This window comes from Myroides phaeus, assembly GCF_900099675.1.
Classification (GTDB): Bacteria; Bacteroidota; Bacteroidia; order Flavobacteriales; family Flavobacteriaceae; genus Flavobacterium; species Flavobacterium phaeum.
This window is the reverse complement of the sequence record NZ_FNDQ01000009.1, coordinates 1-115,343: the sequence shown is the minus strand read 5'-3', so window position 1 is coordinate 115,343 and position 115,343 is coordinate 1. Positions and strand designations below refer to the sequence as shown.

Genomic DNA, 115,343 nt, shown 5'->3' with positions numbered 1-115,343 from the left:
ACATTCTTAGTAAATATCATTTTTTGATTTTTAAGTTAATCCTGTTTTTATACACTGAATTAATTCAAATGTATTACAATAATTTTTGTTCTTAAAATGAGGGTGTATTTTTTTTAAAAAAAGAAGTATTCCCTAAAACAGTTCCATTTGTATAGGACGATCATCAGGTTGAGAAAGAAACATAAACGTATCTATTATATCATACTGTCTTCTTTCCAGGTTGAATTTTCTAAGTGCAATATGATCACACAAAAATTCTAAGTGTTGTTTTCCAAATAATTGATATGCTTTTTCTATTTTCTGCGCATCTAATTTACGCGCTATAGATAAGTGAGCGTCATAACTTTTAGTTATCACTTTAATTTGTAATGTTTCAAGTAACTGTTTTACATAGTCTTGTAAAATCATCTTTGCATTTGTGTCAACAGTTAAGAAAAAAGCTCCGTTAGGGTAGGTGTCAAAATCGTTTAAAACTACACCAGTAGGAGTAAATCTATTACAACATCGTTCAACTTGCAGTTTTACTCTTTTTATTTCAGTTTCAGAAGCGTGAAATTCAACAATAGTCAAGTGTGCCAATGAATTTTTGCTATTATACCAACCGATTTCTTCAGCAAGCTTTAGCTTCATTTGTTTAACAGTCTCAATGATTTGATCACTGGGCTGAAAGCACAGAGAATATTTATGAATAGAATGCATACGATTTTATTTAAGGATAAAAGTAAAAAAATAAATCGTGTTGAGAAAAAAAGCCTAAAAAATAGTTAACAAAGTTTTTTTTGAACCAAGCTGATAAGTGTCATATTTTGAGCTAACTGAGTGAGGTATCTTTGTAATAGGTTTTAAAGCTGCTTCATAATCAAATGAAAATAGAGTTAGCGGTTTTTTGGTTAGTTATAAAGGAAAAAAAGGTATCTTAATTTAAGATACCTTTTTTTGTTATCTTATCTCAAGATAACGCGTCCTTTGAAAGGAACGTCGCAGTAAATATCAATATTGTGAGCCTTTGAAATAAAAATTTTACATGGCTTAATTTGATAAACAAAATTATCAATAATCTCTTCAACTTGAACCATTGGATGTTCAATTTGGTGTTGATTAAAAGTTACATGTAGTACATCGTTGTCAAAATCTAATGACGAAAATTCTTTTACGTATTTCATAATTGTAGTTGTTTTATGTAGTTATTATCTAAGTTACAAAATATAAGTGATATAGCGTTTTAAATTAGTAATTAAACCAGTATATCGCTTTAATAAGATAGTTCATAAATAGGTAATTCTATCTGATGACTTTTAATCAGAGTCCTATTGTGAGGTCAAAAGATTATAATCTTTATAAGCCTATGAAAAGACCAATAATTATCTATTTTTCTAAATCGTAAGTTAATCTTCTTTTTTTGGGATTATATGATATTCATCGATGTTGTAATTTTCTTCAAAGCGCAATTTTCCATTCTTATAATACTCTTTAAAGTTTCCATAAAGTTCCCCATTTCTGTAATTTCTATCAAGATGTAACTGTCCATTATCATAATATTCTTTAGCACTTCCATGGCGATTTCCATCTTTGTAGTGCTCTTCAGCTTTTAATTGTCCATTGTCATAATATCTCTTAAATATCTCATTTCGTTTTCCGTTTATGTAATTCTCTTCGGATTCTAATTGCCCGTTCTTATAGTACATATTAAAAACTCCATGCAGTTGCCCATCTTTGTAATCTACTTCAGATTTTAATTGTCCATTATCATAATACCACTTACAATTACCAATTTCTTTTCCGTCTTTATAATTCTCTTCCGATTCTAATTGGCCATTCGTATAATACTTTTTAGCAACTCCGTGGCGTTCTCCATCTTTGTAATTCTCTTCCGATTCTAATTGTTTATTCTCATAATACTCTTTAGAAACCCCGTGGCGTGCGCCATCTTTGTAATTGGCTTCAGCTTTTAATTTACCATTTCTATAATACTCTTTAGAAATACCATCACGTTCACCATCTTTATAATTTCTTTCAGCTTTTAATTTTCCATTATCATAATATTCTATAGAGCTTCCCTGAGGTTTCCCTTCTTGGAAATTTATTTTAATCTTTAGTTTTCCATTCTCGTGATATTCCTTTCCAATTTTATGAAGTTCTCCTTCTTTGGAATTTACTTCAGCTTTTAATTTACCATTCTCGTAAAACCATTTCCCGACCCCGTGATGTTTTCCATCCTTGTAGTTTATTTCGTATTTTAATCTTCCATTATCATAGTACTCAGATGAAATTCCATTAAATTTTTCTTCCGTATTGATAAGATAAAAAACACCGTTTCTCTTCTGCAGTTTATCCATCGCAATATTTTGAGGTTTGCAGTTAATAGAAACAAATAACAGCAAAATAATAGCGTATATCTTTTTCATTATTGTCTATTTTAAAACTATCAAAATTAGGTAATTACTTAGGATAATCAGTTGTTATACAAACTTTTCAGTAGTTGATAAATCTACTTGCCTTGTCGTAAAGCAAAGAAGTCCTTCAAACATTATTTTAGAATTTCTTTTATTAAATGAAAATATTTACTTACTCAAATACCTGTAATTAATTGATAGCTAAGTAGTAGGGGGTGCAATAATATATCAAAATTAAGTACCTATTGAAAACTAAATCAAACAAAATAAGAAAGCATTGCTTATATTTAGCAATATGTACATACTTTCTATTTTATCATTATCAGCATACCAATATGCGGTAATATTAGGGTTTTTATATTGTTTGTGGCTGACTTTCCGAATAGGTAAACGATTAAAACAAAGTAAGGGAACATCCCTTGGTTGTATTGGATTTGGCTATGTTTTTTTAGTCGTTGGGTGTATTACAACATTTGCCTTAACTGGGTTATTAGTATTGGGAGATACTATTTATGATAAAACAAGAACATTCACAAAAGGAGATAAATACGAAGCTGTTTATTACGATTATACCTCTTATGAAAGTTATGATTCTGAAAGTGGGAGAACATCTACGATGTACACACCAATCATTCGATTTACAACAGCAAAAGGTCAGTTAATGGAGAAAACTTTAAATTATTCCAGTAGTTCAAAACCGATAATAGGAAACAAGGTAACAGTGTATTTTGATGCAGATCGTTCTGATATTGCTATCCTTTCTTTTGGAATAATTGCAATGACTTTAGGGGTAATCTTTTTCTTTTCAATTATCATTTTTCTCTTCATTGGAGTTACGATGTATGCCATGGGACATTCTATGAAGCGCTATAAACAAATAGCGGCTTATGTAGGTATAAATATGCTTGTTCCTTTGTTGATGGTGTTATTTGACGGGTTATTGATTTACGTTTTATTTGATGGAGAAGAAAAGCCTATTTGGGTAAACTTAGTTGTCGGTTTCTTCGCTTTAGTGATGACATTAAGTATCTGGGCTTATATAAAGTCTGTCGTTGGTAAAGAAATAAAATGGGTGAAAACAGGTGTAGGTACTTGGAGAGGAGAAGTGGTTGAAAAAATTGAAACTAAAACAGATAATGATTTGTTACAAAGGAAAGAGATAAAATATAAACAACGAACATCTCAGAAAAAGAAATAAAAAGGGACACTATAACGTATCCCTTTCAGTTATTCTTTCGTAACAATTTGCATTGTTTCTCTATTTACTTGTTTTAATAACAATGTTTTATCGCCTAATACTTTTTGAGCAGATAAGTCGTCAAAATGTCTAATGGTGTATAAAGAGACATTTTCATTATAGCTCACTTTAAACTTGTCGCTTAATACCAATCTCAAGTCTTCAAAGTGGTTGAATTTATCCTCTACACAAACAGAAAAGCTGATAGCTGAGTTTTGAATAACATTCACTTTGATATTGTATTCGCAAAACAATTTGAAGATATCACTAATGTTCTGTTCCATTATAAAAGAGAAATCTTTAGAAGATAATGAAATCAACAGTTGATTTTTCTTTACAATAAAGCAAGGAACATTAGGAGTTAGTGCCGCACCTTTAGAAACATTAGTTCCTTCTAATAAAGGATTTAGGAAAGATTTCACGTAAAGCGGAATCTCTTTTTGTCTAAGAGGTTGCAGTGTTTTTGGATGGATAACAGAAGCACCATAAAAAGCAAGCTCAATAGCCTCTTGATAAGAGATGTGCTCTAACAAAGTTGTTTCAGTAAAATATCTCGGATCAGCATTTAAAACGCCAGGCACATCTTTCCATATCGTAACACTTGTAGCATCTAAAGCATATGCAAAAATAGCCGCAGAATAATCTGAGCCTTCACGGCCTAAAGTAGTAGAGAATCCGTTATAATCAGACCCAATAAAACCTTGCGTAATATATAAGTTGCTGGTATTAATACTTCTTTTAATATTTTCAATAGTAATATCCCAATGTACATTAGCATCGCGGTAAACAGTATCTGTTTTTACTAAGTTTCTCGCATCAATCCAATGGTTTACTATTTGTTCTTCTTGTAAGTAGTAATGAAGGATTGTTGTAGAAATCACCTCCCCAAAGCTTACAATTTGGTCATAAACAAAATTGTAATTTGGCGATTTATTATTTAGTAAAAAGTAAGTGATATTTTCAAAAAGCTCTTCCAATTTAGTATAAATCACGTGCTCTTTGTTAGGAAATAAATCATTAACAATAGGGTAGTGGTAATTTTTTACAACATCCAGAGATTCTGCTAAATCAAATCTATTTTGAAAATAATTATGTACAACAACCTCTAAGGCATTTGTTGTTTTACCCATAGCAGATGCTACGATAAGGCTATTTTCATAACCGACAGTTCGCAATACTTTGCAAACGTTTCTTACATTTTCTGCGTCTCTAACAGAGGCACCACCAAATTTAAATATTCTCATAATTTAGAATTACTAAATTTTTCTATTCCGTTATAATCCATTTGAACAGTGTACCAATCTTCTAATACAGATGCCCCTGATTTTTTGTAGAAATTAATAGCAGCCTCATTCCAGTTTAACACTACCCATTCTACTCTTCTTACACCTTCTCTTTTTGCTATGTTCATAATTTCGGCATACAAAGCATATCCTGCTCCTGTACCTCTCATCGTTTCAGTAACAATTAGATCTTCTAAGTGAATTGTTTTTCCTTTCCACGTAGAATAGCGGTTGTAATACAAGGCCATTCCAATTATTTTTTGGTTGTGTTCTGCAACTATTACATTAAAAAGAGGGGTATCGGAAAACCCATCTCTGATTAAATCCTCAACCGTAATTTCTACGGCATCTGGCTCCTTCTCAAAAGTAGCTAACTCCTTAATTAATTGAAGCACATCGTACATATCGTCAGTTTTTGCCGGTCTAATATTCATATGTGTTGTTGATTTAATGGTTAATATCATAGATACAATGACAAAATTAACGATATTTGCAGTGTAAAATACACAACTAAAGAATCATTTTTAAAAATGACAACAGAAAGAAACCAGACTTTAGGAGAGTTTATTATTGAAAAACAGGAAGATTTTAAATATTCTTCTGGTGAGTTATCAAGATTAATCAATTCTCTTAGACTTGCTGCTAAAGTCGTAAGTCACCAAGTGAACCAAGCAGGATTAGTTGATATCGTAGGGGCTTTTGGAAAACAAAACGTTCAAGGCGAGCAACAACAAAAATTAGATGTTTTTGCCAATGAAGTATTTATTCAAACATTAATCAATAGAGAGATTGTTTGTGGTATTGCTTCTGAAGAAGAGGATGATTTTATATCAATCCAGGGTAGAAATGGAAGCAACGACAATAAATATGTTGTTCTTATGGATCCTTTAGATGGATCTTCTAATATTGACGTGAATGTATCAGTGGGAACTATTTTCTCTATTTACAGACGTGTTACGCCAATTGGAACACCAGTAACAAAAGAAGATTTCTTACAAAAAGGAGACAATCAAGTTGCTGCAGGTTATATCGTTTATGGGTCTTCTACAATGTTAGTTTATACTACAGGAAATGGAGTTCACGGGTTTACATTAAATCCAGCTATCGGAACTTTCTTCTTATCTCATCCAAATATGAAAATTAAAGAAGATGGACATATTTACTCTATTAATGAAGGTAACTACGTACATTTTCCACAAGGAGTAAAAGATTACTTAAAATACTGTCAAGCTGAAGAACAAGATCGTCCATATACTTCAAGATATATCGGAAGTTTAGTGTCTGATATTCACAGAAATATTTTAAAAGGAGGTATTTATATTTATCCAACAAGCACGAAAGCACCAAAAGGTAAATTGAGATTGTTGTACGAATGTAATCCTATTGCTTTCATTGTTGAGCAAGCGGGTGGTAGAGCATCAGATGGTTACCAACGTATTATGGAGGTTGAACCAACGGAATTACATCAAAGAGTACCTTTCTTCTGTGGAAGTAAAAATATGGTAGAAAAGGCTGAAGAATTCATGAAGAAATAAGAATTTTTAGATTATAAATAGAAGGAGCTGTTGTAAAATAGCTCCTTTTTTTATGGATTTTTTTGTGTGTTTCAAAACTTACTTCTGTTTATCCTATCTGATAATTATTAGTATGCTAATTTGTATGCTTGTATATAATTTGTGTAGTTTATGTATATTGAATGTATTCTTTTACATAGAAAGTATACAACGGGTATAGATACACTATACAAACACTATACAAACACTCATTATAAAACAGTAAAAAAACATAGTATAGTTTGCTTTGCGATCGGGTAATAAGATTTTTTTTGAAGTAATTAAAAAGTTGAAAATTTTAATAATAAAAAAAGAGGAAACCTTTTTTAAGGTTTCCTCTTTCGAGTTTGTTAGTATTACACTAATAGTTTATTTCAACTATCCGTTGTAATAAGAATATTATTTCTTTTTCAGATTGTGTATTTCTGTAATAAATGTGTCTATATCTACATTTAAAACTAAAAGAGATAATGCTTTATCTACTAATAAGTCGATGTTTTGTGTAAAACCAAGAGCAACAGCAAACTTCTTTAATATCTCTTTTTGTTTAGGTCCTAATACGTGGTTTACATAAACCATTCTCGCCAAATCGTATAATCTTTCGATACGATGTGTTTCTAAGTAAGGTGGATTTACAGGATATTTCTCTGGGTCTGCTAATATGTTATTGTATTCTTCCACAGATATCTCTAAACGATGCGCAAGTTCGTCTAAAAAGGCTTTTTCTTCCGGACTGAAGTGCCCATTTGCTAATGCAACACGTACAATCGAAGCAAAATGGCCTTTGTTTCTGTCTTTAAATCCACTGTCAAATAAATCTGAGTATGCCATTTTTAAATAGTTTATAGGTTAATAGATTTTGATTAGTTTTTTACAAAGTATTTTTTTTAGGTAAAACCTATATTAAATGTACTAAATTAGTTGATATTGTGCTAAAAAACTTTTGATTAAACGATAGTATTATGAAAAGTTTAAGAGAGAAGAAAAGGGCATTTTAAGGGATATAAAGCTTTACGTTCAGTTTTTTTAAAGTTTGACTAAACCCTTGAATAACAAAAGGAATGTTTATTTTTGTTATTTATTGACTGTTTACGTCTTAAAAACAAGCACAACTTTCTATGGATACAAATAAAAATACAAAATACGACAAGGCTTATTTGCGTATTGCACGTGAGTGGGGACAATTATCTTACTGTAAAAGAAAACAAGTAGGAGCAATTATTGTAAAAGACAGAATGATTATTTCTGATGGGTATAATGGTACGCCAACTGGATTTGAAAATTGTTGTGAAGATGATAATGAAAATACACATTGGTATGTACTTCACGCAGAAGCAAACGCTATTTTAAAAGTAGCAAGTTCAACACAAAGTTGTCAGGATGCTACGCTTTATATTACAATGTCTCCTTGTAGAGATTGCAGTAAACTTATCCATCAAGCAGGAATAAAACGAGTAGTTTATATGGAAGGGTATAAAGATGTAGAGGGAATTAACTTTTTGGAAAAAGCAGGGGTGGAAGTAGTTCATATCCCCGATTTAGATTAATTAAAACAAAAGGATGAAAAAGTATTACTGGCCACTGATTATTTCAATATCACTTGCTCTGGGAGTTCTCTTAGGAGGGTTTGTTGTTTCTGCCTCTCAAAAGGGTAGAAGTGGTTTTTATACTAATCACAATAAGCTGAAATTAAATAGGCTTCTTGATTTTATTGAGCAAGAGTATGTTGATAATGTCAATACTGATTCTATTGTTGATAAAACAGTGTCAACTATATTAGAACAACTTGACCCACACTCTATCTATATTGCAAAGAACGATATGCAATCAGTTACAGAGTCTATGAAAGGAAGCTTTGTAGGTATTGGAGTTCAGTATTATTTTTATAAAGATAGTATTGCGGTTATTAAGGAAATTGCAAATGGACCTGCGATGAAAGCTGGAGTAAAAGCTGGGGATAGAATTCTTAAGGCTGATGATATAACACTTTTTGGTAAAAATATAAGTACAGATACGATTGCGGCTGTTTTGAGAGGAGCTGAGAATACGGATGTTGTATTATCTATTTATAGAAAAACAACCGGAAAGACTTTTGATATTGTTGTGAACAGACAACCGATTCCGATTAAAAGTGTTGATGTTGCTATAAAATTGGAAGACGGCAAGGGATATATCAAGATAAACCGCTTTGCAAGTACAACTTATAATGAATTTAGAGTAGCATTAGAAAAATTAGTTGCTGCAGATATTTCTGGGTTAGTTTTAGACTTGAGAGATAATGGAGGGGGGTATATGGATCAGGCAATTAAAATGCTTGATGATCTATTAGATAAAGGTCTTGTAGTTGTAAAAACAATTAATAAAGGAGGTCAAGAAACGGTTAATAAAAGTAGAGGTAACGGTATTTTTACGGAGAAACCTTTGTATGTTTTAATTGATGAGAATTCTGCTTCAGCCAGTGAGATTATTGCTGGGGCTATACAAGATAATGATAGAGGGGTAATAGTAGGGAGACGTAGCTTTGGAAAAGGTCTTGTTCAACGAGAGTTAATGTTGGGAGATGGTTCGGCTATCCGATTGACTACAGCTCGTTATTATACACCTTCTGGGCGTTCTATTCAAAAGTCGTATAGCAACGGAATAAAAAGTTATAATGACGACTTTAAATCCCGTTATGAGCACGGTGAACTCTATGCTGCGGATAGTATAAAGGTAGCGGATAGTTTACAGTTTAAAACGCTAAAGGGTAAGATTGTATATGGTGGAGGAGGAATAGTTCCGGATTTATTTGTTCCTATTGCAGAAAAGCACGGAGAAGAAAATACAATTATGTTGATGAGGTCAAATATTGTTAATTACTTTGTTTTTGGTGAAATAGATAAAGACAGGAATAAGTTTACTTCTATGAAACAGGCTGAGGTTTTTGCCTACGTTCAGAATAGTGATAAAGTGTATAAGGGCTTTATAAAGCATTTAGAGGCGAGTAATTTATTCTTTAAACTTGATAGTAAAAAAGAGTTGATTAAGAGGTATTTGGCAGCGGAGTTTATTAATCAGTTGTATGGACCAAATGAATATTATACTTGGCTGATGAAAACAGATCCAATGATAATTGCGATAGATAAAAAGAAATAAAAATACAGGAAGTAAACATTGAAAAGTCACCATATTCTGGTGGCTTTTTTTGTGCAGTATAGCGACATAATAGCGTAAAAAAAAACGGCTTCAATATTTGAAGCCGTTTTTAGATTTATAGATAGGTTAAATTACCAAATTTTAACTCTCTCTTCTGGTTTGATATAAAGTTTATCACCTTCTTTAATTTGGAATGCTTCGTAGAAAGCATCAACATTTTGTAAAGGCACATAAGCTCTGTAATGACCAGGAGCGTGTGGGTCAGTTTTTACTTGGTTCTTAATAGCTTCTTCACGAGCTTTAGTTCTCCAAATAGTACCCCAAGAAATAAAGAAACGTTGCTCTGGTGTAAATCCATCGATTAATCCAGGGTTTCCATTTTCTTTTAAATAAAGTTGTAATCCGTCATAAGCCGCATTAACACCACCTAAGTCACCGATGTTTTCACCTAAAGTAAATTTACCGTCAACAAATACACCTGGTAGAGGTTCTAATGCACTGTACTGATCTGCTAAAGCATTACCTAATTTAGTGAAACGCTCTAAGTCAGCGTCAGTCCACCAGTTGTTTAAGTTACCATCTTTGTCATAACGAGCACCTGAGTCGTCAAAACTATGAGAGATTTCGTGTCCAATTACAGCACCAATACCACCGTAGTTAATTGCCTCATCAGCTTTATAGTCATAGAAAGGAGGTTGTAAGATTGCAGCAGGGAAAACAATTTCGTTATATAATGGGTTGAAATAAGCATTCACTGTTTGTGGTGCCATTCCCCAACGAGATTTGTCAACTGGTTTTCCGAAGTCTGCCATATTTTTAGCAACTTCCCATTTCTCAACATTTTTCATGTTTTCGAAGTAATTACCTCCGTCAGCTACAGATTTGATTGTCATTTTAGAATAGTCTTCCCATTTGTCTGGGTAACCAATCTTAACTGTAGTTGTGCTTAATTTTTCTAAAGCACCTTTTTTAGTTTCTTCAGCCATCCAAGGTAAAGCTTTAATGCGCTCACCAAATGCTGTTAAAACATTTTTAATCATTGCTTGAGCTTTTGCTTTCGCCTCAGCTGGGAATTTCTTCTCAACATATAATTGTCCTAAAGCTTCACCAACAGTTCTATTAACAACAGCTAAAGCTCTTTCTTCAACTGGTCTTTGCTCTTTAGCACCTTCAAGTGTTTTTGAGTAGAATTCCCAGTTTGCAGTTTCCATATCAGTAGATAATAAACTTGCAGAGCTATTAACTAATGTCCATTTTAAGTAAGCTTTTACATCAGCAATATTCTTAGTAGTCAAGATTTCATTTAATGACTTGATGTATTTAGGTTGAGAAACGATTACTTTATCAACGTTTTTCAATCCGTTTGCAGTGATGTATGCGTTCCAATCTACAACAGGAGCTAATTTTTGTAAATCAGCAATTGTCATAGGATTGTAAGTTAAACGGCTATCTCTACGCTCAACACGAGTTAAACGAGGCTCAGCCATTTTAGTTTCAATAGCAAGTACTCTTTTAGAATCTGCCGTAGCTTCTTCTTTAGACTCTCCAGCCATTTCTAACATACGAGCAACGTGAGCTGTATATTGCTCGCGTTTTTCTTGCATATCTTTATCTTTTAAGATATAGTAATCACGGTCAGGTAAACCAAGAGATCCCAAGCTTAAATAAACTGCATTTTCGTTAGAGTTTTTAGCATCCGCATAAACGTAGATAGAGTATAATCCTAATCCTCCTTCGTCAGCTAAATCATTAATTAACTTTGTTACATCAGCAGGTGTAGCAATAGCATTAATTTTATCTAAGTAAGGTTTAAGAGGAGCAACCCCTAATTTATTTCTTGTTTCAGCATCTAAGTAAGTCTCAAAAACTGCAACAGCTTTTGCTTGGTCAGATTTAGGATCAAGTTTTTTATTTTGTGCAGCTTCTTTTAAAATAGCTAAAGCATCCTTATCTGTGTTTTGTCTTAATTCGTCAAAACTTCCCCAACGAGTTCTGTCAGCTGGAATTTCTGTCTTGTCGAACCAAGTTCCGTTTACATAACGGAAGAAGTCATCACCTGGCTTTACTAAAGTATCCATATACTCTAATGTAATACCGTGGTTTACCGTGTCTTCTGCTTCTGCTGTTTTTTTAGCGTCTTTACAAGCAACTAAAGAAACAACCGCAAAGGCAGAAGTTAATAATACCTTTTTGTTCATAATATTAAGATTATTTTCGTTTTTAATGATATGCTAACAAAAATAGAAAATATCTTTGGTTAATATAATTTTTAATAAAGTAAAATGAGTGTGAAGCATTTATAAAGTCTTTAACCTTTTTTTAGAAGTGAATTTGTAAGTTTGCACAAACTCAAATAATTATGTTACAGTTCTTTAAAAAGTACAGATATTTCTTTTTATTTTTCTTCTTGTTGTGTGCAGGGATAATGATTATGTTTTATAATGCATTGAAGTACAGGAAGTCATTGCCTGTTTATACTCCAGCAATGGTAAACCCAGAAATGGTGGATAGTTTGATTCAGCATCAAGCAAATAAACAGAAACACCGTATAGCGCCATTTAAGTTTGTAAATCAAAATGGAGATACCATTTCTAATAAAGACTATGAGGGACATATTTACGTAGCAGATTTCTTTTTTACTACTTGTCCTACTATTTGTCCTATTATGGGAGATAATATGGTGTGGTTACAAGATAAGATTAAAGATTTACCAGGTGTTAAGTTACTTTCTCATACTGTAACTCCAGATATTGATAGTGTTCCAGTGTTGAAAGAGTACGCTCTTCACAAAGGGGTAGATGATAATATTTGGAATTTAGTAACAGGAGATAAGAGAGATATCTATTATATTGCAAGAAATTCTTACTTAGCAGTGAAGACAGGTTCTCCTGAAGAGATGTACGATATGGTGCATACAGAGAACTTTATTTTAGTTGATGGAAGTGGTCGTATTAGAGGGTTCTATGATGGAACAAACTTAGACACGAAGGATGAAGAGGCTAAAAATATGCAAGATTTGTGGGAAGATATCCAATGGTTATACAAGCACGAAAAGAGTAAAAAATAACCTTGTTAAGAGGTAATAATAAAGGTAATAGTAGTTTAAATAATAAGAAATCTTGTGTTTATGCTACTATTATCTTTTTTTATACTTAGCTTTGTAATGTGAATTAAATCTAAATAAAGTGAGTACAACTTTAGACTTGTTAAAAAGAAACGAAAGAGGAGTAATTGCAGAGTTTGATATGCATAAGGTTCCTTTGAAATTATTAGAGATGGGATGTTTACCTGGCAATGAAGTAGTGTTGTTAGAAGTAGCCCCATTAGGAGATCCGATTTATTTGTGTATAAATGACACACATTTATCTATTCGTAAAGAATTAGCTCGTGAAATACTTGTAGAAGTAGAGGGTTAATTAGTACAATATATTATTACATTAGTTGATGAAAAAAAATATTAAAGTTGCCCTAATAGGTAATCCTAACGTAGGGAAAACCTCAGTATTTAATGCTTTAACTGGACTTAATCATAAAATAGGGAATTATCCAGGAATTACTGTTGATAAGAAAACAGGTGTGTCAAAACTTGATGAACACACAAATGCTACAATTGTAGATTTACCAGGTACGTATAGTATCAATGCCAGCTCATTGGACGAACGCATCGTTTTAGATTTGTTGTTCGATCCTACTAATGAAGATTATCCAGATGTTGCTGTAGTTGTTGTAGATATCGAGAACTTAAAACGTAATCTACTTTTATTTACGCAAGTGAAAGAGTTAGGTATTCCAACGGTATTGGTTGTGAATATGGCTGACCGAATGGAAGAGAAGGGGATTACTCTTGCTGTAGCTGAGTTAGAAGAAAAGTTGAAAACTAAGATTGTTTTAGCGAGTGCTAAGAAGAAATTAGGTATTCAAGAAATAAAACAAGCTATTTTAGGTTATAAAGAGCTTTCGATAAAACCGTGTATGAACGCTACGGGTGTAGATTCGGAGTTTTTTGGTCGCTTAGCACTTACGTTCTCTAATTTATCTGTGTATAAATTATGGATGATTTACTCGCAAGAGGTTACAATTGGAGGAATAGGTAAAAAGGAAATTGAATCTAAGGGAGTTAAGCTGTCTGAAGATGAGGTTAAGCGTTTACAACATAAGAAAACGATTAAGCGTTATCAATTTATAAATGATGTTTTAAAAGAGACTTATGTAAAGGACTCTTCTAAGGCAACAGATATTAGAAGTAAGGTTGACCGTATTTTAACGCATCGCGTTTGGGGTTACGTAATCTTCTTTGCAATTATGTTATTAGTTTTCCAAGCGATATTTGAGTGGTCAAGTATTCCGATGGATTGGATTGAAGATCAATTTGCGTCATTGACAACTTGGGTACACGAGGTAATGACACCAGGAAAACTAACTGACTTAATAGCGGATGGTATTGTTCCAGGTATTGGTGGTATTATGCCATTCATTCCTCAAATTGCTATTTTATTTATGTTCATCTCAATTCTTGAAGAGACGGGTTATATGAGTAGAGTAGTGTTTTTAATGGACCGTTTAATGCGTCCTTTTGGATTAAGTGGTAAATCAGTTGTTCCATTAATCTCAGGTAATGCTTGTGCGATTCCAGCAATTATGTCTGCTCGTAATATTGAAAATCCAAAAGAGCGCTTGTTGACAATTTTAGTAACTCCGTTTACTACTTGTTCTGCTCGTATTCCAGTTTATATCATCTTGATTTCATTGGTTATTCCTGATACTCGTATTGGTATATTTGGAATGCAGGCGTTAACGCTGACGTTTTTCTATTTAATTGGATTCTTCTCTGCATTGATTGGTGCGTGGGTATTGAAACACTTTATTGACGTAAAACACAAGTCATATTTTGTGATTGAGATGCCAAGCTACCGTGCACCTATATTGAAAAACGTAGTTGCTACAATGTATGAAAAGACTAAAGCTTTCGTTGTTGGAGCAGGTAAGATTATCTTTTTCTTGTCAATTATTATTTGGTTTTTAGGTGCTCATGGACCTGGAAATAACTTTGAAAATGCAGAAGAAATTATTGCTGAAAGATACAAAGGAGAGGTTGTAACAGCTGAAGAAATGGATGATTTTGTAGCGGGATATAGATTAGAAAATTCATACATCGGAATTGTTGGTAAAGCAATTGAACCTGTTATTAAACCATTAGGGTATGATTGGAAAATTGGTATTGCAGTGATTACATCATTTGTAGCTCGTGAAGTATTTGTGGCAACATTGGCTACTATCTACAACGTGGGATCAAGTGGTGAAGAAGAAGAAACAATCAAGGCTCGTATGGAGGCTGAGGTTTGGCCAGATACAGGAGAGAAGGTATTTACTTTAGCAAGTGGACTTTCATTGATGTTCTTTTATGCATTTGCAATGCAATGTGCTTCGACAGTTGCAATTACCAGAAGAGAAACAAAGTCTTGGAAATGGACTATATTCCAAGTCGTGTTTATGACTGTGTTTGCTTATGTTGTTGCATTAGTAGTGTATCAACTTTTAAAATAAACTAATATGGACTACCAAGAAGTAATAGCCTATGCGATTGTTATTATTGCTTTAGGGTATTTTATCAAAAAGAGTTTTTGGAAGAATAAGGGAGGCAAGAATGGATCTTGTGGTAACGGAAGTTGCGGTTGCTCTTAACAGAGATATAGTTTACTATTTATATATAAAAAGCGAAAGCCATCTAAAATAGATGGCTTTCGCTTTTAGTGTTTTAGGCTGTTTACAAATTCTTGTATAGCGGGTAGTGAAATACCATTGTGTTCTATATGCTTGACAAAAGCAGAACCGACAATAGCACCCTGACTATATTCGCAAACGGTTTGAAAGGTTGCAGCATTGTGGATTCCGAAACCAACTAATCGTGGATTGGTTAATTGTAGGTTTTGAATGCGTTGGAAATAATCTGTTTGTTTTTCCAGGTTTTTATTTGCCCCAGTTATACTGTTTGAAGAGACCATATAGATAAAACCATTTGTTTCTTGGTCAATCATTTTGATTCGCTCTTCTGCTGTTTCATTATTTATCAACATAATGTTTAAGATGCCGTATTGTTGGCAGTAAGCTTTGAGATGTTGCTTGTAGTAATCCAGAGGTAAATCTGGGATAATGAAACCATCAATACCGACTTCAGCACATTTTTTGACAAAGTTTTCTTCGCCGTATTGTAGGATAGGGTTTAGGTATCCCATCAATACAATTGGAATGGTTGTATTTTTTCTAAGTGTTGTTAGCTGGTCAAACAAAAGAGTTAGGCTCATACCGTTTTTAAGGGCTTTCTCACTACTTTCTTGTATAACAGGACCGTCGGCAAGGGGATCCGAAAAAGGGATGCCTATTTCAATCATATCTACTCCTGCTTTTTCTAAGTTTTCTACAATAGAAAGTGTGTCGTTTAGGTTAGGATAACCGGCAGTAAAAAAGATTGAAAGTATATTTTTATTTTTTTGTTGGAATGTTGTTGTAATTCTATTTTTCATTGGTAAAATATTTTTGATAGGTTAGCATATCTTTATCTCCTCTTCCAGATAAGTTGACAATGACAATGTCGTTTTCTTTTAAGTTTAGTTTTTCTAAGTAAGCTAAAGCGTGAGCCGATTCTAAAGCAGGTATAATTCCATCTGTTCTGGTTAAATGAAAAGCCGCTTTTATAGCCTCATCATCAGTGATGCTGCCTACCATTATTTTATTTGTGTCATTAAGATAAGCGTGAGCAGGACCAATACCAGGGTAGTCTAATCCAGCTGATATAGAATAGGGTTCTATTATCTGACCATCTTCTGTTTGTATAAGATAGGTTTTACTACCGTGGATAATACCTTTTTTGCCTAATGCGATTGTAGCGGCTGTTTTATCCGTTTGTATTCCTTTTCCGGCTGCTTCAACAGCAATTAACTTTGTATGATTATTATCTATAAAGTGATAGAAAGCTCCCATAGCATTACTACCACCTCCAACGCAAGCAATTACATAATCCGGTTTTGCTGTGTTTTCTTTTTCTAATAGTTGCTCTTGAATTTCTTTACTAATAATAGATTGGAATTTAGCTACCATATCAGGATAAGGGTGTGGACCAACGACAGAACCAATTACATAATGCGTATCGGTAGGATTGTTTATCCATTCTCTGATAGCCTCGTTTGTAGCATCTTTTAGTGTTTTACTACCACTATTTGCTGGAACTACAGTAGCTCCAAGCATTTTCATTCTTTCAACATTTGGCTTTTGTCTTTCGATGTCTATTGCTCCCATAAATACAGTGCACTCTAAACCTAATAAAGCACAAGTAGTGGCAGTGGCAACACCGTGTTGTCCTGCACCTGTTTCTGCGATGATTCTTTTTTTGTTTAGGCGTTTAGCTAATAATACTTGTCCTATAGTGTTATTGATTTTATGAGCCCCTGTATGGTTTAAATCTTCTCTTTTTAGATAGATCTTAGCTTTGTATTGTTTTGATAAGTTTTCAGAATAGAACAGCGGGGTTGGCCTTCCAACATAATCTTTTAGGAGGGACTGCATTTCTTGTTGGAAGCTGCTATCTTCAAGTATATCTAAGTATTTTGCTTGTAGTTCTGCTACATTGGCGTGCAACATTTCAGGAATGAAGGCACCTCCAAATTCTCCGTAGTAGCCATCTGATGTAGGGTTAAATGTGTTCATTTCTAATAGTATTTATAAGTTGTTTTGTGTGATTGTAATTTTTTAGTCCTGCTTCATCTTCTAATTGGCTATTGCAATCAAAGCCTATTAAAGCAGGGTGTTTAAGTTTTAATGCTTGTGTAATATTAGATAACCCTATTCCTCCGCTGAGGTAGAAAGGTTTATCTAATGTATAGTTTTGCAGAATGTTCCAATTAAACGCTTGTCCACTTCCTCCATACTGTGATGTTTTCGTGTCAAATAAAAAAGCCGAGCAATAGGGGATGTATGTTTCAAGTATTTTTATGTCTATTTTGTCTTGAATGGGGAATGCTTTTATGATATTAAATCCCTTTTCGTGTAGTGCTTGGCATTGGGCAATTGATTCTTCTCCGTGTAATTGGATAATATCTAAAGCGTATTGCTGTGCTATAGCTTGTATTACATCATTGGTTTCATTGACAAACACACCTACTTTCTTTATCGGGGCAGGTATCTTTTGAATGCTACTTTGCAAAGTAGATTTATCTATATACCGACGTGATTTTTTATAAAAGATAAATCCTATTAAATCAGGGTTTAATGAAACTATTTCTTGGATATTTTTAGGAGTTTTCATTCCGCAAATCTTTATTTTCATAGTAGTTCCGTTTGTAATTGTTTTAATATTTCAGGCGGATTGTGTTCTTTCATAAAATATTCTCCTATAAGATATCCTGCAAAACCGGCTTGTTGTAGCTCCTTTATGGTGTTAGCAGAGTATATTCCACTTTCTGCAATTTTTACAGCATTAGTAGGCAAGTACGAAGCTAATAGAATGCTATTTTCAATGTCAACGTCAAAGGTGTTTAGGTTTCTGTTGTTTATACCTATTAAGTCAAAGTTTGTATGACTATATAAACGAACTTCCTCTTCTGTGTGTGTTTCTAATAGTACTTCTAAACCAAGTTTGTGTGCATAATCTGTGAGTTGAACTATTCTGTCTAAAGGGTGGAGTTTTGCAATTAGTAAAATGGCATCAGCTCCAATTGCTTTCGCTTCCTCCAGTTGATATTCGTCAACAATAAATTCCTTTTGTAAAAGAGGAAGGTTTGTTGCCTTTCTTGCTTTCAGAAAATCATCTGTTTTAGCACCAAAAAATTGTTGGTCAAAAAGAACAGACAAAGCAGCAGCTCCTTCTTGTGTATATCCTTGGACAATGGCCGTAACATCTGCATTAGGATGTATATTTCCTTTACTTGGCGATTGTCTTTTGAATTCGGCAATAATCCCTTTGCCTTTTGATGCTATTATCGCTTGTTTTAAAGAAGTACACTGTCTGTTATACAGTTCCTTTGTCTGTAAGGTTTCTACAGGTTGTTTTAATTTTTTGTAAGCAACTTCCTGTTCTTTATGTCGTCTTATTTTCTCTAATATCAGTTTCATAAGTTTCTCAATATTTCAAATTTCTTTTTTGCATTACCTCCTAAAAGAGACTCTTCAGCTTGGTTATATGCCTCTTCGATAGTTAGTGATGGATGATAGGTTTTAATTGCTAAAGCACTATTAGCAAGGACAACGCTATTTTGTGCATTTGTTCCTTTTCCTTTTAGGATTTGCCAAAAGATATAAGCAGATTCTTCAACAGTATTCCCTCCAATGATATCCGTTTGACTGACTTTAGGTTGATTGAAATATGAAGCGTCTATTATTTGCTCTTTGGTATTTGTTACGATTTTACATTTGTCTGTCAGTGTACATTCGTCATATCCATCTAAGGCGTGGATAATGCAATATTGGGTGTCGGATTTTTGAAAGAAATATTGATACATACGCAATAGTTCAAGATTGAATAAACCAACCATTTGGACTTTGGGCTCTGCCGGATTTGTAAGAGGACCAAGCATATTGAAAAAGGTTTTTACACCAAGTGATTTTCTCACAGGAGCAATTCTCTTCATTGCAGGGTGAAACAAGGGGGCGTGAATAAAGCAAATGTTAGCTTCTGCTAATTGGTTTTGCAATTCTGCTTCTGTTTTTCTAAAGTGAATACCTAAGTTTTCAAGAACACTTGAAGAACCAGAAACAGAAGATACTCCGTAATTTCCGTGTTTAGCAACAGGAATATTGTTTCCTGCAAGTACAAAAGAAGTTAGGGTAGATATATTGAATGTGTTTTTTCCATCACCTCCCGTACCACAAACATCCATAGGGTTGAATTGAGATAAATCTACCTTAGTTGCTAATTGTAACATTGCTTCTCTAAACCCTGTAAGTTCTTCTAAAGTAATAGAGCGCATTAAGTAGGTTGTTAAAATAGCAGATAGCTGAGGTTCGCTATATTCTCCTGTTGCCATATCAAGTAGTACTTGTTTAGCCTCATCTGTGGTCAGGGTTTTATGTTGTATCAGTTTGTTAAGTAACTCTTTCATAGTTTAATTTTTTATCCAATTAGCTAATAGTTGTATTCCGTTTTCGGTTAGTATTGATTCTGGGTGAAACTGTACACCTCTTATATCGTAATGTTTATGTTTGATTGCCATAATGTTTCCATTTGTATCATAAGCAATAACATCGAGTTCAGAGTTGTCTTTTTCATCAATAACCCACGAGTGATAATGACCAATTTTAGTATAGTTGGGAATATCTTTTAACAAGTAATCTTCTTGTGTGATTTGTAGTTGTCCTTGAATGCCGTGTAAAGGGTTATTTAGTTGTTTTAGCTTGTGTTTAAAGAACTCGCCTATAGCTTGATGGCCTAAACAGACTCCAAAGATGCTTTTAGTAGTGCTGTATTCTTTTAGAATATTCATTACTTGACCAGCATTAACTGGTATTCCTGGTCCCGGAGAGATAACTATTTTATCATATTTAGCAAGGTCTTTTAGCTCAACTTTGTCATTTTTAATAACATCTACTTGTTGTGCTCCTAATTCTTTTAGGGCATATACGATGTTATAAACAAAGGAGTCGTAATTGTCAATAACTATTATTTTCATAATTATATGTTTTCTGCTTGTTGAATAGCAGACCTAACTGCTCTAAGTTTATTGTCTATTTCTTGTAGTTCTAAGTTCTCATTTGATTGTATGACTATACCACAGCCTGCTTGGTAGGTAAGGTGATTATTGTGGCTTAATACAGAGCGGATGAAAATGGCTTGGTTTAGTGTTCCGTCTAATCCAATAATTCCGACAGCCCCTCCATAGAAGCCTCTACTTTCAGGTTCATATTGATTGATTAGTTGCATTGCCTTGTGTTTAGGTGCTCCTGATAGTGTACCTGCAGGGAATGTATCTGCAAATATTTGTATGGGATTAGCACTATTAGCAAGAGTTCCACTAACTTTTGAGACAAGGTGTATTACGTGAGAGTAATATTCTACTTGTTTAAATTTTTCTACTTGGACAATCTCACTGTTTTTGCTGAGGTCATTTCTCGCAAGGTCTACTAACATAACGTGTTCTGCAGATTCTTTAGGGTCATTTAATAATTGTTCAGCAATATGTTTATCGTCTATAGGGTCGCCACTTCGTTGAAATGTACCTGCAATTGGATGTATGTAAGCTTTGTTCTCTTTGATGACCAGTTGTGCTTCAGGCGAAGAACCAAATATCTTGAAATCACCATAGTCAAAGAAAAATAGGTAAGGAGAGGGGTTGATTGATCGAAGTGTTCTATACACATTGAATTCATCACCTTGAAATTCTTGGTTAAACTTACGTGATAAGACTAATTGAAAGACATCACCATTTTGGCAATGTTCTTTTCCTTTTTTGATGGTAGATAGAAATTCATCATCTGAAAGCATTGTTTTTTCTTCTCCTTTTGTTTGGAAAGGAAAAGAAGAAATAGCGTTGTTGTTTATAAGACTCTTAAGTTGTTCTATGTTGTTTTCTTCCTCTTCAATAGTGTGATCGATGAGGTATAATTCATTTTTGAAGTGATTGAATACAATTAGATTTTTATAGAAAGCATATTGCATTAAAGGCAATTCAAAATCGTTAGAATCAATTGTTATTTCTTGTAATAAAGGAATACTGTTATATGAAGTATAACCGAATAGACCGTTATTGATAAAGCTTAGTTCAGTAGGTTTTTTAAGGTTAATTGATTGTGTAAAAGAGTTTAATTCCTGAATTATATCAATTGAATTAGTAGGAAACTGCTTACTAATGTCAATTAAGTTAATATGTGTAAATTGTTTTTCTACACAAATAGACGCAAGGGGGGTTAAACAGATATAAGAATAGCTGTTTTCTTTGCTGTTATAGTCAGAGCTTTCTAATAGAAGACTATTAGGAAATTTGTCTCTTAACTTTAGATAAAGTTCTACTGGGGTATAGGTATCTCCCAGAAGTTTCTGATAATGTGTTGTGATATTCATATGATAAATGTTGAGTTATAAAAAAGCAAAAAAAAAGGCCCACTGGGTTAACAGTGAGCCTTTATATATATAAGAATAATATACTTTTTTTGGAGTAGATTACTTAAATACACAGCATAGCCAACTAAACCCTTTGTCGGATTGAGTAAGCCACCACCAATTAGTATTTAAGAATTGTGTATTCATTTTCTTTTAAATGTTAATGCTAAAGTATAAAAAAAGAATTAGATAACAAATAATATTTTTCTTTTTTATGATACTAATTGATTAATTTTTAAAGTTTTACTTGTATTATATCTTGATCGTGAAATGTATTTTCTTCATAGAAGAGGTGAAAGTCTTCTAATCTATATGGCGGACAAGCCCCTGCGTGTGAGGTTATGTAAGCTCCTAAAGAAGATGCTTTTTTAATAACTTCAAGGTCATTACTTTTCTTGATTTTTTCAGCTAAAAAGCCTGCTAAGAAAGAATCACCACTACCTACAGTATCTTTGATTACAATCTCAACTGCTGGGAAGCGATAGAAAATATCATTGCTTTGGTAGATGCCTCCTTTACTTCCTTTAGACACTATAATTTCATTGCATTTAAAGTAATCTTGGATGTATTTAACAGCTTCTTCTTCTGTTGTGTATGCTTTACCAATATATTCAAGTATCTCTTTTAATTCAGCCTTATTCATCTTTAATAAGTCGGATTTTTTCATTAATTCTGTTACAAAATCCAAATTATAATGTGGAGGTCTGAAATTTACATCATAGACTTTATATTTTGCAGCCTCTAACAATTGATGAAGTGTGTTTCTTGTATGTTCTTTTCTACTTGCTAATGTTCCAAAAACAAAAGCATCTGATTTTGCTACTAAATCATAATCACTTTGTTTGAAATCAATATAATCCCAGGCTCCTTGATCTAAAAACTCGTAAGACGCATCATTGTTGTCGTCAAATGTTGCAAAGACAGTTCCTGTTTGGTGATTAGGATCAACTTGTACAGTAGCAGTCGGTATTCCATCATTTGTAATTCTGTCAAGAATTTTACTACCTAATTCGTCTTGGCCAATCTTTGTAATGATGTGTGAATCAATATTGAATTTATGTAAATGAAAAGCTACATTTAGAGGAGCTCCTCCAATTCTTTTATAGGTAGGGAAGATGTCCCAAAGTACTTCTCCAAAACAAACAACGGAAGGTTTTGCACTGATATCTGTCATAGTCTAATTTTTTTAGGGGAGAAATATTCTGCCCCATCTACACTAAGATACAAAATCTTTACATTTCTTTTGTAAGGCGTAGTAATGTTTAAGGTTTTGTAAAGATTAGTTTCTTATTTTGTTTGTAATATAGAAGAAGTGATACTACATATAAAAAGCTCTACTTAGTTTTAAGTAGAGCTTTTTATATAAGATTTGGTGTACTTCTTAATTAAATAAATTAAGTAATAAAGAAGGACATAATCCAATAATAATATTAATTGCAACAGCAGTTACTCCAATTACTTTGTAAGAAAGCGGAACGTCTAATTCGTCTGTGTTTTCTTCATAGTTAGAGAACATAGCTATAATCACTTTTAAGTAATAATAAATACTGATAAAAGAGTTGATTACCCCAAAGATTACTAATGCAATGTAACCATTAGAAATCGCTTGAGAGAACAAGAAGAATTTACCAAAGAAACCTGCAAAGATTGGAATACCTCCCATTGATAATAAACCAATTGAAAGTACTACAGCTAAAAGAGGGTTTCTTCTTCCTAATCCATAAAAGTTAGAAATTAATTCGTTGTCTTTATTTTTAGTAACAATGATTAAAACAGAGAACGCTGCGATACCTGCAATAGCATAAGCTGATGCATAGTAGAATAAGTTAGATGTAGCAGATCCAAGAGCTGTTAGAGCCATCATCATAAAACCGGCATGAGAAATACCAGAATATGCTAAAAGACGCTTCATATTGTCTTGTCTGATTGCCATAATATTTCCAACTGTCATAGTTAAGATTGCAATTACTACAATTACTCCAGTAAAGTACTCAGGCATATGACTAAATAATGCTAAGCTTAATTTGTATAAAGTTGCTACAGCAGCTACTTTAACTAAAGTACTCATCATTGCAGTTGTTAAACTTGGTGCTCCTTGATATACGTCTGGTGCCCAGAAGTGGAAAGGAACAGCAGCTATTTTGAATAACATACCAATGATAATCATTATTACTCCTAATGGATACCAAATAGGCAAAGAGCTTGTTGATGCTGTTTTTGTTATTTGTACAAGGTCAAAAGAACCTGTTGCTCCATAAACTAAAGCGATACCAAATAACACAACACCTGAAGCAAACGAACCTAAAAGGAAGTACTTCATTGCAGCTTCATTACTCTTAATGTTTTTAATCTCTGTTCCACACAGGATGTAAAGAGTGATAGAAAGAATTTCTAATCCTAAGAAAAACATTGCCATATTTCCAAAACTTACCATACAAATGGCTCCCATTAATAAGAAAAGTTTCAGAGAAATATAGTCTGCTATTTTTGAATATTCTTTTTTATAAAAGTCTTTACTCATCCCAACTAAAAATACAGTTAGGGCAATGAATAAAGATGAAAATGCGGTAGAGAATTTAGTAGAAACAAACATATTATTATAATATGCTTCAACCACATCTATGTTACATAGTGTGTAAACTAAGATTCCCAATAAACCAACAATCGTCATAGGAATGACAATTTTACGCAAATTGATTATCTCTGCTACAAGTACTAAGACCGCTAATACTCCAATTGCTATTAATGTGTTCATTTGTTATATTTTGGAATTATATACATCAGATAAACTGACTTCTTATTACTTAATATATGATATTATTTCAACCAAACTTGGTGTGATTAAATCTGATAATGGTTTTGGATAAATACCAAAGAAAATTATAGCTACTACTAAAAGACCAAGAACAATAGACTCTTTTGTGGTTACGTCTAAGAAAGTTTTAGTATTAGTTTCTCCTAACATTGATTTTTGGAACATTCTCAACATGTAAAAAGCTCCTAAAATGATTGTTGTTCCTCCTATAATTGCATACCATAAGTTTACTTGAGATAAACCATAAAGTAAGCTGAATTCTCCAATGAAACTGAATGTACCAGGTAAACCAATAGAAGCAAACATTAATATCATAAAGAATGAAGCAAATTTAGGTGCCTGTTGACGGATACCACCCATTTCACCAATCATTCTTGTTTCATAACGTTTGTAAATGATATCAGCGACATAGAATAATCCAACAATTACAAAACCGTGAGCAATCATTTGTAGAACAGATCCTCTTAAACCATCAAGTGTTAATGAGTATGAACCTGCTGCAATTAGTCCAACGTGAGCTAATGAAGAGTAAGCAAAGAATCTTTTGATGTTTGATTGTTTCAAAGCTACTATTGATCCATAAACTACTCCGATAAGACATAATACTAAGATTGTAGGCATTAAGTCTTTTGCTGCAGTTGAAGTAATAGGTAATTGCCAACGAATTATTGAGTATAATCCCATTTTAAGCATTATACCAGCAAGTAACATAGTACCAACTGTTGGTGCTTTTTCGTAAGTTGAAGCCTGCCAAGTATGGAAAGGAAAAACTGGAATCTTAATAGCGTAAGCTAAGAAGAAAGCCAAGAATATCCAGTATTGTTCTTTAGCTGTTAAGTTTACATTATACAAGTCTAAAAGCATAAAACTTCCAGCTTTTTGGTATAAGTAAATAAAACCTACAAGCATAAACAATGAACCTGCAAATGTGTAAATAAAGAATTTTAAAATTGCTTTTTTACGAGCTTCAAATGTGTCATTACCCCAAAGTAAAGCAATGAAGTAAATTGGTAATAATGCTAATTCCCAGAAGATATAATATAAGAAACCATCTGATGCTAAGAATGTTCCTGTCATAGCAAATGACATAAACATCACTAAGGCATAAAAAGCATTTGATTTTTCAATATGATCACCAAAAGATGTTAAGATGATCAATGGTGTTAGTGCCGTAGTAAGTAATACTAAGGCTAATCCTAATCCATCTGCACGGAATGCTAAATGAATGTTTGGGTTTACCATCCATTGCGTTACAAATCCTGTGTCTGTACCAGAATTATGTAAACAGATTAAGACTAAAGTTTCTACAAAAGCAACAAGTCCAAATAACAAAGCTACTTTAGCAGCGGCCTGTTTTCCTGATAAATAGGTTGCAAAGGCACCAACTAATAACGTTAATAATAATATAGTTACGTTCATCTCTCTAAGTTATCTTGCAATGAATAAATAATATAAAATCAAACAGATTCCGAATACGAAAGCAAATAAGTACAATCCGATGTTACCATTTTGTGCTTTTTTACCTTGTAACGATAAACCATCTGCTATTTTTCCTAATCCAAAAATAGTTCCAGATAAAGCTACTTCTACTACATCTCTAAAGAAAGTTGCAAGTACATAAATAGGCTTTACAAATAGTTTTTGATAGATTTCATCAATGTAATATTTGTTGTAAAGAACTTTGTGGAATCCAACAATTTCTTCGTCTTCTTGAGGAACTTCATTGTTTTTAATGTATTTGCTATAAGCAATTCCTAAACCGATTAAGAAACCAATTGTAGCAACAGCCATTAAAATATATTCAGTTGTTCCTAAAGCATGAGGATGTTTAGTAGCCGTGTTTACAATGACTGGTTTTAAGTATTCGTTTAACCAGCTATTTCCAGGTAAACTAATTACACCACCAATTACAGATAAACCTCCTAAAATCCACAATGGAATAGTCATAGAGGCAGGACTTTCGTGTAAGTGATTCTTTTGTTCTTGTGTACCTCTGAAGTTTTTAAAGAAAGTTAAGAACAATAGGCGGAACATATAGAAAGCAGTCATAATTGATGCAATCGAACCTATTACATATAAAGTTGGGTTATTGAAGAATGCAGTCATCAAGATTTCGTCTTTTGAGAAGAATCCTGAGAATAATGGGAAACCTGATATAGCAAGTGTAGCTAATAAGAAAGTAACATAAGTCGCTTTCATAAATTTGTTTAGACCACCCATTTTACGCATATCTTGTTCTCCGCCCATTGCGTGTATAACAGAACCAGATCCTAAGAATAAACAAGCTTTAAAGAAAGCGTGAGTTATTACGTGGAAAACTGCGATTTCATAAGCTCCAAAACCGATAGCCATAAACATTAATCCTAACTGAGAAACAGTAGAATATGCTAATACTTTTTTAATGTCATTTTGTACTAAACCAATTGTTGCAGCAAAAAGAGCAGTAAAGGCTCCAATAATTGCAATTATATTTTGTACTTGAGGAGCAAGGTCAAAAACAAAGTTTAATCTCGTAATTAAGAAGATACCTGCTGTTACCATTGTTGCTGCGTGTATTAAAGCAGAAACAGGAGTAGGACCAGCCATTGCATCAGGTAACCATGTGTATAATGGTAACTGAGCACTTTTCCCAACTGCTCCAATAAATAAAGCTAAAGCTGCAAAACCAATCCAAGTGTTAATTTGGTGATTTGTTCCTGTAGAAAGAGCTTCTTTGATAGTCATATAGTCTAAAGACTGGAATAAAAATGCTAAGATAAATACCCCAACCAAGAAACCTAAGTCTCCAATACGGTTCATGATAAAAGCCTTTTTAGCTGCATCATTATACGATTGGTTTTTGTGCCAGAATCCAATTAGTAAGTAAGAGCATAAACCTACACCTTCCCAGCCAATGAAAGTAATCAATAGGTTACTACCACCTACTAAAACAATCATAAAGAAGATAAATAAGTTTAGGTATCCAAAGAACTTACCATAGTTTTCGTCACCTTTCATATAGCTTGTCGAATACCAGTGTATTAATGTACCAATACCAGTAACGAATAATAACCAAAGTAGAGAAAGTTGATCCAATAAGAATCCAAAAGATATTTTGAATTTAGCTACTGCGATCCACTCAAATAAATCTACTTGAATAGGTGTTTTCGTACTATTAACTTGTACAAAAGCTATTACTGTAACAATGAATGAAATTAAAACTGCAAAGGTTGCTATAACTCCAGCACTATTACCTAACTTTTTTCCGTAGAAAATATTAATTAAAGACCCTAATAAAGGGACTAATAATAAAAGTAAAATTACGTTTGTGTCCATGCGGAATTACCCTTTTAAGTTTTTTAATTTATCAATATCAATTGATCCAATATTTCTGTAAATCGTTACCAGAATGGCAAGTCCGACTGCAACTTCTGCTGCTGCTACTGCCATAGTAAAGAATACGAATACTTGTCCTTGTGCATCTTGGTGATATGTTGAGAAAGCAACTAATAGCATATTAGCAGAGTTCAACATTATTTCAATACACATAAACATCACAATTGCGTTACGTCTATATAGAATTCCAAATACTCCGATACAAAATAAGATGATCGATAAGTATATGTATCTGTCAATACCGATGATTTCAATTACATTTTCCATAATTAAGCTGCTTTTTCGGTTTTATCCTTTTTAGAAATTAGAACTGCACCAATCATAGCTAATAATAATAGTACGGCAACCATTTCAAAAGGCATTACATATTCGTTTAAAAGAACTTTTCCTAAAACTTGAACTGACTGGAAATCTTCTCCATGAGCTGCATATTGCAATTCATAAGTTTGAGCACCTCTCATTGTTATAGAAAGTAATAGAATTCCAATGAAACAGAAAGCTATTGTAGCAATTAATTTTGTTACAAAAGGTTTTGCTACTTCATGGCTAATATTTAAGTTCATTAACATTATAGTAAAAAGCATCAAGATCATGATTGCTCCAGAGTAAACCATAATGTGTACCATACCTAAGAATTGTGAATTCAAAAGGATATAGTGACCTGCTATTGAGAAGAAACTTACCACTAACCATAGTGCACTATGAATAGGGTTCTTGCTCAATAAGGTTAAAGCTGCACTTCCGAGTGTTATAGTCGAAAGAATATAAAATAAAATTTCTACCATAATTAAGCTTGTTTCATGTTTTTAGTGTTCTCTTTAGCTACATCCAAAGGCATAACTAATTTATCTTTTCCAAATATGAAATTTTCTCTATTAATATCTGCTTTTGTAATTTGTTGTGATTTAGTTAAATAGATAGCTTGTTTAGGACAAGCTTCTTCACATAAACCACAGAAAATACAACGCAACATATTGATTTCGTAAATCTCAGCATATTTCTCTTCGCGATATAAATGCGCTTCTTCTGGTTTTCTCTCTGCTGCTTTCATTGAGATAGCTTCAGCTGGACATGATAGAGCACAAAGACCACAAGCTGTACAACGCTCTCTTCCTTCTTCGTCACGCATTAAAGTGTGTCTTCCTCTATATACAGGACTAAAAGGTCTTGTTTGTTCAGGATAGGCAATTGTTACCTTTTTCTTAAACATGTGTTTCAAGGTAACCATCATTCCTTTAAAAATCGCTACAAGATAGATACGCTCTGTCCAAGTCAGTTTCTTATTAGAAACAGTCTTTTTTCTTCCTGATAATGAATAATTGTTTGATGACATGTTTAGTTTTTTATAAGTAGTATAACAATAGCTGTAATAACTAAGTTTAATAGTGCAAGAGGAATTAAAGATTTCCATCCTAAGTTCATTAATTGGTCATAACGGAAACGTGGTAAAGTCCAACGTACCCACATGAAAACAAAAATGAAGAAACACAATTTGATAAATAGCGCTATTATACCTAATGTATTTCCGATATTCACACCCCAGTTTTCTACAACCCATGACATTCCAGGGTAGTTATAAGCTCCGAAGTATAGAACAGAAATAATTGTTGCAGATATAAATAAGTTGGCATATTCAGCAAATAAATAGAATCCCATTTTCATTGAAGAGTATTCTGTGTGGAAACCACCAATTAACTCTTGCTCACATTCTGCTAAATCGAAAGGAGCACGGTTTGTTTCTGCAAAAGAACAAATCAAGAAAATTAAGAAACCTACTGGCTGATAGAATACATTCCAATTCATACCAGATTGCTGTAAAGCTATTTCTCTTAAACTTAATGTTTGAGTCATTAAAAGTAGTCCGATTAGAGACAACCCCATTGCAATTTCATACGAAATCATTTGAGATGCAGCACGAATACCACTCATTAATGAATATTTATTATTAGAAGCCCAAGCACCAATCATAATTCCATATACCCCTACTGATAGTACAGCTAAGATGTATAATAAACCAACATTGATATCTGCTGCTTGTAATATAATATCTCTTCCAAATAAATGGAATTTGTCTCCCCATGGAATAACCGCACTTGTCATAAGTGCTAAAGTCATTGCTAAGAAAGGTCCAAATTTGAATAGGAATTTATTAGGTGTATTTGGTTCATATTCTTCTTTAGCAAAAAGTTTTAAACCATCTGCTAAGGGTTGTAATAAACCTCCTTTACCTGCACGGTTCGGTCCTAAACGATCTTGTATCCATGCTGCAATCTTACGTTCTGCAAGTGTAGCATACATAGCCATAAGCATTGTAACAGCAAATACTACAACAATGATAACCGCTTTGTCTATAATAATAGTTTTATCCATCCTTATGCCAATTTATTCTTTAGATTCTTTTTCTGTGTAAGGAATAGCTTTCATACTAATCTTTTGGCGGTCTTGATCACGACCTTCTAAGATCTGTTTTTCAGTTTTCATTACAACTTTGTCTAACTTCTGAGTGTAGTTATTTTGATTAATAACTGAAGACTTTTCGAATTTACGAGGACCTTCAATTACCCAATCTTTAGGATCTTTATGATCAAAACGACATTCATTACAGATAAACTCTTCAACTTCGTGGTATTGGTCCTTACGAGCAGTTACCCTTTGTATTTCATCACCGAACATCCAAAGTGTTGTTTTTCCTGAACAAGTAGGACAATTTCTATGTGCATTGTATGGTTTGTTAAACCAAACACGTGATTTAAAGCGGAATGTTTTATCTGTAAGTGCTCCTACAGGACAAACGTCAATCATATTTCCAGAGAATTCATTGTCAATTGCTGCTGAAATATAAGTTGATATTTGTGCGTGATCACCACGTCCACATACACCGTGTACACGTTTATCTGTCAGTTGTTCAGCTGTTTTTACACAACGATAACATAAGATACAACGGTTCATGTGAAGTTGGATATTATCTCCAATGTTCTCTGGGGCAAAAGTTCTTTTTTCTTCTTTAAACCTTTTTTGCTCTTTACCGTGGTTAAAGGCTAAGTTTTGAAGATCACATTCTCCTGCTTGGTCACAAACTGGACAATCTAAAGGGTGATTTATTAATAAGAACTCAGTAACTGCTTTACGTGCTTCTAAAACGCGAGGTGAAGTAATACTTTTCACTTCCATACCATCCATAACTCCTGTTTTACAAGAAGCCATTAGTTTAGGCATAGGACGTGGGTCAGCTTCACTACCTTTAGAAACTTCAACTAAACACGCACGGCATTTACCACCTGTTCCTTCTAATTTTGAATAATAGCACATTGCAGGAGGTACTGATTCTCCTCCAATCATTCTTGCTGCTTGTAGAATAGATGTTCCTGGTTCTACTTCTATTTCATGTCCGTCTATAGTAACTTTCATAAACTGTGCTTTTTAAGTTGAATATTTTTATTCAACGTATATTATTTATTAATCAAATGTTTTACTGATGAAAAAGGTTCATTCACAAAGTGCTCTCTGTTTTTAACTTTTTCAGGATATAAAACGTGATATTCAAATTCCTCTCTAAAATGTCTAAGAGCAGCAGCAACTGGCCAAGCAGCAGCATCTCCTAATGGACAAATAGTATTTCCTTCAATGTTACTTTGAATACTCCATAGTAAATCAATGTCTTCCATTGTACCGTGACCAGTTTCAATACGGTGAAGTACTTTCTCTAACCATCCCGTTCCTTCACGACAAGGTGAACATTGTCCACAGCTTTCATGTGCATAAAAACGAGCAAAGTTCCACGTATTTCTTACGATACAAGCAGTATCATTATAAACGATGAAACCACCAGAACCTAACATTGAACCAGTTTCAAAACCTCCGTCAGATAAAGATTCGTAAGTCATTAAACGATCTTCTCCATTAGCTGTTTTATAAATTAAATGAGCTGGTAAGATAGGAACTGACGAACCTCCAGGAATTAAAGCCTTAATAGGTCTATCATCCATCATACCACCACAATATTCATCAGAATTAATAAACTCCTCAACTGTGATTCCCATTTCAATTTCATAAACACCAGGTTTTCTAATATGACCAGAAGCAGAAATTAATTTAGTTCCTGCAGATCTACCTAAACCTATTTTAGAATATGCTTCACCTGAATTGTTTACAATCCAAGGCACATTAGCAATAGACTCTACATTATTTACTACAGTTGGATTTCCCCAAAGACCACTAACCGCAGGGAATGGTGGTTTGATACGAGGATTTCCTCTTTTCCCTTCTAATGATTCAATTAAAGCCGTCTCTTCTCCACAGATATAAGCACCTGCACCACAGTGTACATGTAAATCTAAAGAGTAATCAGACCCTAATATGTTTTTACCTAACCATCCGGCAGCATAAGCTTCTTTAATTGCTCTTTCTAATGTTTTGAAAACCCACATATATTCTCCACGAATATAGATATAAGAAAGGTTTGCTCCTAAAGCATAACTTGCTGTAATCATACCCTCAATTAATAAGTGAGGAATATGTTCCATTAAGAATCTATCTTTAAAAGTTCCTGGTTCAGACTCATCAGCATTACAAACTAAGTGTCTTGGTTTGCCTGATTTTTTGTCTATGAAACTCCATTTTAATCCAACAGGGAATCCAGCACCTCCACGACCTCTTAATCCAGAAGCTTTTACTTCTTCTGTAATAGCATCAGGAGTCATTGTTTTAATTGCCTTTTCTACTGAAGCATATCCACCATTTTCACGGTAAACTTCATAAGACTTAATCCCTGGGATATTGATTTTATCTAATAATATTTTTGTTGCCATATTACTATTTGTCGTGAAGAATTACTTTTCCTGCTTTGCAATCTTCGATGATTTGATCTATTTTTTCTCTTGTTAGATGTTCTTTGTAGAAGTCTCCTAATTGCATCATTGGAGCATATCCACAAGCCCCTAAACATTGTACTCCAACCACAGAAAACATTCCATCAGCAGTTGTTTCTCCTGGTTTGATGTTTAGCTTTTCACATGCATATTCCATCATGTCATCAGCGCCTCTAATTCCACAGCAAGAAGTTAAACAGAATTCGAACATATATTTACCAACTGGTTTTTGGTTGTACATAGTATAAAATGTAACTACCTCATATACCTCAATTGGAGTTATATCTAAAATTTCTGCTACTTTATCCATTAGTTCAGCACTTAACCAATTATCATGAGCATCTTGTACTTCATGTAAAACAGGTAATAGAGCTGATTTCTTTTTATCAGCAGGGTAGTGGCTTAACAATTCGTCAATACGTTGTTGAAGCTCTGCTGTGATATTGATATTTTGTTTATATTTCTTAGTTTCCATGATATTAAGCGTCTAATTCTCCTGCAATAATATTTAAACTTGACAAAGTGATAATCGCATCAGAAAGCATTCCGCCTCTTACGATATCATTATATGCTTGATAGATAATGAAACAAGGTCTTCTAAAGTGTAAACGATAAGGTGTTCTACTACCATCAGTTATAAGATAGAAACCTAATTCTCCATTACCTGCTTCAACAGGGTGATACAATTCTGTAACAGGTACAGGAATTTCTCCCATAATAATTTTGAAGTGATAAATTAGAGCTTCCATATTTGTGTATACGTCTTCTTTAGGAGGAAGGTAGTAATCTGGTACATCTGCGTGGTAAGGTCCTTCTGGCATTTTGTCTAAAGCTTGTTTGATAATTTTTAAACTCTCCCAAACCTCTGCATTTCTAACACAGAATCTATCATAACAATCACCACTTGTTCCTACAGGGATTTCAAAGTCAAAATCTTCATAAGAACAGTAAGGAGTTGCAACACGAACGTCATAATCTACACCTGCAGCTCTTAAGTTTGGTCCTGTAAAACCAAAGTTTATTGCTTCTTCAGCAGATATTCCACCTACACCAATTGTTCTGTCCATGAAAATTCTATTACGAGTTAATAGACCTTCAAATTCACTCCAAATAGCAGGGAATTCAGCTAAGAATTCATCAATAAGTTGATATACTTTAGGACTCCAGTCTCTTTCGAAACCACCAATTCGTCCCATATTAGTAGTTAAGCGAGCACCACTAATTTCTTCAAATATTTCGTATATTTTCTCTCTATATTGGAATACATATAAGAAACCAGTTAAGGCTCCTGTATCTACTCCCATAACAGAACTACATACAATATGGTCAGCAATACGAGCTAATTCCATTACGATTACTCGCATGTATTGAACTCTTTTTGGAATTTCGATTCCTAATGCTTTTTCAACAGTCATCCACCAAGCAGTATTGTTGATAGGAGACGAACAGTAATTTAAACGATCTGTTAGTACGTTGATTTGAAAGAATGGTCTGTTTTCAGCTATTTTTTCAAATGCTCTATGTATATAACCTACAGTTCCCTCACCATCAATCACTTTCTCACCATCAAGTAAAATGATGTTTTGAAAAATACCGTGAGTAGCAGGGTGAGTAGGACCTAAGTTTAGTATTTGTAATTCAGTTCCATCTTCTTGAAACTTCTCTTCAATTAGCTTTGCGTAACGCTCTTCAGGAGGTAATAATAAATCTGACATAATCTTTTTCCTTTCAGTTTGTATTATGAATTATGAACTGTTCTACCAAAGAATCTATCATCTTTGTCAGTACGTCCTGAATCTTCCATAGGGAACTCTTTTCTCAATGGGAAAGATTCCATTTGGTCCATATTCAAGATTCTTTTTAATTGCGGATGATTTTTGAAAGTAATTCCATAAAAATCATACGTTTCTCTTTCTTGCCAGTTTGCACTTTTAAACAAATCTGTTACAGAATCAACAACAGGATTTTTAATATCTATATACGTTTTAATGCGTATTCTAACATTATCAATCCAATTATGCATATGATATACAGTCGCTAATTGTCTGTTATCAGGGTTTTCTGCATAGTGAACTCCACAAACATCAGTTAGGAAATTGAAGTTCATTTCTGAATCTTCTTTTAGAAACTTTATAATGTTATGTAAGTCATTAGAAGCAACTTCAAATGCTAACATTCCATGTTGTTCATGAAATTCTGATACTGACATACCGAAGTTGTCAATTAGTTTCTTTTGAATTGTATTATTATCTAATGCCATACTATTTGTTTATGTTGTAAGAATCTAATAAATCATCATATTCTTTACTTCCTCGTCTGTTGACAGATTCAGATTTTATGATCTCTTGTAGTCTAAGTACCCCATCTAAAATTTGTTCAGGTCTTGGAGGACATCCAGGGACATAAACATCAACAGGGATAACTTTATCAATTCCTTGTAATACAGAGTAAGTATCAAAAATTCCTCCTGAACAAGCACAAGCACCAACTGCGATTACCCATTTTGGTTCCGCCATTTGTTCGTATACTTGACGTAAGATAGGAGCCATTTTTTTAGAGATAGTACCCATTACCATTAACATATCAGCTTGTCTTGGAGAAAAACTCATACGTTCAGATCCAAAACGTGCCACATCATAAGTAGCAGCCATAGTTGCCATAAATTCGATTCCACAACAAGAAGTTGCAAAAGGAAGCGGCCACATTGAGTTTGCTCTTGCTAATCCGACTACAGAACTTAATTTTGTTGCAAAAAATCCTTCTCCTACATATCCTTCAGGAGCTTCTACTGTATTGTATTTTTTATCGCTCATCTCTTTCTGATTTTTTAGTCCCACTCGAGACCTTTTTTCTTAAATTCATATAGTAATCCTACCAGAAGTAGGAATAAAAAGATTCCCATTTTCATTAATCCATCCCAACCCAATTCTTGGAAATTGATAGCCCAAGGGTATAAGAAGATTACTTCAACGTCAAATAATACGAATAATATAGCTACCAGGAAATATTTTACGTTGAAAGGGATTCGAGCACTACCAAGTGACTCTAATCCACATTCCCAAGTACTATCTTTAATTTTAGAAGATTTTTTTGGTCCTAATTTACCAGATACCCAAATTGTCATTGAAACAAAACCTGCCGCAAGGGCTATTTGCATCAGAATAGGTATAAAATCGAGTTGACTTGACTGCATAAGTTAAAGTATTTATATTAATACAACATACAAATATACTGCCGAAGTATCGTTTTACAAAGTTTTGTAACTCTATGAGTTGTAGCATTTAACTCGATAGTGTCAATATGTATTTAGATTAACTCTAAATAGAAGATAAAGGCATAAAAAAAAGCTATTCTTTCTACAAGAATAGCTTTTTAGTAATTGAAAATTATATGTCGTAAAATTAATTTCCTATCACTTCTACGTCAACAGCGATCAATCCTTTTTTACCTTTTTCTTCGTTGTAAGAAACGTGATCACCTTGGCTAACATTTTTAGTTTTTAATCCTGTGATGTGAACAAAAATGTCTTGTTTTGTAGCTTCGTTAGTAATAAAGCCAAATCCTTTGTCTTCGTTGAAGAACTTAATTACACCTGTATGCATTGTATTGAAATAAATAAATTATGTTCAAATATAGCGTTTGTTTCTAACTAAATTTAATTTTTTTTAATTTTTTTTAAAAAAGTGATTAAATCCTTTTTTTTGTTAAAAGAAAAAGGATTGATAGGTCTTAGTTAATGAAAGTAATTTTAAGTGATGTATTCTGAAGTTTTACTTATCTTTTTGAGTAGAGTTAAAAAAAAAGCCAGCTATTTAGCTGGCTTTTTCGGTTATATTTTATTCTTCTTCCAATGGTTTCATTTTGAATGTATCCATAAATGCAGTAGTGTAATTTCCTGCTACATAATTCGGATCATCCATAAGTTGTCTATGGAAAGGAATAGTCGTTTTAATACCTTCAATTACGAATTCATCTAACGCACGTTTCATTTTATTGATTGCCTCTTCTCTTGTTTGAGCAGTAGTAATAATCTTAGCAATCATTGAATCGTAGTTTGGTGGAATAGAGTATCCAGAATAAACGTGAGTGTCTAATCTTACTCCATGTCCTCCAGGAGCATGCATCGTGGTAATTTTACCTGGTGCAGGTCTGAAGTCATTAAATGGATCCTCTGCATTGATACGACACTCGATAGCGTGTAATTTAGGGATATAGTTTTTACCAGAAATAGGGGTACCAGTAGCCACTAAAATTTGCTCTCTAATTAAATCGTAATCAATTACTTGTTCTGTAATTGTGTGTTCAACTTGAATACGAGTGTTCATTTCCATGAAATAGAAGTTTCTATCACGGTCAACTAAGAACTCAATTGTTCCTGCACCTTCGTATTTAATGTATTCTGTTGCTTTTACAGCAGCTTCACCCATTCTTTGACGTAAATCATCTGTCATAAATGGTGAAGGTGTTTCTTCAGTTAATTTTTGGTGTCTTCTTTGGATAGAACAGTCACGTTCAGATAAGTGACAAGCTTTTCCATATTGGTCACCAATAACTTGGATTTCAATGTGACGTGGATCTACAATAAGTTTTTCCATGTACATACCGTCGTTTCCAAAAGCAGCAGCTGCTTCTTGTCTTGCACTTTCCCAAGCTTTTTCAACATCCTCTTCTTTCCAAAGCTCTCTCATACCTCTACCACCACCACCGGCAGTAGCTTTCATCATAACAGGGAAACCAATTTCTTTGGCTACTTTTTTAGCGTGTTCTAATGATTCGATAAGTCCGTCAGAACCAGGAACCGTTGGAACACCTGCTTTTTTCATTGTTTCTTTAGCAGTTGCTTTGTCTCCCATTTGTTCAATCATTTCAGGTCCAGCTCCAATGAACTTAACACCGTGTTCTTGACAAATTTTAGAGAATTTAGCGTTCTCAGCTAAGAAACCATAACCTGGATGAATTGCGTCTGCATTTGTAATCTCAGCAGCTGCAATAATATTTGAAATCTTTAAATAAGATAGGTTACTTGGAGCTGGTCCAATACAAACAGCTTCGTCAGCAAAGCGAACGTGTAAGCTATCTGCATCTGCAGTAGAATAAACTGCTACAGTTTTAATGCCCATTTCTTTACATGTTCTAATAACACGTAGGGCAATTTCACCTCTATTAGCGATTAATATTTTTTTAAACATCTCTTGAAACTTTAATTTGTACTCTTGTTAATTCGTACTATAAAATAGTGCGATAGTTTGTTTTTAAAAATTTCTTAAGATGGATCTACCAAGAATAATGGTTGGTCAAATTCTACTGGTGAAGCGTCGTCAACTAATACTTTAACGATTTTTCCTGAAATTTCAGATTCGATTTCGTTGAATAATTTCATTGCTTCAATTACACAAACTACATCTCCTGTTTTGATTGTTTTTCCAACTTCTGCGAAAGGCTCTTTATCTGGAGCTGGTTTTCTGTAGAAAGTACCGATAATAGGGGATTTAACAGTAATGAATTTTGAGTCATCATCTGCTTTAACTTCAGTAGCAACTGGAGCTGCTACAGGAGCAACACCTTGTTGAGCAACAGGCGCTTGAGCCATAGTTGAAGCAACAGGTACTTGTTGAATGTAAGTTGTCTCAGTGTTACCTGCTTCAGTTGTTTTAATGGTGATTTTAAAATCATCCATTTCTAATTTCACTTCTGTAGCACCTGATTTTGCTACAAATTTGATTAAATTTTGAATTTCTTTAATATCCATACCTAATGTATTGGTTAGTTGTTTTTTACTTTTTTGTATATGCCCATTTTAAATAAATAGAACCCCACGTAAATCCTCCTCCAAAAGTAGCGAAAATAATATTATCTCCTTTCTTAAGTAGGTGTTCGTAATCGCAAAGTAATAGTGGTAAAGTGGCAGATGTTGTATTTCCGTATCTTTCGATATTCATTAATACTTTAGAATCATCAAGTCCCATTCTGTGAGCAGTGGCGTCAATGATTCGTTTGTTTGCCTGATGCGCAGCAAGCCAAGTTACATCATCGTGTGTAAGGTTGTTGCGTTGCATAATTTTTTCACTAACATCAGCCATATTTGAAACAGCATATTTAAATACTGTTTTTCCATCTTGGAATACGTAATGTTGTTTGTTAGCTACTGTTTCGGCATTGGCAGGTAAAATAGAACCACCTGCGTCAATTTTAAGATATTCACGACCGATACCGTCACTGCGTAAGTACTCATCTTGTATCCCTAAACCTTCTGAGTTAGGTTCGAATAATACTGCACCAGCAGCATCTCCAAAAATAATACAAGTTGCACGATCAGTATAGTCGATAATTGATGACATTTTATCAGAACCAATTAATAATACTTTTTTGTATTTACCTGATTCAATATAAGCAGAAGCTACAGACATTCCGTATAGGAAGCTGGAGCAAGCCGCTTGTAAGTCAAAAGCAAAAGCATTTACTGCTCCAATTTTTGTTGCTACATATACACCTGTTGAAGCAACTGGCATATCTGGAGTAGCAGTAGATAAAATGATTAAATCGATGTCTTTAGGATCGGTTCCTGATTTTTGTAGTAAATCTTCGGCAGCTTTTATAGCCATAAAAGAAGCTCCAGCACCAGGTGCTTTAAGAATTCTTCTTTCCTTGATTCCTGTTCGACTAGTTATCCATTCGTCGTTAGTGTCAACCATCTTTTCCAGAAGAGCATTTGTAAGCTTATCTTCCGGTAGGTAACATCCAACTGCGGTAATGGCTGCATGTATTTTTGTCATATGGTGTTGCTTTACTTTATAAAAACATTCCAAAAAGAGACGAAAATTACAAAAAAAAAACGAATTTTCGACCTTTCTGGGTTATAAAGTACTTTTTTTGGCTTTTTATATCCAAAAAAAAACTCTCACACATTGTGAGAGTTAATCTGTACTTTTCAAAAGTTATGCCTCTACTGCAGCAGTCTTGTCAATTACAACTTGCCCTCTGTAGTAAAGTTTTCCTTCATGCCAGTAAGCTCTGTGGAATAAGTGAGCTTCTCCTGTTACTGGACAAGTAGCGATAGTTGGAGCTACTGCTTTGTAATGAGTTCTTCTCTTATCTCTTCTTGTTTTCGAGGTTTTTCTCTTAGGATGTGCCATTTTACTATATTATTTATCCGTTAATAGTTTCTTTAATTCTGACCAACGAGGGTCAATATTGTCATTATCTTTAATATCTTCTTCTGTTTCTTCCTCTTCATCAATATCGTCAAGATCTAAATCATCAAATAAATCATCGTCTTCAAACAAGTCGTCTATTTCTTGATCATAAGCACCTCGATATCCTAATATATCTAAAGCTTCAGAATCTAATGTTCCATCTAAAACACCAGGGTGAACCCTTTTTTGTGGTATAGCCAGAGCAATTATTTCATATATGTATTGAGCGACGTTTACCTGATGTTCAGAAAATGGGATAATTAATATCTCATCGTGGTCATCGTTGTATTCTTCGCCAAACTTAACAATTATGTCGATCTTTCCTTCAATCGGAAGGTCAAAATCTACATTTGTTACATCGCAAGGTACATTTGCAATACCATTTACTGCGATATTTAATTCTAACAGTGTACTTTTTTTGTCAAGAAGTACTGTTATATCAGCATTTATGTTGTTGAAATCGTCATAATTATAGTTTTCAAAAAAACTATTGTCAACTTTAAATTCAAACGTATGCTTACCGTTTTTCAATCCAGTAAAGTGAATTGAAAAGTTTTTTTCAATATTCATGGAATACATGATTTGAGCGTGCAAAGATAAAAAATAATTACAATTACAAGCTAATTATCAATTTTTTTTGTACTAAAATCTTTTTCTTGAGGCTGTAATGGGTTATTAGCAGATTCTAAATTTCTGTTTCTATTATTGTAGATATCTATAGCTAAGTACACAGCTTCTCTAAAAGAAGTTACGTCTGCTAATCCTTTTCCTGCTATTTCATAAGCTGTTCCGTGATCAGGAGAGGTTCTAATTTTGTCAAGTCCCGCTGTATAATTTACACCTTTTCCAAACGAAATTGCTTTAAAAGGAGCTAAACCTTGGTCGTGGTAACAAGCAATTACTGCATCAAAATGTTTATAGGTTTCAGAGCCAAAGAATCCATCAGCGGCAAAGGGACCAGATACTAAAATACCTTCTTCGTGTAATTTTTTAACGGTAGGGATAATTGTTTCTATTTCTTCTTTACCGATAACACCTCCATCTCCAGCGTGTGGGTTTAATCCTAATACAGCAATTTTTGGAGTAAATACGTTAAAGTCCTTTTTTAAGGTACTATTGATTGTTTTAACCTTTTGTTCTATCAATTCAGGTGTGATTGCTTTTGCTACATCTTGGATAGGTAGATGGTCTGTAAGTAATCCAATTTTTAATTCATCACTAACTAAGAACATTAAAGCATCTCCTTCTAATTGTTCGTTTAAGTAATCTGTATGACCAGGGTATTTGAACTCCTCATCAACACTGTTGTATTTATTAATAGGTGCTGTAACTAAAACGTCAATTTCACCATTTTTTAATGCTTCAGTAGCGCTTATAAATGATTTAATAGCATACTTTCCAATTAATGGATCATTTTTCCCAAAAGAAATATTGATGTTTTCTTTCCAAAGATTGTAAACGTTTAATTTATTGGGTATAACTTGTGATAGGCTATCTATCCCTTGAATAGCTGTATTATTGCCTATTGTTTTTTTAACGTATGATAGAGGTTTTGAATTTCCAAATATTATAGGAGTGCAAATTTCAAGCATTCTGCTGTCCTCGAAACATTTGAGTATAACTTCACTGCCAATTCCATTTAGGTCTCCTATTGAGATCCCTACTTTTATAATTTCTTCTTTCTGGCTCATAGTTTCGTTTAAATTATTGCTACTTTTGAAAGCAAATTTAATAAAAATAAATGGAGTTATGTTTACAGGTATTGTTGAAAACATCGGAAAAATAAAAAGTATTGTAAAAGAACAAGAGAATTTACATATTACTGTACAATGTGGTTTTGCACAAGAACTTAAGGTAGATCAGAGTGTTTTACACAATGGTATTTGTTTAACGGTTGTTGCTATTGATGGTGATTGTTACCGTGTAACTGCTATTAAAGAGACAATAGCTGTAACAACTGTAGGTTATTGGCAAGAAGGACAAGAATTGAATTTGGAAAGAGCAATGCTGTTTAATGGACGATTAGATGGGCATATAGTTCAGGGACACGTAGATCATATTGGTGAGTGTGTTTCTATTGAAGAAGCAGGAGGGAGTACCTATTTTGGCTTTGAATATAAAAATGATTCACAACACGTTACTATTGAAAAAGGATCAATTACGATTGATGGAACGAGTTTAACAGTTGTTGACTCTGGGGTTAATACATTTAAAGTAGCCATTATTCCGTTTACATTAGAGCATACGATATTTAAGAACTATACAATAGGAACAAAAGTAAATCTTGAGTTTGATGTGGTTGGTAAATATGTTGCTAAGTTGATGAGTGCTGGTAAATTATAGTTTTACATTTTTAGCTTTTATCTATAAAAAGGTTTAATTTGTATGCGTAAATAATAAGTATGAAGTTTAATTCACAGAATAGTAATTTTGCGGCAATGAATGATGAAGAACTGGTTCAGTTTATTGTTCATAGCGGTAATACTAATTTATTTGGAATACTTTACGATAGGTATGCGCAGAAAGTTTTTGGAAAATGTCTGGGTTTTGCAGAGTCAAGAGATGTAGCAGAAGATTTAACACAAGATATCTTTGTTAAGCTATATTTGAATTTGAAAAACTTTAGAGGGGATTCAAAGTTTTCTACTTGGATTTACTCATTTGCATATAACCATTGTGTAAATTATTCTAAATCGGTTTTAAAGAAAAAGAGAAAAGAAGAGAATTTGAGCGACGAAAATCAATATGATATTGCAGTTGAAGATGAAATCAGTGATGAAGAAATCTTTGCATTAAGTGTTGGTAAGTTACAAGAGTCTTTAGTGAGGCTTGATTCTGAAGATAAGATTCTATTATTGATGAAATATCAAGATGATAAGCCTATTAAGGAAATATCTGCCTTGTTAGATTTGGGAGAAAGCGCTGTTAAGATGCGTCTTCATAGAGCTAAGAAAAGAATTGTAGAAATTTATAACTCATTGTAATTATGGATAATCCGTTCAAAAAAATACTTCAGGATGAAAAATTACCAGATTACTTAAAGGATAGGGTAATAGATAATCTTAATTTTATTAAGTTGTCATTGGATATGTCAGAGTTATACACAGTAAAAATTCCTCAGACAATTCAAAGCTTAATGGGAGAAAAAGATACAAAAAGAGAAAACGAAATAATCGAGAAAATTAAAAATAGTAAGAATGATGGAACTTTATAGTTTTGAGTATCCAAGCCAAATGATTAGCTCAGTAACAGGATCTTTGTTAAAGGGATTGATGGGCTTTGTTTTTTTAGTAGGTTATATTTTGCTTTGCTGGTTAGTGGTAAAGTTGCTTTCTTATGTTTTAAAGAAAGTTTTTAAAGTAATTAGATTAGATAAGATACAGAAATTAATAAACGAAAATGAGTTTTTAAGTAAGCTAAACTTTGCAATAAAAGTAGACAGTATATTAATCTTTTTTGTAAAGATTTTTGTTGTCTTTCTTATGGTCGTTGTCGGAGCTGAGTTATTCGGGCTTGATATTGTTTCTCGAGAAGTAGGAAATTTAATGCTTTATGTTCCTAAGGTTTTTGTAGCATTGCTAATCTTTGTAGGGGGACTATATTTTGCTTCTTGGATTAAGAAAGCAGTTGTAGGAGTTTTGAAAGCCGTTGATTTTAGTGGCGCTCGTATGATTGGGAATATACTTTTCTATTTGATTTTAGTGTTTGTAATTATTACTACGTTAAATCAAATGGGTATAAATACTGATATTATCACAAGTAATATTTCTATTATAATAGGAGCTTTGTTGTTAACAGTAGCTCTGTCTTTAGGATTAGGTTCTAAAGATGTTATTACAAGATTACTATATTCATTTTATGCGAGAAAGAACTTAGAACTTGGTCAATTGATTCGAATAGATGGATTAGAAGGATATGTGATTTCTATAGATAATATCTATTTGTGTTTATTAGTAGAAGGGAAAAAGCATTATTTGCCAATAGCAAAAGTTTCAGAAAGTCATATTGAAATAATAAAATAGAATTGGGCGATTGTTGCATAGATAATAATTGGCAACGTAGCACAAAAGAATATATATTTTTTAAACTGCATCATATACGAAAGTATGGGTGCAGTTTTTTTTATGTAGTTTTTTGTTGGAGACATTGAAAAGGGAAAGGGGACTTGTTGTTTAATAGAGAACTTGTATTTCTTTATATGATAGGGTGTAAAAGAAGAGGTGTTCGAAAGTGAAGAGGCTTTTGTTTTATGCTTAGTCGACACTTGTACCACATTAATACCACATTAGTACCACACTTGTTCGGAAAAGAGGGGTGTTTTCCGAGTGAATGTGGGCTATATGTCGAAGATGTGTGGTACGAGTGCTGTACAAGATACGCATTAGCCTTGTGGTTGTTCAGTTTATGTGGGGGTAATGTAGTTTTAAATAGTACAAAAAAAACAGTAGTAAACGGATGTCTACTACTGTTGTATAATTAAATTACTTTGTTTGTTTAAAACAAGTCAAGAATAATTAGTCAATTTTGATTGTTAAAACTGATATTTTTGAGTGATTTACTAAATCTTCGCTAATGCTTCCGTTGAAGAAATGAGATAATCCCGTTCTGCCGTGTGTAGCAATAGTAATTAAATCAGCATTAATCTTTTTAGAGAAATTGATTATTCCCTTTTCAACATTCAAATCATTATATATTGAAAGGTCAAATGAGTTATCAGTAGTATCCTGTAAGAAGTCATTTAAAATTTCTTCTGCTACGTGTGTCGGTTTAAAACTATTTGGAGTATTAACCATTAGCAAGTGTAAATTTGCGTTTAATAGGCTGTTTAAACGTAAAATTCTTTTGAAAGGTTCTTTCATATTATCAGAGAAGTCAGATGCAAAAACGATATCATTGATGTTAAATTCTTCATCGTCTCCTTTGATTACAAGAACAGGGATATCAGAAGTGCGAACTACTTTTTGTGTGTTAGAACCAACAAAGTATTCTTTAGCTCCACTTACACCATGAGATCCCATAACGATTAAATCCACATCATTTGTTTCGGCTGTTTTGACAACACCAGGCGAAGTTCTTTCAAGAATTAAGCTGGTAGATACATTTACTCCGTTGAATATTTCAGATAAAGCAAGCTCTTTTAGTTTGTGTTCTGCGGCATTTTTAAAGAACATAACCTCAGGAATAGGAGAGCCTTTACTTATGCTGTCGCTACCCTGTTGTGGTAAATCAAGAACGTGCAATAATAATATTTCTGAGTTCGATTTTTTTGCAAGAACTGCTGCTATTTTTATAGCATTATAGGCTTGAGAAGAAAAGTCTGTTGGGACAAGTATTTTTTTCATGGTATTATTAGTTGTTTTATCTATTTATTTGTGTGATTTAAAGTTAAGAATATAATTATCAATAGGCAAAAGTTTTATTTGTAATAAAAAAATTAATATCTTTGTGCTGTTATTTATTAAAACAAGTTAAATAATGAGGGGACATAGATGTCCCCTCTTTTTATAGCATATGACATTAAAAAGTAAAGTACAACAATTAATTGATCAGGCATTAGAGCAGTATCCGTCTATATTTATCATAGATTTTACTATATCGTCTGATAATAAAATTACTGTTATTATAGATGGTGATGAAGGCGTAGTATTACAAGATTGTATCAATTTTAGTCGCGCTATTGAGCACAATTTGGATAGAGAAGAAGAAGATTTTTCTCTTGAAGTAGCCTCAGCAGGAGCAACTTCACCAATAAAATTGTTCCGCCAGTATAACAAGAATATTGGTAGAAAGTTAAAAGTGGTAACACACGAACAAGAAAAGTACGAAGCTACATTAGATAGTATCGTAGACGATAAGATAGTTCTTAAGTGGAAAACGAGAGAACCAAAACCTGTCGGGAAAGGAAAAGTTACAGTAGAAAAAGAAGCTGTAATTCCTTTTGAGAATATTAAAGAAGCGAATGTTATAATTTCATTTTAAAAATATAAAGATCACATGGAGAATAGAGATTTAGTAGATTCATTCTCAGAATTTAAAGACGAAAAAGATATCGAGCGTGTAACGCTGATGGCTATTTTAGAAGATGTATTTAGAAATGCGTTGAAAAAAAGATTTGGAGCTGATGATAATTTTGATATTATTGTTAATCCAGATAAAGGTGATTGCCAGATATTTAGAAACCGTACTGTTGTAAATGATGGTGAAGTAGAGGATGATAATTATGAAATATCATTATCACAGGCACGTAAAATCGAACCAGATTTTGAGGTAGGAGAAGAAGTTTCTGAAGAAGTGAAATTGGAGCAATTGGGAAGACGTGCTATCTTAGCATTGCGTCAGAACTTAAACTCTAAAGTTACTGAACATGATAATACTACTTTGTACAAACAGTTTAAAGACATCGTAGGTGAAGTTTATTCTGCTGAAGTGCATCACATCCGTCCAAAAGTTGTAATTTTGATGGATGAAGAAGGAAATGAAATCGTATTACCGAAAGAAAAACAGATTGCATCTGACTTTTTTAGAAAAGGTGATACAGTAAGAGGTATTATTGAGTCTGTTGAATTGAAAGGTACAAAACCACAAATCATCATGTCTCGTACTTCTATTAAATTTTTGGAAAAATTGTTTGAACAAGAGATTCCAGAAATTGCAGATGGTCACATCTCTGTAAAAAAAGTAGTGAGAATTCCAGGAGAAAAAGCGAAAGTTGCTGTAGATACATTTGATGATCGAATTGACCCAGTTGGTGCTTGTGTAGGTATGAAAGGGTCTCGTATTCATGGGATTGTTCGTGAGTTAGGAAACGAGAATATTGACGTTATTAACTTTACAAACAATGTAGATTTATTTATTAAACGTGCATTAGCTCCAGCTCGTGTTAACAAAGTTGTTATCGATGAGGAAGCTAAAAAAGCAAATGTTTATTTAGATTTAGAAGAGGTATCTCGTGCGATTGGTCGTGGAGGTCAAAACATCAAGTTGGCTGGTATGTTAACTGGATACGATATTGATGTTATGAGAGAACTAAACCCTGAAGATGATGACGTTGAATTAAAAGAATTCAAAGATGAAATTGACGAATGGGTTATTGAAGAATTTGCAAGAATTGGTTTGGATACAGCAAAAAGCGTTTTAAGTCTTAGTGTTGATGAGTTGATGAAACGAACTGATCTTGAAGAGGAAACAATTGAAGATGTGATGAGAATCTTGAAGGAAGAGTTCGAAGATTAACACCAGCAAAACAACACAACACATTTAAATACACTAAAAAGATAATATGTCTGAAGAAAGAGCAATAAGAATAAATAAAGTTTTAAGGGAATTGAATATTTCTCTAGATAGAGCCGTTGACTTTTTAAAAGGTAAAGGGCATGATATCGACGCAACACCTAATGCTAAAATTTCTGAGGTAGAATATAGCGTTTTGTGTAAACAATTTTCTGCCGATAAAGGTAAGAAAGAGGCATCTATTGAGGTGAGTGAAGAGAAAAAGAAAGAGAAAGAGGCTTTTAAATTGGAGCGCGAGAAAGAGCTAGAGGAAAAGAAAAAGCAAGAAGAATTACGTATCAAACGTGAGCAAGAAATCATTAGAGCTAAGGCTGAAGAGATTGCTGCTATAAAGACGGTTGGTAAAATTGATCTTGAGCCTAAGAAAACTAAAGCTCCTTCAGAAGATGTAAATAAAGTGAATAAAACTTTAGAAAAAGATGCTAAAGCTCCTGCTAAAGATAGTAAGGGTAAAGAGTCTAACACAGTTGTAGAAAGCAAAAAAGAAACTGCTCCTAAAACTGAAGTTAAGAAAGAGGCGTCTAAAGTAACGAACCCAGGTAAACAAGTGGAAGGTAAAAAAGAGGTAGAAAAACCAAAACAAAAGGAATCTACAGGAGGTAAAGATGCTTCATTTAAAAAGGTTGATTCTAAAAAAGTAGAAGAGACTAACAATGCAGATGCAAAAGTTGGAGATGAAGTAATCAAAACAAATTACCAAAAGCTTTCAGGAACTACTTTTACAGGACAAACAATTGACTTGTCTCAATTTAATAAGCCTAAGAAGAAAAAAGAAGATCCTAAAAAAGGAAATGGTAACGCTTCTAATAAAGATAACAAAAAAGAAGGTACTCAGGGTGCTAACAAGAATAAGAGAAAACGTATTGCAAAACCTGGTGAGGGGACGAATACTAATAATGCTAATTCTAACAATACAGGAGGAAATAACAACAATAACAAAGGAGGTCACAACAAGAATAATAGTGGTGGTGGAAAATTTGGTAATAAGAATAACCAAAGAAGAAATACTGCTCCTATTGTAAAAGCTGAGCCGACTGAAGAAGAAGTTAAAAACCAAATTAAGGAGACACTTGAGCGTCTTCAAGGTAAAGGTAATAAGTCAAAAGCTGCTAAGTATCGTCGTGATAAACGTGATACACACCGTAAGAAAACGGATATGGAGCAGTTAGAAATCGAAGCTGGAAGCAGAATCTTGAAAGTAACGGAATTCGTTACTGTAGGTGAAGTTGCTACGATGATGGATGTGCCTATTACTAAAGTAATTGGTAGTTGTATGTCATTGGGAATTATGGTTACGATGAATCAACGTTTAGATGCTGAGACATTGACTATTGTTGCTGATGAATTTGGATATGAAGTAGATTTTACAACTGCTGATATTGACGAAGCTATTGAAGAAACTCCAGATAGAGAAGAAGATTTACTACCAAGAGCTCCTATTGTTACAGTAATGGGACACGTGGATCACGGTAAAACATCTTTATTGGATTACGTTCGTAAAGCTAACGTAATTGCTGGTGAGTCTGGTGGAATTACACAACACATTGGTGCGTATGGTGTAACGTTAGAAGGAGGACAAAAGATTACATTCTTAGATACTCCTGGTCACGAGGCCTTTACAGCAATGCGTGCTCGTGGTGCTCAAGTTACAGATATTGTTATTATCGTAATTGCAGCGGATGATGACATTATGCCACAAACAAAAGAGGCGATTAGCCACGCTCAAGCGGCTGGTGTGCCAATTATTTTCGCAATTAATAAAGTTGATAAACCAACTGCAAATCCTGATAAGATTAAAGAGCGTTTAGCTTCTATGAACTTATTAGTTGAAGAGTGGGGAGGTACTTATCAATCACAAGATATTTCTGCTAAACAAGGTATTGGTATGAAAGAATTACTTGAAAAAGTTCTTCTTGAAGCTGAAATGTTAGAGTTAAAAGCTAACCCTAATAAAGCAGCTGTTGGTACTGTTGTTGAAGCATTCTTAGATAAAGGTAGAGGATATGTATCTACTGTATTAGTTCAAGCTGGTACATTAAAAGTAGGTGATTACTTATTAGCTGGTCGTAACCATGGTAAGGTTCGTGCTATGCATGATGAACGTGGTAATTCAGTTAAAGAAGCTGGACCTTCAAGACCAATCTCTGTATTAGGTTTAGATGGTGCTCCTACTGCTGGTGATAAATTCAACGTATTTGAAGAGGAAAAAGAAGCTAAACAAATTGCTGCTAAACGTACTCAGTTAGTTCGTGAACAATCTGTACGTGCTCAACGTCATATTACATTGGCAGAGATCGGACGTCGTATTGCTTTAGGAGATTTCAAAGAATTGAATATTATCTTAAAAGGAGACGTGGACGGTTCTGTTGAGGCATTATCTGATTCATTCTCTAAATTATCTACTGAAGAAATTCAAATTAATATCATTCATAAAGGTGTTGGTGCGATTACAGAATCTGACGTGTTGTTAGCTTCTGCTTCTGATGCAATTATTATCGGATTTAACGTTCGTCCTATGGCATCTGCTAAACAATTAGCTGATAAGGAAGAGATCGATATCCGTAATTACTCAATCATCTATGATGCAATTGATGACTTGAAAGATGCAATGGAAGGTATGTTATCTCCAGAGATGAAAGAAGAAGTTACAGGAAGTGCTGAAATTCGTGAGTTGTTCAAAATTTCTAAAGTTGGAACAATTGCTGGATGTATGGTTACTGATGGTAAGATCTTCCGTTCTTCAAGAATCCGCTTAATCCGTGAAGGTGTTGTTATCTATACTGGTGAGTTACTTGCTTTAAAACGTTTCAAAGACGATGTTAAAGAAGTTGCTAAAGGATATGATTGTGGTATTCAAATTAAAAACTACAATGACATTAAAGAATACGATGTTATTGAAGCATTCCAAGAAGTGGAAGTTAAGAAAAAACTTAAATAGTAATATATTATTAGATAGGGGTTACGAAAGTAGCCCCTTTTTTTTATGCCATTGTGTCATTTTTAAAGTTTGGCTTGTCATTTGATGTTATATTTGTATATAACTAAAAAAAAACGTGTTATGGGAATTTGGATTTTTATGATACTTATTATGGGAGTAAGTTGGTTTGTAGGTAACCGCTTACAATCTAAATTTGATAAGTACTCTAAGGTGCATTTACAAAATGGAATGAGTGGTGCTGAAATTGCACAGAAGATGTTGTTTGACCATGGAATAAGAGATGTTAAGGTTATATCTACTCCAGGGAGATTGACAGACCACTATAATCCTGCTGACAAAACGGTAAATTTAAGTGAAGCAGTATATAATGAGCGCAATGCAGCGGCAGCGGCTGTGGCAGCACACGAGGTAGGTCATGCTGTTCAACACGCACAAGCTTATCATTGGTTAACTATGCGTTCTAAATTAGTTCCAGCGGTTAGCATTAGCTCTCGTGTTATGCCTTTTATATTATTAGGAGGAGTATTGATGATTAATACATTTCCACAGTTATTGTTGTTAGGTATTGTTTTATTTGCTCTTACAACGCTGTTTTCTTTTATTACCTTGCCAGTTGAGTATGATGCAAGTAATCGTGCCTTAAAATGGCTTCAGAGCAAGAATATGGTTAATCAACAAGAGTATGCTGGAGCGAAGGATGCTTTGTCTTGGGCAGCTCGTACATATGTTGTTGCTGCAATCTCTTCTTTAGGTACGTTGTTGTACTATGTAATGATTTATATGGGAAGAAGATAATAATCCTTTATTATAAACAAAAATAAGCCTCTTTAAAGAGGCTTATTTTTGTTTATAATAGATTAATTTCAATCATAATTGGAATGTGATCAGAGACTTTTCTTGCTTCTGCTATATCTTCGAAGTCTTCAAAGAAATAGATAGGTTTAGCTTTGACTAAATCTACTTTTTTAGGGTGTATTAGTATATTGTCGTATTCAGAAGCTAAACAATCTCCATTAATACATTTTTGTCTCAAACTTGTTTTTTGTTTTTCGAAAGATGAAATATATCCTTGTTTCTTTAGCGGATTAAAGACTGAATGACTTTCAGGTAAATTAAAATCTCCTAAGAAAATTAAATTATGATCTGGATATAAGTCTGGTAGAAATTTCAAGTATTTAATTTCAGTTTCAGGTTGATGCTTTTTAGGCAAAGCGTGTAAACTACTTATAGTAAACTCTTTTCCTTTGTATATAAATGTAGCGAAGTAGGGTTCTCTTTCTATGTCCTCTTTATAGGTTGGCTCTAAGAAAGGTTTTCCTTTTATCTTGACTGTTTTTGTTTTCCAAAGATAGGCATAACGTTCAGATCTGTATGGAGAACTCTCCGTAGGATCACTGATGACATATTCCCATTTAGCTCCTGATTTTCGGTTTAACTCGTCGTGTAACTTTGCAATTGCTTGTGCGCCACTTGGATTAGTAACTACTTCTTGAATAGCAATAATATCTGTTTGTTTTATTACTTTGGCTATGTAAGTAATAGTTTCGTCTGATTTACTTTTACCAATATTCTGTAAATTCCAAGTCATCACTTTAACTTGCGAAAACAGGTGTGATGAAAGAAGAGTTGTAAAAATAAGGACGATTAATAGTTTTAAAAACTTGAATTTAGGCATTTTGAAATTTGTTAATGGGGGAGTATTTAGGTGTTTTTTATAAAGTTGATTAGTAAAAATGATGTATTTTTACACGAATTTATTTTTGGGTTCATTTAAAAGGAACGGCAAAAATAGTGATGTAATTGAATAAACTTTACAAAGTGAAAACATTTTCTTCTATTAATAATTTTCAGACGAACAAAAAAGTTGTAGCAACATTAGGTACTTTTGATGGGGTACATATTGGTCATCAAATGATTATCAAAAAAATAGTTGATTCAGCTAAAGAAAGTGGTGCTGAAAGTTTGGTGCTAACTTTTTTTCCACATCCACGTATGGTTTTGAAACAAGATCATTCTATTCGCTTGCTGAATACTTTGGAAGAGAAGAAAGAGCTTTTAGAAGATTTAGGACTTGATAACCTTGTTGTGCAGAAATTTGATTACGAGTTTTCTCAATTAAGTGCAGAGGAATTTGTAAAGCGTATTTTAGTTGATAAATTCAATATAAGTAAGATCATTATTGGTTATGATCATCGTTTTGGAAAAAATCGTACGGCAGACATTAGTGATTTGAAAAAGTATGGTGAGAAATTTGGATTTGAAGTAGAAGAAATTTCAGCTCAAGAGATAGATCACGTTTCTATTAGTTCGACTAAAATTAGACAAGCGCTTTTAGATGGAGATATAGCTTTAGCAAATGAGTTTTTAGGGTATGATTTCTATTTTTCAGGAATGGTTGTTCATGGAAAAAAATTAGGAAGAAAGCTTGGTTTTCCTACAGCTAATATTTCAATAGATGAAGATTATAAAATGATTCCTAAGAACGGTGTTTATATCGTTGAATCTACTATTAATGGAGAGAAAGTAAAAGGGATGATGAGTGTAGGTATTAATCCAACCTTTGAAGGTCACCCTTATACTATTGAAGTAAATTATTTAGATTGGAATGGTGATTTATACGACAAAACGTTAAAAGTTCGTATCTTAGACAGGATTAGAGATGAATTAAAATTTAACGGACTTGACGAGTTAGTAGCGTGTTTACAAAATGACGAACACATAACTCGGGAGTATTTTGAACAGTATGTGGAAAAAGGCATTTCAACCAATTGATAATTCTCCATTAGTAATTTTTAGGATATTATTCGGTTTTTTATTTGCTTGCGAATCTTTCGGGGCATTAGCTACAGGGTGGGTAAAAAGTAATTTAGTTGATGTAAATCTTACATTCTCACATATTTATATGGACTTTTTACAAGTACTTGTAGGACCACAAATGTATGTGTATTTTGCATTAATGGGCTGTGTATCTGTTGCCGTAATGTTAGGATATAGATACAGGTTAAGCATAGTATTACTTACCATTTTATGGGCGGGTGCCTATTTTATTCAAAAGACTTCTTATAATAACCACTATTATATGTTATTGGTTATTTGTTTTTATATGTGTTTTCTACCTGCAAATAAGTATGCTTCTCTTGATGTTAAGCAAGGAAGGGTGAGTCAGGTATTGTTTATGAATCAGTATGTTTCTTGGATATTTATATTTCAAGTTTCAATCTTGTATATTTTTGGAACAGTTGCTAAATTTTATCCTGATTGGCTTGATGGTACATTTACTAAATTGATGTATGAAGGGGCTAATATTCCGTCTGTTTTTAAAGAGATGTTTACTGCGAAGTGGTTTTATATTTCAATTGCCTATTTAGGTATTTTGTTTGATGGGTTAATCGTGCCTTTACTGCTTTTTAAACGAACAAGAACCTGGGCATTGGTTGCTTCTTTAATTTTTCACTTGTTTAATTCTATTACGTTACATATTGGTATATTCCCATACTTTGCGTTGAGTTTTGCTGTGTTTTTTTACGAGCCTGAGCAGATACGTGCATTGTTTTTCAAGAAGAAACCTGTTTTTGATATTAGCACTATTAGTTCTCAACAATTTAAAGAGGAAACTCTTTCTAAAATATCTTTAATTATTGTTAGTGTATTTGCATTTGTTCAATTGGTTTTACCTTTGCGTATGCATTTTATAGAAGGAGATGTGTTATGGACAGATGAAGCGCATCGTTTAAGCTGGCGTATGATGCTACGATCAAGAGCCGGTTATACTAACTATATTGTGGAGAATAAAAAGACGGGAGAACGTCGTTATTACGATATAGAGAATGTTTTGACTAAGAAACAAGAAGCAAGGTTAACATCTCCAGATATGATATGGCAAATGGCTCAATATATTAAAAAGGAGTATGCTGATAGAGGAGAGGATGTTGCAGTATATGCGGAGAGTTATGTATCTATCAATCGACGTGATTTAAGTAGATTTGTAGATCACAAGGTAGATTTAGGAAATGTGAAATGGGACTACTTTAAACATTGTGATTGGATATTGGAGAAGCCATTTTAATAAGAAAAGGCTATTCATAAAAAAAGCGCACTATAAGTACGCTTTTTTTATTTATCTTGATTGTAGTTCTTTTTTATATTCAATTAAGTGAAATTCAGTATCTAATTTACCATAAGTAAAATAACCTATCCAATCCCCTAAATTAATATATTTAGACTTCTCGTTTAAATTGATAATCATTGGTAAATGTCTATGACCAAAAACAAAGTAATCAAAGTGTTGAGTTTCTAATTTGCGTTTCGCATATAAAATTAGCCATTCTTTATCTTCACCTAAAAATTTAATATCCTCATCTCCTGATATTAGTTTATTTTTTACAGAGAGGTAAGAGCCTAACTTAACACCAATATCTGGGTGAAGCCATCTAAATAACCATTTTGAGAATTTATTAGTGAATACTTTTTTCATTCTTTTATATCCCATATCACCAGGGCCTAATCCATCACCATGAGCTATAAAAAGAGACTTACCATTGATTTCAAAGGTTTGGGATTCGTGGAATACAGGAATGCCTAATTCTGTTTGGAAGTAGTCATCCATCCATAAATCGTGATTACCAACAAAGAAAAAGATAGGAATACCTTTGTCTTTTAGTTCAGCTAATTTTCCTAATATTCTTACAAAACCTTTAGGTACAACAGTTTTATATTCAAACCAGAAATCAAATAGATCTCCTAAGATGAATAAAGCTCCCATATCCTCTTCTTTCTCCTTCAACCATTGTAAAAACAGTTGTTCACGAGGAAAGCTTTTTTCACGTGTAGGTGCTCCGAAGTGTTGATCTGAAGCAAAGTATATACTTTTATTTGTATTGATTGTAAAATTCAATGCTTATAAATTATCAGATTGATGCCATTCAGCATATGATGATTCAGTTTCTTGCAAACGCAATGAGTATAATTCAATTCCTTCTGGTAATCTACTTTTAATTTTAGCAGCAAAGTCAATTACCATATTTTCACTTGTAGGTTGATAGTCAACTAAAATAACGTGATGACCACGATCTTTAAGTTCTTTAGCAAGTTCTACGTGTGGAGTATTTTTATTAAAAACAGTTGCATGGTCAAATACATCAACGATATCTTCTTTTACGATTTTCTTTAAATCTCCAAAGTCGATAACCATTCCATATTTCACATTGTTAATGTCATCAATAGGTGTCCCAATAACTGTAACTCCTAACTTATAACTGTGACCATGTACGTTTCTACATTTACCATCATAACCATATAAAGCATGACCTGTTTCAAATGTAAACTGCTTTGTAATTCTAATCTTAGGCATAACTAAAAATTTTGGCAAAGGTAAGGAAAAATATAGTCCTTTAAATTTTTTGCAGTACGCTTTTGTTTCTTAGAAGATTCTATAGTTTAATTGTAAGTTAACCATAGGCCACCAATTCATCCATTTTGTGTATTTATCTGCATCTTCGATTGAAGCAGAAATATCAGAAGTAGAAGCTACTTTTTTGTTGTTTTGTTTTAAAGTATATTCTCCTTGATATAATACACCTAATTCGAATTTTACACCAAATTTTCTTTTAGAAACTGCTCGGCCTAATCCTACTCCTAAATAAGGTTTAATTGTATTGCCTAATGTTAGTTCTGCATTAAGCTCTCCATTTGTAATATCTAATTCTTTCCCGTCGAATTCAAGTGTAGGCCAATCATAACCAGGTTTAATTGTTACAGCTGTTCCATTACCATCAGTTAAAAAACCATTAGCTTTAATTTTCGTATTACCAATATAAAAACCTCCAGTTAGATGAAATATTCCTTTTTTGAATGGGTAATAATCTACTAAAGCGTGTGTGTGGAATGTATTGAATTGCGCTTTCATTTCATAGGTAGGAGAAATACCAAAAGCTTCATATAGTGTACCATTTTCGTCATCAATATCAATGTCGTATTTACTGCTATTGAGATTGAAGAAATTAAGTCCCCCTCTAAGTTTTAGGTTTTTAGTTAAAGGTGTTGCTGCTTCAATATTAATACCTAAGGTTGATACACCAACGGAAACGTTTAAATGACTGAAGCTTTTGTCAGTGAAATGGGCAGTGCGTTGCTTTTTTTCGTGTGTAGGAATGTCTTTCTCTACAACAGTGTTTTCAATATTAGCGAAAGAAGTTTGTGAAAGTAATAAGTACCCACAGATAGTTAGTAGTGTTTTTTGCATACTCTTTTAGGAAGTAAAGATAGAGTATATTTAGGAAATATGTTAATGTTGTGTTATTAAAAATAAAAAAGCTGCTTAGTAGCAGCTTGTAATTATTTGTTTTTAAATTGATTTAGGGCATTAATTGTAAATTCAGATAAAACTAATTTACCAGATATTTCTGCTCTTTTATGTAATAATTCTGTCCAGTTTTCTGTTCCTTCCCAAAATATTTTTTTCATTTCAAGTAAAGCATCAGGGTTATATTCACTAACTCTTTTAGAAAAAGAGTCAATTTCTATATCCATCATTTCAGTCGTTTCGTATAATTCAGAATATAAACCGTGATTATATGCCCAAGTTGCTGTTTTCCATTCGTGTGCTGCAAGAGACATTTGAGTAAAAGCGGTTTTTCCTATCTTACGAGATACAGCAGGTTCAATGACGAAAGGACCTATTCCAATAGCAAGTTCAGAGAGTTTAATAGAAGCTTTTTCAGTTGCAAAACAATAATCACAGGCAGCAGCTAATCCGACACCACCACCTACTGTTTTTCCGTGAATTCTACCGATAAATATTTTAGGACTTCTGCGCATAGCATCTATTACAGTTGCAAAACCTGAAAAGAATTTTTTTCCAGTAACAGAATCTTTTATAGAAAGTAATTCGTCAAAAGAAGCACCAGCACAAAAAGCTCCTTCTCCTTCACTCTTTAATATAATTGTAGTAATCTCTTTGTTTTTACTTATTTCTTCAATTGTGTCAGTAAGCTTTGTCAAATAAAGACTTGGGAATGAATTGCTGGCTGGTGTATAAAATGTAATTGTAGCAATTTTATTAGTTATAGAAGAATTAATATAAGGTTGTTTTTTATCTGTATTCATAATAAATGGTTTTATTCAAATGTAACAATTAAATCTTTTTATGTGCAATACAAAAGATAAAACGGCAAAGCATAATACTTAGTTTTAAGTTTAGAGCAAAAAAAAATAGCCAATTAGCTATTTAAGTTATTAAGAATAAAGAACTCTTATATATTGGAGGTGGGTCAATAAGAGTTATATATGGTGTCGAATGGATGACAGGTTTGAAAAAATACTGATTGCTATTGAAAAAATGAGAATCATTAACTTCTTGTTGAGAAATAATTTGATTTATAAAAAAGGTTTCACAATTAATATTAACTATTTTATTTGTTTTTTGCTCAGTCTGTTGTTCGTTTGTATTTTGATTATCAGTGTTTAAAACAGTATAAACATACATATTTGCTGTTGGACAAAACATTAGTTTTTTATCACACGTCTCTTCGGTAATGAAATTAAGTTTTTCAATACCGAAAATAGCGAATATAATCACTAAAGACCAAGCGATGATTTTATTTTGCTTAAACATATATGTTACAAATATATTTTATTTTGGGATATATGCACCAGAGTACGTGTAATTTGTACAAATGTTTAACAATAAGAGTAAGTGTATTAGTTAAGAAATATGTCTGTTATTCTTCAATCATTTTCTTCACAGAGTAATTTAATCCAAATGCTGCAATTGCAATGATTACGGCAGTTCCAACCCATAATACATTATAGCCGAAAGTTGCAGCTACTTTTGTACCAACTACCGGAGAAATGATGAACCCTACAGCAAATGTAAGACCATTTACCCCCATATAAGCTCCTTTGCTGTTAGCTGCAGCACGCATTGCTGTTACAGTTGACGTATATGGCATTGCTAACATTTCAGAAACACATAGCATTGAAATAGAGAAATAAATCGTATAAATACTGTGATCAAAGATTAAGATACCGAAAGCTATTGAGCTGATTAGCACACCATAAAATATGGTTTGTTTAATCGATAAGTATTTATCAGCAAGGTGTACAAGTAACATCTCAGTTAAGAAGATTAGTAATCCACTGTAACCTAAAACAAGACCAATTTGTGCTTCGTTAAGACCACCTATTTTTCTGTAGAAGAGAGGTATGGTACTAAATAATTGTAAAAAAGCAATTGAGTATAATGTACAAAAAACACTAAAAATAAGAAACATTTTATCCTTATAAGGAGATTGATTTGCTCCACTTCCTATTTCAATGTCTTCGTGTGAAGTATTGTTTATTTCATCTGCTGCGTCTTTTTTAAGATCTTTTGTTGTTTTTCGTCCTCTAAAGAAGGCAATAAAAACGATGGCAGCAACAAATGCAGCAGCTGCATTTATTTGAAACAACAATGTATATGAAATAGCTGCTAACAATCCTCCCATAGCAGGACCAATAGAGAAACCAAGATTAACAGCCATTCTATTTAGTGAAAAAGCACGTGTTATGTTTTCTGGTTTTGCATACATTGTAATTGCAACAGAATTGGCAGGTCTAAAAGATTCGCTTACCGTGCTTTGGAAAAGAATCATTAGCGCTAAGCTCCAAACTGTTGTAAAATAAGGAAGCATAATGAAGATAGGGATACTACCCAATAAGCTTAGGTATTGTACTTTGTAGTTTCCTATTTTGTCAGTTACCCATCCACCAAAAGTAGAACCAATAATAGATCCTACACCATAGCAAGCTAATACATATCCAGTTTGCTCGTCTGTAAAGTTTAGCTTTTGTGTCATATAAACTCCTAAGAAAGGAAAAACCATAGAACCAGCTCTATTTATTAACATTACAATTGCTAACATCCATGAGGCAGATGATAAACCTCGGTAAGAATCTAAATAGATTTGGTAGATTTTTTTCATAAGAGTGGTGGTTTTTAAAAGGGATTAGTCTTTATTATGATCTGAAGAAGTATTTGTTTGACTTTCTTTTTTTAATTTTTCGGCCTCACGCATAGCATTAAAGTAAGCCGCTCTACTCAAAGGTTCGTATTCTTGAGTTTCTCCAAGCATTACAATATCCTCACTTGCGGCCTTTCTAAAGCTATAATTAGCAAGGTTTCCTGTCCTTGTACAAATAGCATGAACTTTTGTTACATATTCAGCTGTTGCCATAAGTGCAGGCATTGGTCCGAAAGGATTTCCTTTAAAGTCCATATCAAGTCCTGCTACAATAACACGAATGCCAGAGTTTGCTAAATCATTACAAACACTTACTATTTCGTCGTCAAAAAATTGAGCTTCATCAATTCCAATAACATCACAACCATCAGCCAATAATCTAATGTTAGCTGCGGCGGGTACTGGAGTAGAACGAATTTCGTTTGAATCATGAGATACAACGTATTCGTCGTCATAACGGGTATCAATAGCCGGTTTAAATATTTCGACTTTTTGTTTGGCAAAATTAGCTCTTTTCAGTCTGCGAATCAGTTCTTCAGTCTTACCAGAGAACATTGAACCACAGATTACTTCGATTGAACCAAATTGTTCTTTGTGATTAACGGGATTTTCGAGAAACATTTTGTAAATTTCAAGCTGAAACCAGCAGTTTTTTCTGTTATTTTTGTAATGAGCAAATTTATCAAAAAAAGCTCGTCAATTTACTAATGCAAAATAAAAGTTATGAAGAAAGTCTTGGAGGGAGAGTTATTAAGTCTTGCTCACCGTGTTTTACAGATGAAAGAGAAGGATGTAAGCAATCTCTTAATAGAAGCAAAAGAGTTATATGAGAAGCTTTTGATAATGAAGTTTTATCAAGATCATTTAGTGGGAGGACAGATTAAAGATGTTACAAACGAGCAACTTGAGAATGCATTAACAGCTGTTTCTTTAGGAGAACAAGTTGTAGTTGGTAATATAGATCGTCATCAGATGCCAAATGATTTGGTAGAAGAAGACTATCCAATTGTTGTTGATAATGAAGTTGAAGCAACGGTAATGGGAGAGGATAGCTTTATTGCAGATATTGTAAATAAGATAGCACCAGAAATTGAAGAAAAAGAATTTCTTATTAGTGAAGAAATGAATTATAATAAACCGTTTTTGACTGATGCTATTCATGAAGATTTTACAAATGAAGAGGAAGATGCAGAGTTAAATCGTTTTTTAGATGAACATGAGGCAATGCTGAGAGAGACAGAATCAAAAACACTTGAAGCAGCACGCATAGCGGAAGAGGAAGCACGCCGTATTGAGGCAGAGGAGCTTGAAGTAGCACGCATAGCGGAAGAGGAAGCACGTCGTATTGAGGCAGAGGAGCTTGAAGCAGCACGCATAGCAGAAGAGGAAGCACGCCGTATTGAGGCAGAGGAGCTTGAAGCAGCACGCATAGCAGAAGAGGAAGCACGTCGTATTGAGGCAGAGGAGCTTGAAGCAGCACGCATAGCAGAAGAGGAAGCACGCCGTATTGAGGCAGAGGAGCTTGAAGCAGCACGCATAGCAGAAGAGGAAGCACGTCGTATTGAGGCAGAGGAGCTTGAAGCAGCACGCATAGCAGAAGAGGAAGCACGTCGTATTGAAGCTGAATTGCAAGCAAAAGAAGAAGCACGACTTGAGGCAATTGAAGCGGAAAGATTAAGATTAGAAGCTGAAGTGGCAGAGCAAGCAGAACAGGCACGATTAAGTGATGAACAAGCAAAAGAAATAAAGCTTAAGCAAGAAGAAGAAGATTATTTAGAATTTCTAATTCAAGAAGAGGAAAGAGAAAAAGAAGAACTTTTACAAAGAGCATTAGAAGTAAAAGAAGAACAATTAAAGCAAGAAGATAATAATCTCAATTCTAAGGAAGAACAAGTAGATCGTACTACTTCTTTTTTCTTTTCAAAAGAAATAGTTGAAGCACAAAAACAAAAGGAACAACCTAAAAATGAGTTAGATCCTTTCTTTGGATTTGATTTTGGCGATGTAGAGTTTGTTCGTGTTGAAGATGTTGTTGCAGAAGAAAAAATAGATGTAGAGGCTACATCAAATTTACAAGAAGAAAATACTGTTGAGTATAAGAATAATGAAGAGAGTTCAAATTCAGTAGAGCAAGTAACTCCTAATACATTATTTGACGTTGAGCATATGTCAGTGAAGGAGCCTAAAATTGTAAAACCAAAATCAATTAATGATATCTATAATACTACGATTACTGTAGGATTGAATGATAGAATAGCTTTTGAAAAGCATTTATTCGGAAATAGTGCAGAGGACTTTAATAGGGTATTGTCTCAATTAAATACAGTAAGTACGTTTGATGAAGCAATGAGTTTAATAGAGCACCTTGTGAAGCCAGAATATAATAACTGGGAAGGTAAAGATGAATATGAAGAACGTTTTATCGCGTTAGTAGAAAAACGCTTTATTTAATTATGGGAAAATTATATTTAGTACCAACACCAATTGGAAATTTAGATGATATGACTTTTCGTGCTATTAAAGTACTTAAAGAAGTAGATTATATATTAGCAGAAGATACACGTAATAGTGGAAAGTTATTAAAGCATTTTGAAATTATGACTCCAATGGCGAGTCATCATATGCATAACGAGCACAAGACTGTTGAAGGGATAGTGAAAAGAATTCAGTCAGGAGAAACTTTTGCATTGATATCTGATGCGGGAACACCTGCTATTTCTGATCCAGGATTTTTATTAACACGAGCTTGTGTTGAAGCAGGGGTAGAGGTTGAGTGTTTGCCAGGAGCAACAGCTTTTGTGCCTGCACTTGTTAATAGTGGATTACCCAATGATAAGTTTGTATTTGAAGGGTTTTTACCAGATAAAAAGGGAAGACAGACAAGATATTTAGTTTTAGCAGAAGAGACACGAACGATGATTATTTACGTTTCTCCTCATAAGCTTGTTAAAACATTACAAGAGTTTAAAGAATACTTTGGAGAAGAACGTCAGATTTCTGTTTCACGAGAATTATCTAAGCTTCACGAAGAAACTGTAAGAGGAACTGTAATAGAGGTATTATCTCACTTTGAAGCTAAACCTCCCAAAGGAGAAATAGTTGTGATTGTAGGGGGGAAAGGAAAATAGACTATATCGAAATTTAATAAAAAGAATCAATGTTTAATATTTTTACAAATATCGAACATTGATTTTTTTTTGATACATTTGGTAAAAACAGTATAAATTATGTCACATAAAGTAACAACAAGTTGGATTGAAAATATGCAATTTGAATCTACTAACCCAAGTGGAGGAACAATTAGAATTGATGCAGGACCTGAAAATGGAGGAGATAATATGGGGTTGCGACCAAAAGCACTTATGTTGTCTGCATTAGCAGGGTGTTCTGGGTTAGATATTGCTCATTTAATAAAAAAAATGAGATTAGATGTTGAAGCTTTTAGAATGGAAACAGAAGGACTTCTGACTGATTCAGATCCAGCAACTTATCACACTGTAATATTAGAGTATCATTTCACTGGAAAGAATTTAGATGAGGCAAAGTTGAAACGTGCAGTAGACTTGTCAATTGAGAAGTATTGTGGGGTAATGGATATGTTTAAAGAATTTTCTGAGGTACAAACAAATATTTTTTATCATAAAGAGTAAACTATGCGCTGGAATTTAAAAGAAGATCCAGACAAAGAAATTGTTACTCATTTACAAAATGTTTTAGGTGTTGATAATGTTATAGCTAAGCTCTTAGCACAGAGGGATATTAAGAATTATGAAGAAGCAAAAAGCTTTTTTAGGCCTTCTTTGAGTGATTTACATGATCCATATTTGATGAAGGATATGGATAAAGCAGTTATGCGTATTGAAGAGGCACTTAATAAAAAAGAGTCTATTTTAGTTTTTGGAGATTATGATGTTGATGGAACTACTTCCGTTGCTTTGATGTACTCTTATCTTAAAAGTTTTGATATTAATATTGAAACGTATATTCCTGATCGTTATAACGAGGGATATGGAGTTTCATATCAAGGAATTGACTATGCAAAGCAAAAGAATATTACACTTATTATTGCTTTAGATTGTGGAATAAAATCAATTGAGCATATTGATTATGCGAAAGGTTTAGGGATAGACTTTATTATATGCGATCACCATTTGCCAAGTGACGTAATTCCTAATGCAACAGCAGTTTTAGATCCTAAAAGAGAAGATTGTAACTATCCTTATAAAGAGTTATGTGGGTGTGGAGTAGGTTTTAAATTGATCCAAGCACATTCAATGCATCTAAAGCAACCAATTGAGAAGATTATACCTTATTTAGATTTAGTGGCTACTGCAATTGCAGCTGATGTTGTTCCTATCACAGGAGAGAATCGTATTTTAGCTTATTATGGATTGAAAGTTATTAATAATACTCCTCGACCAGGAATTGAAGCGTTAATGGATTTATATGATATAAAACCATATACGATGAGTGATATTGTTTTTAAGTTAGCTCCTAAAATCAATGCTGCAGGTAGGATAGAGCACGGTAATTATACAGTTGATCTATTAACAAAGTTTACAATTGAAGAAGCTAAACAAACGGTTAAGAAGATTGTTGAAATAAATGTAGAAAGAAGAACTCTTGATCAAGGTATAACTGAAGAAGCTTTAAAACAAATTATTGATCAAAAGACTATAAACACTAAAAGCACTATTGTTTATAGTCCATCTTGGCACAAAGGAGTAATAGGAATTGTAGCCTCAAGATTGATAGATACATATTATAGGCCCACGTTAGTTTTTACTGATAGTGGTGAATATTTAGCAGCTTCAGCAAGGTCAGTTAAGAATTTCGATATTTATCAAGCTTTAGAAGTATGTTCGGAATACTTAATTCAATTCGGTGGGCATATGTATGCCGCTGGATTGACCATGAAAAAAGAAAACTTTGAAGCTTTCAAAAGCAAGTTTGAACAAGTAGTAGAGGATACAATCCAAGAGACTGATTTGATACCAGAGATTGAAATAGACTCTATTATAAGATTTTCAAATATAACGGATAAGTTTTTAAGAGTTTTAAAACAGTTTGAACCTTTTGGACCAGGGAATCCAAGTCCTGTTTTTATGAGTAAACAAGCTTTTGATACAGGTTATGCAAAAACGGCTGGTGTGAATGGAGAACACTTAAAGATGACTTTAAAACAAAGAGGAGTATCAAATAAAAAGTTTCCTGCAATAGGTTTTAATTTAGGTAGGCAATTCGAAAAGGTAAAAGAAAAGCAGTTTTTAGATATTGTTTATTCAATAGAAGAAAACAAATGGCGAAATAAAGTAAGTATTCAGGTTCAAATAAAAGATATGCAATTATCGTGGTGATAAAAAATATCTTATTTTTATACCATACAATATAAAAAAATAATCAATTATAAATTGTAAAAGATGAGAATAGCAGTAGTAGGGGCTACCGGAATGGTAGGAGAGATTATGCTAAAAGTATTAGCAGAGAGAAATTTTCCAATAACTGATTTAATACCAGTTGCTTCTGAAAGATCAGTTGGGAAGCAGATTGAATTTAATGGTAAGAAGTATACCATTATGTCCATGGAAGATGCTGTTAATATGAAACCTGAAATTGCTTTGTTTTCTGCAGGTGGTTCAACATCTTTAGAGTGGGCTCCTAAGTTTGCAGCTGTTGGGACAACTGTAATTGATAATTCTTCTGCGTGGCGAATGGATCCAACAAAAAAATTAGTTGTACCTGAAATTAATGCAAGTCAATTAACAAAAGAAGATAAGATAATAGCAAACCCGAACTGTTCTACTATTCAGTTGGTGATGACACTTGCTCCTTTACATAAAAAGTATGGTATAAAGCGAGTGATTGTTTCTACATATCAATCAATAACAGGAACTGGTGTTAAAGCTGTAAAACAGCTTGAAAATGAATACGCTAATGAAAAAGGAGAGATGGCATATCCTTATCCAATACACAGAAATGCATTGCCACATTGTGATGTTTTTGAAGAGAACGGTTACACAAAAGAAGAGATGAAGCTTGCAAATGAGACAAAGAAAATCTTATGTGATGATTCTGTTTTAGTTGCTGCGACAGCTGTGAGAATTCCTGTTGTTGGTGGGCATAGTGAAACAGTAAATATAGAGTTTACTAAGGATTATGATGTTAATGATATTCGTAGAATATTGCACGATACTCCTGGTATAGTTGTTCAGGATAATACAGATACTAATACTTATCCAATGCCTTTATATGCAGAAGGGAAAGATGATGTATTTGTGGGACGTATTCGTAGAGATTTTACGAGAGATAATGCAGTTAATATGTGGATCGTTGCAGATAATCTTCGCAAGGGGGCAGCAACAAATACAATTCAAATTGCAGAATATCTTGTTGCTAATAAATTAGTATAAATTTATTTTACTTTGTAAAAAAAAGAGTCTTAGTGTTGTTTACTAAGACTCTTTTTTTGTTTTATTAGAATAAGTAGTTAAAAGTTTGTATTTTTAAGGTTAGATTTGCATTGTGTTCTTATAGAGAATACAAAAAAGATGTAATAAATATTACAATAAACGGTATTTTAAAAAACAAGTAAAATAATGAGTAGAATACTATTAGTTGACGACCATCCACTTATTGTTGAAGGGTATGTATTAGCTCTTTCTAAAGATTTGGAATATTGGGGCGATATTACTTTCGAGAAGTCCTTTGATTGTACAAATGCAAAGGAGAAAATTGATAACGCTGTTGATATTGGACTTTTTTATGATTTGGCCATTATTGATTTTTCTTTACCCAAAAATGAGGCTTTTAAGTGGGAAGATGGAGGAGATATAGTTAAGTATATTCAGAAAGTTATGCCTTCGTGTAAGACAATTATATTGACAGGACATACAGAAGTAATTACTCTTTATAATATTTTTAAAAATATTAAGCCTAATGGCTTAGTAAGTAAACACGAAATTACACCAGAAAATTTGATTGATATTGTAAGAAAGGTTTGTAGTGGAGAGAGATATCAAAGTGAGATAGTTAAGCATTGTTTAAGTGAGATTGTACGTAAAGAAATGATGTATGATGATTTTAATAGAGAAATATTAGTTTTACTTTCAAAAGGATATAAACTTCAAGAGTTAGATAATCATATTCCTCTTTCAAATCCTACTATAAAAAAGCGTTTAGCTAAAATGAAGCAAGTATTTGAAGTGGCAGATACAGCAACTTTAGTTCAAGAGGTTATTAAGCAAGGTTTTGTTTAGTTTATAAGGGGTATATCAAAAAAAAGCTTCCAATAGAATATTCTATTGGAAGCTTTTTTTTGATATATAGTTTTTTGATATATAGTTTAATAGGAATGGGAGTTATTTAGTTGTTTATAAGAAGTTGTTGATAATAAGGTGGTTATTGAATAGTTAATATGATAGTTATCATTTTAATTGCCTATGTTGAAATGTAAATTTACTTTTCTAAAAATGAATTATTATGAAAATAGAACAGATTTATACCGGATGTATTGCTCACGCAGCTTATTATGTTGAAAGTAATGGTGAAGCAGCGATTTTTGATCCTCTAAGAGATGTACAACCTTACATTGATAGAGCAAATAGTGATAAAGCAAAAGTTAAGTATGTATTTGAAACACATTTTCATGCAGATTTTGTAAGTGGACATTTAGATTTAGTTGAAAAAACAGGAGCACAAGTTGTTTTCGGACCTACAGCACAGCCTAATTATCAAGCAATTATTGCTGAAGACAATCAGATATTTGATTTAGGGAACATTAAGATACAGGTCCTTCATACGCCAGGACACACAATGGAAAGTACAACTTATTTGATTATAGATGAAAATAATAAAAAGCATGCAATTATAACAGGAGACACATTGTTTATAGGTGATGTAGGAAGACCTGATTTAGTTCAATTAGTAAAGTCTGAAATTACAGAAGAAATACTTGCTCGTCATTTATTTAAATCTCTTCGAAATAAGATTATGCCATTGCCAGATGATTTAATTGTTTATCCAAACCATGGAGCAGGTAGTGCTTGTGGGAAAAATATGAGTAAAGAGACAACAGATACTTTAGGAAATCAAAAAGCAACGAATTATGCGTTAAGAGCTGATATGACTGAGGATGAATTTGTAAAGGAATTGTTGTCTGGTTTAGCAACACCTCCACAATATTTTCCTAAAAACGTTTTAATGAATATTCAAGGTTATGAGCATTTAGATGATATTTTGAAACGAGGGAATACCCCTTTTACTTTAGATGAGTTTCAAGAAGTTATTAAAAATGATGAGGTTTTGATATTAGATACACGTGATCCTCAAACTTTTTCAGAAGGATTTATTCCTAATAGTTTAAATATTGGATTAAATGGGCCTTTTGCTGTGTGGGTTGGAGAAATGATTAGTAATATCAAACAGCCTATAGTTTTAGTTACAGAAGAAGGGAAAGAAGAAGAAAGTATGATTCGTTTATCTCGCGTAGGGTATGATAATACAATCGGTTTCTTGAAAGGAGGATTGTTAGTTTGGAAAAATGCTGGTTTACCAGTAAATACTATTACTCGTATTACTCCAAAACAGATGGATGAAGCATTTTTTAAGAATGATACTACACTTTTAGATGTAAGAAAAGTTAATGAGTTTAAATCAGAACATTTAGAAGAGTCAATAAATATTCCACTAAATACTTTAAATAAGCAGTCTGAAGATCTTGCAAAGCATAATAAATATATAATTTATTGTGCAGGAGGATATAGAAGTATGATTGCCTCTTCTTTATTATATAAAAAAGGAGTAACTAATATTGTGGATGTTATAGGAGGATACAATGCAATTAGTAAAGAAACAGCTTTAGACAAAACAGAATTTGTTTGTCCAAGCTCTTTGCTATAGGAGAGTAAAATAGTTATTAACATTGTTTAGCTGTATGTTGATAACGAATTAAAAAGTATGTAATGATAAAAACAATAGGTTTTATAGGAATTGGTTTGATTGGGGGATCAATGGCCTTAGACTTGAAAACAAAAGGTTTTGCTAACAAGGTAATTGGTTTTGATGCATCATTAACAAATGCAGAGAAAGCTTTAGAATTAAATATAATAGATGAGATAGTTTCATTAGATGAGTTATTACAACAGGCAGATATTGTAGTAATGGCGACACCTGTGAATGTAACAATTGAATTGATGCCTTATGCTTTAGATAATATTAGAAAGGGAGCATATATTATGGATGTTGGATCTACAAAATCGTTATTATCTAAAAAGATAGATGAGCATCCAAATAGGGGGGCCTTTGTAGCAACACACCCAATGGCAGGAACTGAATATAGTGGGCCAGAGGCTGCTTTTAAGGGGCTTTTTAAAGAAAGAGTAGCAATTATCTGTAATCCTGAGAAATCATCTCCTAAAGCCTTAAATCAGATTTCTGAGTTGTATTATCATTTAGATACGCGTTTGATTTTAATGGATGCAAATTCACACGATGAACACGTTGGTTATGTGTCTCATTTATCACATGCAATATCTTATGCTTTAGCGGTAGCAGTATTAGATAAAGAAAAAGATGATACAGCTATATTTAATTTGGCGGCTGGAGGATTTGCTTCAACAGTTCGACTTGCTAAAAGTTCTGTAGATATGTGGCTACCTATTTTTGAACAAAATACAGAGCATATTTTACCTATTTTAGATATTTATTTAGAGAAGTTAAATATGTTTAGAACTTATTTAGAAAATAAGGATACAGCTCAATTAGCTGGGTTTATCAAAGAAGCTAATCGCATAAAAGATAAATTGAAAAAATAAAGCAAATACTTCCAGAAGCGAAGGTTTTTTAATAAATTGTTCAGGAAATAAAAATAAGATATTATGTTAAAACACATTGTGATGTGGCGTCTTAAAGAAGAAAATAAAGAGGCTAATAAGATTGAAATGAAAAATCAATTAATGGCATTAAAAGATAAAATTGAGGCGTTGAAAGCTATTTCTGTAGAGTTTAATCACATAGAAGCTACTCAAGCAAATTTTGATGTTATGCTTTATACTGAGTTTTTAAATTTTAATGATTTAGCAATATATGCAAATCATCCCGAGCATTTAAAAGTTGTTGATTTTATTAAATCTGTGGTTACAGAAAGAGTAGCTATTGACTATTAGTTTTGTGCTGTATTTAATACAAGATAAAATATTGTTATTTATTTATCGGTTTTGTAAAAGGTAGTATTTCTAAGAGATGCTACCTTTTTTTGTTTATGTTGTAAATCAGTTTTTGTTAAAAACAAAAGAATTGATGTAAGTTTGAAAAGCTTACATTTACTAGGTAGAAAAATTCAAAGTTATAAAAAGATGAGAAAGTTAATTTACATTGCTTTAATTCTTCTTTCTACCTATTTGTTAATAGGGTGTACTTACGAAATGAAAAAAGTTGATAATACATTGCTTTCAAATCGTTGGAGGGGTGAATTTATTGTTCAAAATAGAAAAGTCCCATTTGTTTTTTCCTTAGAGAAAGAACAAGCAAATGTTTATGGGTATCGCGTTGTAGTTGTGAATGGAGATCAGTATGAGCAACTTGAAACAGTACATATGCAAGGAAAGAACTTTAGGGTTGAGTTGTCTTATGATCAAGAGGATGTATTAGAAGGGAAGATCAACGGCAATATAATCAACGGAAAGCTACGTAAAAGATTTTCAGATAGTTATTTAGAAGCACTTTTTACTGCACATAAATCAAACGATTTAAGATTTACAGAAATAAAAAAACCTACCTCAATTATACCTGATGGGATATGGTTATTGCAATATGATACTTTGAAAAATTTAAAAAATACTGCTGATCTTTTTAGACATAATATTGATAGATTTGAGAGTCTACAATTATTTAGGAAAGACAATGAAATATTTGGAAGTATTATACCAGCAGAACAGGGTTTTGAGGGAGTTATGACTACTAATGGGTTTATTTGCTCTTCTTTTTACAAGTCAGAACCTTATTTGATGGAGGGAGAGTTTATAAATGATAAGGAGTTTATAGGGACTATAACTACGATGACAGATATTTATACTTTTAAAGCTTTGAAAAAAAGTGATAGTGAAGTAATAGTAAAAAAAACAGACAATATTTTCAGTACACTTATTTTATTAGTCAAGGCATATTTTGAACATTTATAATTCTGTGAAAAATAGGTGTAATATAAAAAAGCTACCTGTTACGGTAGCTTATACGATATGCAGAGGAGAAGGGATTCGAACCCTCGATACATTGCTGTATACACACTTTCCAGGCGTGCGCCTTCGACCGCTCGGCCACCCCTCTAATACGCCTAATATAGTGATTTAAAGTTCCATTTCTCCACAAATAGGAGTTTCAAATGCTTCTTTAAAGTCTACAACATTTTTTTGAGCCAATAAAAACATCAGTTTTGTAATAGCTGCTTCAGTAGTGATATCTTTTCCTGAGATTACGCCAATTTCTTTTAATTCAGTACTTGTTTCGTATTTCCCCATATGAACACTACCACTTGAGCATTGTGTAACATTAATTACTTTTAATCCTTTTGCGATAGCTTCTGCCAGAGTATTTAAGAACCAAGACTCTGTAGGAGCATTACCAGAACCGTAAGTTTCTAATACTATCCCCTCTAAGTCTTCAATGTTTAAAATTGCTTTTAGTACTTTTTGTTGAATACCAGGGAATACCTTTAAGATCATTACATTTCTCGACATCTCTTTATGAACAGTCAAGGGTAATGTTTCATTTTTGTATTCTAATAAAGCCTTGTTTACTCTCAAGTTTACACCTGACTCTGCCAAATGTGGAATATTTGGTGAGGTAAACGCATTAAATAATTCAGAACTCACTTTAGATGTTCTATTTCCACGATATAATTTATATTCAAAATATAAACATACTTCTTGAATAACAGGTTTGTTATTTTCTTGTAATGCTGCGATTTGAATAGCTGTAATTAAATTCTCTTTAGCATCCGTACGCAAATCTCCAATTGGCAATTGAGATCCTGTCAAGATAATTGGTTTTCGTGTGTTTTCTAACATAAAACTAAGAGCAGATGCAGAATATGACATCGTATCAGAACCATGTAGGATAACAAAACCATCAAACTTTTTATAATTTTCTTCAATAACACTTGCCATTTGAACCCACATTTCAGGACGCATATCAGATGAGTCGATTGGTACCTCAAAAGAGTATGTTTCAATAGAACATTCTAATAAGTGTAACTCTGGAATACGTTCAACAAGTTGGTCAAAATTGAAGGCGCGTAATGCCCCTGTCTTAAAATCCTTAACCATACCAATAGTACCACCAGTATAAATAAGCAGAATTGCAGGTTTATTGTTCATTATTCAGTTTTAACTTATTAATTACAGGGTTAGCATACATTGCTAAGAAATTTTCAACAACTACTTTATTTGCTTTATCTACACGTAATTCTAAACGTCTTTCAAAAAGTTGTTTTTCTTTTTCAGTGTATTTATCAGCATATTTATTCGTTTTGTGTAATAAATCATAAGCAATATAATTAGTAGGCCATAGGTGATAATTTTTAATTATAGACTTGTCTATAATTGTAGCTACAGCTTGCATTTGTTTATTGACTTTTTCTGAGCTATTAATTAAACAATCTAATTCATGGTCTAAAACTTCTCCAACATGAATATGAATACCTCTCTTTTGGCCAATTATACCACTATAAAGATTAATGAAGTCTTCATTTTTATCTTTTACATAAACTTCGTCATTAGCTTTAGCAAGTATTTGTGGCATTTTTAGTGCATCCGTAGGGTCATATTCATAAGAGATAGAAACAGGTACTATTTTAATCTTTTTTAGATACTCAATAGGATTTATTTCTCCACTTGCCATTGCAAGCATCTTTAAAACTCCTTGGTGAGTAGCATCATTACCGTCTTTAGTACGTCCTTCTCTTTGTGCAATCCACACAGAACGATTTTCTACCGTAAGTAAGTGCTGAATATATTCAGACATTACTTTTGAACTCTCTAGTAATTCACGAGGAGGTAATCCGCGTTTTACTAAAAAGTTTCTATTTACTTTTGCTAATGCTAAAAGAAAAGATTTCTGCACCAGATTATCTCCAATAGCAGAAGCTGTCATAATCAAACCATTATCTTTCAAGGCTACGTTTAACAGAGACGTATCCATAAGAATATCACGGTGATTAGATATATATAAATAGGGTGTATGTTTTTCTAATTTTTCAAAACCTGAAGTTGTCAAGCCACTTGAGCTTTTTTCCAAAATCTTTTGAATAGAATGATAAGCAAAGTTATCTTGAAATTGCTGTATAGATTTTATTTCCCTTAACCTTTCCATCCATTCTTCTTCGGTTTGGTTAGGAAAAGTAAAACCCATTAACGCTTTTATCATTGGGTGTTTAGAAATCTGTTGTAAGACTTCGTTTACCTCAAGATCTTTGTAATGACGTATTGAATCAAACTTAGACATTAGTGTACTTTATTATGTAAACAAATTAATGTTGCTTTCTGTTGTTAAATTCCAAAAACAGCTTGTGAATTGGCTGTTGTTTGTTTTGCTATTTCAGCTAATGAAAGATCGTAAATATCAGCTAATTTTTCAGCAATATTTACAATGTAGGCACTTTCATTTCTTTTTCCTCTAAAAGGGACCGGTGCAAGATACGGAGAATCAGTCTCTAATACGATGTCTCTAATTGAGATTTTATTTAAGAACTTGTCAATCTGCCCATTCTTAAAAGTAGATACTCCCCCTATTCCTAATTTAAGGTTGTATGAAATAGCTTTTTCTGCTTGTTCTTGTGTTCCTGTAAAACAATGGAAAATTCCTTTTAGGTCATCGCCTTTTTCTTTTTCTAATACTTCAAAAACTTCATCAAAAGCATCGCGACAATGTATATTGATTGGTAGTTTATATTTTTTTGCAAGTTGGATTTGGTACTGAAAGGCTTCTTGCTGAATTTGTAAAGTTGATTTATCCCAATATAGGTCAATTCCAATTTCTCCTACAGCATAAAATTTTCTTCTTGCTAATTCTTTTTCTACAAAAGCTAATTCAGACTTATATGTTTCTGGTTTAACATCTGTAGGATGTAGCCCCATCATTAAGAAAATATTATCGGGAAATTCTGATTCTAATTCATACATTGCACTTGTATAACTGGAATCAATAGCTGGTATAAAAAAACGCGTCACTCCATTCGCTATTGCGCGATTAATTGTTTCTTTTCGATCATCTTTAAACGCGTCTGAATAAAGGTGTGTATGCGTATCGGTAAAAATCATTCTAAAGGGGTATTTTGTATAAAATGCTATTTTAAGATACAAAAGTACCTTATAAAAAGAATTTAAACTATAATTGTTCAATGGAAAAAATAAAAGAAGTACTAAAAAAGGAAGGTTACAAGAGAATTCCATTTAAAATCTCTAAAACACATCATCTTTTTGTTCGGGCAAAAGTAAACGGAGCAATTGGAGATTTTATTATAGATACAGGAGCTTCGAATAGTTGTATTGATTTTGCTCATATTGATTTGTTCAATATTACACCTTTAGAGTCTACAACGAAAGCTTCTGGAGCAGGAGCGAATGGGATGCATACACAAGTAGCCTATAATAACCATTTACAGATGAGTCGTTGGCATAATAAAGAGTTTAATCTTGTATTATTAGATCTTACCCACGTCAATGTAGCGTTAACGGAATACGGTACAAAAACGGTACATGGTATTATAGGCTCTGATGTGCTATTACAAGGAGAGGCTATTATTGACTATAAAGAAAAAGTACTTTATATCAAGTAGTTTATTTTTTAAATTTAGTGTATTCGTCTGCCACTAATTCCAGTTCTTTATACCAGTCTTCTCCGTATTTTCGGATTAAAGGATCTTTTAAAAATTTATATACTGGTACACCTAACTCTTGTCCTAATGTACAAGCATCTCCACAGATGTGCCATTTGTGATAGTTAACAGCTTCAAATGACGAAAATTCTTTGATACGAATAGGGTATAAATGACAAGAAATAGGCTTTTTCCAATCAATTAAACCTTCGTTATACGCTTTTTCAATTCCACATAAAGCCATTTCATTTTCGTATATAACATAAGCACATTCTCCTCCTTCGATAAGAGGTGTTTCTAATTCACCGTCTTCACCAATTATAGAAGTACCTTGTGCTTCAATAGCTTCTATTCCTTCTGGACGCAAGAAAGGCTTTACGTGTTCATATACTTTATTTAAAATATCAACTTCTCCTTTTTCAACGGGTGCACCAGCATCTCCATCAATACAGCATTCCCCTTTACAAGCTGAAAGGTTGCAAACAAATTCTTTTTCAAGAACATCCTCTGATACAATCGTTTTTCCTATCTGAAACATAATATTCGTAAATTAATGTGTGCAAAACTACAAATCTTTAATCTAATAATTCTGTCTGTAAAACTGTTATGTGTTTTTTATATTGATGCTAAATAAAAGGAAGGGGTAATATGCACTTTTTACGATATGAAGGTAATCTCATTTCTACTGTTTGTCATTAAGAGTTTATTGAAAATAAAGTTTCATATCTTTTGTTTATAGGGCAGTTTTATAACTCAGGTATAAAGAAGGTAAAGGTAAATTAGACGAGGGAAATGCATATATATTTCCCTTCTTCGTAGAGGTTTTTGTAATATGTAAGTTATTTGTTTTAATGAGGTTATTTAAATTTTTTACTTATAAGTCGTAAAAAATAAAAAAAAAGGATATTTTTATAAGTATTCTTTTTAAAGCTTTGTTTATGGATGTGAATGTTCGAGACATTGTTAGTATAACAATGATATTGTTTGCTGTTATTGATATTATGGGTGCAATACCAATTATCGTAGATTTACGAAATAGGGTAGGATATATAGAGTCTGAAAAGGCAACCTTAGTATCAGGTGTAATCATGATTGCTTTTTTATTTTTAGGAGAGCAGATGTTGAGGTTGATAGGTATTGATGTAAGTTCTTTTGCTGTAGCAGGAGCTTTTGTACTATTTTTTTTAGCATTAGAAATGATATTAGGTATTAGAATTTATAGAGATGATACTCCAACTACCGCCTCTATTGTACCTTTGGCATTCCCTCTAATTGCAGGTACTGGAGTTTTAACAACTATTTTATCGTTGCGTTCACAGTATTCAAATGCTAATATCATCATTGGTATAATTGTTAATCTTGTATTAGTGTTTTTAGTATTAAAGTCATCTTCTAAAATTGAAAAGCTCTTAGGTGCTGGAGGATTGAGTGTTATACGTAAAATATTCGGAGTAGTACTACTTGCGATTGCTGTTAAATTATTTAGTACTAATGTTAAAGGCTTGTTTGACTAGGTAATATTTTTGTACTTTCGAAGAGTAAAATTAAATTCTTTATCATTCATAATGAAAATATTTAGCTACGTTATCATTGTATTTGCTGCGGCATTAATGATTTTAAACATAACGATGTTGGACTTTAGCAACTTGTTTCAAGGAGATAGTTTAATCGCTATTATAGGGATTGTTGCACTACTTTGTGCAGTATGTATCGTACTAATTTATCGTACTTCAAAAGTAATAGACGACAAAACTAAATAAAGATCATGGCAATTTTTGACATACTTATTATTGGAGGCGGTGTGGCAGGAGTTTCTTGTGCTCAGGTTTTAGGGAGTGCTTTTAAAAAGGACTTTGTAAAAGATAAGAAGGTTGGAATTATAATGCATCAAAAAGCTTCAATGTTGCAAGATGCTGTTTTCTTTAATGCTTACGGTATTAAATTAGGTACTTTAGGTAGAGATCTTTTAGAACAATCACAAAAAGATTTAGCTTACTATCAAGACATTGAACAAATTAAGGGAGAGAAGGTTGTTTCTGTTTATCCACAACAAGGGTATTTTGAGGTAACCACAAATAGAGCAAGTTATCAAGCGAATGCTGTTGTAGTTGCTACTAATTCAAGCCCTTCATTTGATATTGATGGTTTAATGCAGTATGTAGAACCTCATAAGAAGTCATTGCCAACTAAAAATCGCATTCAATTAATGAATGAAGATCATTTAGTAAGAGAAGGTTTATATGTAGCGGGAACTTTAGCAGGACACCGTAGTCAGTTAGCAATTGCTGCTGGTAGTGGCGCTGCTGTTGCTACGGATATTCTAACATTGTGGAATGGAGGTATTGAGACTCATAGCCATGATAGTTTAAGGAAAAAGTAAAATAGAATTGAATACTATTTATTGCTATTTTAAATATAAAGAAAAAGCGCGTTTAAACTTAAACGCGCTTTTTCTTTATATTGTTTTTTAATAAACTAAACCAACATTGTCAATCCATAATCTACTATCAGTATTTCCAATGTATGCACCTCCATTACTTGAAGAGAACTGAATAATTAAGTGAGTTACTTCATCGTCTGCTGTTCCCCATCCTTCTTCAATTATGGGAACCATTTTTCCTTTGCTATTTCTTGTATAGTAAGCATCTTCTCCTTTGCGAAGTGCCATGTGTGAACCATAGAATTTTTCTTTACTAATATCACCGTAGTTAACATTTAAACGATGTTTGTTTTGCCAAGTTTTAACTGATTTATCAAAGCGCTCCCATCCAGTACCAACTCTTTTAGCATGTACATTTCCATTGCTATCTTCCCATCTCTTTTGAAGTAAAATTTGAATTTCTGCCATATCATTTCTGTTTACTTCAGAACCTTTTCCCATTCCATTTACTCGACGTGATGGACCTCCTGTTGTAACCTTATAGTCATATTGCATTGCTTTTGGCTTTTTAGTAAAAGGAATACCTGTTACTAATTTACTCTGAGGATTTTTAGTATCTGTAATTGGTTCTATCATTTCTCCTAAGAAAATTGTACCACTTGCTAATACATTAATATTGATAACTCCAAGAACTTTTACTCGTTCAATACGTGTCTCTAAGCGCGCAGCAAATCCCTTGTCTCTTTTTTCAGGATAAACAGTTACACTTCCTTTTGTAATACCACTTACTGTAGCTAATACAGAAGAGGTAGCCCAAGGAGATTTTATGTTTTTATATGGAGTATTGTCTTTTAAAGTGTCTTTCTTCTCTGTAATTTCATACAGGTATTGTGTGTTTCCACCGATAATAAAAGATTCTTTTATTTCGCGAACCATCCAATTATTCATATTTCCTAAAGGAAGTAATTCTACTTTTTCATTTTGTGCTTTAGCAACAAAAGCAAATAAGAAAAGTAATGATGATAAAAGCAATTGCTTATTAAGTTTAGACATAATATTTCGTATTATTTTTTGATGTTATTTTTTTTCAACATATTGAAGTCTTGTTTCTTCAAGTTCATTTTTAGATATGGAATTGCAATGTCGTGATCATTTAAGTACATTCTATCTCTAATTGCAAAATCAGGATTTACTAATGACAGATCTTCCTCTAAATAAGGTGTATGTATCGTTGATGCATCTATCATTGTGTGGAAAACAGCATTTGTTGAAATCGGTTTTTCTTTATTTACATTTGCCATTTTGACTTTTTCAGGAAATTCTTGCTTATATAAATCAGAAAACCACATAATAATTGGAATTCTTAATTGATAGTAAGTTGGGCTTGGTGAAGCATGTAAGAAACGACCTCTTTCATCATCAAATAAATCTTCTCCATGATCTGAAGTGTAAAGCATAACAACAGATGAGTTTGTTCTTTTTAAAGCATCTATAGTCCCTGAAAGGAAGTGATCTGTATATAAAATTGAATTATCATAAGCATTCACTAAATGTTCTTTCTCAGATTTACTAACTCCTGCCACTGCATCGGGCATAAACTTTTGGAAAGATTCAGGATATCTCTCCATATAATTAAAATGAGAACCATATGTGTGTAGTAAAATGAATAAATCTCCATCATTTTCAGCTATTTTATTTTCCATTAGAGCAATTAACTCTTCGTCATAATGATTCTCTGTCATTCCAGTCCCACTATGCGTTTTACGGATTGTTTGATAGATATCAGCTTCTTTAGTGAAGTATTCTATAAAAGAAGAGTTCTCAGCTTGATTAGAGAGACAGATTGTTGTAAAACCAGCCTCCTTAAAAGCGTGAATAATTCCTTTTCTTTGATAGATTAAATTGTAGTTTTCAGCTTCAGCATCTGAAAGTATAATTGAAACACTTTTATGTGTAGTATTTGATTGAGTTAAAGCATCATTAAATACCACAAGGTTTTCTTGTTTACTTAAATTAGGGTTAGTTTCTCTGTTATAACCATATAAAGACCAATTATCTGCTCTACTCGTTTCACCAACAATCAGCACATAGATTTGTCTGTTAGGAGTTACAGTGGTGTCTTTTACAGCTTTGTAAGAAAAGTCTGCAGATGTTAAAGGATAACGCTTTACTTTATCCCATTTGTTTACAGCAAAACCAAGGTTGTGTATTGCATTTATAGGGTAAACATCTTGGTTAAAAGCAAAAGTGTTTGTATTATTATTGGCACTAGCAAATGAAAGAACTAATGAGGTAAGTAATAAAACTAAAGCTGGGAGAACTTTTCTTTTTCTGAATTTTACATCTAAAAAGTTTTTGCGTTTCCACTGTAAAATTGCGAAAATAGTTGGAGGAATGTATAAAACACAAACCAAAATGATAGATGGAATTAGACTCCCCAATAGCTCGTTGATTTCAGAAGTATTTGTTGTAGCTACATTTAAAAACATATCTGCTGCAATAACATCCTCTCCAAATAAGTAAAAAAGGACAATCTGAAAAGCATGTAAAAATAATAAAGGGAAGAATAAGATTTGTAAGAATCCAGTATTCTTAACAACTGAGAATATCAGCATATAAAGTCCTAAAGGAAAAATAATAATAACTAACTTTCCAATTATGTTAACAGGTTGGGTAAACGCAAAAAATATAGTTGGAGCCATATTTACCGCAATATAAAACCAGAATAATATTATAGGATTATTGATTAGTCTTATTAGAAGACTTTTTTTTGCAACGCCATTTTCCATGCTATACAAATTAGAATGATTCATTAATATTAAAATAGAATCCGCTTTGACCTTTACCTAATCCGTAGTCAAGTCGAATATTTACCCTGTTTTTAAATTCCCATCTATAACCGATACCATAAGCTGGTAAGGTATGATTCCAATCAAAGTTTTTAAAGTTTTCAAAAACATTTCCTGCACCTCCCCAAACAGCTATACCATGTCTGTTATATATTTTTTGACGTAATTCTACTTGAGAGTTAATTTGTTTCCTATCTCTATATTGACCTGTGTAGTATCCTCTCATTTGGCGAGAGCCACCAATTTGAGATAGCATTGACCAAGGTACTTCTCCATTGTTAAAAATTCCATTTAAATCAAAAGCTAACGTAGCGTTTGTCCATATTTCTTTATATGCTCTTGCTGTAAAGTCGATACGTCCAAAATGTTTATTGCTTCCTAATGATTTAGGAAAGAACGTTTGTTCATATTTTAGGTATAATCCTCGAGATGGATTTGGGATAAAGTCTCTTGAATCATAAGTCGCTAAAAAACCACCACCAATAGCTGTGTTTTTGGGATTAGCCTCTGGTCTCATACTTTCATCGTCAAAGTTTCTACTTTTGATGTTCTGAGCAGAAAAAGTTAACCCAACATATGTATTAGGTAATATTTTGCGCAATAAGTCAAATTTTAAGCCTAATTGGTAGTTATCATATTTTGTATAATCTCCTTTATTTCCTGCTTCATAACCAATACCATAGAATTTACTTGGCATATATTGAAAAGCCATATCATAAAATATACGATAGTCATCATTAGGAAAAATTGTGGTATTTTCAATTCCAATAGAAAAGAAACCACTGGTAGTGAAATTAGTATAAATTGAAACATTAGAAGGATTAAGTGTAAGATCTTCTTTGTCTAAACGGTATAGACCAGAAGCAACAATCCCCAGCCCAAGTTTTGTGTCAACAGAATAACTCGGTCCACCAATAAAAGAAAGATCAAATTTACTTTGAGATTTATCTTTTTTAGCTTCTTCAAAATAACTAACAATACGGTCAAAAAACTTTTGTTTCTCAAAGACTGAGTCGTTCTCTATCTTTGCTAAAGAAATATCTGTTTTTTTTTGTGAAAAAGATATTGTACTGAAAAACAGAAAGATAAATAAGGATTTTATTAGTAAGGAATTTTTTATCATATACGGAAAAAATAAGCTGCAAAGATACAAAAATTCTAAGTCTTCAAGTTTTCAATATTAGTAAATAACGGCCTTTAGAAGAATTGATTAACGTTATTTGGCAGTGTTTTGGTTTATATTAAGAATTATTGGTTTTGGACTACGATTAGCTGTGCATATACAATGATAACTGAGAAAATAAAAATCATTGCCAATAAGAGATATTGATACATAGGGATTGCAATGTTGTGAAATCTCATTGCATTAATATATAAAATACTTGGTATGATTAAAGCTAAGATAACTCCTGCAATTGCTGCATAACCTAATGCAAGAATGAAACCTTCTGGATAAAATAAGGCGAACATTAATGGAGGTAAAAAGGTTAGTGCTCCCGATAGAGGTTTGATGAATTGCTTCTGTTTATTTTTAAACAAATCTTTATAGTAATCGTAAAGGCCAATACTTACTCCTAAGAATGAAGTTCCTAATGCCGCTGCTGCGAAAAAGCTAAATAAGGTTTCTACAGAAGGGGATTGTGCCATTTCTCGAACACTTAATATTAATCCTTTTAACCCTAAGTTATCGTTCAATATTTGCATAAATGAAGTTTGATCTAAACTTCCTAATACAACTGTTTGCCAAATTAAATAGATAGCTAAAGGTAATAAGCTCCCTAAGATAAAAGCTTTTTTAAGTAGTTTTTTATCTCCATCTAAATAGGTTACTATACTCGGAATACTTCCATGAAAACCGAATGAAGTAAAAATAGCAGGTATAGCGGTAACGATTAAGCCTTGTGATAAAGGCATACTTAATAAGTTTATTCCTTGTATTAGAGGAGTCATCAACACAACAAGTAAAAATAGGAAAATAAGTTTTGCTATAAATAATCCCCTTGTAAATAAGTCAACCCATCGTGTTCCAATCAGAACAATACTACTGAAAAGAATGGAGAAAATAAGAATTGCTAATCTGCTATCAATATTTGTATCAAAAAGTTGGTCTGCATTAGTTTTAAGAATTGTTCCTCCTCCTGTCATATAAGCAGCAGTAAGACCATAAATTAAAAACATTAAACTTAGTCCTGCAATTCGATTGACTACCATACCTGCATATTTTTTTGTCAATGTATCAAAACCATCTGTCGGTAAATTGAAATCGTATATGCGAACCATTAACAAGGCTGTATAGCACATAGCAAACCAAATTACGAATAGCAATAATAGTGTACCTAAAAAACCTACTCCTGCAGAAGTAATGGGCATTGCAAGCATTCCTCCTCCAATAGATGATCCTGCAATAATCAATATGCTACCTAAAAGTTTACTATTCATAATTAAATTCTTGTTTGCTTGCAAAGGTAAGAAAGGATTTGGCTTAATCAGATAATCAATTACTTTCCTTTTTGTAAAAAATTTAGAAAAAGTGTAAACTAATTAATATTCTGTCTATATTTGCCATTATGCAAAGAAAGAAGAACATAGCAAGAATTTTGTTAATGGTGGCATTTATGTTTACCATTGTTTTTCAATTTGTGCATAGTTATGAGCATATCTTTTCTTCTTCTACTTACGAAAAAGAGCATAGTTCACATGCACACTTTCATGAGAAGAGAAGTGACAATGGACATACTTTTCAATTAAAAGAACACCATGGTCAGCTTGAAAAATGTTTTGCTTGTGACGTAATCATTACGCCATATATTCAGGCGAACATTATGGAAGTAGATTTTGTGAATTTTGAACTATCTCAAAAGGTTCAGGATTTAGCAATTCTTGAGTTTACTCCATTATCCCATGTTTACTATTCTTTAAGGGCACCTCCTGCAAACGTTTAATTTTCGTTTGGTACGTCTTTGTAGACCTACCGTATTTTTTACGTTTAATTAAATTATTGCAATCAAATGAGAATGCTATTTATTGTGTTTTCACTAATGTTTTCAGTACTTACGTTTGGCCAAACTTATACAGTTAAAGGTGACGTTTCTAATTTTAATGGAGAAGCATTAGTGGGAAGTACTATATCTTTTAAAGATCAGTCACTTATGTCTGATTTAAAAGGTAGATTTATCTTTAACCCTGTTGTCGAAGGAACTTACCGTTTAAGTATATCTTATTTAGGGTATATGCCAATTGATACACTTTTAAATGTAAAGTCTGATGTTACTTTGCATTTCCATTTGAAAGAGGATTCGACTCTTTTAGATCAAGTAGTGGTATCTACTGCTGGATTAAAAACAATTAGTAATACAGAAAAAGTGTCTAATGAGAAGTTGGTTGAGAATTTCTCAGGATCTTTTGCAAAGACATTAGCATCAGTACCTGGTGTGAATGCTATGGAAATTGGAGCAGGAGCTTCTAAGCCAATTATCCGTGGACTTGGGTTTAATAGAATTGCTGTTGCTGAAAATGGAGCAAAGCAAGAGGGACAACAATGGGGGGCAGATCACGGATTAGAGATTGATGCTTTTAGTACAGAAGAAGTTGAGATTATTAAAGGAGTTGGAGCTATTGAGTATGGTAGTGATGCAATTGGAGGTGTAATTAAAATTAATAATGAAAAGATACCTCAAGTACACTCATTTGCAGGGAATGCTACTATATTTGGTAAAACGGTAAACGATTCTTATGGGGCGTCTGTGCAGCTAAAGGCAAGAGAAGATAAGTTGTTCTATAAGTTTAAAGCAACAGGACAAGAATATGGGGATTACCGTGTTCCGACAGATCGTATAAATTACTTAGATACAACCATTCCTATTTATGGTAGACGTATGAAAAATACGGCAGGAAAAGGTTTTGCGTTGTATGGACAAGTTGGGTATGTATCTAATGACTTTTCTAATATTTTAAGCGTTAGTGATGTTTATGATAAGAGTGGTTTCTTTCCTGGTTCACACGGATTGCCAAATATCGCTTCTGTAGTTGATGATGGAAATCATAGAAATATAGAATTACCTAATCAAAGTGTAAATCACTTTAAGATTGTAAATACATCAACGTTTAATTTATCTGATAGAGAGAAGTTGAGTTTTGTATTGGCTTTTCAAAATAATAAGCGCCAGGAGATGAGTAAATTTCATACTCACTTTGAAGATCAAGTTGCTCCAGAAAAGGACCCTAATTTAGAGTTACAGTTTACTTTAAATACATTTGATGCTTCTGCTAAGTATGAATATATTTCTCCAAATAATCACAAATCTACAATTGGTGTTCAATATAATTATCAGAATAATGTAATTGATGGATACGGATTCTTACTTCCTAAATTTAATCGTTTTGGAGTAGGTGCTTTTGCAATGCACGAACATTTTGTAAATGATAGATTGTCTTGGGAAGCAGGAGCAAGAGTTGACTACGCAGAAATTCATATAAAACCTTTTTATGATAATGTGTTGTATGATTATTTAGTTGACTTAGGACATTCTCCTAATTTCGCTGGAGATTATGCACAACGCAGTAGTAAGTTAGATAAAAACTTTACGAGTTTTAATGGAATGATTGGTGCTAAGTATGAACTTACTTCTAAAATTCAATTAGCAAGTACTTTCGGAACAAACTTTAGATTCCCAACTGCAATTGAGTTGGCTTCAAATGGTGTGCATCACGGAGCGTTTAGACACGAAAAGGGGTATGCAAATTTAAAACCAGAACAAGGAGTTGCTTTTGATTTTAGAGCAAGTTATGAAACGGAAGGTTTTAATACTTCTGTAAGTCCTTATGCTTATTACTTTACAAATTATATTTTTTTAAGACCTACTGGTACTTTCTCTGTATTACCTGATAGTGGGCAAATTTATCAATATTCACAGTCTAAAGCATTAATTACTGGTTTTGAATGGAAGGTTGAAAAGCAATTCTTGAAGGACTTTACGTTTGAGGGAGTGTTTGAATATATTTATAATCGACAATTGTCTAATGGTAAAAAAGGAGACTATCCATTGCCTTTTTCTCCTCCGATGAACTTTTATGGGGAGTTGAAATATACTTTTAATGACTGGAGATTTTTAAAACAACCGGAAGTTCATTTTAATGGGAAGTGGTTTGCAAGACAAGAGAGAATTGCTCAAGGTGAAGCTATAACTCCAAGTTCACAAAGCTTTGGAGCAGGTATTTCTTCTACTTTATTATTTGGTAAGTTTGAAGCGAAAGCAAGCTTAACAGCAACAAATATCTTTGACACTAAGATATTAAATCATATGAGTTTCTATCGCCCATTAGAGATTCCGGAGCTAGGTAGATCAATTCAATTGATGATACAGATTCCGTTTTAATGACAAAAAGAAGCATACGTGTAATTTGGTTCGCCTTCATGTATGTGGTTTTTTTAGTCCCACATATAAGTAATCTTTTACACTATGTCATCATAGAGCACCAATATGGTGTTCGAACTAATAAAACAGAGTGGGTTGATGCAGATACTGTTCATTATTGTGATCAATATCTATATAAAATATCACCAGCTTTTGTTATTGATATTGTTGAATGGGAGCCTTTCTATGTACATCAGTATATTGAAAAAGCTGTCTTTAATGAATGTCTTACCCTACTGAATACTATTAATTTCTATTGGTTGAGAGGACCTCCAAATGTATTTTACATTTAGAAAACTCAATTATCAAAACAAAGAAATTTTAATAGTAAAAAAGTAAAAAAATGAAAACAGTAAAAAATATATTCGTTTTATCAATTTTAAGTATAGTAGGTTTTAGTTCATGTACCACTGGTGATGACGGTATCGATACAGAAAAACCAGTAGTAATATTAAATGCACCCGTTGAAGGGGCAAAACTTGAAGCGGGAAAAGATATTCACTTTGATATGGAATTATCGGATAATATCGCTTTAGGACGTTATAAAGTAGATATACACAGTAATTTTGACGGGCATGATCATGGAAGTCATAATGAATCTCATTCGATTGTAGTATTACACGATGATCATGATCACGATGACGATGATGAAAATGACAACCGTAAGGCTTTTAAGTTTTTCCGCGTATGGGATGATATTTATGGACAGAGAAATGCAAATGTTCATCATCACGAAATTGTTATTCCTGCAGACGTAAAACGTGGAGCATATCATTTTATGGTTCAGGTTCTTGATAAGGCAGGAAACCAAACAATGGTTTTTAGAAACATTGAAATTGTTGGACCTGGTGAAGGTAATAGTGGACACGACCACGACCATGACCACGAAGAAGGAGATCACGACCATAATCATTAATATAATAACAAAAAGCAAGGATATCCTTGCTTTTTGCTTTTGGTATAGTGCCATAAAGATGGATTACTACCTATATTTATTTATATTTGTTTTTATAACTAATTATTACCCTATTTATGAGAAAAACATTTATGACACTGCTTGTTGCTACAATCGTTATATCGTGTAAACAAGGAGATAGTTCAAGTGCTGAGGCATTGAAGTACCCAGTAACTAATAAAGGTGAAGTAGTAGATACTTATTTTGGAGTTGATGTTGCTGATCCTTATCGTTGGTTAGAAGATGACCGCTCTGAAGAAACTGCAGCTTGGGTGAAAGCAGAGAATGAGGTTACTTACAATTATTTAGCTCAAATTCCTTTCCGAGATGATTTGAAAAAACAAATGGAGGAAGCCTGGAATTACGAGAAAATTGGTGCGCCTTTTAAAGAAGGGAAATATACTTATTTCTTTAAAAATGATGGTTTACAAAATCAATCTATCTTATATAGAAAAGACGAGGCTGGCAAGGAAGAAGTCTTTTTAGATCCAAATAAGTTTTCTAAGGATGGAACAACTTCTTTAGGAAGTGTTGATTTCTCTGAAGATGGATCTAAAGTTGCTTACGCAATTTCTGAAGGAGGAAGTGATTGGAGAAAGATTATTGTTTTAGATGCTGAAACAAAAAAGGTAATTGGGGATACGCTTGTTGATGTTAAGTTTAGCGGTGTTTCTTGGTTTGGTAATGAAGGATTTTATTATTCGAGTTATGACAAGCCTGAGGGAAGTGAATTGTCTGCTAAGACTGACCAACATAAATTATATTACCACAAATTAGGTACGGCACAAAAAGAGGATGCTCTTATTTTTGGAAAAGATAAAAAGAGAAGGTATGTAGGTGGTTATGTTACAGGTGATAATAAGTATTTAGTTATTACAGCTGCAAATTCTACTTATGGAAATGAATTGTATATCCAAGACTTAACTAAAACAAATAGCCCAATTATTAACATTGTTAATAACTTTGAAAGTAGTAGTGGTATTTTAGATAGTAAAGATGGTAAGTTGTTTATTGCTACTGATTATAAAGCACCAAATACACGTGTTGTAACAGTTGATGCTAACAACGCTGCTCAAACAAATTGGGTTGATTTTATTCCGGAGACAAAAAATGTTCTAACACCAACAAAAGGTGCTGGATATATCTTTGCTAACTATTTACAAGATGCTGTGTCTGTTGTTAAACAATACGATTATACAGGAAAAGAAGTTAGAGTGGTAGAGTTACCAGGAATTGGAACTGTAAGTGGTTTTGGAGGTAAAAAAGAAGATACTACGTTGTATTATTCTTTTACAAATTATATTACTCCTGGAACTATTTACGCTTTTGATGCAAAAGAGGGGATTTCTAAAGTTTATGAGCAACCAAAAGTTAAGTTTGATTCTTCTCAGTATGAGTCTAAACAAGTATTCTATACTTCTAAAGATGGTACTAAAGTTCCAATGATTATTACACATAAGAAGGGTATTGAGTTAAATGGGAAGAATCCTACAATGCTTTATGCTTATGGTGGATTTAATATTAGCTTAACGCCGTCTTTCAGTATTGCTAATGCTATTTGGTTAGAAAACGGAGGTATTTATGCTGTTCCTAACTTGAGAGGTGGAGGTGAATACGGTAAAGAATGGCACGTAGCTGGAACTAAAATGCAGAAACAAAATGTATTTGATGACTTTATTGCTGCTGGACAATATTTAATTGATAATAAGTATACTTCTTCTGATTTCCTTGCTATTAAAGGAGGTTCTAATGGAGGATTATTAGTTGGAGCGACAATGACTCAACGTCCTGACTTAATGAAAGTAGCTTTACCTGCAGTTGGGGTATTAGATATGTTGCGTTACCATACGTTTACAGCTGGAGCGGGATGGGCTTATGATTATGGAACATCTGAAGATAGTAAAGAAATGTTTGAGTATTTAAAAGGGTATTCTCCTCTTCATAATGTAAAAGAGATTGCTTATCCTGCAACTATGGTTACTACTGGAGATCACGATGATAGAGTTGTACCTGCACACAGTTTTAAATTTGCTGCTACGTTACAAGAGAAAAACAAAGGAACTAACCCTATGTTGATTCGTATCGAAACAAATGCTGGTCATGGTGCTGGTAAGTCGATAGCGCAACAAATACAAGAGAATGTTGATCTACAAGCATTCACATTGTATAGTATGGGAATAAAAAAATTGAAATAATAGTCGATTTATTATAAACAGAAAAGCCGAGTTAATTAACTCGGCTTTTTTTTATTCGTATTTGTAGTCTTTTACTCCCGCATTAATATCTGCTTCAATGAAATTTTGTTCAGGTGGAATTGGACAAGAAAATTTAGGATTATAAACACAATATGGGTTATACGCTAAATTAAAGTTGATTATAATTTTATCTCCTTCGGGTATTTCTAAATCTATATACCTTCCTCCTCCGTATGAAGTAACTCCAGATGTCAAGTCTGTAAAAGGAAGGAATAAATGATTAACATATTCTCTCTTTTCACGTAATGCCACATCTTGGAAAACATCAAGCTTGAAATTTTTATTGTTTAATGAAAAGTTTATCTCCCCATATTTTACATAAACAGGTTTTCTGTGCGTTGTAGTTGGCATTTCGAAAGGTTGTTCATCGGGAGTTCTTACAAATATTCCTTCAATGACGAAATCTTCAGAGATAGGAAAGTAATCTAATGATTTAAACTTTTTAAGAGCATCTTTAGGAAGAGGAGAAGACTTAGCATCACTAAATTCCTTATTTAAGTTTTTTTGAAATTGTTCAGCACGTGCTTCTTCTGATTGTTGATTGTTTGAGCAAGCTACTCCAACTAAGGCTAACATTGCCATAGCGATGAATTTTTTCATATTACTTTAGTGTTTGTGATTTGTAAATATACTATACTTTATTGAAGTAGGTATAAAGTAAAAGACTCGCCTATTCATAGGCAAGTCTTTTATTTTTTCTTAAAACTTTAGTTTATTTAATATGTGCACGTAGCATCCACGCTGCTTTTTCGTGTTCTTCCATTAATCCAATTAAGAAATCTGCTGTTCCAGCATCATTAAGTTCTTCTATTTTTTCAATATTCTCTCTGATGAAGATGATGATAGTCTCGTGATCTTTCGTTAAGTCTTTTATCCAAGAAGCACTATCATTTCCTTCGTTGTCTCTTTCTTCACTTAAATGAGTCAATCTAAGGTAGTCTTTTAATGAAGAAGGAGCATAATGACCTAAATGGCGAATTCTTTCTGCTACTGCATCTATTCTTTCTTCTAATTCGTCATATTGTGTTTCAAAGAATAAATGCATAGCGTGAAAGTCAATCCCTTCGACATTGTAATGTGCATTTCTTGTTTTTGTAAATAGGACAAATTCGTCAGCTAATAATTGTGATAAAATGTCTGTAATTGATTGACGAGCTTCCTGTGTAATTCCAATATTTGTTTTCATAGTTATTCATTTTTTTTGTTGATGTAAAATTACTCACTCAACAAGAAAATAGAAACTGATTTTGATTGAATAAAATTATTTAGCTATTGACAATGAATATGATATAGGAGTTGTTTTGGCATATGAGCAAAAAAAAAGGAGCTAAAATAGCTCCTTTAATTTATAAGGTGTAAAACTGATTACTTTTTGAAAGCGTCAGCAGCATTTTTCAATGACTTCTTAGCTTCGTTTGCAGCTTCTTTAGTTTCTTCTACTTTTTTAGCAGCAGCGTCTTTAGTATCCTCTACAGCTTTTTTAGCATCTTCTACTTTTTCAGCAGCAGCTTCTTTAGTTTCTTCTACAGCTTTTTTAGCATCTTCTACTTTTTCAGCAGCAGCGTCTTTAACATCTTCTACAGCTTGTTTAGCATTTTCTGTAGTTTCAGTAGCTAATTTCTCAGTAGCAGCAGTAGCTTCTTCTAATTTAGCTTTAGCTTCATCCCAAGTTTTTTGAGCAGCATCTAAAGCTTTTTGAGCTTCTTCTTTAGCTTTTTCATCTCCAGCAGCAGCAGCAGCTTCTACAGCTTTTTTAGCTTCTTCTAATTTAGCTTCAGCTTCTTTAGTTGCGTTTTCGAAAGAACTTAAATCAGTAGTAGCTTCAACTTGAGCTCCTTCTTCTGCTTTAGTATCTTTACATGATGTAGCAAATAACATTCCAACAACGGCCAATGATAACAATAATTTTTTCATAGTAATTTATTTTTAAAATATATATTTCTTCAAAGTTATTAAAAAATATAATTATTATAAAATTTGTATCAAAAAATAATTATACTTCTTTATTTCTCTATTTTTTAGTGCTTTTCTCTACTTTTTTTAAATTGAGTGGGCCAAAACCATTGATATATCTTGTTATAGTTTGTTTTCGCTTAGTGATATATGGCCCTGAATTTGTTGCTTTGTATTTTCTTGGATTTGGTAGAATTACAGCAATTCCTGCAGCTTCTGTTGGTGTCAATTTGTTTGCATCTTTTTTATACCAGTGTTTAGCTGCTGCTTGTGCTCCATAAACACCATCTCCCATTTCTATGCTATTGAGGTATACTTCCAAAATACGTTCTTTGGACCATAAAAGTTCAATTAAAACGGTAAAATAAGCTTCGAATCCTTTTCTAACATAGCTTCTTCCAGGCCATAGAAAAACATTTTTAGCTGTTTGTTGAGAAATAGTACTACCTCCTTTAATACGTTTACCTTTCTCGTTATTTTTCATTGCTTTTTCAATCGCTTTAAAATCAAAACCATTGTGTTTTAAGAAATGACCATCTTCACTTGCAATTACTGCTTTTTGGAGATTGACGCTTATTTGGTCAATTGAAACCCATTTGTGTTCAAGTTTAATTTGCTTGTCATCTTTTACTTGTTCATATACTCTAATAAACATTAATGGAGTAAAAGGAATGGGAACAAACCTGAAAAAGATAACTGAAAAAATACTAAGTCCAAAAAATAGAATTAATATTTTGAAAATGAATCTTGTAAGTCTTCGTAGCATACCTAAAAGGGCGTTTTAAAAATCGGATAAAAGTAAGTAAAATTACTACTGTTTGATAAAAATACGAATAAAAAAAAACTCACTAATTAAAGTGAGTTTTTTCTGTATTTAAAATAAGTAATAAGAGGGAAATAAATTCTCTTTTCTCTCTAAATTATTGAGGATTGGTAGTCCACAGCGATGCTGTTTTAACCATAGCTCTTCTTGGTAATCTCAATGTTGCAACAATTAATTCTGCAAAATCTTCTGGTTGTAAAATATGGTCAGGATTACCATCTGTTAATCCTAATTCAATAGACATATCTGATGCAATTGTACTTGGTGTCAATGTACATACACGGATATTGTTTTTACGAACCTCTTTCATTAATGACTCAGATAAACCGATAACGGCAAATTTAGAAGCTGAATATGCAGATGTTGTTGCATTTCCATTTAACCCCGCTGTAGAAGCAACGTTAAAGATATCTCCTTCGTTTTTATCTATTAAATGTGGTAATACTTCTCTTGTAACATTGTAAACTCCCATAACATTTGTTAATAGGATTTCTTCCCAACGTTCTGCTGGCATATCAGTAAATTTACCGAATTCAGAGATACCTGCATTGTTTACTATAATATCTACACCACCTAATCTTTCGATTACAGCAGCGATTTCACTTTTTACTTTTGCTTTATCTGTTACATCAAAAACGGCATAAGTAGCTTTCACGCCTAATGCTTCAATTTCTTTTACAGTTGCTTGAAGAGTCTTTTCATTTCGTCCTGTGATAGCAACGTCAATTCCTTCTTGTGCAAAAGCTATTGCTGTAGCTTTTCCTAATCCTCTTCCTCCTCCAGTAATAATTGCTTTTTTTCCTTTTAAATTCTTCATATTGGTGCTTTTTGGTAAATATAAATAAAAACTTATGTTTAAAGTGTTTAATAAATGTTAACCTTATTGCAATTGGATAGCATTTTCAATTGCATTCCATAATTTGTAACGTTTTACTAATGCTTGTTTAGATACTCTAACTACATCTTCCCATTTCTGAGCGTCTGTACCACAAAGTTCTACAATCATTTGCATTGCCATTGGTCCGTGTTCATCACCATCAAGTTCAATGTGTCTTTCAAAGTAATAAACAAGTTTTGTTAAGTCTGTTTCTGGGAAGTTTGCCTGGAAACCACGTAAGATTTCAGTGAACATAGCAGGAATTAAATCTTCTCTACCAAATGTAAAAGCGGCAGCAATTTCGTGTGTTTGTCCTCTTTCTATGACGTCAAATGTAAAGTGTAAGAATTCTTTAATATTTTGGTCAAGTGTTGTATTGTCAATTGCCTCTGTAATTGGCATCCCTTTTTTAAGAGTAGTAATCAATGCTTCAATAGCCGTTGTATCAGCTTTAGCTGCGTGCATTGAATCTAAATACATTTCAAAATGACTTAAACGACTTCCGTCTATAGCTAAGTCAGATTCTTCAGCAAGTACTATTTCATTAATTAGATAACGCGTTTGTGGATGTTCTGAAGCAAACCACGGCGTTGTTGTACAAGTCAACTTTTGTTGAAGTGCTTTTAGTAATGACATAAAATCCCAAACGGCATATACGTGTCCTTCCATGAAAGCACATAAGTTTGGAATAGTTTTAATTTTACCATATAATGGATGTTGAAGAAGAGCATTTCTTTCCTCAGCAATCTGTGCGTTAATTTCTTGAATAGTCATTCTGATAATATTTTACGCAAAATTAAAAAAGCTTCTCCATTAAGAGAAGCTCTTTTAATAAACTTTATCTATTTTAATGTTTTTTATTTAAATGCAGGGAAACCAGTTACATCCATTCCTGTTATTAACAAGTGAATATCGTGTGTTCCTTCATAAGTAACTACTGATTCTAAATTCATCATATGACGCATAATTGAGTATTCTCCTGTAATTCCCATTCCTCCTAACATCTGACGAGCATCACGTGCAATGTCTAATGCCATAGCTACGTTATTTCGTTTAGCCATTGATATCTGTGCGGTAGTTGCTCTTCCTTCATTCCTAAGAACACCTAAACGCCAAGTTAGTAATTGTGCTTTCGTGATTTCAGTAATCATTTCAGCTAATTTCTTTTGTTGTAATTGTGTTGCTCCGATTGGTTTGTCAAATTGAACGCGTTCTTGTGAGTATCTCAAGGCAGTGTCGTAACAATCCATTGCAGCACCAATTGCTCCCCAAGCAATACCATAACGAGCTGAATCAAGGCAACCAAGTGGCGCTCCTAATCCAGATTTATTTGGTAATAGGTTTTCTTTTGGAACTTTTACGTTGTCAAAAATTAACTCTCCTGTTGCAGAAGCTCTTAATGACCATTTATTGTGTGTTTCAGGAGTTGAAAAACCTTCCATTCCTCTTTCAACGATTAACCCGTGTATTCTTCCTTCTTCATTTTTAGCCCAAACCACTGCAATATCAGCGAAAGGTGCGTTAGAAATCCACATTTTGGCTCCATTTAGAAGATAATGGTCTCCCATATCTTTAAAATTAGTAATCATACCTCCTGGATTAGAACCATAATCAGGTTCTGTTAATCCAAAACATCCAATGAATTCTCCTGAAGCAAGTTTAGGTAAGTATTTATTGCGTTGGTCTTCATTACCATATTTCCAAATAGGATACATAACTAAAGAAGATTGCACAGATGAAGTTGAACGAATTCCAGAATCTCCTCTTTCAATCTCTTGCATAATTAAACCATAAGAAATTTGGTCTAACCCTGCACCTCCGTACTCTGTTGGTATATAGGGACCAAAACCACCTATTTCTGCTAATCCAGGTACAAGGTGTTTTGGAAATTCAGCTCTTTGAGCAAAGTCTTCTATAACAGGAGAAACTTCTTTTTTTACCCATGCTCTTGCTGTATCACGGATAAGTTTATGTTCCTCTGTTAATAAATCGTCTAATAAGTAATAGTCAGGTGCTTGAAACAAGTCTGGTCTCATAATGTTTTTTGGTTTATTGGTTGAGAAACAAAAATAACTATATTTTGAATATATGCAACTTTTGTAACGATAACCTCTACTTATGAGAGGGTGTTTAATTCGACGAGTTGATTTTAGAGGATATTTATTTGTAAAGAAATTAAGTAGGGGATATAAAACAACAAGTTTTATATAAAAAAGGCTACTTCATATAAAATGAAGCAGCCTAATTTGAATTATAGCTATAAGCTTGATTGAATAATTTTTTTAATATTATCTGCTTTCCCCATAGAGTAATAATGGATTATAGGCAAGCCTGCTTGTATGAGTTCTTTGGATTGTTGAATACACCAATCTATTCCTATTTGACGAATTGCGGCGTTATCTTTTGCTTTTAAAACTTCTGCTACCAATTCGTCTGGTAAGTCAACTTTAAAACGATGAGGTAATAAATTCAACTGATTTAAAGTCGCTAATGGTTTTAATCCAGGAATAATAGGTGCATCAATACCAATTTCTCTACAACGTTTAACAAACTCAAAGAATTTAGTATTGTCAAAGAACATTTGAGTAACGATATATTCAGCCCCATTGTCTATTTTTTGTTTCAAAAACTTTAAATCTGTATCAAAGTTAGGTGCCTCCATGTGTTTTTCAGGATATCCTGCAACACCAATACAGAAGTCTGTCTTGCTTGTATTTTCAAGTTCAGGGTCTAAGTAAATACCATTGTTCAAATCTGATATTTGAGCAACTAACTCGGAAGCATATTTATTACCCTTTGGTTCTGCTTTGAAATAGGTTTCATTTTTTACAGCATCTCCTCTTAGCGCAACAACATTGTCAATTCCCAAAAAGTCTAAGTCAATTAAAAAGTTCTCGGTATCTTCTTTTGTAAAACCACCACAAAGAATATGTGGAACAGCATCTACTTTAAATTTATTTTGAATAGCTGAACAAATGCCAACAGTACCAGGGCGTTTTCTAACGACTCTTTTTTCCCATAAGCCATTTCCAGCATCTTTGTATTCGTATTCTTCTCTGTGATAAGTTACATCTATAAAAGGGGGATTAAACTCCATTAAAGGCTCTATAGAATCAAAAATTCCTTTTATGTTTTGACCTTTTAATGGAGGTAGTACTTCAAATGAAACTTGTGTCTTTCCTTTTGCATTTTTGATGTGTTCTGTTACTTTCATAGTTAGCTTGGTATTAAATTCTTATTTTGGGCTAAGTTGGGGGCAAGCCACTTTTCAGCATCTTCTACAGAGATACTTCTTCTATTTGCATAATCTTTCAATTGATCTTGTTCTATTTTTCCTAAACCAAAGTATCTACTTTGAGGGTGAGCAAAATAGTAACCCGAAACAGCTGCTGCAGGAAACATAGCGTAACTCTCAGTTAGCTTTACGCCAATTTCTTGTTCTACTTGTAGCAGTTCCCAGATAGTTCCTTTCTCAAGGTGGTCCGGACAAGCTGGATATCCAGGGGCAGGTCTGATACCTTGATAGTGTTCTTTTATTAATTCTTCATTAGATAACTCTTCTGTTTGGGCATATCCCCAAATCTCCTTTCTTACCTTGTGGTGTAGAAATTCAGCAAATGCTTCAACTAATCTATCGGCTAATGCTTTAACCATAATTGCATTGTAATCATCTAAGTCATTTTCATAGGCTTTGGCAATTTCATCTACTCCAAATCCAGTTGTAACGCAAAAAAGACCTATATAATCTTGTAGTCCTGTTTCTTTTGGAGCAATAAAGTCTGCTAAGGCAATATTGGGTGCTTTGACATTTTTTAATGACTGCTGGCGCAATGTTAATAGGGTGTTGATAACTTCTCCTTTTTCATTGTACACTTCTATATCATCGTCATTAACTTGGTTTGCTGGAAATATTCCAATAATTCCTTTCGCTTCAAACCAGCGTTCTTGGATGATTTTATCTAACATCACTAAGGCATCTTCATAGAGTTGTGAGGCTGTTTCTCCAACGACTTCATCTTCTAAAATAGCTGGAAACTTTCCAAATAATTGCCATGAACGGAAGAAAGGAGCCCAATCTATAAATGGTAATAATTCATCTAATTCAACAGATACCTGTTGTGTACCTATAAAGTTTGGTTGAACAATATCTTCTTGTTTCCATTCAATTTTAAACTTATTGGCTCTTGCTTGTTTTAAGGTAACATAGCTCTTATCCCTTGCTCTACCTAAGTAGTCTTGTCTTAGTTTATCATATTCTTCTTTTAAAGAGGTTTTAAACTCTTCTTTTATTTCTTTTTGAAGTAATTGATTGACAGTTGTTACCGAGCGGGAAGCGTCGTGAACGTGAACAACACAATTGTCGTACTCAGGGGCAATTTTTACAGCTGTATGTACCCTTGAGGTTGTTGCACCACCAATCATAATTGGAATATTACTTTCAATTTTGTTTAGTTCTTTTGCTAAGTGAACCATCTCGTCTAAAGAGGGGGTAATAAGACCACTTAACCCAATTACATCAACATTTTCTTTTATGGCTGTTTCAATGATTTTTTCAGGAGAGACCATTACACCTAAATCCACAATCTCATAATTGTTACACGCTAAAACGACAGCTACTATATTCTTTCCAATATCGTGAACATCCCCACGTACGGTTGCCATAAGTATTTTTCCCGCATTACCTGTAGAGGCTGTAGCATTTAAACGTTTACTTTCTTCAATATAGGGAAGGAGGTAAGCTACTGCTTTTTTCATTACTCGAGCAGACTTCACAACTTGTGGTAAAAACATCTTTCCTGCACCAAATAAATCACCTACTACGTTCATTCCAGTCATTAAATAACCCTCAATAACCTTGATAGGTTGATCAACACTTAATCTTGCTTCTTCAACATCGACTTCAATGTAGGTTTCAACGCCTTTCACAAGAGAGTGTGTCAATCGCTCTTGAATAGTACCAGCGCGCCATTCTTCAATTTTTTGAGTTGAGGTATTACTTGTTACATCTGATTTGATACTTTCTGCAAAGTCTAATAGTCTTTCTGTTGCATCTTCTTTTCTGTTTAACAATACGTCTTCTACATATCTCATTAAATCAGGATCAACTTCATCGTATATCTCTAACATTTCAGGATTAACAATTCCCATATTCATTCCATTTTGAATAGCGTGGTATAGGAAGGCAGCGTGCATAGCTTCACGTACTTTATTATTACCACGAAAGGAAAAGGAAACATTACTTACACCACCACTTACATTGGCATAAGGAAGGTTTTCCCGAATCCATTTCGTCGCATTAAAAAAGTCCAATGCATTGTTGTTGTGTTCCTCCATTCCTGTTGCAACCGGGAATATATTTGGGTCAAAGATTATATCTTGAGGAGGAAAGCCTACTTCATTAACCAAGATATCATACGAGCGTTTACAGATTTCAATTCTTCTCTCATAAGAATCAGCTTGTCCATTTTCATCAAAAGCCATTACTACTGAGGCAGCGCCATAACGTCTAATTAATTTAGCGTGTTCAATAAATAATGCTTCTCCTTCTTTTAAGCTAATAGAATTGACAATTGCCTTTCCTTGTACCACTCGCAATCCAGCCTCAATAATCTCCCATTTGGAACTATCAATCATAATTGGAACTTTTGCAATATCAGGTTCTGATGCTATTAAGTTTAGAAAGTTAGTCATACAGTGTACACCGTCTAACAAACCTTCATCCATATTTATGTCTATAATTTGTGCTCCACCTTCTACTTGTTCACGAGCAACAGCAAGTGCTTCGTCAAACTTCTCTTCTTTGATTAAACGAAGAAAACGTCGTGACCCCGTTACATTCGTACGTTCGCCAATATTGATAAAGTTAGCTTCAGCAGTTACGTAGAGTGGTTCAAGTCCAGATAATGCTAAAACTGGTTTAGGAGTGCTTTTAGGAAATGCCTTACGTGCACTTTGATTTTCTTCTACTGCCTCGGCAATTAACTTAATGTGATCTGGTGTAGTACCACAACATCCACCAATAATTTGTACTAAGTTTTGACTTAGAAAACTATTGATTAACGCTCTCATTTCTTCCGGTGTTTCGTCGTATTCACCAAAAGCATTTGGCAATCCTGCATTTGGATGTGCTGAAATATTGACAGCCGTATGTTGTGATAATTGTTTGACATAGGGCTCTAACTGTTCTGCTCCCAAAGCACAGTTAAATCCGATGCTTAACAAGGGAATATGTGAAATAGATATTAAGAAAGCCTCTACTGTTTGTCCTGATAAAGTACGTCCAGAAGCATCAGTAATTGTTCCCGAAATCATAATCGGAATATCAATATTTCTTTCTTCACGTATCTCGTCTAAAGCAAATAAAGCTGCTTTTGCATTCAGAGTATCAAAGATTGTTTCTACTAATAATAAATCGCAACCGCCATCTAATAAAGCTTCTGCTTGTTGTTTATAAGCAATGCGTAATTCTTCAAAGGTAATTGCGCGATACCCCGGGTTATTAACATCGGGAGATAAACTTGCTGTTTTGTTGGTTGGGCCAATAGCTCCAGCTACAAAGCGGGGTTTGTCAGGAGTTAATGCTTCAACTTCATCAGCAACTTCTCTTGCAATTTTTGCCGACTGATAGTTTAATTCGTACACAAGGTCTTCTAAGTGATAATCGGCCATTGCAATGGTTGTGCCTGAGAAAGTATTAGTAGATAGTATGTCCGCTCCGGCTAAAAGATATTTTCGATGAACTTCTTTTACAGCTTCAGGTTGAGTTATAGACAACAAGTCATTGTTTCCTTTAAGAGAATGTGCAAAATCAGCAAAGCGCTCTCCTCTAAAGTCTTCTTCCGTAAACTGATATGTCTGCAACATTGTACCCATTGCTCCATCAAGTACCAATGTTCTTTCTTTTAGCAGTTCTCTAATATCCGTTTTGGTTTGTATTGTTGACATAATTCTTCTTTTTTTTCGTTCTTCATTTGTTCCTTTTTGATTTTACTTTGCACGAAGTGCTTGGTCTAAATCACTGATAATATCTTTTACATTTTCTAAGCCCACAGACAGACGAATCAGGTTATCTGTTATACCTGTGGCAATTTTTTCTGCCGGAGGAACCTTACTATGGGTGGTAGAAGCGGGGTGGGTAACAATTGTTCTGCTATCTCCTAAGTTGGCAGAACAACTACATAGCTTTACAGCATTGATAAAGTTTCGACCTGCATCTAATCCTCCTTTAATGCCGAAAGCAATAATATTACCTCCTTGTTTCATTTGTTTCTTTGCTATCTCATATTGTGGATGACTTGGAAGAAACGGGTATTTAATAAATTCTACGTTAGGGTTCTTTTCTAAAAATTGTGCAATAGCTAATGCATTTTCACAATGTCTATCTACACGTACAGCAAGTGTCTCTAAGCTTTTTGATACTATCCAAGCATTAAAAGGTGAGATTGCTGTTCCAATTGTACGGGCAAATAGGTATATCTTTTGAATGAGGTCTTTATTGCCAACTGTTACCCCTCCACAAACTCTCCCTTGTCCATCAATTAACTTTGTTGTTGAATGAACCACAAGATGCGCACCAAAATCAATCGGGTTTTGTAAATATGGTGTTGCAAAGGTGTTATCAACAATGAAGATTAAGTTGTGTTTTTTTGCAACTTCTCCTAATAAAGCTAAATCTAAAATATCTACACCAGGGTTAGTTGGACTCTCAGCAAATAGTATTTTAGTATTTGGTTGTATTAAACTCTCTACAATCGCTATCTCGTTGACGTCAAAATAGCTTGTTGTTACTCCCCATTCTGGAAAAAGGTTACTTAGTAATGACCTTGTTGAACCAAATATGTTTGAACAGGAAATAACGTGGTCTCCAGTTTTTAGTAATGGAAACAAACTACAATAGATAGCCGCCATCCCCGTAGCGAAAGCATAACCTGCTTCTGCTTTTTCAAATAAACATATCTTATCTACTAATTCTGTTTGGTTGGGATTAGTAAATCGAGAGTAAGAGTGTTGCACAATTTCATCTGCAAATACTGCTCTCATATTTTCTGCATCATCAAAGACAAAGCTTGATGTCAAATAAAGAGGGGCAGAGTGCTCGTTAAATTGACTTCTTTCTATTTGGGTCCGGATGGCTTGTGTTTCAAAACAAAACTCATTGTTGGGGGTTGTTGTACTCATTTTTTAGTTTTTGGGGTATGGGATAGTGTATAAAACGGTTTACAGTTGTTAACTATAAACCGTTAACAGTCTTTTTATTTGTCAGCAAGTCTTAGTATATCTCCAAATACTCCTCTTGCTGTAACTGATGCACCAGCACCAGCACCTTGGATAATAATTGGATTTTCTCCGTAACTTTCAGTGTATATTTCAAATAAACTGTCAGAACCTTTTAATTGACCTAAGGCAGAATTAGTTGGCACTTCTACCAATTTAGTTTCTAAAATACCTTTGTCTTTTTGTAAATCTCCTGATAGTTCTCCTACATATCTCAATACAGTGTTTGGCTTTAGACCTTCTTTTATTTTGTCGAAATAAGGGTTTAACTTTTCTAAACTTTGTAAGAATGTTGGCGTATCTATTGTTTGTAAATCTGTAGGAATTAGGTTCTGAATGTTTATTTCTTCAAACTCATTTTGTAAGTCTAATTCTCTGGCTAAGATTAATAGTTTACGACCTACATCGTTTCCAGATAAATCTTCTCTTGGATCAGGTTCTGTAAAGCCTTTGTCAATTGCTTCTTTTAATACAGCACTAAATGGGCGGTTTTCTACTGAATATGTGTTGAATATGTAACTTAAACTACCAGAGAATACACCTTTTATCTTTGTTATATTCTCGCCAGATAGGTGTAATAACTTAATTGTATCTATTAATGGTAATCCTGCACCTACATTGGTTTCATATAAATACTCTTTGTGATTTGCTTTTAAGGTATCTCTCAATTGTTTGTAAAAATCATAAGAGATGGTATTTCCAATTTTGTTAGAAGAAATAAGGTCAAAGCCATTCTCAACTAAAGGAATATAGTTTTTTACAAATTCACCTGAAGCTGTATTGTCAATAGCAATTAAGTTCTCTAAGTGATTTTGATTTGCAAAGTCAACAACATCTTTAATTGTATAAGGAATACTATCGCTTACAAGTTGATCTCTCCAATTAGCCGTAATTCCATTATCTGATAATAAGACTTTCTTAGAGTTTCCAATTGCAAAAATGTTCAAGGCAATATTCTTTTTTACAGCAATTGATTCAGCAGATTGTAGTACTTGGTCAATTAAAGTACCACCTACAAGTCCGTGTCCAAATACAGCAATGTTTATTTTTTTAGCGATACCAAATATTTGTCCGTGAATTACATTTAATGCTTTCTTAGCTTCTTCTTTTTTAACCACTAAACTCACGTTTTTACCCGTTACCGTATTGTTGAAAAGAATAGGAACAATCTTATTTTTAACTAAGGCAGCATAAGGTTTGTCAAAGGTGCTTAAGTCTTGTCCGATGATTGAAATAACAGCAATATCTTTTAAGATAGAAATGCGGTTTACGTCTTTTGTATAGAAGTCATTTTGAAACTCTTTTTGTAGTGCTTCTGCTGCTAATTCAGCGTCTTGTGCTTCAACAATAAACCCTATTCCTCTTTCAGAAGAACCCTGTGAGATAACACCAACACTTATTTCTTCATTAGCTAAGGCTGTAAATATTCTTGCATCGACCCCTGCAATTCCCAATAATCCTCTTCCTTCAAATTGAATTAATGCTACATCAGATTGTACAGAAAGTGATTTAATTCCTTGTATTGTTTGTTTACCTGAAATTAATGTACCTGTACTTCTTGGATTTAATGTGTTTAATATTCTTAGTGGAATATTATTTTCAACAAGAGGTAGTATTGTTTTTGCGTGTAAAATAGAGGCTCCAAAATTGGCTAATTCATTCGCTTCGTCAAAGTGTAATTCTTCAATTTTCTGAGCATTCTTTACCCAATCTGGATTAGCAGTGTAAATTCCATCTACGTGAGTGTAGTTTTGCAATTCATCAGCGTTAGTGAAGTTGGCTAATAATGCAGCAGAGTAATTACTTCCATTTCGGCCTAATGTTACTGTTTCTCCTTTTTCGGTAGAACCAATAAAACCAGTTACAACAGCAATAGTATTTTGATCTAATGATTTAAAATAAGCTTGTGTTTTTTCTTTTGATAGTTCTTCATTGGCTTGTGCACTTCCGAAATTGTTATCTGTGATAAAAAATTGGCGACTATCCACAGCAACTGCTTTAAAGCCTCTGTCGGTCAATTGTTTGGCCAATATCTTACTGGAAATAACTTCTCCTTGTGCAAGTACTTGATCTTTAATTTTTAAGTTGTAGTCTTCAATTAAAGAAACCCCTTCATATAATTTGCTCAATACATCAAGCTCTTTTTTAATATCTGCTAATTGGTGATAGCTTCTGTTTTTAAAAGCTTCAAAGGCAGTATTATAGTCTTGTTGTGTTTTGGCTAATTCTAATATATTTTCTAATGTATCTGTTGTGTCTCCAATAGCTGAAACAACAATAGCGATACGTCCTTGGTTTGCTTTATCTGTAATGATGTTGATTACATTGTCAAAAGCTTGTCCTGATGCAAGGGATTTCCCTCCAAACTTTAATATTTTCATTTTATGCTGATTTAAAATATGTCTGTTAATAAATGGTTTAATTGTTCGTATTCTATCAAAAAGGCATCGTGTCCGTGTATTGATTGAATTTCTTTGAACGCTATATTTTTTTTATGTTTTTTAATGCGTTCTACAATTTGTTTTTGTTCTGTGCTGGTAAACATATAGTCACTGTCAACCGCTATACTTAGAATGTTTGTGGAGCTTTGTTTGGCAAACTGTTCTAACGTTTCTTCTGTCAAGTGATGTCCTATTGTTTTTAATAGGTGATTCATTAGCTTATAAGAAGACAGAGTAAAGCGATTATTCAATGTTTTTCCGTGGTACTTTAACCAACTTTCGATTGCGTATTGTTCTTCTTGTTCTTTAATTTGATTGTTGAACTTCAACTGAAGAGAAGCAGGTGTGCGATATAAAAGCATAGCGTGCATTCTGGCATCCTCAATAGGGTTAGTAGAGTTTGTTAGAATACTGTCTTGTACTAAAGCATTGCCTATAAGCCAATCCGATGCTCGAATACTTGTAGCAATAGGAATTAAATGTTGTATTGCATTTGGCTTTTGCAATGCCATTTCCCAAGCGATACTACCTCCTAAACTACCACCAACTACAGCGTATAAGTTATCAACACCTATTGTTTGTAAACCTTTCCAAAATAAATCAGCTATTAGTTGAGTTGTGATTATTTTGTAATCAGTGATTAGGTGGGATGGATTTTGATTATAACCATTACCAGGTATGTCAAAAGCAATAACAGTATAACGTTTTAGGTCAATTACTTGATTTGTTCCCACTAAGCTTTTCCACCAACCATTTTCGCCACTCACATCACTATTCCCTGTTAAAGCGTGGTTTATCACTACAATTGGAGCTGTATGTAGTGGTTGTCCAAAAACTTGGTAGGTTAAGGTAAAGTCTTGTGTTTTGGCGTTTGGTATAACGTAGTTGGTTAATGTTATTTCTTTTAAGCTATTCATTGTAAATGGTCTTTATAGTTTTGCTAATGCTTGCTCTATATCTTTTAATAAGTCTTCTGTTTCTTCTAAGCCGATGGATAATCGGATTAAACTTTTTGATATTCCTACTTTCTCTTTAATGGCTGTAGGAACAGAACCGTGAGACATTTTATAGGGATAATTACTTAAGCTTTTAATTCCTCCTAAGCCCTCTGTTAAGGTGAATTGTTGTAGGTTTTTAATCAATTTAAACGCAGCTTTTTCTGTGTTATCTTTTAAATCAAAACTTATAACACCTCCAAAGTATTTCTGTTGTTTTTTAGCTAATTCGTGTCCTTCGTGTGTTGGTAAACCAGGATAATAAATGTTGTTTATCTTTGGATGCGTGCTGAGGTACTCTGCTATTTTTTGAGCGTTTTCAGAATACCCTTTGTATCTCAACAACAAGGTCTCAATGCCGCGAGTGGTTAGAAAACTATCAAATGGACTTAGGATTGCACCTGTGGCGTTTTGGTGAAACTTGATTGTTCTTCCCAACTCTTCTGTTTTGGTTATTACTAATCCAGCAACTACGTCTGAGTGCCCTGCGATGTATTTTGTAGCACTGTGAATTACTATGTCAGCTCCTAAGTCAAGAGGCTTCTGTGCGATTGGTGTTGCAAATGTATTGTCAACACATAGTAACACTTTTGCTTCTGTTGCTATTTTGGCAATTGCTTGAATGTCAGAAATTCGCAACGTTGGATTTGTGGGACTTTCAATCCAAATGATTTTGGTCTTAGCTGTAATAGCATCTTTTACATTTTGTGCATTTGTCGTATCAACGTAAGTTGTTTTAATCCCAAACTTGGCATATACATCATTTAATAATCTATAAGTACCTCCATAAATATTAGCTACTGCAATTACTTCGTCATTGGTAGAAAGCGTTTTAAATATGGCATCAATTGCCGCTAAACCACTTCCGAAAGCAAATCCATTTGTACCATTTTCTAAGGATGCAACTAAGTTCTCAAGCACTTGTCTTGTCGGATTATTAGTACGAGAGTAATCAAAACCTTTGTTTACTCCAGGAGCTTCTTGAGCAAATGTTGTTGTTTGATAAATAGGAACCGCAATAGCACCAGTATGAGGGTCAATAGGAATATTGTTTAATATGTCAGTTTGGGTACTCATAAATTATAGTTTTTTAAATACGTTTTTCAAATCAGTTTTCAGGTCTTCAATATTTTCAATACCAACAGAAAGTCTAATTAAATCAGGAGAAACACCTGTTGCTTTTTGTTCGTTTACGCTTAGTTGTTGGTGAGTTGTAGAAGCAGGGTGAATAATCAATGACTTAGTATCTCCGATATTAGCAAGCAAAGAGAAAAGAACCGTTTCATTTGCTACTTTTTTAGCTGCTTCAAATCCTTTTTTCAATCCGAAAGTAACCACACCACTTTGTCCTTCAGGTAGATATTTTTTTGCTAAATCGTAATAAGGACTTGATTTTAAACCAGGGTAGTTTACCCAAGCTACTTCTTCTTGTTTTTCTAACCATTCAGCTAATTCAAGTGCATTTTCACTGTGTTTTTTAATTCTGATCGGTAAAGTTTCTAAACCTTGAATGATTTGAAAAGCATTGAAAGGGCTTAATGCAGCACCTAAATCTCTTAATCCCTCCACTCTTACTTTAGCAATGAATGCAGCATTTCCAAGTGCTTCGTGGTAGATTAATCCGTGGTATCCTGGTGAAGGTTCTGTAAATTCGGGGAACTTACCACTGCTCCAGTCGAATGTTCCAGCATCTATGATTGCGCCTCCTAAAGATGTCCCGTTTCCAGTAATGTATTTTGTTAGAGAGTGAATTACAATGTTTGCCCCGTGTTCAATAGGTCTAAGTAAAGAAGGCGAAGCAACTGTATTATCAACGATTAACGGAATTTTAAACTCTTTTGCAATTTTAGAAACTGCCTGTATATCGATAATGTCAAGTTTAGGGTTACCTAAGCTTTCAATGAATATTGCCTTTGTATTTGGCAAAATATTTTTCTTGAAGTTTTCAATGTCAGAAGAATCTACGAAAGTTGTATTGATTCCAAAACGAGGTAATGTAACATTGAAAAGGTTGTAAGTTCCTCCATATAAACTGCTTGATGATACAATGTGATCACCTGCTTTTAATAATGTAAGCAAAGCAGTTGAAATTGCCGCTGCTCCTGATGAGGTTACTACAGCTCCGATTCCACCTTCTAAAGCAGCTAATCTTTTTTCAAGAATATCATTCGTCGGATTGTTTAATCTTGTATAGATGTATGCAGGGATTGACAAGTTAAATGCTCCTGCTGCGTGATCTGCGTTTTCAAATACGTAAGACGATGTTTGGTAAATCGGTACAGCTCTTGTTCCTGCTGTTGCTTGTACATCGTGTCCTGCGTGTAATGCCTGTGTTGAAAAATTGAAGTTGCTCATAATTTTGTGTTTTATATGTTTTTTTTTAAAAAGTTGTTGTAAAAAAAAAGTCCTTTCAGCAATTGCCGAAAGGACTCAAAGTTTTAGTTATCTATTTGAACGATACTAACTCGGTGACTTTAGGCAATAGGAGTGCGTGAACATCATCATGTTCATCATCATCATTGCCATCATCATTGTGTTAGTATTGAAAATCATGGTATTATATTTATTCTAATTATATACTGTTTGAATTAAGTCAAAAAAAAAGCCCTTGTGATTTACAAGGGCTTTTTAATGCTATTATATATTTTGGATTATGCAAATAACAAGCCCTGCGGATTTCTCCACATCATCATCATAGCTTGCATATTTGTTAATCTTAAATTCATATCTTTTTATCTCTATTTGATGGAACAAATATCAAAAAAATAAATTAATAAAAGCAAAGTTTTTTAAACTTTTTTTACATTTTTAAATAAAAATCTTTCACAAGTGCCGTAAATTCAGGGGTATACACGTGTCTGTCAATTTCGATTATTAACTCATCTAAAGGGATTTTCTCTATAAATGTTCTTGAAAAAGCAATAAGACTACGTTTAATTTCGGCGTCTTTATGTCCTCTAACACGCGTAACTTTCATTGGATAAATACCAAATTCTGCTGCTAAGTGTATTAATTTATCTTCTTCTTTAGCCGGTATAATTACGCTGAAAATTCCTTTTTCAGATAAGAAAAATTCTACTGCCTCTATTAGCAAATCAAAAGGAAGTGCCTCTTGAAAACGTGCAGTATCTCTTTGGGTATCATTAGAAAGTACATCTTCACTAAAGAAAGGAGGATTGGAAATAATTAAATCGTACTCTTCATCAATTTCAGTGGCAAATTGCTCTAACCCTGCGTGGTAACAGAAAAGTCTATCTCCCCAAGGACTATTTTCGAAGTTATTAATGGCTTGTTCGTGTGCAGCTTCATCTATTTCAACACCGTCTATTTGTTCTGCATCCGTACGCTGTGCCATCATTAAAGCAAGTAAACCAGTACCTGAACCAATATCTAAAATAGCGTAAGGATTATTGTCAACAGGAGTCCATGCACCAAGTAAAACACCGTCAGTGCCTACTTTCATAGCACATTTATCTTGTTCAATAGTAAATTGTTTGAATTTAAACATTTAGAAGTGATTATAATTATTGTGTCAAAAGTACGAAAAAGGAAGAGGGGTATCAATAAAAAAAGCATCTGTAGAGTACACTTTACAGATGCTTTAAGTATTTTATATCTTTAAAGAAAAGAATATTATTTATTCAAATATAAGTCTAATAATCCATCAGGAATATTAAGTACTAATTTCTTATTCTCACGATCTACAAGTTCGATGAATTGATCAATCATAGGTACTAAAACTTGAGTTCCAAAATGATCTATTTCAAAGAGAGCTTGATAGTTACTATCATTAACTCTAATAAGTTTTCCTACATTACCAAGTTTAGTATCTTCTACATCAAACCCAGTAATTTCGTGGTAGTAAAATTTATTTCCTTCAAGTTTTGGCAACATTGAAAGAGGAAGATATAGTTCAGAGTTAATTAATCTGTCAGCATCCTCTTCAGAATTACAGTCTTCAAATTTAACTCTTAAAAAATCGCTTTTATGCAATGAAGCTTCTTGAATAAAAAAAGGAATCAGCTGTCCGTCGAAATCGACGAAAACTGATTCCAAATTTTGATATAACTCTGGTTCATCGGTATCCAGATATGCCAGAACCTCCCCTTTGAAGCTAAATTTTTTCGCGATTTTGCCTAAATAGAAACAATCTTTTTTATGCATATCGCTGAAAAATTATGCTTGAGTTTCTTCGTTGTTTTCTTCAGTTGCTTCAACAGCAGCTTCAGCAGTTGCAGCCTCAGCAGCAGCTTTAGCTTCAGCAGCAGCAGCAGCGCGTTTAGCGTTTACTTCTTTCTCTGCAGCTAATCTTGTTGCTTTGTCAGCAGCTTTAGAAGAAGATAAACCTTCTTTCTTAGCGTTGATTTTGTTTTCTTTCTCTTCTAACCAAGCAGTAAATTTAGCGTCAGCTTGCTCTTGAGTAAGCGCACCTTTTCTAACTCCACCTTGTAAGTGATGTTTCAACATAACTCCTTTGTAAGAAAGTAAAGTTCTTGCAGTATCTGTTGGTTGAGCACCGTTGAATAACCATTGAACAGCAGCATCAACATTGATGTCTACAGTTGCAGGGTTAGTGTTAGGATTGTAAGTACCAATTTTTTGTAAGTATTTACCATCTCTTTTCGCGCGTGCATCAGCAGCTACTACCCAGTAAAAAGGTTTCCCTTTTTTACCGTGTCTTTGTAATCTAATTTTTACAGACATAATTAATTTAATTAATTGAGGTACCCGACCTCGGTTTTAAAATTTTTGCAAATATAAAGCTTTTTTGTTTAGTATGATTATTTTTTATCAAATAAGATTTTTTGTAAGTATCTAATATATAACACAGTAATAGAATTACTTGCTCTTTAGATATTATTAGTCCTTGTAAAAAGATTTTCAGCTGGTTATCTCAAATAAGGGTCTATTTGTTTGTAGATAGATAGGTTTAGGATTATTCGGGTAATTGAGAATTAATCATAGTACAATATTACTTTTGGTGTATGTATATAGTTTTTAGATTAAATGTATAGTGCTTGTATCTTTTTACATAAAAAGTATACAAGCACTATACATACATTATACATACACTATACAAGCAGTCTGAATAAAACATGTCTCGTCCTTGTCTCGTCCTATTATAGCTGTACAGTTATAGTTGATAATCCTGTTTTGTACTGTACAGTTATTTCAGAACAGGTCAGACTATTTTAATCCTGACATTAGAATAGCGATTTTATATAATGTAAATAGCGTATATAATAGATGTGAGAAAAATAAAAATCGAAGTCTATTTTGATTTTTAATGTATTGATAAATAGTAAATTATTGTTTTAGTGTTTTGTTGTAAAAAGTTAAAATTTTATTAATTAAAAGCTTTTTTTCTATTTGTAAATACTATAATTTTGTGCCTTAGGTTATAATACAAGTTATAAAAAAGAATATGAGAAAGGTTTTTGGGATATTATTGTTAGCAGTTGGGTTGTTTTCTTGTGAAAATGAGTCAACTACAAGTGATCCAGGTATTCAAGCAATGGCAAATAATGAAGAGTTTACAACTGGTGTGAAGTTTGAAACTTGGAGGCCACAATATAATAGAGCAAGCGTTAATCAAGATAATATACTAAGTTTAGTAGCAGAAACAGATTCAACAAGATTTGTTCTTCGTGTGCCTTATACTTTATTTAGTAATGATTCTAAAGAGAAGTTATACTTGGGTGATGTGGGTAAACTTGGAAAACAAGAAGGAGTTGAAGGTTTAGCTGGTTATGCTCAATATTATCTTTTAGATAATATTGATAGAAAAGTTTTAGGAAAATATGTTACTCAAGATAGTAATAAAGAAATTACAGATGTAGGAATAGTTGTTTTTGATGCTGAAGAAAAGCAAGTTCCGGGTACTATTTCTGGTACTTTCTATGCTAATTTAAAGAAGATTGAAATGTCTGATGAGGATAAAAATAAATTAACTCCTGCTCAAAAGATAAGAGTGGATAAGTTGAGAGATAAAAAGTCATTTCACGATGGAGTGTTTTTTAGAATTAAGCTTGAGGCTGCAAAATAATAAAACATCCGTTTATTGGTTTAACATACTTAAAAGACTGCTTTGATTTAAAAGCAGTCTTTTTTTTATAACTTTGTTTATCGTACTATAAAGCCTTGTTTAAAGGCTACATTTCTTAAAATCAACTATGTATTTAATTTTTGATACCGAAACTACTGGTCTTCCTAAGAGTTGGTCAGCTCCTATTACTGATGTAGATAACTGGCCTCGCTGTGTTCAGATTGCTTGGCAATTGCACGATGAGTATGGGAATTTGATTGAACATCAAGATTATTTAGTAAAGCCTGAGGGGTATAATATTCCTTATGATGCTGAGCGTATTCACGGAATTTCTACTGAGTTGGCAGAAGCAGAGGGTATTCCGCTGAAAGAGGTTTTAGAGAAGTTCAATATAGCTCTTTCAAAGACCAAATTTATCGTTGGTCAAAACTTAGGGTTTGATGTTAACATCATGGGGTGTGAATTTCACCGTATGGGTGTTGATAGTATTATGGCTGATTTACCCGTATTAGATACTTGTACTGAGGTTACAGCTGAGTTATTAAAATTACCAGGAGGTAGAGGAGGTCGATTTAAACTTCCTACACTGACTGAATTACATACATATTTGTTTGGAGTTCCTTTTGGTGAAGCGCATAATGCAACTGCCGATGTGGAAGCAACGACTCGTTGTTTCTTAGAGTTGATTAAATTAGGTGTTTTCTCTAAAGAGGAGTTACAGTGTGACGATACTTATATTCAACGCTATAAGCAAGCAAATCCAGAACCTTTTAAGTTAATTGGGTTAAAGCATATTAACTTACAGAAGGCTTCTGAAAATATTCGTAAAAAATTAGCTAAGCTGCAAGGGGATACATCAGAAACGATTTCTGATGAGGCTTTGGAGCGATTTAACAAGGCTAAGTTTGCCCACTTACATGTACATACACAGTTTTCTATTTTACAATCTACTATTTCTATTAAGTCGTTAGTTAAGAAGACAGCGGAGTATAATATGCCTGCTGTTGCAATGACTGACCACGGAAATATGATGGGGGCTTTCTTATTTGTTAAGGAGGTTAGTGATTACAATAAGGGAATTCAAGCTAAGAATAAAGAGTTGGTGGAACAAGGGCAAGAGCCATTGGAACTAATGACTCCTATTGTTGGGTGTGAGTTCTTTATTTGTGAAAATCATCAGGATAAAAGTAAAAAGGATAATGGGTATCAGGTTGTGATGCTTGCTAAAAATAAACACGGTTATCACAACTTGGCTAAAATGGCGTCTATCGCTTATACGGATGGTTTTTATTATGTTCCTCGTATTGATAAGGAAGTTGTAAAGCAATATAAAGAAGATGTGATTGTCTTAACGGGTAACTTACAAGGTGAGGTTCCGTCTAAGATATTGAATGTTGGTGAACGCCAAGCGGAGGAGGCTTTGCTTTGGTGGAAAGAACAGTTTGGAGAGGATCTTTATATTGAGATAATGCGACATAATCAGGAAGATGAAAATCGCGTTAATCAAGGTTTAGTTGAATTGTCAAGAAAGCACGATGTTAAGTTGATAGCAACGAATAACTCGTATTATCTTGATAAAAAAGATGCAAATGCACACGATATTTTGTTGTGTGTGAAAGATGGTGAAAAACAAACTACGCCTATTGGTAGGGGTAGAGGTTATAGATATGGTCTGCCTAATCAAGAGTATTATTATAAGTCTGGAGATGAGATGAAAGCTCTTTTTGAGGATTATCCGGATGCAATTTATAATATTCAAGAGATTGTAGATAAGGTGGAGCCTTTTGTGTTACACCGCGATGTACTACTTCCAAAGTTCGATATTCCTGAAGAATTTCAGGATGCAAGAGATTTGGAAGGAGATGGTACAGGAAAGATAGGAGAGAATAATTTCTTAAAATATCTGACTTATGAGGGAGCGAAGAGAAGATATCCCGAGGTAACAGAGGAAATAAAGGAGCGATTAGACTTTGAGTTGGCTACAATTGAAAGAACTGGGTATCCTGGTTATTTCTTGATTGTTCAGGATTTCATTGCCGCTGCCAGAGAAATGGGGGTTTCTGTAGGACCAGGACGTGGATCTGCAGCAGGATCTGCTGTGGCCTATTGTTTAGGGATTACAAACTTAGATCCTATTGAATATGACTTGCTTTTTGAGCGTTTCCTTAATCCTGACCGTGTATCGATGCCCGATATTGATATTGACTTTGATGATGAGGGACGAAGTAAGGTTATGGATTACGTAATTAATAAGTATGGGTCTAATCAAGTAGCTCAGATTATTACGTACGGTAAAATGGCGACGAAGTCTGCTATTCGTGATACAGCAAGGGTGTTAGATTTACCATTATTTGATGCGGATAGAATTGCTAAGATGATTCCTGCAATGATGCCTTCTAAGTGGAACTTAGCTCGTTTTTTATCTGAAGATGAAAATGCAGTAAAGGCTGCTTTGAAAGGAGATGAGTTTGAAAAAGTGAAGGAGCTTATTGCTGTTGCGCAAGAGGATTCGTTGGCAGGGCAGACTATTCAGCAAGCAAAAATATTGGAGGGATCAATGCGTAATACTGGAATTCACGCTTGTGGTGTGATTATTACGCCTGATGATATTACTAAATTCGTACCTGTTACTTTAGCTAAAGATTCAGATTTATATGTGACTCAATTTGATAACTCCGTAGCGGAAAGTGCTGGGTTATTAAAGATGGACTTTTTGGGGTTAAAAACGTTAACCCTGATTAAGGATACAATTAAGTTAGTTAAGTATAGAACGGGAATTGAGATAAATCCGGATGAAATTCCGATTGATGATGTCAAGACGTATGAACTTTTCCAACGAGGAGAAACGATTGGGGTGTTCCAGTATGAGTCTGCTGGTATGCAGAAGTATATGCGTGAGCTAAAACCAACTGTATTTGCCGATTTAATTGCGATGAATGCCTTGTATAGACCTGGTCCGTTGGAGTATATTCCTTCGTTTATTCGCCGTAAGAATGGAGAGGAACCTATTGTTTATGATTTAGATGCTTGTGAGGAGTACCTAAACGAGACGTATGGTATTACTGTTTACCAAGAGCAGGTAATGTTACTTTCTCAGAAGTTAGCTGGCTTTACAAAGGGTGAGGCCGACGTTCTGCGTAAGGCAATGGGTAAGAAACAAAAAGATGTACTTGATAAAATGAAACCGAAGTTTGTTCAACAAGCTTCAGAGAAAGGTCACGATGCAACTGTTTTAGAAAAGATTTGGAAAGACTGGGAGGCGTTCGCTTCTTATGCGTTTAACAAATCTCACTCGACGTGTTATGCTTGGATTGCTTATCAAACGGCTTTCTTAAAAGCACATTATCCTGCAGAATATATGGCAGCAGTACTGTCAAATAATATGAATGACATCAAACAGGTTACGTTCTTTATGGAAGAGTGTAAGCGTATGGGGTTACAAGTATTAGGACCTGATGTAAACGAGTCGTTCTATAAGTTTACTGTAAACGAGAATTATGAGATTCGCTTTGGTATGGGGGCGATTAAAGGAGTTGGTCAAGGAGCAGTTAATACGATTGTTGAAAATAGAGAAAGCGGACGTTATACATCTATTTTTGATATGGCAAAACGCGTTGATTTGCGTGCGGCTAATAAGAAGGCATTTGAAAACCTTGCATTGGCAGGTGGTTTTGACTGTTTTGAAAATACACACCGCGCTCAGTATTTCCATATGGATCCAAGTGATACACTATTGTTTTTTGAAAAGGCAATTAAGTATGGTGCTAAATCTCAAGAAAACGATAATTCATCACAATTTAGTTTATTTGGAGATAGTAGTGAAGTTCAAATTCCTGAGCCAATAATGCCTATCTGTGAAGAGTGGAGCACAATGGAGAAGTTGGCAAAAGAGAAAGAAGTGGTTGGAATTTATATTTCTGGACATCCTTTAGATGATTTTAGATTTGAACTGAAGTATTTCTGTAATATAACGTTAGATCAATTAAGCAATTTAGAGCAACTTACAGGACGTACTGTTACATTTGGAGGTATGATAAGCGATGTTCAATTTAGAACCTCTGCAAAAGGTAAGGATTGGGCAATGTTTACTATAGAGGGATATGATGAGAGTTATGAGTTTAGAATGTTTAATGAGGAGTTTCTAAAACTTAGACATTTTTTGTTGACCAATACGTTTGTTTATGTGAAGCTGATGGTTAAAGAAGGTTGGGTTAGAAAAGATACTGGTGAAAAGTCAGAGCCACGAATTCAGTTTTTGGAAATGAAGTTGTTGCACGAGGTAATTCCAACATTTGCTAAAGACCTTACTATTTTAATGAATATACGGGATATATATAAAGAGCAAATAGAACGCTTAAAGGGTATTTTAGACAAGTACCCAGGAGATAAGTTTGTGAATTTTGAGGTGGTTGAGTTAGAAAAGGTAATTGTAGCTGCAGAGACACCTATCGTACCAGTAGCGTTGCCTAATATAGGAGATGATGATTTAGATGTTGAAATGGATATGGATGCAATAGAAATTATACCAGATAGAGAAGAATACCGCATTGTAAATAAAGTGGAAATGAATAGTAGAAACTCCCGTGTAAATATTACAGCAGAGTTATTAGAAGATTTGGAGAGAATACAGGTGAAATTTCAATTGAATTAGTTTTAGTAATTGATTGATAGAGAAAAATAATTACAGACACTTATATAAGTATAATTATTTTATTAAGTTTGTTGTATAACATAAAAAGAAAAGAAATGGCATTAGAGATAACAGATGCTACTTTTGAAGAAGTAGTATTAAAATCAGATAAACCAGTAATGGTTGACTTTTGGGCAGTATGGTGTGGACCTTGTAAAATGTTAGGACCAGTTGTAGAAGAAATTAGTACAGAAATGGAAGGGAAAGCTGTAGTAGGTAAAGTGGATGTGGATACAAATCAAGAGTTCGCTGCTAAATACGGAATTAGAAATATCCCTACTGTATTAATCTTTAAAGATGGTGAAGTAGTAGGTCGCCAAGTAGGAGTTGCTCCTAAAAAGACATATGTTGATGCAATTGAAGCATTATTTTAGTCATATAATGAGCTATAAAATTTAAAGCCCTCGAAATTCGAGGGCTTTTTTTTTGAAAAAAGGTAAGTGCAAACCTTGATGTTTATTGAGTTTTGCAGTTTTTTATAGTTGTTGCAAGTTTTGATTGAAAAAAAATAAAAAAAAGTTTTGTTTTTATCTTACTGATATTCAGATTGGTTCACTTTTTGTTGAAAAAAAAACGTTTTTTTTTGTTTCTATGATTTGCAAGTGTAGAAAATGGTTGTATATTTGCATCGCATTACAGCAATAACGACAAAGGTTTGGTAGTTCAGTTGGTTAGAATACATGCCTGTCACGCATGGGGTCGCGGGTTCGAGTCCCGTCCAGACCGCAAAAGGAGAGAGTAAGTGTCTCTTGAAAAAAGAGACACTTTTCAATCCACTCTTTAAAAAAAGAGACTTCAAAAAAAATAAAAAAAAAGTTTTGAAGTTTAAAAAAAAGAGTTATCTTTGTCACCGTTAAGAAAGCAATGCTTTAAAACATTAAATAACTGGTTTGGTAGTTCAGTTGGTTAGAATACATGCCTGTCACGCATGGGGTCGCGGGTTCGAGTCCCGTCCAGACCGCCAGTAAAAAAGGAGCCTCTCACGTAGTTGAGAGGCTTTTTTTGCCCTCTAATAATTACTTATTTGAGGACTTAAAATTTAGTTGTGTTGTTAAGTGCGTAAGCACTAAGGTTTAGTAGTTAGACCAATGAAAAGCTTTCCTAGTGCGGGAGAGCTTTTTTTATGTGGTATAATTATTTTATTTAGTAATAGAGAAGCATTAATCCGTTTGGATTGATGCTTTTTTTTGTTTGTAAGAATTAAAAAAGGGACAGTCATTTAAGACCATCCCTTGGATGTAATTAAAATTAGAAAGCCTATTGTGGATCAGGTGCAAAAGTTGGGGACTAAGCAAAAAGTTTCGTCAATCTAAACAGGAAAAATGACTTATCTCTTACACCTCTATACATCATTCTAA

General features: G+C 33.4%; 110 protein-coding genes and 3 tRNA genes (1 of these 113 running past the window's edge). 41 read left to right on the top strand and 72 right to left on the bottom strand.

From position 1 onward, the window contains the following. The 4 genes from BLT46_RS06530 to BLT46_RS06515 form a co-directional block, all read right to left on the bottom strand. On the bottom strand, nucleotides 1-20 hold the beginning of the coding sequence (locus BLT46_RS06530) for a DUF5074 domain-containing protein (RefSeq protein WP_090408005.1). It extends 1,414 nt beyond the left edge of the window; only the first 20 of its 1,434 coding nucleotides appear in the window; its start codon is at nucleotides 18-20; the stop codon falls past the left edge of the window. Nucleotides 21-132: 112 nt separating this feature from the next. Beyond that, entirely contained in the window at nucleotides 133-699 is a 567-nt protein-coding gene (locus BLT46_RS06525) for a 2'-5' RNA ligase family protein (RefSeq protein WP_090408003.1), read from the bottom strand. A 245-nt stretch (nucleotides 700-944) separates the two neighbouring features. Further along, nucleotides 945-1,163, bottom strand: a complete 219-nt coding sequence (locus BLT46_RS06520; RefSeq protein ID WP_090408000.1) for a hypothetical protein — start codon at nucleotides 1,161-1,163, stop codon at nucleotides 945-947. 222 nt (nucleotides 1,164-1,385) lie between these two features. Next, the gene (locus tag BLT46_RS06515; protein WP_090407997.1) at nucleotides 1,386-2,405 is read right to left on the bottom strand and encodes a toxin-antitoxin system YwqK family antitoxin; all 1,020 of its coding nucleotides are present in this window, start codon (nucleotides 2,403-2,405) and stop codon (nucleotides 1,386-1,388) included. 283 nt (nucleotides 2,406-2,688) lie between these two features. Here BLT46_RS06515 and BLT46_RS06510 point away from each other — a divergent pair, with 283 nt between their 5' ends. Beyond that, complete coding sequence (locus BLT46_RS06510; RefSeq protein ID WP_090407994.1) at nucleotides 2,689-3,591, top strand: DUF3592 domain-containing protein; 903 nt, start codon at nucleotides 2,689-2,691, stop codon at nucleotides 3,589-3,591. Nucleotides 3,592-3,620: 29 nt separating this feature from the next. On the opposite strand, the gene BLT46_RS06505 is transcribed toward BLT46_RS06510, so the two are convergent. Beyond that, nucleotides 3,621-4,874, bottom strand: a complete 1,254-nt coding sequence (locus tag BLT46_RS06505; RefSeq protein ID WP_090407991.1) for an aspartate kinase — start codon at nucleotides 4,872-4,874, stop codon at nucleotides 3,621-3,623. Further along, a complete protein-coding gene (locus BLT46_RS06500; RefSeq protein ID WP_090408032.1) occupies nucleotides 4,871-5,347 on the bottom strand; it encodes a GNAT family N-acetyltransferase in 477 nt (158 codons plus the stop codon). Before BLT46_RS06500 ends, BLT46_RS06505 begins: the two co-directional genes overlap by 4 nt. A 96-nt stretch (nucleotides 5,348-5,443) precedes the next feature. Between BLT46_RS06500 and fbp the strand changes: the two genes are divergently transcribed. Beyond that, complete coding sequence (gene fbp / locus BLT46_RS06495) at nucleotides 5,444-6,448, top strand: class 1 fructose-bisphosphatase (RefSeq protein ID WP_090407988.1); 1,005 nt, start codon at nucleotides 5,444-5,446, stop codon at nucleotides 6,446-6,448. 417 nt (nucleotides 6,449-6,865) lie between these two features. Here the strand turns inward: fbp and BLT46_RS06490 are convergent, their stop codons facing one another. Further along, a complete protein-coding gene (locus BLT46_RS06490) occupies nucleotides 6,866-7,297 on the bottom strand; it encodes a tellurite resistance TerB family protein (RefSeq protein ID WP_090407985.1) in 432 nt (143 codons plus the stop codon). 287 nt (nucleotides 7,298-7,584) lie between these two features. On the opposite strand from BLT46_RS06490, the gene BLT46_RS06485 reads away from it, so the two are divergent. Together BLT46_RS06485 and BLT46_RS06480 are read left to right on the top strand one after the other, a co-directional pair. Next, nucleotides 7,585-8,013, top strand: coding sequence for a deoxycytidylate deaminase (locus tag BLT46_RS06485; RefSeq protein ID WP_090407982.1), 429 nt, complete (start codon nucleotides 7,585-7,587; stop codon nucleotides 8,011-8,013). A gap of 13 nt (nucleotides 8,014-8,026) precedes the next feature. Next, nucleotides 8,027-9,601 (top strand): S41 family peptidase, encoded by a 1,575-nt coding sequence (locus BLT46_RS06480; RefSeq protein ID WP_090407979.1) that lies wholly within the window; start codon nucleotides 8,027-8,029, stop codon nucleotides 9,599-9,601. Nucleotides 9,602-9,732: 131 nt separating this feature from the next. Here the strand turns inward: BLT46_RS06480 and BLT46_RS06475 are convergent, their stop codons facing one another. After that, on the bottom strand, nucleotides 9,733-11,799 hold the full coding sequence (locus tag BLT46_RS06475; RefSeq protein ID WP_090407976.1) for a M13 family metallopeptidase: 2,067 nt from the start codon (nucleotides 11,797-11,799) through the stop codon (nucleotides 9,733-9,735). A gap of 161 nt (nucleotides 11,800-11,960) precedes the next feature. Between BLT46_RS06475 and BLT46_RS06470 the strand changes: the two genes are divergently transcribed. From BLT46_RS06470 to BLT46_RS06455, 4 genes are all read left to right on the top strand, one after another. Further along, the gene (locus tag BLT46_RS06470; protein WP_090407973.1) at nucleotides 11,961-12,668 is read left to right on the top strand and encodes an SCO family protein; all 708 of its coding nucleotides are present in this window, start codon (nucleotides 11,961-11,963) and stop codon (nucleotides 12,666-12,668) included. 118 nt (nucleotides 12,669-12,786) lie between these two features. Next, on the top strand, nucleotides 12,787-13,017 hold the full coding sequence (locus BLT46_RS06465) for a FeoA family protein (protein WP_090407970.1): 231 nt from the start codon (nucleotides 12,787-12,789) through the stop codon (nucleotides 13,015-13,017). A gap of 28 nt (nucleotides 13,018-13,045) precedes the next feature. Next, nucleotides 13,046-15,145: a ferrous iron transport protein B gene (gene feoB / locus BLT46_RS06460; RefSeq protein WP_090407967.1), complete on the top strand. Its 2,100-nt coding sequence runs from the start codon at nucleotides 13,046-13,048 to the stop codon at nucleotides 15,143-15,145. 6 nt (nucleotides 15,146-15,151) lie between these two features. Then, entirely contained in the window at nucleotides 15,152-15,283 is a 132-nt protein-coding gene (locus BLT46_RS06455; RefSeq protein WP_090407961.1) for a FeoB-associated Cys-rich membrane protein, read from the top strand. A 65-nt stretch (nucleotides 15,284-15,348) separates the two neighbouring features. On the opposite strand, the gene trpA is transcribed toward BLT46_RS06455, so the two are convergent. The 29 genes from trpA to pdxA form a co-directional block, all read right to left on the bottom strand. After that, nucleotides 15,349-16,122 carry a tryptophan synthase subunit alpha gene (trpA, locus tag BLT46_RS06450; protein WP_090407959.1) on the bottom strand — a complete coding sequence of 258 codons (774 nt, stop codon included), beginning with the start codon at nucleotides 16,120-16,122 and terminating at the stop codon, nucleotides 15,349-15,351. Further along, nucleotides 16,112-17,302 carry a tryptophan synthase subunit beta gene (gene trpB, locus BLT46_RS06445; RefSeq protein WP_090407956.1) on the bottom strand — a complete coding sequence of 397 codons (1,191 nt, stop codon included), beginning with the start codon at nucleotides 17,300-17,302 and terminating at the stop codon, nucleotides 16,112-16,114. Before trpB ends, trpA begins: the two co-directional genes overlap by 11 nt. Continuing rightward, on the bottom strand, nucleotides 17,289-17,921 hold the full coding sequence (locus BLT46_RS06440) for a phosphoribosylanthranilate isomerase (RefSeq protein WP_090407953.1): 633 nt from the start codon (nucleotides 17,919-17,921) through the stop codon (nucleotides 17,289-17,291). Before BLT46_RS06440 ends, trpB begins: the two co-directional genes overlap by 14 nt. Further along, complete coding sequence (gene trpC / locus BLT46_RS06435; RefSeq protein WP_090407950.1) at nucleotides 17,918-18,706, bottom strand: indole-3-glycerol phosphate synthase TrpC; 789 nt, start codon at nucleotides 18,704-18,706, stop codon at nucleotides 17,918-17,920. Before trpC ends, BLT46_RS06440 begins: the two co-directional genes overlap by 4 nt. Next, on the bottom strand, nucleotides 18,703-19,692 hold the full coding sequence (trpD, locus tag BLT46_RS06430) for an anthranilate phosphoribosyltransferase (RefSeq protein ID WP_090407946.1): 990 nt from the start codon (nucleotides 19,690-19,692) through the stop codon (nucleotides 18,703-18,705). The genes trpC and trpD overlap by 4 nt, the downstream gene beginning before the upstream one ends. Before the next feature lie 3 nt (nucleotides 19,693-19,695). Further along, on the bottom strand, nucleotides 19,696-20,259 hold the full coding sequence (locus BLT46_RS06425) for an anthranilate synthase component II (RefSeq protein ID WP_090407943.1): 564 nt from the start codon (nucleotides 20,257-20,259) through the stop codon (nucleotides 19,696-19,698). Nucleotides 20,260-20,261: 2 nt separating this feature from the next. Beyond that, on the bottom strand, nucleotides 20,262-21,647 hold the full coding sequence (locus tag BLT46_RS06420) for an anthranilate synthase component I family protein (RefSeq protein ID WP_090407940.1): 1,386 nt from the start codon (nucleotides 21,645-21,647) through the stop codon (nucleotides 20,262-20,264). A gap of 274 nt (nucleotides 21,648-21,921) precedes the next feature. Then, nucleotides 21,922-22,860 carry a carbohydrate kinase family protein gene (locus BLT46_RS06415; RefSeq protein WP_090407935.1) on the bottom strand — a complete coding sequence of 313 codons (939 nt, stop codon included), beginning with the start codon at nucleotides 22,858-22,860 and terminating at the stop codon, nucleotides 21,922-21,924. A gap of 207 nt (nucleotides 22,861-23,067) precedes the next feature. Further along, nucleotides 23,068-24,441 carry an NADH-quinone oxidoreductase subunit N gene (locus BLT46_RS06410; RefSeq protein ID WP_090407932.1) on the bottom strand — a complete coding sequence of 458 codons (1,374 nt, stop codon included), beginning with the start codon at nucleotides 24,439-24,441 and terminating at the stop codon, nucleotides 23,068-23,070. Between the two features lie 45 nt (nucleotides 24,442-24,486). Next, nucleotides 24,487-25,920 carry a complex I subunit 4 family protein gene (locus tag BLT46_RS06405; protein ID WP_090407929.1) on the bottom strand — a complete coding sequence of 478 codons (1,434 nt, stop codon included), beginning with the start codon at nucleotides 25,918-25,920 and terminating at the stop codon, nucleotides 24,487-24,489. Between the two features lie 9 nt (nucleotides 25,921-25,929). Further along, the gene (gene nuoL / locus BLT46_RS06400; protein ID WP_090407927.1) at nucleotides 25,930-27,816 is read right to left on the bottom strand and encodes an NADH-quinone oxidoreductase subunit L; all 1,887 of its coding nucleotides are present in this window, start codon (nucleotides 27,814-27,816) and stop codon (nucleotides 25,930-25,932) included. A 6-nt stretch (nucleotides 27,817-27,822) separates the two neighbouring features. After that, the gene (nuoK, locus tag BLT46_RS06395; RefSeq protein ID WP_006257701.1) at nucleotides 27,823-28,143 is read right to left on the bottom strand and encodes an NADH-quinone oxidoreductase subunit NuoK; all 321 of its coding nucleotides are present in this window, start codon (nucleotides 28,141-28,143) and stop codon (nucleotides 27,823-27,825) included. A gap of 2 nt (nucleotides 28,144-28,145) precedes the next feature. Beyond that, nucleotides 28,146-28,661, bottom strand: coding sequence for an NADH-quinone oxidoreductase subunit J family protein (locus tag BLT46_RS06390; RefSeq protein ID WP_090407925.1), 516 nt, complete (start codon nucleotides 28,659-28,661; stop codon nucleotides 28,146-28,148). A 2-nt stretch (nucleotides 28,662-28,663) separates the two neighbouring features. Further along, complete coding sequence (locus BLT46_RS06385; RefSeq protein ID WP_090407922.1) at nucleotides 28,664-29,209, bottom strand: NuoI/complex I 23 kDa subunit family protein; 546 nt, start codon at nucleotides 29,207-29,209, stop codon at nucleotides 28,664-28,666. 2 nt (nucleotides 29,210-29,211) lie between these two features. Continuing rightward, nucleotides 29,212-30,246 (bottom strand): NADH-quinone oxidoreductase subunit NuoH, encoded by a 1,035-nt coding sequence (nuoH, locus tag BLT46_RS06380; RefSeq protein WP_090407919.1) that lies wholly within the window; start codon nucleotides 30,244-30,246, stop codon nucleotides 29,212-29,214. Between the two features lie 12 nt (nucleotides 30,247-30,258). Then, nucleotides 30,259-31,284, bottom strand: coding sequence for an NADH-quinone oxidoreductase subunit G (locus BLT46_RS06375; protein WP_090407916.1), 1,026 nt, complete (start codon nucleotides 31,282-31,284; stop codon nucleotides 30,259-30,261). 41 nt (nucleotides 31,285-31,325) lie between these two features. Continuing rightward, the gene (gene nuoF, locus BLT46_RS06370) at nucleotides 31,326-32,684 is read right to left on the bottom strand and encodes an NADH-quinone oxidoreductase subunit NuoF (RefSeq protein WP_090407913.1); all 1,359 of its coding nucleotides are present in this window, start codon (nucleotides 32,682-32,684) and stop codon (nucleotides 31,326-31,328) included. 4 nt (nucleotides 32,685-32,688) lie between these two features. Next, on the bottom strand, nucleotides 32,689-33,219 hold the full coding sequence (locus BLT46_RS06365) for an NADH-quinone oxidoreductase subunit NuoE family protein (protein ID WP_090407910.1): 531 nt from the start codon (nucleotides 33,217-33,219) through the stop codon (nucleotides 32,689-32,691). A 4-nt stretch (nucleotides 33,220-33,223) separates the two neighbouring features. Continuing rightward, the gene (locus BLT46_RS06360; protein ID WP_090407907.1) at nucleotides 33,224-34,459 is read right to left on the bottom strand and encodes an NADH-quinone oxidoreductase subunit D; all 1,236 of its coding nucleotides are present in this window, start codon (nucleotides 34,457-34,459) and stop codon (nucleotides 33,224-33,226) included. Between the two features lie 23 nt (nucleotides 34,460-34,482). Next, complete coding sequence (locus BLT46_RS06355; RefSeq protein WP_090407904.1) at nucleotides 34,483-35,004, bottom strand: NADH-quinone oxidoreductase subunit C; 522 nt, start codon at nucleotides 35,002-35,004, stop codon at nucleotides 34,483-34,485. 1 nt (nucleotide 35,005) lies between these two features. Next, nucleotides 35,006-35,557, bottom strand: a complete 552-nt coding sequence (locus BLT46_RS06350; RefSeq protein WP_090408029.1) for an NADH-quinone oxidoreductase subunit B — start codon at nucleotides 35,555-35,557, stop codon at nucleotides 35,006-35,008. A gap of 14 nt (nucleotides 35,558-35,571) precedes the next feature. Next, nucleotides 35,572-35,937 carry an NADH-quinone oxidoreductase subunit A gene (locus tag BLT46_RS06345; protein ID WP_090407901.1) on the bottom strand — a complete coding sequence of 122 codons (366 nt, stop codon included), beginning with the start codon at nucleotides 35,935-35,937 and terminating at the stop codon, nucleotides 35,572-35,574. Between the two features lie 208 nt (nucleotides 35,938-36,145). After that, the gene (locus tag BLT46_RS06340; protein ID WP_090407898.1) at nucleotides 36,146-36,346 is read right to left on the bottom strand and encodes a cold-shock protein; all 201 of its coding nucleotides are present in this window, start codon (nucleotides 36,344-36,346) and stop codon (nucleotides 36,146-36,148) included. A 234-nt stretch (nucleotides 36,347-36,580) separates the two neighbouring features. Continuing rightward, complete coding sequence (gene accC, locus BLT46_RS06335) at nucleotides 36,581-37,933, bottom strand: acetyl-CoA carboxylase biotin carboxylase subunit (protein WP_090407895.1); 1,353 nt, start codon at nucleotides 37,931-37,933, stop codon at nucleotides 36,581-36,583. A 74-nt stretch (nucleotides 37,934-38,007) separates the two neighbouring features. Then, the gene (gene accB / locus BLT46_RS06330; RefSeq protein WP_090407892.1) at nucleotides 38,008-38,493 is read right to left on the bottom strand and encodes an acetyl-CoA carboxylase biotin carboxyl carrier protein; all 486 of its coding nucleotides are present in this window, start codon (nucleotides 38,491-38,493) and stop codon (nucleotides 38,008-38,010) included. 25 nt (nucleotides 38,494-38,518) lie between these two features. Beyond that, on the bottom strand, nucleotides 38,519-39,517 hold the full coding sequence (locus BLT46_RS06325) for a beta-ketoacyl-ACP synthase III (RefSeq protein ID WP_090407889.1): 999 nt from the start codon (nucleotides 39,515-39,517) through the stop codon (nucleotides 38,519-38,521). A 162-nt stretch (nucleotides 39,518-39,679) separates the two neighbouring features. Further along, on the bottom strand, nucleotides 39,680-39,877 hold the full coding sequence (rpmF, locus tag BLT46_RS06320; protein WP_010251658.1) for a 50S ribosomal protein L32: 198 nt from the start codon (nucleotides 39,875-39,877) through the stop codon (nucleotides 39,680-39,682). 9 nt (nucleotides 39,878-39,886) lie between these two features. Then, on the bottom strand, nucleotides 39,887-40,507 hold the full coding sequence (locus BLT46_RS06315; RefSeq protein WP_090407886.1) for a YceD family protein: 621 nt from the start codon (nucleotides 40,505-40,507) through the stop codon (nucleotides 39,887-39,889). A 50-nt stretch (nucleotides 40,508-40,557) separates the two neighbouring features. Continuing rightward, nucleotides 40,558-41,628, bottom strand: coding sequence for a 4-hydroxythreonine-4-phosphate dehydrogenase PdxA (gene pdxA, locus BLT46_RS06310; RefSeq protein ID WP_090408026.1), 1,071 nt, complete (start codon nucleotides 41,626-41,628; stop codon nucleotides 40,558-40,560). Nucleotides 41,629-41,686: 58 nt separating this feature from the next. On the opposite strand from pdxA, the gene BLT46_RS06305 reads away from it, so the two are divergent. The 4 genes from BLT46_RS06305 to BLT46_RS06290 are packed head-to-tail and all read left to right on the top strand — an operon-like array spanning nucleotide 41,687 to nucleotide 43,959. Next, the gene (locus BLT46_RS06305) at nucleotides 41,687-42,280 is read left to right on the top strand and encodes a riboflavin synthase (protein ID WP_090407883.1); all 594 of its coding nucleotides are present in this window, start codon (nucleotides 41,687-41,689) and stop codon (nucleotides 42,278-42,280) included. A gap of 59 nt (nucleotides 42,281-42,339) precedes the next feature. Further along, a complete protein-coding gene (locus BLT46_RS06300; protein WP_090407880.1) occupies nucleotides 42,340-42,921 on the top strand; it encodes an RNA polymerase sigma factor in 582 nt (193 codons plus the stop codon). Between the two features lie 2 nt (nucleotides 42,922-42,923). Further along, complete coding sequence (locus BLT46_RS06295) at nucleotides 42,924-43,151, top strand: hypothetical protein (protein ID WP_090407877.1); 228 nt, start codon at nucleotides 42,924-42,926, stop codon at nucleotides 43,149-43,151. Next, a complete protein-coding gene (locus BLT46_RS06290; RefSeq protein ID WP_245722955.1) occupies nucleotides 43,135-43,959 on the top strand; it encodes a mechanosensitive ion channel family protein in 825 nt (274 codons plus the stop codon). The genes BLT46_RS06295 and BLT46_RS06290 overlap by 17 nt, the downstream gene beginning before the upstream one ends. Nucleotides 43,960-44,451: 492 nt before the next feature. On the opposite strand, the gene BLT46_RS06285 is transcribed toward BLT46_RS06290, so the two are convergent. Next, entirely contained in the window at nucleotides 44,452-45,279 is an 828-nt protein-coding gene (locus tag BLT46_RS06285; RefSeq protein WP_090407874.1) for a universal stress protein, read from the bottom strand. A 169-nt stretch (nucleotides 45,280-45,448) separates the two neighbouring features. Between BLT46_RS06285 and rimP the strand changes: the two genes are divergently transcribed. The 4 genes from rimP to BLT46_RS06265 all read left to right on the top strand — a co-directional run bounded on the left by rimP (nucleotide 45,449) and on the right by BLT46_RS06265 (nucleotide 50,960). After that, the gene (rimP, locus tag BLT46_RS06280; protein ID WP_090407871.1) at nucleotides 45,449-45,916 is read left to right on the top strand and encodes a ribosome assembly cofactor RimP; all 468 of its coding nucleotides are present in this window, start codon (nucleotides 45,449-45,451) and stop codon (nucleotides 45,914-45,916) included. A 15-nt stretch (nucleotides 45,917-45,931) separates the two neighbouring features. Further along, the gene (gene nusA / locus BLT46_RS06275) at nucleotides 45,932-47,170 is read left to right on the top strand and encodes a transcription termination factor NusA (RefSeq protein WP_090407867.1); all 1,239 of its coding nucleotides are present in this window, start codon (nucleotides 45,932-45,934) and stop codon (nucleotides 47,168-47,170) included. 46 nt (nucleotides 47,171-47,216) lie between these two features. Next, on the top strand, nucleotides 47,217-50,165 hold the full coding sequence (gene infB, locus BLT46_RS06270; protein WP_090407863.1) for a translation initiation factor IF-2: 2,949 nt from the start codon (nucleotides 47,217-47,219) through the stop codon (nucleotides 50,163-50,165). 120 nt (nucleotides 50,166-50,285) lie between these two features. After that, a complete protein-coding gene (locus BLT46_RS06265; protein WP_090407861.1) occupies nucleotides 50,286-50,960 on the top strand; it encodes a zinc metallopeptidase in 675 nt (224 codons plus the stop codon). A 52-nt stretch (nucleotides 50,961-51,012) separates the two neighbouring features. On the opposite strand, the gene BLT46_RS06260 is transcribed toward BLT46_RS06265, so the two are convergent. Continuing rightward, nucleotides 51,013-51,840, bottom strand: a complete 828-nt coding sequence (locus tag BLT46_RS06260) for an endonuclease/exonuclease/phosphatase family protein (RefSeq protein WP_090407858.1) — start codon at nucleotides 51,838-51,840, stop codon at nucleotides 51,013-51,015. Nucleotides 51,841-51,983: 143 nt separating this feature from the next. Here BLT46_RS06260 and BLT46_RS06255 point away from each other — a divergent pair, with 143 nt between their 5' ends. Both BLT46_RS06255 and BLT46_RS06250 read left to right on the top strand, forming a co-directional pair. Continuing rightward, a complete protein-coding gene (locus tag BLT46_RS06255; protein WP_090407856.1) occupies nucleotides 51,984-52,937 on the top strand; it encodes a bifunctional riboflavin kinase/FAD synthetase in 954 nt (317 codons plus the stop codon). Then, nucleotides 52,909-54,231: an HTTM domain-containing protein gene (locus BLT46_RS06250; RefSeq protein ID WP_090407853.1), complete on the top strand. Its 1,323-nt coding sequence runs from the start codon at nucleotides 52,909-52,911 to the stop codon at nucleotides 54,229-54,231. Before BLT46_RS06255 ends, BLT46_RS06250 begins: the two co-directional genes overlap by 29 nt. Nucleotides 54,232-54,282: 51 nt before the next feature. Here BLT46_RS06250 and BLT46_RS06245 read toward each other — a convergent pair whose 3' ends face one another. The 7 genes from BLT46_RS06245 to BLT46_RS06215 form a co-directional block, all read right to left on the bottom strand. Next, a complete protein-coding gene (locus tag BLT46_RS06245) occupies nucleotides 54,283-55,059 on the bottom strand; it encodes a UDP-2,3-diacylglucosamine diphosphatase (RefSeq protein WP_090407849.1) in 777 nt (258 codons plus the stop codon). A 3-nt stretch (nucleotides 55,060-55,062) separates the two neighbouring features. Further along, nucleotides 55,063-55,515, bottom strand: coding sequence for a 6-pyruvoyl trahydropterin synthase family protein (locus tag BLT46_RS06240; RefSeq protein WP_090407845.1), 453 nt, complete (start codon nucleotides 55,513-55,515; stop codon nucleotides 55,063-55,065). A gap of 69 nt (nucleotides 55,516-55,584) precedes the next feature. Beyond that, nucleotides 55,585-56,406, bottom strand: a complete 822-nt coding sequence (locus tag BLT46_RS06235) for a hypothetical protein (protein ID WP_090407843.1) — start codon at nucleotides 56,404-56,406, stop codon at nucleotides 55,585-55,587. Between the two features lie 92 nt (nucleotides 56,407-56,498). Further along, nucleotides 56,499-57,269: an enoyl-CoA hydratase/isomerase family protein gene (locus BLT46_RS06230; protein WP_090407840.1), complete on the bottom strand. Its 771-nt coding sequence runs from the start codon at nucleotides 57,267-57,269 to the stop codon at nucleotides 56,499-56,501. A gap of 121 nt (nucleotides 57,270-57,390) precedes the next feature. Further along, nucleotides 57,391-57,777 carry a hypothetical protein gene (locus BLT46_RS06225; RefSeq protein ID WP_090407837.1) on the bottom strand — a complete coding sequence of 129 codons (387 nt, stop codon included), beginning with the start codon at nucleotides 57,775-57,777 and terminating at the stop codon, nucleotides 57,391-57,393. A 106-nt stretch (nucleotides 57,778-57,883) separates the two neighbouring features. Beyond that, entirely contained in the window at nucleotides 57,884-59,125 is a 1,242-nt protein-coding gene (locus BLT46_RS06220; protein WP_090407833.1) for an MFS transporter, read from the bottom strand. A 24-nt stretch (nucleotides 59,126-59,149) separates the two neighbouring features. Further along, nucleotides 59,150-59,785, bottom strand: coding sequence for a thymidine kinase (locus tag BLT46_RS06215; protein ID WP_090407830.1), 636 nt, complete (start codon nucleotides 59,783-59,785; stop codon nucleotides 59,150-59,152). A gap of 102 nt (nucleotides 59,786-59,887) precedes the next feature. Between BLT46_RS06215 and BLT46_RS06210 the strand changes: the two genes are divergently transcribed. The 10 genes from BLT46_RS06210 (at nucleotide 59,888) to BLT46_RS06165 (ending at nucleotide 70,341) form a co-directional block, all read left to right on the top strand. Further along, nucleotides 59,888-61,615 (top strand): hypothetical protein, encoded by a 1,728-nt coding sequence (locus tag BLT46_RS06210; RefSeq protein WP_090407827.1) that lies wholly within the window; start codon nucleotides 59,888-59,890, stop codon nucleotides 61,613-61,615. A gap of 2 nt (nucleotides 61,616-61,617) precedes the next feature. After that, complete coding sequence (gene rsmI, locus BLT46_RS06205) at nucleotides 61,618-62,292, top strand: 16S rRNA (cytidine(1402)-2'-O)-methyltransferase (RefSeq protein WP_090407824.1); 675 nt, start codon at nucleotides 61,618-61,620, stop codon at nucleotides 62,290-62,292. A gap of 99 nt (nucleotides 62,293-62,391) precedes the next feature. Then, nucleotides 62,392-62,814: an OsmC family protein gene (locus BLT46_RS06200; protein ID WP_090407820.1), complete on the top strand. Its 423-nt coding sequence runs from the start codon at nucleotides 62,392-62,394 to the stop codon at nucleotides 62,812-62,814. A 3-nt stretch (nucleotides 62,815-62,817) separates the two neighbouring features. Then, nucleotides 62,818-64,521 (top strand): single-stranded-DNA-specific exonuclease RecJ, encoded by a 1,704-nt coding sequence (gene recJ, locus BLT46_RS06195; protein WP_090407817.1) that lies wholly within the window; start codon nucleotides 62,818-62,820, stop codon nucleotides 64,519-64,521. Between the two features lie 63 nt (nucleotides 64,522-64,584). Next, nucleotides 64,585-65,574 (top strand): aspartate-semialdehyde dehydrogenase, encoded by a 990-nt coding sequence (locus BLT46_RS06190; RefSeq protein WP_090407813.1) that lies wholly within the window; start codon nucleotides 64,585-64,587, stop codon nucleotides 65,572-65,574. A gap of 186 nt (nucleotides 65,575-65,760) precedes the next feature. After that, nucleotides 65,761-66,420 carry a response regulator gene (locus tag BLT46_RS06185; protein WP_090407810.1) on the top strand — a complete coding sequence of 220 codons (660 nt, stop codon included), beginning with the start codon at nucleotides 65,761-65,763 and terminating at the stop codon, nucleotides 66,418-66,420. A 223-nt stretch (nucleotides 66,421-66,643) separates the two neighbouring features. Continuing rightward, complete coding sequence (locus BLT46_RS06180; protein ID WP_090407808.1) at nucleotides 66,644-68,062, top strand: MBL fold metallo-hydrolase; 1,419 nt, start codon at nucleotides 66,644-66,646, stop codon at nucleotides 68,060-68,062. A 62-nt stretch (nucleotides 68,063-68,124) separates the two neighbouring features. Then, on the top strand, nucleotides 68,125-68,976 hold the full coding sequence (locus tag BLT46_RS06175; RefSeq protein WP_090407804.1) for a prephenate dehydrogenase: 852 nt from the start codon (nucleotides 68,125-68,127) through the stop codon (nucleotides 68,974-68,976). A 63-nt stretch (nucleotides 68,977-69,039) separates the two neighbouring features. Continuing rightward, nucleotides 69,040-69,327 carry a Dabb family protein gene (locus tag BLT46_RS06170; protein ID WP_090407803.1) on the top strand — a complete coding sequence of 96 codons (288 nt, stop codon included), beginning with the start codon at nucleotides 69,040-69,042 and terminating at the stop codon, nucleotides 69,325-69,327. Between the two features lie 189 nt (nucleotides 69,328-69,516). Beyond that, on the top strand, nucleotides 69,517-70,341 hold the full coding sequence (locus tag BLT46_RS06165; RefSeq protein WP_143021869.1) for a hypothetical protein: 825 nt from the start codon (nucleotides 69,517-69,519) through the stop codon (nucleotides 70,339-70,341). Nucleotides 70,342-70,401: 60 nt separating this feature from the next. Here BLT46_RS06165 and BLT46_RS06160 read toward each other — a convergent pair. The 4 genes from BLT46_RS06160 to BLT46_RS06145 all read right to left on the bottom strand — a co-directional run bounded on the left by BLT46_RS06160 (nucleotide 70,402) and on the right by BLT46_RS06145 (nucleotide 73,476). Beyond that, nucleotides 70,402-70,486: transfer RNA gene (locus BLT46_RS06160), tRNA-Ser, on the bottom strand. A 20-nt stretch (nucleotides 70,487-70,506) separates the two neighbouring features. Next, complete coding sequence (locus tag BLT46_RS06155) at nucleotides 70,507-71,535, bottom strand: asparaginase (protein ID WP_090407796.1); 1,029 nt, start codon at nucleotides 71,533-71,535, stop codon at nucleotides 70,507-70,509. Next, nucleotides 71,525-72,661, bottom strand: a complete 1,137-nt coding sequence (locus BLT46_RS06150; protein WP_090407794.1) for a 1-acyl-sn-glycerol-3-phosphate acyltransferase — start codon at nucleotides 72,659-72,661, stop codon at nucleotides 71,525-71,527. The genes BLT46_RS06155 and BLT46_RS06150 overlap by 11 nt, the downstream gene beginning before the upstream one ends. Before the next feature lie 44 nt (nucleotides 72,662-72,705). Beyond that, nucleotides 72,706-73,476, bottom strand: a complete 771-nt coding sequence (locus BLT46_RS06145; protein ID WP_090407791.1) for a TatD family hydrolase — start codon at nucleotides 73,474-73,476, stop codon at nucleotides 72,706-72,708. Between the two features lie 80 nt (nucleotides 73,477-73,556). Here BLT46_RS06145 and BLT46_RS06140 point away from each other — a divergent pair, with 80 nt between their 5' ends. Continuing rightward, on the top strand, nucleotides 73,557-73,994 hold the full coding sequence (locus tag BLT46_RS06140; protein WP_090407788.1) for a retropepsin-like aspartic protease: 438 nt from the start codon (nucleotides 73,557-73,559) through the stop codon (nucleotides 73,992-73,994). A 1-nt stretch (nucleotide 73,995) separates the two neighbouring features. On the opposite strand, the gene BLT46_RS06135 is transcribed toward BLT46_RS06140, so the two are convergent. Next, on the bottom strand, nucleotides 73,996-74,571 hold the full coding sequence (locus BLT46_RS06135; RefSeq protein ID WP_090407785.1) for a DUF3109 family protein: 576 nt from the start codon (nucleotides 74,569-74,571) through the stop codon (nucleotides 73,996-73,998). Between the two features lie 400 nt (nucleotides 74,572-74,971). On the opposite strand from BLT46_RS06135, the gene BLT46_RS06130 reads away from it, so the two are divergent. The 3 genes from BLT46_RS06130 to BLT46_RS06120 are packed head-to-tail and all read left to right on the top strand — an operon-like array spanning nucleotide 74,972 to nucleotide 76,413. Further along, entirely contained in the window at nucleotides 74,972-75,547 is a 576-nt protein-coding gene (locus tag BLT46_RS06130; protein WP_090407783.1) for a MarC family protein, read from the top strand. 51 nt (nucleotides 75,548-75,598) lie between these two features. Then, complete coding sequence (locus BLT46_RS06125) at nucleotides 75,599-75,793, top strand: hypothetical protein (protein ID WP_090407780.1); 195 nt, start codon at nucleotides 75,599-75,601, stop codon at nucleotides 75,791-75,793. Nucleotides 75,794-75,798: 5 nt separating this feature from the next. Beyond that, nucleotides 75,799-76,413, top strand: coding sequence for an FAD-dependent oxidoreductase (locus BLT46_RS06120; RefSeq protein ID WP_090407777.1), 615 nt, complete (start codon nucleotides 75,799-75,801; stop codon nucleotides 76,411-76,413). Nucleotides 76,414-76,500: 87 nt separating this feature from the next. Here BLT46_RS06120 and BLT46_RS06115 read toward each other — a convergent pair whose 3' ends face one another. From BLT46_RS06115 to BLT46_RS06100, 4 genes are all read right to left on the bottom strand, one after another. Then, entirely contained in the window at nucleotides 76,501-77,466 is a 966-nt protein-coding gene (locus BLT46_RS06115) for a PCMD domain-containing protein (RefSeq protein WP_090407774.1), read from the bottom strand. Between the two features lie 11 nt (nucleotides 77,467-77,477). Further along, nucleotides 77,478-79,115 carry a phosphoethanolamine transferase family protein gene (locus BLT46_RS06110; protein ID WP_245722954.1) on the bottom strand — a complete coding sequence of 546 codons (1,638 nt, stop codon included), beginning with the start codon at nucleotides 79,113-79,115 and terminating at the stop codon, nucleotides 77,478-77,480. A 97-nt stretch (nucleotides 79,116-79,212) separates the two neighbouring features. Continuing rightward, entirely contained in the window at nucleotides 79,213-80,385 is a 1,173-nt protein-coding gene (locus BLT46_RS06105) for a BamA/TamA family outer membrane protein (RefSeq protein ID WP_090407768.1), read from the bottom strand. Between the two features lie 125 nt (nucleotides 80,386-80,510). After that, entirely contained in the window at nucleotides 80,511-81,701 is a 1,191-nt protein-coding gene (locus BLT46_RS06100) for an aromatic amino acid transporter (RefSeq protein ID WP_090407766.1), read from the bottom strand. Between the two features lie 128 nt (nucleotides 81,702-81,829). On the opposite strand from BLT46_RS06100, the gene BLT46_RS06095 reads away from it, so the two are divergent. The 4 genes from BLT46_RS06095 to BLT46_RS06075 all read left to right on the top strand — a co-directional run bounded on the left by BLT46_RS06095 (nucleotide 81,830) and on the right by BLT46_RS06075 (nucleotide 87,826). After that, the gene (locus BLT46_RS06095; protein WP_090407764.1) at nucleotides 81,830-82,204 is read left to right on the top strand and encodes a hypothetical protein; all 375 of its coding nucleotides are present in this window, start codon (nucleotides 81,830-81,832) and stop codon (nucleotides 82,202-82,204) included. A gap of 66 nt (nucleotides 82,205-82,270) precedes the next feature. Next, nucleotides 82,271-84,637 carry a TonB-dependent receptor gene (locus tag BLT46_RS06090; RefSeq protein WP_090407760.1) on the top strand — a complete coding sequence of 789 codons (2,367 nt, stop codon included), beginning with the start codon at nucleotides 82,271-82,273 and terminating at the stop codon, nucleotides 84,635-84,637. 382 nt (nucleotides 84,638-85,019) lie between these two features. Continuing rightward, the gene (locus tag BLT46_RS06080; RefSeq protein WP_090407754.1) at nucleotides 85,020-85,592 is read left to right on the top strand and encodes a DUF4625 domain-containing protein; all 573 of its coding nucleotides are present in this window, start codon (nucleotides 85,020-85,022) and stop codon (nucleotides 85,590-85,592) included. A gap of 116 nt (nucleotides 85,593-85,708) precedes the next feature. Next, nucleotides 85,709-87,826 carry a prolyl oligopeptidase family serine peptidase gene (locus tag BLT46_RS06075; protein WP_394332440.1) on the top strand — a complete coding sequence of 706 codons (2,118 nt, stop codon included), beginning with the start codon at nucleotides 85,709-85,711 and terminating at the stop codon, nucleotides 87,824-87,826. Nucleotides 87,827-87,877: 51 nt separating this feature from the next. Here the strand turns inward: BLT46_RS06075 and BLT46_RS06070 are convergent, their stop codons facing one another. The 17 genes from BLT46_RS06070 to BLT46_RS05990 all read right to left on the bottom strand — a co-directional run bounded on the left by BLT46_RS06070 (nucleotide 87,878) and on the right by BLT46_RS05990 (nucleotide 107,953). Next, nucleotides 87,878-88,486 (bottom strand): DUF1684 domain-containing protein, encoded by a 609-nt coding sequence (locus BLT46_RS06070; protein WP_245722953.1) that lies wholly within the window; start codon nucleotides 88,484-88,486, stop codon nucleotides 87,878-87,880. A gap of 112 nt (nucleotides 88,487-88,598) precedes the next feature. Continuing rightward, entirely contained in the window at nucleotides 88,599-89,072 is a 474-nt protein-coding gene (locus BLT46_RS06065) for a Dps family protein (RefSeq protein ID WP_090407751.1), read from the bottom strand. Nucleotides 89,073-89,251: 179 nt separating this feature from the next. Further along, entirely contained in the window at nucleotides 89,252-89,800 is a 549-nt protein-coding gene (locus BLT46_RS06060; RefSeq protein WP_090407748.1) for a hypothetical protein, read from the bottom strand. A 97-nt stretch (nucleotides 89,801-89,897) separates the two neighbouring features. After that, nucleotides 89,898-90,605, bottom strand: coding sequence for a monofunctional biosynthetic peptidoglycan transglycosylase (mtgA, locus tag BLT46_RS06055; protein ID WP_090407745.1), 708 nt, complete (start codon nucleotides 90,603-90,605; stop codon nucleotides 89,898-89,900). Nucleotides 90,606-90,759: 154 nt separating this feature from the next. Continuing rightward, nucleotides 90,760-91,479 (bottom strand): 3-ketoacyl-ACP reductase, encoded by a 720-nt coding sequence (locus BLT46_RS06050; protein ID WP_090407742.1) that lies wholly within the window; start codon nucleotides 91,477-91,479, stop codon nucleotides 90,760-90,762. A 63-nt stretch (nucleotides 91,480-91,542) separates the two neighbouring features. Continuing rightward, nucleotides 91,543-92,313 (bottom strand): DUF3050 domain-containing protein, encoded by a 771-nt coding sequence (locus BLT46_RS06045; protein ID WP_090407738.1) that lies wholly within the window; start codon nucleotides 92,311-92,313, stop codon nucleotides 91,543-91,545. Between the two features lie 83 nt (nucleotides 92,314-92,396). Continuing rightward, complete coding sequence (locus tag BLT46_RS06040) at nucleotides 92,397-93,575, bottom strand: acyl-CoA dehydrogenase family protein (protein ID WP_090407735.1); 1,179 nt, start codon at nucleotides 93,573-93,575, stop codon at nucleotides 92,397-92,399. A 221-nt stretch (nucleotides 93,576-93,796) separates the two neighbouring features. Continuing rightward, entirely contained in the window at nucleotides 93,797-94,753 is a 957-nt protein-coding gene (gene metF / locus BLT46_RS06035) for a methylenetetrahydrofolate reductase [NAD(P)H] (protein WP_090407732.1), read from the bottom strand. Between the two features lie 2 nt (nucleotides 94,754-94,755). Then, nucleotides 94,756-98,484 carry a methionine synthase gene (gene metH / locus BLT46_RS06030; RefSeq protein ID WP_090407729.1) on the bottom strand — a complete coding sequence of 1,243 codons (3,729 nt, stop codon included), beginning with the start codon at nucleotides 98,482-98,484 and terminating at the stop codon, nucleotides 94,756-94,758. Nucleotides 98,485-98,526: 42 nt separating this feature from the next. Continuing rightward, nucleotides 98,527-99,717 (bottom strand): trans-sulfuration enzyme family protein, encoded by a 1,191-nt coding sequence (locus tag BLT46_RS06025; protein ID WP_090407726.1) that lies wholly within the window; start codon nucleotides 99,715-99,717, stop codon nucleotides 98,527-98,529. A gap of 74 nt (nucleotides 99,718-99,791) precedes the next feature. Beyond that, nucleotides 99,792-102,194, bottom strand: coding sequence for a bifunctional aspartate kinase/homoserine dehydrogenase I (gene thrA, locus BLT46_RS06020; RefSeq protein ID WP_090407724.1), 2,403 nt, complete (start codon nucleotides 102,192-102,194; stop codon nucleotides 99,792-99,794). Nucleotides 102,195-102,205: 11 nt separating this feature from the next. Then, nucleotides 102,206-103,171, bottom strand: coding sequence for an alpha/beta fold hydrolase (locus tag BLT46_RS06015; RefSeq protein WP_090407721.1), 966 nt, complete (start codon nucleotides 103,169-103,171; stop codon nucleotides 102,206-102,208). A gap of 12 nt (nucleotides 103,172-103,183) precedes the next feature. Then, a complete protein-coding gene (locus BLT46_RS06010) occupies nucleotides 103,184-104,326 on the bottom strand; it encodes a trans-sulfuration enzyme family protein (RefSeq protein ID WP_090407717.1) in 1,143 nt (380 codons plus the stop codon). Nucleotides 104,327-104,329: 3 nt separating this feature from the next. Next, nucleotides 104,330-105,604 carry an O-acetylhomoserine aminocarboxypropyltransferase/cysteine synthase family protein gene (locus BLT46_RS06005; RefSeq protein WP_090407714.1) on the bottom strand — a complete coding sequence of 425 codons (1,275 nt, stop codon included), beginning with the start codon at nucleotides 105,602-105,604 and terminating at the stop codon, nucleotides 104,330-104,332. Between the two features lie 445 nt (nucleotides 105,605-106,049). Beyond that, nucleotides 106,050-106,757 carry a tRNA1(Val) (adenine(37)-N6)-methyltransferase gene (locus BLT46_RS06000; protein WP_090407711.1) on the bottom strand — a complete coding sequence of 236 codons (708 nt, stop codon included), beginning with the start codon at nucleotides 106,755-106,757 and terminating at the stop codon, nucleotides 106,050-106,052. Nucleotides 106,758-106,882: 125 nt separating this feature from the next. Next, entirely contained in the window at nucleotides 106,883-107,413 is a 531-nt protein-coding gene (rimM, locus tag BLT46_RS05995) for a ribosome maturation factor RimM (protein ID WP_090407708.1), read from the bottom strand. 12 nt (nucleotides 107,414-107,425) lie between these two features. Then, a complete protein-coding gene (locus BLT46_RS05990) occupies nucleotides 107,426-107,953 on the bottom strand; it encodes a 30S ribosomal protein S16 (protein ID WP_090407705.1) in 528 nt (175 codons plus the stop codon). A gap of 721 nt (nucleotides 107,954-108,674) precedes the next feature. On the opposite strand from BLT46_RS05990, the gene BLT46_RS05985 reads away from it, so the two are divergent. The 5 genes from BLT46_RS05985 to BLT46_RS05965 all read left to right on the top strand — a co-directional run bounded on the left by BLT46_RS05985 (nucleotide 108,675) and on the right by BLT46_RS05965 (nucleotide 114,949). Next, the gene (locus BLT46_RS05985) at nucleotides 108,675-109,295 is read left to right on the top strand and encodes a hypothetical protein (RefSeq protein ID WP_090407702.1); all 621 of its coding nucleotides are present in this window, start codon (nucleotides 108,675-108,677) and stop codon (nucleotides 109,293-109,295) included. Between the two features lie 127 nt (nucleotides 109,296-109,422). Next, entirely contained in the window at nucleotides 109,423-113,946 is a 4,524-nt protein-coding gene (dnaE, locus tag BLT46_RS05980) for a DNA polymerase III subunit alpha (RefSeq protein ID WP_090407698.1), read from the top strand. A gap of 95 nt (nucleotides 113,947-114,041) precedes the next feature. Further along, nucleotides 114,042-114,359: a thioredoxin gene (trxA, locus tag BLT46_RS05975; protein ID WP_090407695.1), complete on the top strand. Its 318-nt coding sequence runs from the start codon at nucleotides 114,042-114,044 to the stop codon at nucleotides 114,357-114,359. 278 nt (nucleotides 114,360-114,637) lie between these two features. Then, nucleotides 114,638-114,711: transfer RNA gene (locus tag BLT46_RS05970), tRNA-Asp, on the top strand. Nucleotides 114,712-114,872: 161 nt separating this feature from the next. Then, a tRNA-Asp gene (locus BLT46_RS05965) sits at nucleotides 114,873-114,949 on the top strand. The last annotated feature ends 394 nt before the right edge of the window (nucleotides 114,950-115,343 follow it).

Coding starts and splice junctions, on each gene's coding strand:
- BLT46_RS06105 (WP_090407768.1), bottom strand. CDS start 80,385: ATGATAAAAAATTCCTTACTAATAAAATCCTTATTTATCTTTCTGTTT.
- BLT46_RS06075 (WP_394332440.1), top strand. CDS start 85,709: ATGAGAAAAACATTTATGACACTGCTTGTTGCTACAATCGTTATATCG.
- rsmI (WP_090407824.1), top strand. CDS start 61,618: ATGGGAAAATTATATTTAGTACCAACACCAATTGGAAATTTAGATGAT.
- BLT46_RS06355 (WP_090407904.1), bottom strand. CDS start 35,004: ATGGCATTAGATAATAATACAATTCAAAAGAAACTAATTGACAACTTC.
- BLT46_RS06315 (WP_090407886.1), bottom strand. CDS start 40,507: ATGAATATTGAAAAAAACTTTTCAATTCACTTTACTGGATTGAAAAAC.
- BLT46_RS06140 (WP_090407788.1), top strand. CDS start 73,557: ATGGAAAAAATAAAAGAAGTACTAAAAAAGGAAGGTTACAAGAGAATT.
- BLT46_RS06200 (WP_090407820.1), top strand. CDS start 62,392: ATGTCACATAAAGTAACAACAAGTTGGATTGAAAATATGCAATTTGAA.
- accC (WP_090407895.1), bottom strand. CDS start 37,933: ATGTTTAAAAAAATATTAATCGCTAATAGAGGTGAAATTGCCCTACGT.
- dnaE (WP_090407698.1), top strand. CDS start 109,423: ATGTATTTAATTTTTGATACCGAAACTACTGGTCTTCCTAAGAGTTGG.
- BLT46_RS06325 (WP_090407889.1), bottom strand. CDS start 39,517: ATGACAAAAATACATGCAGCCATTACCGCAGTTGGATGTTACCTACCG.
- BLT46_RS06365 (WP_090407910.1), bottom strand. CDS start 33,219: ATGGAAACTAAGAAATATAAACAAAATATCAATATCACAGCAGAGCTT.
- BLT46_RS06175 (WP_090407804.1), top strand. CDS start 68,125: ATGATAAAAACAATAGGTTTTATAGGAATTGGTTTGATTGGGGGATCA.
- infB (WP_090407863.1), top strand. CDS start 47,217: ATGTCTGAAGAAAGAGCAATAAGAATAAATAAAGTTTTAAGGGAATTG.
- trpC (WP_090407950.1), bottom strand. CDS start 18,706: ATGAAACTGATATTAGAGAAAATAAGACGACATAAAGAACAGGAAGTT.
- nusA (WP_090407867.1), top strand. CDS start 45,932: ATGGAGAATAGAGATTTAGTAGATTCATTCTCAGAATTTAAAGACGAA.
- BLT46_RS06240 (WP_090407845.1), bottom strand. CDS start 55,515: ATGCCTAAGATTAGAATTACAAAGCAGTTTACATTTGAAACAGGTCAT.
- BLT46_RS06080 (WP_090407754.1), top strand. CDS start 85,020: ATGAAAACAGTAAAAAATATATTCGTTTTATCAATTTTAAGTATAGTA.
- BLT46_RS06010 (WP_090407717.1), bottom strand. CDS start 104,326: ATGAGTACCCAAACTGACATATTAAACAATATTCCTATTGACCCTCAT.
- BLT46_RS06180 (WP_090407808.1), top strand. CDS start 66,644: ATGAAAATAGAACAGATTTATACCGGATGTATTGCTCACGCAGCTTAT.
- rimM (WP_090407708.1), bottom strand. CDS start 107,413: ATGCATAAAAAAGATTGTTTCTATTTAGGCAAAATCGCGAAAAAATTT.
- thrA (WP_090407724.1), bottom strand. CDS start 102,194: ATGAAAATATTAAAGTTTGGAGGGAAATCCCTTGCATCAGGACAAGCT.
- BLT46_RS06135 (WP_090407785.1), bottom strand. CDS start 74,571: ATGTTTCAGATAGGAAAAACGATTGTATCAGAGGATGTTCTTGAAAAA.
- BLT46_RS06510 (WP_090407994.1), top strand. CDS start 2,689: ATGTACATACTTTCTATTTTATCATTATCAGCATACCAATATGCGGTA.
- BLT46_RS06470 (WP_090407973.1), top strand. CDS start 11,961: ATGTTACAGTTCTTTAAAAAGTACAGATATTTCTTTTTATTTTTCTTC.
- nuoF (WP_090407913.1), bottom strand. CDS start 32,684: ATGGCAACAAAAATATTATTAGATAAAATCAATATCCCAGGGATTAAG.
- BLT46_RS06015 (WP_090407721.1), bottom strand. CDS start 103,171: ATGAATAGCTTAAAAGAAATAACATTAACCAACTACGTTATACCAAAC.
- BLT46_RS06525 (WP_090408003.1), bottom strand. CDS start 699: ATGCATTCTATTCATAAATATTCTCTGTGCTTTCAGCCCAGTGATCAA.
- BLT46_RS06210 (WP_090407827.1), top strand. CDS start 59,888: ATGAAGAAAGTCTTGGAGGGAGAGTTATTAAGTCTTGCTCACCGTGTT.
- BLT46_RS06095 (WP_090407764.1), top strand. CDS start 81,830: ATGCAAAGAAAGAAGAACATAGCAAGAATTTTGTTAATGGTGGCATTT.
- metF (WP_090407732.1), bottom strand. CDS start 94,753: ATGAAAGTAACAGAACACATCAAAAATGCAAAAGGAAAGACACAAGTT.
- BLT46_RS05990 (WP_090407705.1), bottom strand. CDS start 107,953: ATGTCTGTAAAAATTAGATTACAAAGACACGGTAAAAAAGGGAAACCT.
- BLT46_RS06475 (WP_090407976.1), bottom strand. CDS start 11,799: ATGAACAAAAAGGTATTATTAACTTCTGCCTTTGCGGTTGTTTCTTTA.
- BLT46_RS06300 (WP_090407880.1), top strand. CDS start 42,340: ATGAAGTTTAATTCACAGAATAGTAATTTTGCGGCAATGAATGATGAA.
- BLT46_RS06220 (WP_090407833.1), bottom strand. CDS start 59,125: ATGAAAAAAATCTACCAAATCTATTTAGATTCTTACCGAGGTTTATCA.
- BLT46_RS06490 (WP_090407985.1), bottom strand. CDS start 7,297: ATGGCATACTCAGATTTATTTGACAGTGGATTTAAAGACAGAAACAAA.
- accB (WP_090407892.1), bottom strand. CDS start 38,493: ATGGATATTAAAGAAATTCAAAATTTAATCAAATTTGTAGCAAAATCA.
- BLT46_RS06485 (WP_090407982.1), top strand. CDS start 7,585: ATGGATACAAATAAAAATACAAAATACGACAAGGCTTATTTGCGTATT.
- BLT46_RS06060 (WP_090407748.1), bottom strand. CDS start 89,800: ATGAAAAAATTATTGTTATCATTGGCCGTTGTTGGAATGTTATTTGCT.
- BLT46_RS06420 (WP_090407940.1), bottom strand. CDS start 21,647: ATGAATATCACAACACATTATCAGAAACTTCTGGGAGATACCTATACC.
- BLT46_RS06360 (WP_090407907.1), bottom strand. CDS start 34,459: ATGTCAGATTTATTATTACCTCCTGAAGAGCGTTACGCAAAGCTAATT.
- recJ (WP_090407817.1), top strand. CDS start 62,818: ATGCGCTGGAATTTAAAAGAAGATCCAGACAAAGAAATTGTTACTCAT.
- BLT46_RS06440 (WP_090407953.1), bottom strand. CDS start 17,921: ATGAAAATAAAGATTTGCGGAATGAAAACTCCTAAAAATATCCAAGAA.
- pdxA (WP_090408026.1), bottom strand. CDS start 41,628: ATGAGCCAGAAAGAAGAAATTATAAAAGTAGGGATCTCAATAGGAGAC.
- BLT46_RS06110 (WP_245722954.1), bottom strand. CDS start 79,115: ATGGCTCCAACTATATTTTTTGCGTTTACCCAACCTGTTAACATAATT.
- trpA (WP_090407959.1), bottom strand. CDS start 16,122: ATGAAAAATAGAATTACAACAACATTCCAACAAAAAAATAAAAATATA.
- BLT46_RS06130 (WP_090407783.1), top strand. CDS start 74,972: ATGGATGTGAATGTTCGAGACATTGTTAGTATAACAATGATATTGTTT.
- trxA (WP_090407695.1), top strand. CDS start 114,042: ATGGCATTAGAGATAACAGATGCTACTTTTGAAGAAGTAGTATTAAAA.
- BLT46_RS06285 (WP_090407874.1), bottom strand. CDS start 45,279: ATGAAAAAAATACTTGTCCCAACAGACTTTTCTTCTCAAGCCTATAAT.
- BLT46_RS06090 (WP_090407760.1), top strand. CDS start 82,271: ATGAGAATGCTATTTATTGTGTTTTCACTAATGTTTTCAGTACTTACG.
- BLT46_RS06405 (WP_090407929.1), bottom strand. CDS start 25,920: ATGAACGTAACTATATTATTATTAACGTTATTAGTTGGTGCCTTTGCA.
- BLT46_RS06385 (WP_090407922.1), bottom strand. CDS start 29,209: ATGTCATCAAACAATTATTCATTATCAGGAAGAAAAAAGACTGTTTCT.
- BLT46_RS06100 (WP_090407766.1), bottom strand. CDS start 81,701: ATGAATAGTAAACTTTTAGGTAGCATATTGATTATTGCAGGATCATCT.
- BLT46_RS06225 (WP_090407837.1), bottom strand. CDS start 57,777: ATGTTTAAGCAAAATAAAATCATCGCTTGGTCTTTAGTGATTATATTC.
- BLT46_RS06005 (WP_090407714.1), bottom strand. CDS start 105,604: ATGAGCAACTTCAATTTTTCAACACAGGCATTACACGCAGGACACGAT.
- BLT46_RS06425 (WP_090407943.1), bottom strand. CDS start 20,259: ATGAAAATAATAGTTATTGACAATTACGACTCCTTTGTTTATAACATC.
- BLT46_RS06500 (WP_090408032.1), bottom strand. CDS start 5,347: ATGAATATTAGACCGGCAAAAACTGACGATATGTACGATGTGCTTCAA.
- BLT46_RS06415 (WP_090407935.1), bottom strand. CDS start 22,860: ATGACAGATATCAGTGCAAAACCTTCCGTTGTTTGTTTTGGAGAAGTA.
- nuoH (WP_090407919.1), bottom strand. CDS start 30,246: ATGGATAAAACTATTATTATAGACAAAGCGGTTATCATTGTTGTAGTA.
- BLT46_RS06190 (WP_090407813.1), top strand. CDS start 64,585: ATGAGAATAGCAGTAGTAGGGGCTACCGGAATGGTAGGAGAGATTATG.
- feoB (WP_090407967.1), top strand. CDS start 13,046: ATGAAAAAAAATATTAAAGTTGCCCTAATAGGTAATCCTAACGTAGGG.
- BLT46_RS06265 (WP_090407861.1), top strand. CDS start 50,286: ATGGGAATTTGGATTTTTATGATACTTATTATGGGAGTAAGTTGGTTT.
- BLT46_RS06230 (WP_090407840.1), bottom strand. CDS start 57,269: ATGAATACAGATAAAAAACAACCTTATATTAATTCTTCTATAACTAAT.
- BLT46_RS06505 (WP_090407991.1), bottom strand. CDS start 4,874: ATGAGAATATTTAAATTTGGTGGTGCCTCTGTTAGAGACGCAGAAAAT.
- mtgA (WP_090407745.1), bottom strand. CDS start 90,605: ATGCTACGAAGACTTACAAGATTCATTTTCAAAATATTAATTCTATTT.
- BLT46_RS06345 (WP_090407901.1), bottom strand. CDS start 35,937: ATGCAGTCAAGTCAACTCGATTTTATACCTATTCTGATGCAAATAGCC.
- BLT46_RS06050 (WP_090407742.1), bottom strand. CDS start 91,479: ATGAAGAATTTAAAAGGAAAAAAAGCAATTATTACTGGAGGAGGAAGA.
- BLT46_RS06070 (WP_245722953.1), bottom strand. CDS start 88,486: ATGAAAAAATTCATCGCTATGGCAATGTTAGCCTTAGTTGGAGTAGCT.
- nuoK (WP_006257701.1), bottom strand. CDS start 28,143: ATGGAAAATGTAATTGAAATCATCGGTATTGACAGATACATATACTTA.
- BLT46_RS06170 (WP_090407803.1), top strand. CDS start 69,040: ATGTTAAAACACATTGTGATGTGGCGTCTTAAAGAAGAAAATAAAGAG.
- BLT46_RS06455 (WP_090407961.1), top strand. CDS start 15,152: ATGGACTACCAAGAAGTAATAGCCTATGCGATTGTTATTATTGCTTTA.
- nuoL (WP_090407927.1), bottom strand. CDS start 27,816: ATGGACACAAACGTAATTTTACTTTTATTATTAGTCCCTTTATTAGGG.
- BLT46_RS06040 (WP_090407735.1), bottom strand. CDS start 93,575: ATGAGACCAGACTTGTTTCAAGCACCTGACTATTACTTATTAGACGAT.
- BLT46_RS06125 (WP_090407780.1), top strand. CDS start 75,599: ATGAAAATATTTAGCTACGTTATCATTGTATTTGCTGCGGCATTAATG.
- BLT46_RS06410 (WP_090407932.1), bottom strand. CDS start 24,441: ATGAACACATTAATAGCAATTGGAGTATTAGCGGTCTTAGTACTTGTA.
- BLT46_RS06305 (WP_090407883.1), top strand. CDS start 41,687: ATGTTTACAGGTATTGTTGAAAACATCGGAAAAATAAAAAGTATTGTA.
- BLT46_RS06045 (WP_090407738.1), bottom strand. CDS start 92,313: ATGACTATTCAAGAAATTAACGCACAGATTGCTGAGGAAAGAAATGCT.
- BLT46_RS05985 (WP_090407702.1), top strand. CDS start 108,675: ATGAGAAAGGTTTTTGGGATATTATTGTTAGCAGTTGGGTTGTTTTCT.
- BLT46_RS06295 (WP_090407877.1), top strand. CDS start 42,924: ATGGATAATCCGTTCAAAAAAATACTTCAGGATGAAAAATTACCAGAT.
- fbp (WP_090407988.1), top strand. CDS start 5,444: ATGACAACAGAAAGAAACCAGACTTTAGGAGAGTTTATTATTGAAAAA.
- BLT46_RS06480 (WP_090407979.1), top strand. CDS start 8,027: ATGAAAAAGTATTACTGGCCACTGATTATTTCAATATCACTTGCTCTG.
- BLT46_RS06150 (WP_090407794.1), bottom strand. CDS start 72,661: ATGTCTAAGTTTGATTCAATACGTCATTACAAAGATCTTGAGGTAAAC.
- BLT46_RS06165 (WP_143021869.1), top strand. CDS start 69,517: ATGAGAAAGTTAATTTACATTGCTTTAATTCTTCTTTCTACCTATTTG.
- metH (WP_090407729.1), bottom strand. CDS start 98,484: ATGTCAACAATACAAACCAAAACGGATATTAGAGAACTGCTAAAAGAA.
- BLT46_RS06065 (WP_090407751.1), bottom strand. CDS start 89,072: ATGAAAACAAATATTGGAATTACACAGGAAGCTCGTCAATCAATTACA.
- BLT46_RS06115 (WP_090407774.1), bottom strand. CDS start 77,466: ATGTCTAAACTTAATAAGCAATTGCTTTTATCATCATTACTTTTCTTA.
- trpB (WP_090407956.1), bottom strand. CDS start 17,302: ATGAACACATTTAACCCTACATCAGATGGCTACTACGGAGAATTTGGA.
- BLT46_RS06185 (WP_090407810.1), top strand. CDS start 65,761: ATGAGTAGAATACTATTAGTTGACGACCATCCACTTATTGTTGAAGGG.
- BLT46_RS06145 (WP_090407791.1), bottom strand. CDS start 73,476: ATGATTTTTACCGATACGCATACACACCTTTATTCAGACGCGTTTAAA.
- rimP (WP_090407871.1), top strand. CDS start 45,449: ATGACATTAAAAAGTAAAGTACAACAATTAATTGATCAGGCATTAGAG.
- BLT46_RS06120 (WP_090407777.1), top strand. CDS start 75,799: ATGGCAATTTTTGACATACTTATTATTGGAGGCGGTGTGGCAGGAGTT.
- BLT46_RS06290 (WP_245722955.1), top strand. CDS start 43,135: ATGATGGAACTTTATAGTTTTGAGTATCCAAGCCAAATGATTAGCTCA.
- BLT46_RS06515 (WP_090407997.1), bottom strand. CDS start 2,405: ATGAAAAAGATATACGCTATTATTTTGCTGTTATTTGTTTCTATTAAC.
- rpmF (WP_010251658.1), bottom strand. CDS start 39,877: ATGGCACATCCTAAGAGAAAAACCTCGAAAACAAGAAGAGATAAGAGA.
- BLT46_RS06025 (WP_090407726.1), bottom strand. CDS start 99,717: ATGAGTACAACAACCCCCAACAATGAGTTTTGTTTTGAAACACAAGCC.
- BLT46_RS06390 (WP_090407925.1), bottom strand. CDS start 28,661: ATGGTAGAAATTTTATTTTATATTCTTTCGACTATAACACTCGGAAGT.
- BLT46_RS06340 (WP_090407898.1), bottom strand. CDS start 36,346: ATGCATACAGGTGTAATTAAGTTCTTCAACGAAGACAAAGGATTTGGC.
- BLT46_RS06375 (WP_090407916.1), bottom strand. CDS start 31,284: ATGAAAGTTACTATAGACGGACATGAAATAGAAGTAGAACCAGGAACA.
- BLT46_RS06520 (WP_090408000.1), bottom strand. CDS start 1,163: ATGAAATACGTAAAAGAATTTTCGTCATTAGATTTTGACAACGATGTA.
- trpD (WP_090407946.1), bottom strand. CDS start 19,692: ATGAAAGAGTTACTTAACAAACTGATACAACATAAAACCCTGACCACA.
- BLT46_RS06000 (WP_090407711.1), bottom strand. CDS start 106,757: ATGTTTAAATTCAAACAATTTACTATTGAACAAGATAAATGTGCTATG.
- BLT46_RS06235 (WP_090407843.1), bottom strand. CDS start 56,406: ATGCAAAAAACACTACTAACTATCTGTGGGTACTTATTACTTTCACAA.
- BLT46_RS06215 (WP_090407830.1), bottom strand. CDS start 59,785: ATGTTTCTCGAAAATCCCGTTAATCACAAAGAACAATTTGGTTCAATC.
- BLT46_RS06260 (WP_090407858.1), bottom strand. CDS start 51,840: ATGCCTAAATTCAAGTTTTTAAAACTATTAATCGTCCTTATTTTTACA.
- BLT46_RS06250 (WP_090407853.1), top strand. CDS start 52,909: ATGTGGAAAAAGGCATTTCAACCAATTGATAATTCTCCATTAGTAATT.
- BLT46_RS06155 (WP_090407796.1), bottom strand. CDS start 71,535: ATGAACAATAAACCTGCAATTCTGCTTATTTATACTGGTGGTACTATT.
- BLT46_RS06350 (WP_090408029.1), bottom strand. CDS start 35,557: ATGAGCGATAAAAAATACAATACAGTAGAAGCTCCTGAAGGATATGTA.